Raw genomic sequence first — 113751 nt, 5'->3', positions numbered from 1 at the left:
CCAGAGCGTCCATGCCGAGCTCGAAGGCGGTCGCTTCAAGGTCCCTGGCAAGCGCGTCGTCGACGCTCGCCATGATGATCAGGATCGCGTCGGCGCCCCAGGCGCGTGCTTCGTAGACCTGGTAGGGATCGAACAGGAAATCCTTGCGCAGAGCCGGCAGGCGCACCGCTGCCCGAGCGGCTGTCAGGAATTCGGGAGCGCCCTGGAAAGACGGGGCGTCCGTAAGCACCGAAAGGCAGGCGGCGCCACCTTGCTGGTAGGCCTGTGCCAATGACGGCGGATCGAAATCGGCGCGGATCAGGCCCCTGGAAGGGCTGGCCTTCTTGATCTCGGCGATCAAAGCGAAGCCGCCATCTCGGCGCTTGGCTTCCAGCGCGGCAAGGAAGCCGCGCGGCGGCTCGGCGTCCCCGGCCTTCGTCTTGATCTCGGCGAACGACACGGCGAGCTTCGCCGCGGCGATCTCTTCACGCTTGTAGGCTTCGATCTTGCGCAGGATATCGGACAAGGGTCTATCCGTTCGAAATCTCGATGAGCTTGTCGAGCACCGCAAGCGCGCGGCCGCTGTCGATCGCTTGCGCCGCCGCCGCGATGCCGTCGGCCAGCGTCGTCACCTTGCCGGCCACAACCAGCCCTGCGCCGGCATTCATCAGCACCGTATCGCGATAGGCGCCGGCGGCTCCGCCAAGCATATCGCGCAATTCCTTGGCGTTGTAGGCCGCGTCGCCGCCGCGCAGCTCTTCTTTTGTGTGCCGCTTCAGGCCAACGGCTTCCGGCGTCAAGGTGAAGCTGCGAATCTCGCCGCCGGCGAGCTCCGCCACCTGGGTCTCGCCGGTGGTGGTGATCTCGTCATAGCCGTCGCCATGGACGACCCAGGCGTGATCGGCGCCCAGCGCCTTCAGCGTCTCGGCCACGGGCATGATCCACTCCGGCAGGAAGACGCCGACCATCTGGCGGCTGACGCCGGCGGGGTTCGACAGCGGCCCGAGCAGGTTGAAGATGGTGCGCGTGCCGAGCTCGACGCGGGTCGGCCCGACATGCTTCATCGCCGGATGATGCGCCGGCGCGAACATGAAGCCGACACCCACCTCATGGATGCAGCGTCCGATCGTCTCCGGCGGGATGTCTATTCTGACGCTCAGCGCCGTCAGAACATCGGCGGAGCCGGTCAGCGAGGACAGGCCGCGATTGCCATGCTTGGCGACCGGCACGCCGGCCGCGGCAATGACGAAGGCCGAAGCGGTCGAGATGTTGACCGAATGCGAATTGTCGCCGCCGGTGCCTACGATGTCGATGGCGCCTTGCGGCGCCTCGACGCGCAGCATCTTGGCGCGCATCGTGGCGACCGCGCCGGAAATCTCGCCCACCGTCTCGCCGCGCACGCGCAGCGCCATCAGGAAGCCGCCGATCTGGCCGGGCGTCGCGTCGCCCGACATAATGATGTCGAACGCCTCGCGCGCCTCCTCGAAGGAAAGCGCGGTGCCCGTGGCGACCTTGGCTATGTGTGTCTTGAGAGCGCTCATCGTGTCTGTGCTTGCGAAACCGCGTTCGGATCGATGCGAACGTCATATTGCGACTGCAACTGCGCCACCAACTGGTCGAGCAGATCGTCGGACATGCCGGCGCCGAAGGATTTCTGCGCGTCGTCCGGCACCGCGCTGCCATCGGCGCCTGCCGGCTCGAAGACCTCGGCGACCTTGAACAGGATCTGGCCGTCGCCGGTGGGCGAGGGGATCAAACCGGTACCGCCTTCGCCGACGCCGAACATGGCCGCGGCGCCCTCCTTGCCAAAATCGGCATCGTCGGCTTCGCGCTTCAGGCCGCGCTTGGTCTGCTTCTCGAGCTTGAGCTCGCCGGCGATGACGTCGAGCGCGGTGCCTGCCTTGAGGCGCTTCTCCAGCTCCTGAGCCTTGGCGTCGAGCCGCTTGTCGGTCTCGGCCTCCGTCCAGTCGGCGACGACCTTCTTGCGGACCTCATCCAGCGTGCGGTCGCGCGCCGGCGTGACCGACTGCACTTCGTAGAAGACGAAACCGTTGCCGGCAGTCGTCAGGCCTTCGTTCTCGGTATTGGGCTCCGCCGCGAACACCGACTTGATCAGTTCGGCCGATTCCGGCAGGTCGTTGACGATCGTGCCGTCCGGCCGCTGGCCGGTACGGTCGATGGCGTCGATGGTGACGACCTTGAGCTTCAACTTCTCGGCGGCCTGGACCAGCGAGGCGCCCGAGGCGCGGGTGTCCTCGTAGCTGTCATGCACATCGAGCAGGATGCGGCTTGCCTCGCCAAGCGCCAGGTCCTTGCGGATCTGGCCGGACACTTCCGACAGCGGCTTGACCACCTGCGGCTTGATCTCGGTGACGCGCAACAGCACGGGACCGAAGGCGCCCTGCACGACCTGGCTCACCTCGTTGGCATTGAGCGAGAAGGCGGCATCGGCCACCGCCTTGTCGGCGATCTTGTCCTTGGCCAGCGTGCCGAGCAGCGTGTCGGCCTGCGTCTTGCCTTCGGCGGTGACGAGCTTGTCGAAGGTAGCGCCAGCCTTCAGCGAATCCAACGCGGCCTTGGCCGCATCCGGCGTCTTGAACACCAGCTGCTCGATGGTGCGCATCTCGGGCGTCGTGTAGCGCGCGATGTTCTTGTTGTAGTCCTCGCTGATCTGCTGGTCTGTCACCGCGGACGGATCCATGATGTCCTGCGGCTCCAGCCGGACATAGGAGAACTTGCGGTATTCCGGCGCGGCATAGTTCTTCTTGTTGGCCTCGAAATCGGTTTTGAGGGCACTGTCGGACGGCGCCTCGATCGGCTGCACCAGCGTCTTGGGCAGCACGACATAGTCGATCGTGCGATCCTCGCCGCGATAGAGAGAGACCGCCTTCAGGAAGGTCTGCGGCACCTTGAGGCCGTCGGAGATCGCCTCGACGATCTGCTGGCGCACGGCCACCTGCGAGCGGTTTCTGAGATAGTCCTCGGGCCGCATGCCGAGCTGGCGCAGCAGATACTCGAAGGTGCGGCGATCGAACTGGCCGCCGGGGCCCTTGAAGGCCGGATCCTCGCGCGTCAGTTCGGCCAGCCGATCCTTGGAGAGGCCTAGCCCCAGCTTGCGCGCCTGTTCGTCGAGCACTGCGCCCGAAACGAGTTGCGCCAGCACCTGATTGTCGACACCGAGCAGCTTGGCCTGTTCGTGGGTGACGCGCTGGCCATATTGCTGCGACAGAAGGCTGAGCTGGCGGTCGTAAGCGAGGCGGTACTCGTTGATCGAGACCTCCGTGCCGCCGGCCGTGATCACCGCGTGATGGCCGCCCAGCACGCCACCCACCATGCGCGTGGTCGCGCCCCAGGCGAGGAAACTCACCACCAGCAAGGACAGCAACGCCTTCGCGACCCAGGTGCCTGCCGCGCTTCTCAATATACCAAGCATGCATACTTCCGATTTTTGCGCATTTTCGCGTGCGCCGAGTCTGAAACAAGCGCAATAGCGCCCTTCCGGCCCACTGTCGATTGCTTTGTGACCTGATTTTGGTAGTGAGGGCGCTGCTTAATGTCGCTCGGAGAACGCGCCCCATGACCCCTGGAATCCGCCCGCTTATCGCCGGCAACTGGAAAATGAACGGCACCAGCGCCTCGCTCAACGAGCTGCGGTCGATAGGCAACGGGTTCATGAGCGGGCTCGACGCGGAGACCGAAGCGCTGGTGTGCGTGCCGGCGACCTTGCTGCAGCGCGCCGCCGAGATCCTGTCGCGCACGCCGGTGCGTGCCGGTGGAGAGGATTGCCATCCCAAGGAGAGCGGCGCCTTCACGGGCGAGATTTCGGCCGAGATGCTCAAGGATGCCGGCGCAAGCCACGTCATTGTCGGTCATTCCGAGCGCCGCGAGCTGTTCGGCGACGACGATGCAATAGTCCATGCCAAGGCGTCGGCGGCCTGGCGGGCAGGGCTGGTGGCCATCATCTGCATCGGCGAGACGCGCGCCGAGCGGGAGGCGGGCGCCACGCTTGATGTCCTGTCGCGCCAGCTTGACGGTTCCGTGCCGGCGAGCGCCACCGCCGCCAACACCATCATCGCCTATGAGCCGGTCTGGGCGATCGGCACCGGCCTGACGCCGACCGCCGCCGATGTCGCCGAGGCGCATGCGCATATCCGGGGCAAGCTGACTGCGCTGCTCGGCGATGCCGCGGCCAGGACCCGCATTCTTTACGGCGGCTCGGTCAAGCCCTCCAACGCGGTGGAACTGCTCGGCGTCGACAATGTCGACGGCGCGCTGGTCGGCGGCGCCAGCCTGAAGGCAGCCGACTTCCTGGCCATAGCGGAAGCTTATATGAACATGGCTTAGCCTGCGTTGATTTTCAGGTGATGCCGGCCTGCGAACGATGGTTTCCTGCGCTTCCGGTGCTCACGTACTTTAGTACGCTCCGCTCCGGTTCTCGGAAACCGCCGTTCTCGGCTCGGCCTGACCTGAATCTCAACACACCCTAGCCGTCTCCCAGGCTCACGCGGCTAAATCGTTGTAATGGCCGCATTGGTTCCCATATTCCCGGCCACGGGCTTGGAAATGCCGCCAAAGCATTGTAAGGAGCCGCCTCCAAATCATCGGTCGTATGCGCGCTCGCGCAAGGCCTCGCCAGGATAAATTATGGAAACCGTACTGATCGTCGTCCACCTCATGGTCGTGCTCGCCCTCGTCGGCGTGGTGCTGCTGCAGCGCTCCGAAGGCGGCGGCCTGGGCATCGGCGGCGGTTCCGGTTTCATGACCGCTCGTGGCGCCGCTAACGCGTTGACGCGCGCCACCGCGATCCTGGCGGCAGCCTTCTTCGTGACGTCGTTGGCGCTGTCGATCCTTGCCCGCTATGGCGAAAAGCCGATCGACATCCTCGACCGCCCGGCAACGTCCAGCCAGGGCAACGGCGTGCTCAACCAGCTGCCGGGATCGAACGGACCGGTGGGCAGCTCGCAGCCCGCAGCCCCGACCGGCGGCTCTGCTCCCGCGGCTCCGGCTGGCGGTGCGACGAGCACCACGCCGCTTGCCAACGGCGCCACAGCGCCGGCTCCGGCCACAACGCCTGCTCCGGCGCCCGCGAATCCGAGCACCGCGCCGGCGACCAACGGCGTCACCTTGCCGGTCACCCCTCAGGTTCCGAACCAGTAGCCGGACAAGCACTGCCGCGATCTGTTGTTCTTTGAACACAGTCGCGGCAAATGCGCGCCCGATCACCAAGATTCAACCGGGCGTGGCGCCTGCCTCAGCTTGAGGCGATGACAGCTAATCGATTATAGATTGCGCGCGGCACTTTTGGCGTCCTTGGGGGACGCCGGGCGACGCCGTGGGCAACACGCATTGAACGATCGGATCTTCGCCATGCAGCTTCGCAGCTTCATCATTTTGGGAGTCTGTGCCGTCCTCGGCATGGGTTCCGCGGCCCTTGCCGGACCGGCAACTAAGGTCTCCTCCCCGTCGGTAGAGAAAACCGACGCCATTCCCGTTGCCGCCGCCAAGAGCGACGCATCGCAGCTGAGGCTTCTCAAGAAGAAGAAAAATCCGACCTCGGACGATCTCGCGCAGATCGGCAAGCTCGAGGCCAAGATCGCCGCCGACAAGCAGGCGGCAAACGATAAGGCGCTCGAGGCTCGCAAGATGGCGATGCGCGAGGCCGCCAAGGCCAAGGCTGACGCGGCGCGCCAGGAATGGCTCGCCAAGAAGGGCACTGCCGCGACGGCTGAGGTCGCCGATGCCAAACCGGCCAAGAAGACCACCAAGATCATCGCGCCGCTGGACCCGGTGGCGCAGATCATGCCGGTCAAAGCCGAGGAGCCTATCCCGGCTGAGGTCATGAACATCACCGCTACCGGCAACAATGGCGAGTTGCGCAGTGAGCAGCCCGGCCAGAAGCAGACGAGCAGCGGCGGGCTGTTTGCCGGCCTCTTCGGCGGCTCGTCGGTGACCTCGATCAGTTACCTGCCCGAGACCCGTGCGCTTGATTCGGCGCTGGCCAAGAAGGCCGCCAAGCGGCCGTTCAAGGTGAAGCCGGAATTCGTGCCGCAGGACGTCACGTTCACCGGTTATGAGCCGGGCACCATCGTCATCGACACCAGCGCGCGCCGCCTCTACCTCGTCGAGTCGTTTTCCACGGCACGCCGCTATGCCATCGCGGTCGGCCGCGAAGGCCTGCAGTTCAAGGGCACGGTAGCCGTCGGCGACAAGCAGGAATGGCCGCGCTGGATACCGACGCTCGACATGCAGAAGCGCGAGCCGAAGCATTACGGCCAATACAAGGACGGCATGCCCGGCGGCGGCGAGAACCCGCTCGGCGCGCGCGCCATCTATCTCTATGACGGCAAGAAGGACACGCATCTGCGCATCCACGGCACAATCGCGCCGCAGTCGATCGGAACCAGCGCCTCCAATGGCTGCTTCCGCATGATCAACGAGCACGTCATGGACCTCTACAGCCGCGTCAAGATCGGCACGAAGGTTGTTATTATCTAAGGCTTTCCGTCAAACTGCCGAAAGGGCCGGCATCGCCGGCCCTTTTGTTTTGACTGAATCCAAGCCCGTGCGGGCCCCGTCGCCATTTTGGGAAAAAGCCTTCGCGGCGGTTTTTTCTCTGGCGGAATCAATCAGGCCGCGTTAAGCGATGACTCCCATGGCGCGATATGTATTCATCACAGGCGGCGTGGTTTCCTCACTCGGAAAAGGCATCGCCGCAGCAGCTCTTGGGGCTCTTCTGCAAGCGCGAGGCTATCGCGCGCGGATCAAAAAGCTCGATCCTTATCTCAATGTCGATCCCGGGACGATGTCGCCGTATCAGCACGGCGAAGTGTTCGTGACCGATGACGGCGCCGAGACCGACCTCGATCTCGGCCATTACGAGCGATTCACCGGGCGCTCGGCGAACCAGCAGGACAACATCACCACCGGCCGCATCTACAAGAACATCATCGAGCGCGAGCGGCGCGGCGACTATCTCGGCGCGACTGTGCAGGTGATCCCGCACGTCACCGACGAGATCAAGCATTTCGTACTGGACGGCAATGACGACTACGATTTTGTGCTGTGCGAAATCGGCGGCACGGTCGGCGACATCGAGGCGATGCCGTTCCTGGAAGCGATCCGACAGCTCGGCAACGACCTGCCGCGCAACAACGCCGTCTATGTGCATCTGACCCTGATGCCCTACATCCCGACGGCCGGCGAACTGAAGACCAAGCCGACGCAGCATTCGGTCAAGGAACTGCGCGGCATCGGCATCGCGCCCGACATCCTTTTGGTGCGCGCCGACCGGCCGATCCCGAAGGAGGAGCGCCGGAAACTTTCGCTGTTCTGCAACGTGCGCGAAAGCGCCGTCATCCAGGCGCTGGACGTGCCGCATATCTATGACGTGCCTTTGGCCTATCACCAGGAGGGCCTCGATTCGGAAGTGCTGGCGGCCTTCGGTATCGACCCGGCGCCGAAGCCCCGCATGGAGCCGTGGCAGAAGCTTTCCAACCACATCCACAATCCGGAAGGCGAGGTGACGATCGCCATCGTCGGCAAATACACCGGCCTCAAGGATGCCTATAAATCGCTGATTGAGGCGCTGTCGCATGGCGGCCTCGCCAATCGCGTCAAGGTCAAGCTCGACTGGATCGAAAGCGAGATCTTCGAGAAGGAAGACCCGGCGCCGTGGCTGGAGAAGGTGCATGGCATCCTCGTTCCCGGCGGCTTCGGCGAGCGCGGTTCGGAAGGCAAGATCCTGGCGGCAAAGTTCGCCCGCGAGCGCAAGGTGCCTTACTTCGGCATCTGCTTTGGCATGCAGATGGCCTGCATCGAGGCGGCCCGCTCTCTGGCGGGTGTCGACCATGCGTCGTCGACCGAGTTCGGCCCCACCGACGAGCCCGTCGTCGGTCTGATGACCGAGTGGCTGAAGGGCAATATGCTTGAGAAGCGCAGGGCCGCAGGCGATCTCGGCGGCACGATGCGGCTTGGCGCCTATCAGGCCGAGCTCGCCAAGGGCTCGAAGATAGCGGATATCTACGGCGACACGCAAATTTCCGAGCGCCACCGACATCGCTACGAAGTCAACATCGACTACAAGCAGCGGCTCGAGGATTGCGGCCTGGTGTTTGCCGGCATGTCGCCCGACGGCGTGCTGCCGGAAACGGTCGAATATCCTGACCACCCATGGTTCATCGGCGTGCAGTATCACCCCGAACTGAAGAGCCGCCCGCTCGACCCGCATCCGCTGTTCGCGAGCTTTATCTCGGCTGCAGTGGATCAGTCGCGGCTCGTCTAGGCGTGCTGATATTCAGGTGAGGCCGGCCTGCAAATGGCGGCTTCCTGCGCTTCCGGTGCTCACGTACTTCAAGTACGTTCCGCTCCGGTTCTCGGAACCCACCATTTTCGACTCGGCCTGACCTGAATCTCAGCACGCCTTAGCTCCGGCCTGCGTGCCAGCTATGCGGACCGTAATGCAAACTTATGTCGCGCTGCTCTACAGCATCATCCTGGGCGAGGGGCGGCGGGTGGTCATGTCCGACCTGAAGGCCATGGCGGAAAGCCTCGGGCTGAAAAACGTCCGCACGCTGGTGGCGACGGGCAATCTGGTGTTCGAGGCGCGCACAGGCGAGCTTTCAAAGCTCGAGGGCCGGCTGGAAAAGGCGTTCGAGAAAAGCTTCGGCCGGCATGTCGACATCATCGTGCGCCGTGCCGAGGACTGGCTGAAGCTTGCCGCCGCCAATCCGTTTCCGGGCGAATCAGCGGACACGGCCGATCAGGTTGCGGTGCGCGTGATGCGCGAGCCGCTGCCGGCGGACACCGTCGAGGCACTCCAGGCCTATGCCGCCGCCGACGAAAAAGTATTCCTAGTCGACGGCGATATCTGGCTTGTCTTCTCGCGCGAGCGGCCGAGCTCGCGGCTGCTTGCCGCTGCCAATCACAAGCGCCTCGGCATCGGCACGTCGCGCAACTGGAACACGGTGCGCCGTCTGGCGGAGTTGGTAGGCAGTAGGCAGTAGGCAGTAGGCAGTAGGCAGTAGGCAGTAGGCAGTAGGCAGTAGGCAGTAGGCAGTAGGGTGGCATTCTCTATTGCCTAAGCCCTACTGCCTACTGCCTTGTTTCAGGCCTTGGCGGTCCTTGCCCCGGCGCCAAGCGCCATGGTGCGCAGCACGTAGTAGACGGCGCCGGCGATCGCCACGCCAAAGAACCAACCATAGACGCCCCACCAGGACGGCAGCCAGTTGGTGAAGTTAGGCAGGATCGAGGAGAAGATGGCGCCGATGCCGGCTGCGATGAAGGCGTTGACATGCCACCCGCTCTGGAAACGGAACTCGCCGTCTTCGCGATAGAGTGCTTCGACGTCGACTTCGCTTTTGCGGATCAGGTAGTAGTCGACCATCATCACGCCGAAGATCGGTCCCATCGTCGCGCCGATGACGTTGACGAAGGAAGCCGCACTGCCTTCCCATGGCGCGAAGGGATAGAGCACCAGCGCGATCAGCGCCGCGATGTAGCCGCCCTTCTTGAAGTCGATCTGGCGCGGGAAGACGTTGGAGAAATCGAAGGCCGGCGAGACGAAATTCGCCACGACGTTGATGCCCAGCGTCGCCACCGCGAAGGTCAGTGCGGCAAGCGCGGCCAGGAACCAGCTGTCGAACTTGGCCGAGATCTGGTCGGGATGCAGCAGCACCTCATGATAGACGTCGTAGGCGGCGATCGTGGTGACGCCGGCGACCAGCGAGAACAGAATGAGGTTGACCGGCAGGCCCCAGATGTTGCCCTTGCGCAGTGCCGCATTGTCCGGCGCATAGCGGGCGAAGTCGCAGAAGTTGAGATAGAGCGCCGAGAAATAGGTCACCCAGATCGCTGCCACCGCGAACAGCGCGGTCCAGGACCCAGGCTCGCCCGGAACGCCGGCATCCTTGGTCTTGTCCAGCAGCACATCCATCGGGATGTCGCTGGTGAAGGCGAAAGTGCCGGACTTCACGCAAAGAAAAATGGCCAAGATCAGCATCATGACCCAAACGGCCGGGCCGGCCCAGTCCTGGAAGCGGCGGACGGTCTCCATGCCCTTCTGGATGATCAACAACTGCAGCGCCCAGATGATGATGAAGCAGATCACCTCCAGCGTCGAGTGTCCCAGAAGGTGCGAGCTCTTGTTGAACTCGTCGAACCATTGCAGGCGCGTCAGCAGCGCCACGATCGCGCCCGACGCCGCGGCCGTCTGGGCGCCGTACCAGAAGCAGGCGACGATCGCCCTCACCAGCGCCGGGACGTTGGCGCCCCAGATGCCGAAGGAGGCGCGGGCAAGCACGGGGTAGGGTACGCCGGTCTTCACGCCTGCATAGCCGACCATATTCATCAGCGCATAGATGATTAGCGAGCCGATGCCGATGGCGATGATGAAGTTGACGAAGCCGCCGCAGAACAGAAACAGGCTTGCCGCTAGGTAGTAGCCCCAGAGGCTGTGGACGTCGGAGGTCCAGACATTGAAGATCGAAAACGGTCCCCAGTTCCTGACCGTTGCGGGAGCCAGATCCTCATTGTAGAGGTCAGGCGATGCGCCTTGAATGGTCATTGCAAGTGTTCCCCTTTTTGTAAACGCGCCCTCACGCGTTGACCGCGGAGGTTAAGCCTGACGCAGGGTAACCGGCAAGCAACCCATTTGCCGGCTTTCGCCTTAAAGATATTCAATGAGAATCGCCGTTATCCGGCGGCTCCAGGCCTGCATTGGCTGAGTCGCCAATTGATTTTCGCGCATGTCAGGCGCGGGCCCGCGTTTCGAACTTTTTCCATCGGCAACCAAATTTGTTTGGAACCGATTCGCGGGACGTGCGTTTATTGCGGTTCGACTGCGCTGCGGTCGACCGGGAGGATAATTATGGATCGCTTGCATTTCTTTACCCCAGTGCGAATTGCGCGTGGGCAGGGATACCCTGTGGAGGAAGTCGATAGCGTCTCCGAGGCGATGGTGTTCCTGCGGAAGTGGCCAACGGGACGGCGCGGCCCGGTTTATCAATGCGCCCTGAATTGCTGCGCGGCGGCACTGTCGGGCAAGATGTCGGCCGAGGAAGCGCGCAAAGCCTTTGTCGGCTTTGCCCGCATCACCCGGCTGCTCGACGACGACATGGCGCTGCCGCTGGGCGGCGCATCGATGGACAATGTCCACGCCCTGAGGCGCTAGCGCCGTCACGCCCGCGCGGCTGCGCCTGACAGATGCGACGATGAGGCGTCGGCTTATGGCCGACGTCGCTGTACTGTCGTCGGCTCAGTTTTCCTTGAAAGAGCGTGTGAGCGAAGCCTGCACCGGGGCCAGCATATAGTCGAGCAAAGTGTGCTCTCCCGTCATGATCATGACCTCCGCCGGCATGCCGGGAGACAAGTGCACGTCATGCAGCTCTGCGAGATCGGCGGTGTCGACTTTGACCTTGGCGAGGAAATAAGGCTCGCCGGTCTTTTCGTCCGTCAGCCGGTCGGCCGACACCGATGTGAGCAGGCCATGGATTTGCGGCAGATGCCGGCTCGGGTAGGCCGACAACACCACGCGAGCCGGCATGTCAGGATGTACCACGTCGATATCCGCCGGTTTGATGCGTGAATCGATGACCAGATTGGGCTCGTTGGGAACGATATCAAGCAGCGCCTGGCCGCTTGCGATCACGCCCGATTCGGTCGTTATGCGCAGGTTCATCACCGTTCCGGCGATTGGCGCGACAATGTCGGTCCTGGCCAGCACATCCTGGCGCGAAGGCAATTGGCTGCGCAGTTCAGCCAGGTCCCCTCGCACTTTTGCGAGATCCTCATTGGCGCTCTCGCTGTCCTGTTGGCGCAGATTGAGGAGTTGGAACTCGGTCTCGCCGATCTGCTGGTCGTTGTGTGCGACTTGCGCGCGGTTCGACGCCTGATTGGCGCGGATCTCGGCCTGGGACCGCTGCAGCGCCAGTATCCGCGGCAGCCGTTCCAGTCCCTGTTTGTACATTTCCTGCGCTGAGGCGATCTCCTGGTCGATCAGCCTGAGCTGCTCGGCCTCGGCGGCAATCACCTCCCTCGATCCTGTACTTTGCTCCTGGATTTGCGCGATGCGCTTGTTGAGGATTTGCGTGCGCCCTGCACGGGTCGCCAGGCGGCTGTCGAGCAGCGCCTGTTCCTCGGCTACCACCTTTCGCGCCGTCTCGCTGTCGATCGATGTCAGCTCCTTGGGGAAGGTGATCCGGTCCTGCCCGGCAAGCTCCGCGACCAGGCGCGCTTCGGTCGCCAGCAGTCGGATATAATGGCCTTGCAACTCGTCATAGCGACCTTGGGCGTCGGTCGTCTTCAGGCTGATCAGCACCTGGCCGGCGCTCACCTTGTCGCCTTCCTTCACGTGGATCGCGCCGATGATGCCGCCCTCCAGATGCTGGACGGTCTTGCGGTAGCCCTCGGGGCTGACAACGCCGGTGGCGACGACGGCGCTTGCCAGAAGGGCGACGCTTGACCATGCGGCGGTGCCGCCCGCGAAGACGATCGCCGACACATAGCCCAGCATGCGCGCTGGCCGCGTCCGTCGGTTCAGGTCGCGGCCGCTGGCGCGGAGGGCAGGTGACCGCCGCCGGACCAAGCCTGAAATCAGCAGCAGGACGAGCACGCCGGCGGCCGCAATCATTGTGACGCGCGTCGGCTGGTTCAGGCCGCGGAACGAAATCGATGCCGCGGCGACCAGATCGCCTGCGGAAATGGACAGTCTGTCCGCCAACGCGCCCAAGCTATCCATCAGCCTGTCCAGCATCGTCGAGAAGTCGCCAAATCGATCACCGCCCATGGCTCACTCCCCTGCCTTCCGGTTTGCTGGCGCATTGGCGGCGATCTTGTCCCGTATGGCCGCCGGCACCGGGATGCGCCTGGGCTGGCCTGCCAGCGCGCCGAGCACCTCGTCGCGCGTGCCGAACATCGAAAGGGATCCGTCGCGGATGAGGGCGATATGGTCGGCAGTGCGCAGAAGATTGGTCTGATGGCTGATGACGACTACCGTGCGGCCCCGCTCCTTGAGCTGCCGGAGCACGTTGAACAGCGCCACTTCGCCTTCGCCGTCGAGGCCGGTGTTCGGCTCGTCGAGGACGATCAGCGGCGGGTCACCGAATAGCGCCCGGGCCAGCGCGATGCGCTGGCGCTGGCCGCGCGATATCCGGGCCCCATGCGGTCCGACTTCGGTGCGATAGCCGCTCGGCAGCCGCAGGATCATTTCGTGGATGCCGGCGAGTTGAGCCGCGGCTATGACCGCTTCGCTGTCGACGTCACGCAGGCGGGCGATGTTCTCGGCGATCGTTCCAGGGAACAGCTCGACCTGCTGCGGCAGATAGCCGATATGCTGACCGAGTTCCTCCGCAGGCCAGTTCCAGACCTCCGCGCCATCCAGCCGGACGTGGCCGAGCGAGGGCCGCAGCGTGCCGACAATGAGACGGCAGAGCGTGGTCTTGCCCGAGCCGGATGGGCCAATCACGCCGCAGGTCTGGCCGGGTTCGACGCCGAAGCCTATCGCGTTCAGCAGCGCCTGCGACGTCCCTGGCGCACAATAATGCAGGTTTTCGAGCTTCAGCCGGCCTTGCGGGCGGGGCAGGCTGACGCCGGCTGTTTGCATCGACCTGGTCTCGGCGAAAAGCTTCATCAGGTTGCGGCGCGCGGTCCGCGCGCTGACCAGACTGCGCCAGGCGCCTATCGAGCGCTCTATCGGCGCCAGCGCGCGGCTGAGCAGGATGGAAGCCGCGATCATCGAGCCGGGTGTCAGCTCGCGACGCAGGACGAGATAGGCGCCGAGCCCCAGCACGGCCACCTGAAGGGCGAGACGCAGCGAACGCGACAGGCTGCCGATGATGGTGGTGCGCTGTAAAATCCGGGTCTGGATGTCGATCAGCGATTGCTGGTTTTGCTCCCACCGCCGCAGGGCCGGCTCGGACATGCCGAGCGAACGCAATGTCTCGGCGCCATCGATGAATTGACCGACGGCGGCCTGGCTGCGACGCAGTCCCGCTGCCGCATCCTGGCCTTTGCGGCGGGTGAGGAAATCGTTGGCGAGCGCGGCGCAGAACAGGAGCACGGCGCCGGCAAGGCCGACTACACCCAATGCCGGATGCAGAAACCACATGAACGCCAGGAAGACCGGCGTCCAGGGCGCGTCGAGGAAAGTCAGTATGCCATCGCCGGCAATGAAGCCGCGCAGATCGCCCACGTCCTTCAGGCCGGTTTCGAGGTTGCTGCCGGCCAGGCGCGCCTCCATGGCGCGTTCGATCACCGGAACGCTGAGCTGGTCGTCCAGCCACTGGCTGATATGCCCGAGCATCATCCGGCGGGCGTGTTCCAGCAGGCCATAGACGGCGATGGCGCCGATGACGGCAAGGGTGAGCCATAGCAGCGTGTCGATCGACCCACTGGACAGCACTCTGTCGTAGATCTGCAGCATGTACACGGTGCTGGCGAGCAGGAGGAGATTGGTAAGCAGGCTGAAGAGAAGGAGGGCGGGCACCTGATGGCGGGCCAGATGCATCACTTCCTGGAATTGTGGCCTTGGCTGCATCACGGATACCCCCCGCTTCGATGCCGTTTGTCAGTGCCCGGCCCCGGCATTGAATTGGCACCTGGGCCGGTGTCGTTACGGGGGCAGCATCGGCTGCCCCCGTAAGGTCAGGCGTCAGGCGATGTCGACCAGAATGTGCTGCACCGCTGTCGTGTCGCCATCCGCGTCCGCGATCTGGACGCCGAAGTCGAGGTGCGCGTCCGGTGTCGTGGTCTGCGTCGAGGTGAAGCCGAGGTCCACGATCTTCAAGACGTCGTTGTCCGTCGGGTCCCAGTTCACCAATGTGGTTTGAGAGCTGCCGCCACCTGAGCCAGTGGCTCGGTTCAGGTCGATCGCCGTGCCGTCGCCGATGATCCCGTTACCGGACTGCATGATCTGTGCACCCTGGATCACCCAGTTCTCGCCGACACCATTGTAGTCGTTCCTCTCGATGATGATGAGGCCGTCGTTGTTATCGAGTGGGAAGTCGGCTGCGTATGCGGTAGGCACCTGCCCCATTTTGTAGATGTCGGCGTTCTCGATGTAGATCGCCTTGGTGGTATGCACGCTGCTGTCCGTGCTGCTGACGAGTTGAAGGATGACCATCAGGTCCTCACTGGTGCCGATCCCGTCGAACTTGATGGCCATGTCGGCGGCCGTCTGGCTCGGGGTGATGCTCTCGGTGCCGATGCCAGGGCTGGTGTCGAAGAACCGCAGCGTCAGCAATTCGCCTTTCTGGATGGTGTCGCCAGCGACCCCGTTCGTGCTCTGGGTGGCAGACACCCAGTCCTCGTGGTTGTTGGTGACCAGATCGCCAGGGTTCCACGCGGTGTCGGTGGGTGTCGCGTTGTCGCTGTCGCCGGTGGAGTTAAGACCGAACTTGATGGTATTGGTGACCGAGTTCGCCGTGAACTGCACGAAGAAGTCCCGGTCGGTCGTTTCGGGAGTGCTGTCCGCCTCGAAGAGCTTCTCCACCACAATGTTCGGGTGGCCGACATTGCTCGTGGGCTCCTTGGATAGAAGCTCACTGGTGTGCAGGATGTCTTTGGTGAAGCCCTCCACCGCGTCGTTCAAGGTGATGGTGTAGGTGTCAGCAGTCTTGTTGAAGACTAGGGTACCGCCCGCCGTGGCCGTTTGGTCGCCGGCCGTATTCGGGTCGCTGTCGTACGAGATTTGCCAGTTGAACGTTGCCTGGGTGGCGTCTTCCGACTGGAGCGTCGCGGACGAGCTAATGAACGGCGTCTGCGTGTTGGGGACAAGACCTGTGAGGTTGCCACCAAGGCTGAGCTGGATGCCGGCAGCCACGACGTCCTGGTCGACAAAGTCCGAGTGCGTGGTGTCGTAGAACGCGGCTGGGTGGGCATCCGCGCCAACATCGTAGCCGAAGGCCCCGGTGGCCGACGCGTTGAGCGTGTTGGCCAGCGTCTCGTGCTGGATACCTGGGGTAACGGGATCCCCGTCGAACGGCACCGTGATCGTCGGCCCGTCGTCCTTGAAGACGAGGTTCTGGCCGATGTTGAGTGTGGCCGCCTGTTGATCGCCGTCCTTGTCGATGATGGTCGCGGTGAGTTGAATCAGGTTGTCCGCGTCCAGCGTCTTGCTCTCGTCCGGGTCGCTGGTCGGATGGACCACTGCCCGGAGCTGATCCAGGGTGACGCTACCGGTACCGCTAACGGAGACTGTGAACACAAGGTCGTTGCTTGTGGCGGTGCGACCTTCGATGATGGCACCATTGAGCGAGAGGACGACCGCCTGGCCGGATAAGGTGTCGGTAAGTCCGGTCGAGCCCGCTGTAAAGCCGAGCGCATAGGTCACCGTGCCGGCTCCGTCTGCCCCGAAGGCCGAGCTGAAGTTCGCTGCAAAGCTCTTGGTGTCGTTGGTCGTAAGAACCGTGTCATCGACAGTCAGCGTCGGCTCGGTGCCGGTCGTCGAGATGCTCGGCCCGTCGTCCTTGAAGTTGAGATTCTGGCCGATGTCGAGGGTGGCCGGTGCGTGGTCACCGTCCTTGTCGGTGACGGTCGCGGTGAGTTGGATCAAATTGTCGGCTGCCAGAGTCTTGCTCTCGTCCGGGTCGCTGGTGGGATGGACCACCGCGCGGATCTGATCGAGGGTGACGTTGCCCGAAGCGTCGACAGAGACCGTGAACACGAGGTCGTTGCTCGTGGCTGTGCGACCTTGGATGGCGCCGCCACTCAGCGAGAGGACGACAGGCTGCCCAGTCGCGGTGTCGACAAGTCCGGTCGAACCTGCCGTAAAGCTAAGCGCGTAGGTCACCGTGCCCGCCCCGTCTGCCCCGTAGAGCGGGCTGAAGTTGGCGGCAAAGCTCTTCGTGTCGTTGGTGCCAAGAATCGTCTCGTCAACGGTCAGCGTCGGCTCGGTGCCGGTCGTCGAAATGCTTGGTCCATCGTCGTTGAAGTTGATGAAAGAGCCGACTTGTTCGTTGTAGGCGTTGGCCACGTTCCCAGCAAAGTGCACTTCCTTGACGTCGAAATAGTCCTTCTCCGTGTCGATATTCTTGATGGTGAATCGGTCGAACGTTCCGCCCGAGCCGCCCGCGGTCGTGAAATCGACGGTCACGCCCTCGCGGACGTTGTGCAGGACCATTCCGGTGCCGCTGAGATCAACTGTTATGCCCAGGGCGGCGGCCGTCGTCGCGACGCCGTTCAGCTTGAACGTCACTCCGGTGATATTGATCTCGGTATCGTTGTCGTCACCCGGCAACACGGAGCCTTTCGCGTTGTCGTTATTGTTGTAGGCGTGGACCTCAATATCGGCCACGGTGTTGGTGGGTGTGGACTGCGAGATCGAGAAACCTGCGCCGGAGACGTTCTCGATGTGGTCGGTGTAGTTGGGCGCGAGCGGCGTGTCGGTAAAGTTCTTGCCAGCGCTCTGGGTGCCGCCATTTATCAGATCGATCTGAAGCTCACGGCCGAAGCGTACATCCTGGGATGAGACGCCCAGGCCTTGCGTGCTGACGTTGACTTCAGCCTGCACCCCATTGTCGTGAGCGGTGACAAGGATCTTCTGTGAGCTCGCGACGTCGGCGTCGAGGATGTACCAATTGTTGTGTCCGGGAGGGGCGTCGCCAAGCTGGCTGAAATTGAGCACGGTCGTTCCCGTGACCGATGCGAACACCTTGTTGAGCAGATCGATTTGGTCGTTCGGGTTGGTTGCATCCGGATGGAACAACGGCACATATTGAACCAGGTACAGGTCTGCATTGGTGGCGCTGGTGCTGGCCAGCCCAAACGAGAAGGCGAGTGGACCGGTCGGGGCGGGCATGGTGGCCGCGTTTGAGGTCCCAATGACGCCGATCACAACGTTTGGGTGAGTTTGATCTTGGAACAGCCAGACATAATTGCCATCGACCGTCCGGATGCCGCTGTTCACGCCGACGGTGGTCGAAAACGGAGTTCCGGAGGCATTCTGCGTGAGAATAACCGAGGTGATGGTTTCGCCCGCATTTGCCGTGGCGATCACGAAGTCGCTCTGGAAGGCGACCTCGGGTGAGGCCAGCCCTCCCGGACCGTCGAGGCCCAAGAGATAGGTAAGCGTGTCGTTGGTGCTGTGCGGCGGAAGGGCCGGGTTGATGTCGTCATCCTGCGGGCCGGTGGTCTCGTCGATGATGATGTCTTGAGCTGTGATATCGAGTGCCATTGGAAATTCTCCCTGGTTTCAATGCGGCAGCGCGATTTCAGCCCCAACGCTGGCAACCGGCCGCACGGACGCGCATCCGCTGGCCAGGCCAGCGCTACGCGCCACCGTTAAAGAAAACTGGAGTGGTGAATTGACTCTCAGGAGGGGTAGAGGGGGTTCGGAGGAGCCGCCGCTGATCCTCCGCTCCTTGCCCCGTCAGACATTGCTGGGGGGATGCGTCCTGTGCGCATCGGCAATCCGCCCACGGCGGGCGCCGAAGATAAATGATGAGGGCATACTAACCGCCCCTCCCCAACAGGCATGACTGCCTGCACGCCTCCACTGCTCATATTATGAGCAGCTAATGTTTACTCTTATTTGTGGAAAATTAAAACTGGACTATTGATTTTTTAATAACTATGTGACTGTGGAAAATGGTCCCTCTCGAAATGGGACTTATGTCCCTGTTCATCGAAGTATCTGAAAATAAAAGAGAATGCGGTATATTGCACTGACAGATTTGATTATGACAGGGACAAACAGCATTGAATAGGCTTATGCAGACGACGCTCGCCATAGCACCAATGATGGATCGGGCAGATAGCTAAGTAATATCAGATGGTTGCGGGCAGCCGTGTGCAAAAATCGCACACAAACGTTCTGCTTCTCTTCTTTTTTCGTTCCCACGACGGAGCCGCCGACAGTCCCATTCGGACGCTCTCTTGCCGCCGATGTTGGCCGTTCCATCGCGAATGTTCGCTGCGATATCCATGGGCCTTAAAGTCCGATGCGGCATCCAATTTCCCTGGGGTTCTTGGAACTTTCGGAATCTGGGTCGCACCTCAGCCCGAATTGCGGGTGCTTATGGACAAAGCGGGGTATTAGGTTCGGTTTTTGGTCGGTTTGTAAGGCACCGGCTTATGATATGGGCGGTGTTCGGATAGCGCGCTTCATCACACATTTCCAATATGAACGACAGCTTTGCGCCTGATTTCGGTCATTCTAGTAGTGCCGTTCGCCCGCCAAAAGCGGACATCGCTGGTGCTTTGGATTTGGGCGAGTTTGCGCCAACATTGCTCGTTCAAAGTGGCCGCTACAATGGCGGCTGCTTGGTGGCATTCTTGACATTCGCTCAAACGAGACGTGCGCCTCGCTTTGCATTAACTACTGACCAAACGGCACGTCATCTGTACGCAACTAGAGCAACTATCCAATGACGATTGCCACAACGCCTCATGTGCAATAGGCCTTTGCCGGAAAAAGCAGGGGAGGATTGCCGTGCCAGGAACAGCCCAGACATGGCGTGTCGGCATCCTTTTTTCGCGCAGCGGCATCACCTCGGTCACCGAAAGCGAGCATTTCTACGGCACAGCGCTTGCAATCGAAGAGATCAATGCCGGCGGTGGCGTACTGGGGCGGCAGATCGAGCCGATTGCCTACGACCCGGGCAGCGACCCCGAGAGGTTTCGGTCGCTCGCCCGCAAGCTTTTGACCGAGGACGATGTTAACGTCATCTTCGGCTGTTCGATGTCGGGCAGCCGCAAGGCCGTGCTGCCGATCGTCGAGCGCTACAATGGCCTGCTCTGGTACCCCTCGATCTACGAGGGTTTTGAATATTCCGAAAACGTCCTCTACACCGGCGCCACGCTCAACCAAAACACCTTCGCGCTTGCCGACTTCATCCTGCAACGCTACGGGCCGCGCGTGTTCATGGCCGGGTCCGACTACATCTACCCGCATGAATCCAACCGGGTGATGCGCGACCTGCTGGAATGCAGGGGCGGCACCATCGTCGAGGAACAATATGTGCCGCTCGATGCCGACGAACCCCGGATGCGACGGCTGATGGCCGACATCGAAAAGGCCGGGCCGGACGCCGTCTTCTCGACGGTGATCGGGCGTAGCGCGCAGATCCTTTACAGGCTCTATGCCGAAGCCGGCATCGACCGGACAAAGCGGCCGATCGCCAGCCTGACGCTCGCGGAAGGCGAGATCCGGGTGATCGGGGCCGAACATTGCACCGGCCATGTGCTGGCCGCGCCTTATCTGGCGAGTGTCGACAGCGACGAGAACCAGCGCTTTGTCGGTGACCTCGCCCGCCGCTTTGGCGACAGGACAACCGCGACCATGTGGTCGCAAACGGCCTACACGCAGGTGCATCTGTTCGCTCGCGCGCTGGAGAAGGCGGGAACCCTCGACACATTCCGCCTCAGCCAGGCGGCGCTCGAAATCGACTATGCGTCGCCTGAGGGAAGGATGATGTTCGACCAGGAAAACCGCCACGTCTGGTCGACACCGCGCATCGGCATCGCCAACGCTGCTGGCCAGTTCGACATCGCATGGCAGTCGCAGGCGCCGATCCGGCCAGACCCTTATCTCGCCGCCACCCATTTCGAGGAGCCGTGGCTGTAATGACGGCGACGCTCAAACGCATCCTCAACGATCTGCGGCAAGCGAAGATCTTGGTCATCCACCCCAAGGACGAGGATGGCGCTGCCCTGGTCGATCACCTCAGGCGGTTGGGTTGCGAGGTCCGGGCGGCGTGGCCGCCGCCGGCGTCGATCCCGGGCGATATCGACACGGTGTTCGTGCAGGTGGGCGAAGCGCCGACCGATGCGATGGTATCACTCATAGAAGGCGTGAATGCAGCAGTTGTCGCCATCGTCACCTACGAAAGCCCGACTTCGATCAAGGCGATCATTGACCTCAACGCCCATGGTGTCATCACCAAACCGCTGCGACAACTGGGCGTGCTAACGCAATTTGCGCTGGCCCGCTATCGCTACGGCTACGAGGGGCGGCTGGCCAACAAGGTGCGCAAACTGGAGGATACGCTGAAAGGTCGCCGCACGATCGAGAAGGCGGTCAGGGTGCTGGTCGAGATGAACGGCGTCGACGAGGAGACTGCCTACAAGCTCATCCGCGATCAGGCGACATCGAAGCGGGTGGCGCTGGTTTCTGTCGCCGACGGCATCCTCGCGGCCCAGGAAGCGATGCGGGCTTTCGGCTTCGGAATTGCCACGCAAGGCAATCAGAAACAGCCGAACGATCGATAGGCCGCTAGCGGTATGCTGCGGCAAAAAGCTGGTATAACCAGCTGATTTTGCTTCGACAAATCGAAGTTTACACCAGCGGTTTTGGCCAGAATCTTTGGCCCTTGACGCGATCTGCCGTCCGTGCAACTTCTTAAAGCACGAGCGGGTTTGCTCATCGGCAGGAATGCCGTTTCACATTGATGGCTATGTAGCCCTTGGCTCGCGGATGACTTCCGCGCCCAGGGGTTTTTTGCGTTTGGAGACAGGCCTTGACGACACATGCGAAAGCGACGGCGGACCTACGTCTGGCCTGCATCCAGTTCCAGCCGGCGATCGGCCGGCTGGACAAAAATCTCAAATCGATGGACCGATTGATCCGCCAGGCCGCCGGTCTCGGCGCATCTGTGGTGGTGCTGCCGGAGCTGGCCGACAGCGGCTATGTCTTCGACAGCCACGAAGAGCTTGCCGAGCTCGCAGCGCCCATTCCGGATGGGCGCAGCGCCACGCTGCTCTGTTCGCTGGCCAACGAGCTTGACCTCCATATCGTCAGCGGTCTTGCCGAGCGGGACGGCGACCGCTTCTTCAATGCAGCCATGCTGTGCGGGCCATCGGGTCCCATCGGCACCTACCGCAAGCTGCATTTGTGGAACCGCGAAAAACTCTACTTCCAGCCGGGCAATCTCGGCCTGCCGGTGTTCGACACCGCGATAGGCCGGATCGGCGTGGCGATCTGCTATGACGGCTGGTTCCCGGAGACCTATCGGCAGCTGGCGCTGAAGGGCGCCGAGCTGGTCTGCGTGCCGACCAACTGGGTGCCGATGCCGGCCCAGGGCAACCACCCGGAGCCGATGGCCAACATCCTGCACAAGGCCGCCGCCCACAGCAACGGCATCTACATCGCCTGCGCCGATCGTGTCGGCATCGAGCGCGGCCAGCCCTTTGTCGGCAGGAGCCTGATCGTCGGCCCGACCGGCTGGCCGATTGCTGGGCCGGCCAGCGAAGCCGACGAGGAAATCCTCATCGCCGCGATCAACCTCGGCGAGGTCGCCAAGGCGCGCGCGCTGAGTGAGCGCAACGACGCCATCGGCGACCGCCGCAGTGACGTCTACGGATAACCAAGAAGAAGCCGGCACCACCCGGTAAGATCAACCAGAGAAAGGGGAATACCATGAAGAACAGAGCAGTGATCCTTGCATTCGCCAGCGCCGCCCTGACCAGCGCCGCCTTCGCCGCGGACGGACCGATAAAGATCGGCATCCCGGTCGGTCTCTCTGGCGCCAACAGCGTCGTCGCGCCTTCGGTCGTCCAATCGGCGGAACTGGCCGTTGCCGAAATCAACGCTGCCGGCGGCGTGCTCGGGCGCCAGCTTGCGCTGGAGATCGCCGACGATGCCTCGGGTGCGGCGGGGGCGCAGAAGGCTTTCGATTCGCTGGTCTTCCAGAAGGAGGTCAACGCCGTCATCACCATGGAGACGAGTGCTGCCCGCAATGCCGGCCTGCCGATCATCTCGAAGGGCGACATACCCTACATCTACACCTCGTTCTACGAGGGCAAATCCTGCAAGGCCAACCTGTTCGTCAATGCCTGGGTGCCGGAGCAGCAGGTGCCGCCGATCGTCGACAATTTCATGAAGACGCATGGCGCCAAAAAATTCTTCCTGATCGGCTCGGATTACGCGTTCGGCCGCGGCATGCTGGAATTCGCCAGGGCTTATATCGAGAAGTCAGGCGCCAGTGTGGTCGGCGAGGAGTATCTGCCGATGGAAGGCAGCGACTGGACGGCCATCATCTCCAACCTGAAGAGTTCCGGCGCCGACGCGGTGATCACCTCGACCGCCGGCGGCGCGCCGAACGTCACCTTGACCAAGCAGTTGCGCGGCGCTGGTGTTACCATCCCCTATGGCAACCTCGCCGTCGACGAAGGGACCGCCAGGAGCATGGGTGCGGATGCTGCCGGCATCTTCATTTCCGCTTCCTATGTGACCAGCATCGGCATCGACGCCAACAAGGCCTTCCTTGCCGCCATCGAGAAGAAGTTCGGCGCCGACCTGCGCACCCCCAACGACCTCTCAGTGCCTGAATATGAAGGCATCTACCTCTACAAGGCCGCGGTCGAGAAAGCCGGGTCGACCGATACAGCCGCTGTGCTCGCAGCGCTTGCCGAGGTATCCTTCGTCGGCCCCCGCGGCACGGTGTCGATGAGCAAGCAGCACCACGCTCCGCTGACCATGTATCTCGGCCAGGTAAAGGCGGATGGCTCGGTGACCGTCGTCGACAAATTCGAAGGCGTCGACCCCGGGCAACAGTGCCCGAACCTGTAGTCGCGCCTCTGTTCGCAACGGGGCGGCCCTGAGCCGCCCCGTTCCACATCATCGAGGACCTGCCATGACGCTTCTCCTGGACATGGTGACGACGGCGGCGATCCTGTTCATCGTTGCCGCCGGCCTGCTTGCAATCTTCGGCGTGCTGAAGATCATCAATTTCGCCCACGGCGCCTGGCTGACGATCGGTGCCTATTGCGCGGTGGCGACGGCCGGCCTCGGGCTCAATCCCTGGGCAGCGCTGCCGATCGCCTTTGCCGTCGGCGCAATCTTTGGCGGCATCACGGAACTGGTGATCGTGCGGCCGCTCTATCGCCGGCCGCTAGACGCCATTCTGGCGACCTGGGGGCTGGGCATCGTCATCGGCCAGCTGATCACGCTGTGGTTCGGGCGCGACGTGCAATTCACCTCCAATCTCCTCTCGGGCACGGTCGATGTCTTCGGTGTCGGCTATTCGCTCTACCGGCTGTTCGCGGTGGCCGCCGCGCTGGTGATCGGGCTTGCCTTCACCCTTCTTCTCGAAGGCACGCGGCTCGGCCTGTCGGCGCAAGCGGTGATCATGAACGAGATGCTGGCCCGCGCGCTCGGCATCGACACCGCCCGCGTGCGGCTGGCCACCTTCATGGTCGGCACCGGACTGGCGGCACTTGCCGGCGTGCTGCTGACGCCGCTGACCAGCGTCGATCCGAATATGGGCGTCGCCTGGCTGATCGGCTCGTTCATGCTGGTCATGGTCGCCGGATCGTCCTTCTCGACGCTGGCCATCGCCTGCATTGTCTTCGGTGGCGCCCAGGTTCTGGTCAGCACCTTCGTCAGCCCCATTCTCGGCGGCATCACGGTGGCGGTCCTGTGCGCCCTGGTGTTGCGCATCAGCCCAAAGGGATTTGCCCGTGCCTGAAAACCGTTCCATCCCACCGAGGGTCTGGCTGTTTGCAGCCCTTGCGCTTGCGACCGCGGTCGTCGTCGTCATCGGACCTGCGCTGTTCGATCGCTTTACGCTCAACGTGCTGACCCGCTCGATGATCTACGCCATGCTGGCGGTGACCGTCGACATTCTGTGGGGCTACACCGGCATCCTGACCTTCGGCCAGGCGGCGTTCTTCGGCACCGGCGCCTATGCCAGTGCCATGGTGCTGAGCCATCTCGGCTCGACGCCCGCCCTTCTGGCGCTGGCGCTTGCCCTGGCAGTCATCGTCCCTGTGCTGCTCGGCGGTTTCGTCGGCTGGCTGTCGTTCGGCCATGGCTCGACACCGCTCTATGCCACGGTGATCTCGTTGGTGGTGCCGATCGTGGTGATGCAGCTGGTGTTTTCGGGCGGAGTGTGGACCGGATCGAGCAGCGGACTGGTCGGCTATTCCGGCCTGCCGCTCGGCCTGCCGGGTTATTTCCGGCTCACCGGCATCTGCCTGATCGTCACTACAGTCGTCGCCCAGGTCTTCACCCGCTCCGATGCGGGCAAGCTGCTTGTCGCCATTCGCGACAATGAAGCGCGCTGCGCCTATCTCGGCCTCGACCCGCAGCGCCTCAAGATCGTGCTGACGGCGCTGCTGGCCGGCGTCGCCGGCATTGCTGGCTTCCTCTATGCCAATGCCTCCGGCGTGGTGGCGCCGGAAAACACCGGCTTCGTCTTCGGCACCGAGATCGTCATCTGGACCGCCCTTGGCGGCCGCGGCACCATTATCGGGCCGGTCATGGGTGCGATCGGCATCGATTATCTCAGCGCCCAGCTGTCCGGCGATCTGCCCTTCCTGTGGAACCTGGTCGTCGGAACCCTGTTCGTGGTCATGATCATCCTGTTGCCGAACGGGTTGGCGCAACTGGCCAGAATGGCCCTGCCGCGCCGCAATCGGCAGCAGGCCAACGCCGCCGGCAGCCCGGCCATCACCGTCGCGCCGGCCGGGAACGGCAGCACCGGCGACAACCGCGTGCTCTCCGTCAGCGGCCTCGGCAAATCCTTCGGCAGCCTGCAGGTTCTGCAAGACATCGACCTCGACGTGAGCCCCGGCGAACTGGTCAGCCTCGTCGGCCCCAATGGCGCCGGCAAGACGACGCTGATGCGCTGCCTCAGCGACGGCACCGAGGCCACCACCGGAAGCGTCAGCATCGCCGGCCAGAACATCGATGGCATGACCCCGGACAAAATCGTGACGCTCGGCGTCGGCCGAAAATTCCAGGTGGCGAGCGTCTTCGACAGCCTGACCGTCGCCGACTGCCTGCGCACGGCACGCGCCTCGCGCCAGGCGCCGAGCCTGCTGCGCCGCTCCGCCACGCTTGGACTGCCGGCAGCCGCCGCCGATATTTTGCGCTCCACCGGGCTCGACCGTATGCTCGGCCAGCCGGTGTCGCTCTTGTCGCATGGGCAGAAACAGAGCCTTGAGCTCGCCATGGTGGTTGCGCTCGAGCCAAAACTCATCCTGCTCGATGAACCGACGGCCGGACTGACCAACGTCGAGCGTACCACCATTGGTGCCACGCTGCAGAAGCTGACGGGGGAGCTTGGCTTTGCCGCCATCCTGGTCGAGCACGATCTCGATTTCGTCCGCGACATCTCGACCAGGATCGTCGTTCTCCACCAGGGCAAGCTTGTCCTTGACGGCAGCGTCGCCGACGTCGTCAATTCCGAAACGGTCAGGACGATCTATTCGGGAGCCGCCCATGCTTGAGACCAGAGAGGCCAGAACCACCTTGCCGAAACTCTCGCTGTCGAACGTTTCGAGCGGCTATGGGCCGGTTGCCGTCATCGAGGCGCTGTCGCTTTCCATCGCGCCTGGGCAGATTTTTGCGCTGATGGGCAAGAACGGCATGGGCAAGACCACGGTGCTCAAAACCATTTTAGGCTTCGTGGCGCTGCGTTCGGGCGACATCAGCCTTGATGGGGCGTCGATTTCAGGCGTTTCCCAGGCCTCGCTGATCGCATCGGGCGTCGGCTATGCGCCACAGGAGCAGGCCCTGTTCCAGGATCTCAGCGTGCGCGACAATTTGCGGCTCGCCCTGCGTTCGGATCGCGGCTTTGCGCAAGCGGTAGAGCGGGTCTACGGGCATTTTCCGTTCCTGCGCGAGCGCCTGTCGCAACGCGCCGGAACGCTGTCCGGCGGCGAGCAGAAGATGCTCATCCTCGGCCGTGCGCTGATGCTGCAGCCGAAGCTGCTTTTGATCGACGAGATTTCCGAAGGCCTGCAGCCCTCCGTCGTCGAACGCATCGCCACAGCTCTCAAGGAAGAACGCCGGGCCAACGGCACGACGATCCTGATCGTCGAGCAGAACCTGCCCTTCGCGCTTGGCATCGCCGACAACTGGGCGGTGCTAAAACTTGGCCATATCGACGATGCTGGGGATGTAACCGAGGGAACGGCGAGCCGAGTTCTTCAGCATCTGAAGATCTAAGCCGTATCCGGCCCAGATACTCCAAACCCATTCGTTCCCCTGCACTGCGACGCTGTGGCCGGCGATTTGCAGAAGGAAGCTCGCGGCGACGGAATGTCCGAACCGGCAACCAAGACAATATCCGGGTCAGGGTGCATTCCGACTTTTCAGTCTGGAGATCCGAGTGTCGCCCAGGCCAGCTTCTCGACGAAGCAAGCGGAGTGCAGCAATGTCCGCTTCTAGCTATTTGTAACCTAAAGCTGCCGGCCCGCTGTCGGCCCCAGAGCGGCGACCCGCACCGTTTCTCCTTCGGCCGATCAAGGCCGAGGAGAACTCAAATGGGCCATTCTCAGTTCGATGATGCTAGCCGGGAGCGCGCAGCTTGTAACGCTGGAAAGAAGGTGGGAACCAAGCGTCCGCTCACGCAGAAACAGATCTGGGCCGTCCGCTTCTTCCTCGATCGCGAGCGCCGTATTCGTGACCGTGCGCTGTTCGATCTTGCGATCGACAGCAAGCTTCGCGGCTGCGACCTGGTTAAGATCTGGCAACGAGATTCGGCGGCAACGCGCCTGATGTCGGGCAGAGATCTTCGCCTCGCCTTTTCCCGGAAGCAGACATTGCCGGAGACCATACGGGTAGGTCGAAGTCGCTTCAGAACCAGAAACAAACGACAATAGCTTAGATACGGCTGGGCTTGCGGTGCAAGTCAGCCCATTCGCCGGGAGCTCATCGCCGACTAAAGGACGGTCAAGCGGCTTTCATGGCGTTGCAGATTTCTTCGACCAGCATGGCGGCCGAAATCGAGCCCGGGTCCGGGTGGCCCAAAGAACGCTCGCCGAGACGTGCGGCGCGGCCGACGGTTGCGACCATGTTGCGTGTCGCTTCTGCTCCCTGTCGGGCAGCCGTGACTATGGCATCAGCATTCTGACCATCGAGTGCGGCATCGGCGGCCGGTCCCCAGGCATCGAGCATCGTCTTCTGGCCGGGTTCCGCCTTGCCACGCTGGACGATGCCGTCGCGCATCGCCGCAATGATGGTCCGCAGTTCGCCATTCGGCATTGATCCGCGCGGACCTGCGGCCTTGCCGGCGCGCAGAAGGGCGGTCGCATAGAGTGGCCCTGAGGACGCGCCGACTGCGTTGAGAAAGCCTTTGGCGGCGGCATTGAAGACGTCCTGCAGCGTGCCCTCGGTAGCCTGGGCCGCATCGGCCGCGGCTTTCATGCCTTGTTCCATGGCAATACCGTGGTCGGCGTCCCCAATGACCCCGTCAAGGGCGCAGAGCCTGTCGCGCTCAGTTGCCATCCGCGCAGAGATGGTGCCGAAAAGAATTTTCAAATCCGCGGTCGTAAACTCCATCTCGCTCAACTCCGGAACATGGCGCAGTCGCAGGGATGGTCGATCATGCGCTGCAATTCGTCATCGAGATGCATGATGGTAATCGACGCGCCGGCCATGTCGAGCGACGTGCAATAGGAGCCGACAAGCGTCTTGTGGACCGCCAGTCCGGCAGACTTCAAGCGCTCCGCGATCCGCGCGTTCAGGATATAGAGTTCCATCAGAGGCGTCGCGCCGAGCGAGTTGACCAGCACCGCGACACGATCGCCGGCCGGCGCCTTCATTTCCGCCAGGATGGCGTCCATGATTTCGTCGGCCACATCGTTGGCCTGACGCAACGGCCCGCGCCGCACGCCAGGCTCGCCATGAATGCCCATGCCGATCTCCATCTCGCCAACGGGAAGATCGAAGCTTGGCTTCCGCGTCTGCGGCAGTGAACAGGACGAGAGCGCCACGCCCATGGTGAAGGTGCGGTCGTTGGCGTGGCGGGCGATTCGCTCCACCTCGTCCAACGGCATCATCATGTCGGCGGCAGCACCAGCGGCCTTGAAGATGAACACGTTGCCGGCCACGCCGCGGCGCTTTTGCCGCTGGTCGCGCGGCGCCGACGCGATGTCGTCGGTGGTCAGCACCGTGCGTGCCTCAATGCCTTCCATCTCCAGCAATTCGGCAGCCATGTCGAAGTTCATCACGTCGCCGGCATAGTTGCCATACATGAACAGGACACCTGCACCGCCGCTCGCAGCCATCGCCGCGTCGACCGCCGGCTGCGGAGGGGGCGAGGCGAAGACGTTGCCGATCGCTGCGGCATCCGCCAGTCCCTTGCCCACATAGCCCAGGAAGGTCGGCTCATGGCCTGAGCCGCCGCCGATGACCAGCGCCACCTTCCCGGTACGCGGACCGTGTTTGGCGACGACCGCGCGCGGCGCGCTGTCCGGACGCCAGAGATGCTCGGGATGCGCGGCCATGATGCCAAGCAGCATTTCGTCGACCGCCGCATTGCCGTCATTGATCAGCTTCTGCGTCAGGCTCATTCGCACCTCCCTGCATCGTCGTCGGTCGTCAGACTAAAGCATGTCTCCCGAAAGTGGGAACCGGTTTCGGGACAAGGCATGTGTAAAATCAAAAAGCTAAAGCGCACGGAGCGAATCCGAGGACGCGACGCGCTTTGGAGCGTTTCGCGGCTGCGGGGAAACGGCCTTTTTCTGATACGGCCAACGGCCGCGAACGCAAGAGTATCGAACGTTCAGCGGGCGTTGTATTTGGCGTCGATCTGGTCGATGGCGGCGACATTGCCGGCCGACCGTCCTTTCGGATCGAATGTCTCCTTGAGGAAGGCATCGGCGATCGACTTTGCCAGTTCAGGTCCGATCACGCGCGCGCCCATGGTGATGATCTGGGCATTGTTCGACAGCGCGGCGCGTTCGGCGGAATAGGTGTCATGGGTGAGTGCCGCGCGGATGCCCGGCACCTTGTTGGCCGAGATGCAGACGCCAATCCCCGTGCCGCAGATCAGGATGGCGCGGTCATATTTGCCGCCCAGCAGGTCGCTCGCAACCCGTTCGGACAGATTGGCGTAGAAGGGGTCAGGACCGTCCTCGGTGCGCGACACTTCCGACACCTCGTGCTTGTCCTTCAGGTAATCGGCCAGAATCTTGGCCAGGCCTTCGCCGGCGCTATCGCCTGCTACCGCGAGCTTCATGATCGTCTCCTTCTAGAGTTTGGCCGCGCATCTGGACAGGATGTCGAGATAGCCCTCGACGGCCCATGCAGCGCGTCCGATGAACAACCCGTCGATATGCGGGCATGCGATGAGTTCGGCGCAATTGTCCGGGTTGACCGAACCGCCATAGAGGCAAGGGATGCGCAGGCCCAGCACATCCTCTGCGGTGGCGATGATCTCCGCCTGGCGGGCGTCGGCGTAGTCCGAGGTTGCCGGAATGCCGTTGATGCCGATCGCCCAGACCGGCTCGTAGGCGAGCAGGATCGGCGCGGTCTTCTGCGCGGCGCCGAGCCCGGAGAGTGCGCCGCGCACCTGCCTGGCAAGCACCTCGCTGGCAAGGCCGGCCTCGCGCTCGGCCAATGTCTCGCCGACGCAGATCAGCGGAATGAGGCCGTGGCGCGTCGCGGCTTCCGTCTTGAGGCCCACGGTTTCGTCGGTCTCGCCGAAATGCTCACGGCGCTCGGAATGGCCGAGCTCGACGATATCAAGATCGCAATCCCGCAGCATCACCGGCGAGATCTCGCCGGTCCATGCCCCTTCGTCGGCCCAATGCATGTTCTGCGCGCCGACTTTCACGGACGTATCCTCAAGCATCGCCTTGACCTCGCGCGCGGCGGTGAAGGGCGGGATGACGAAGCGTTGGATGCGCGGATCGCCTTGCGGATCGGCAAGCAGCCCGCCGGCGAAGGCCTGCGCCTCGGCAAGCGTCTTGTTCATCTTCCAACTCGTGCCGATCCAGATTTGAGGCATCTGTGTCATTGGTCAGTCCTTTGGCGGCGATCCGAATGCGGGCGGGTGCGGCATGGCGCTGTCACGCGCCGGAACCGTCGCGGATGGCCAGGAAATAACGGTCGGTTCCGACCTGCCCGCCTTTCAGCGCGACCTCCAGCCCGTCGATTGCGGCGATGCTGGAGTGGGCGACGCAGAGCGGCGAGCCGGGCGACGCCGGCAGCGGCATCCTGACCGTCAGCGCATCGACTCCCATCTGCCCGAGTGCATGGCTGGAGGTATCGCCGCCGGCGATGATCACGCGCTTTAACTGATGCGCAATGGTGAGTTCGCGCAGCAATTCGCCAAGGCCGCGGCCGAGCTTGTGGCGCGCGCCTTCCTGGCGGTCGATCTCGGCGCCGCGATCGGCGGCAGGGCCGAGCGCGGTGTAGAGGATGACGCTTCGACCCGCTTCGAGGCTGGTCCTGCCGGCGGCGATCGCCTGCGCGATCGCCTTGCCGGAATGCTCCGAGACAAGCTCGACCGGGTCGACCTCGATGCCGTCGAAACCGTCGCTCATCGCATGCCGGATCTGCCGCTCCGTCGTCGGCGAGCAACTGCCCGACACCACAGCGATGCGCCCGGCGGCGCCCGGTGCGGGAAAATCTGTGCCGGCGCCCGAAACCGTGCTCGCCCATTCGGCAAGCAGCGCATATTCGATGCCGGAGGAGCCGACGACGAAATATCCGCCCGGCTTGCGGGCACGCCAGATCTCCTTGCCGGCCAGCGCCTGGGTCTCGGGGCTGTCGACATCGATCAACACGATTGCGGCGCCTTCGGCGGCCAGCCTGTCGAACGTCTCCGCTCGCGCGGTCGAGCGCAGCGTCGCCAGATCGAGCAATCCGGAGGCAAGCCCGGTCTGTCGTGACAGGTGGACGAGCAGGTCGGATTCGTTCATTGGCGTCGCGGGGTGCCGGCTCATCACCGGGTGTCGGTCGATGCGATAATATCTGTTGCGATACGCGGCGAACAAATGGCCGAACGCGGTGTAGCGTTTGAGCTGCGGCGCACCGACCACCAGCGGCACGCTTTCTTGAGCGAAGACCGAGCGGCCGATCTCGATCGCCCTGCCGATGCTGCCGATCGTCGGGCTGGAATCGAAGGTCGAGCAGACCTTGTAGTGACAGAGTTCGGCTTGAAGCGCTTTCAGCCAGACGAAAGCATCCTTGAGATGCGTGTCCATCCATTGCGGGGATTCGCTTCGGCTGGTGCCGGCGAGCCCGACGGCGCGACAATGGGCGAAACGCTGAAGCAGGCCGGCATCCGGCTTGCGTATGAAAAGCACGGTCGGCACGCCGCCGAGTTCCAGCGCCTCCATCACGTCGGTCGAGCCAGTGAGGTCGTCGCCGTAGTAGCTGAGGAGCAGGTCCTGCATGCTCAGGCCGCCTTGCCGTCGGCGAATTTCTCGATCGAGCGCGCCAGTTCCACATGGGCTTTGGCAAATTCCGTCAGCGGAATGCCCTCGACCGCTGCATGCCAGGCCTGCAGCACGGCGCGCACGCCGGCGCCCGGTCCGTCCGGATGGCTGACGATACCGCCGCCGCAGAGGTAAAGCAGGTCGATCGTGCGCCCTGTGCGTCGATAGGTTTCCGGCGCCTGTCCACCCCATTGGCCGGAGCAGGCCACAGGCAGCGCGCAATCCTCAGGCGAAAACACCGGCGTCGTCACCGCCTCGAAAGAGCGGATGAAGGAGTCATCCGGCTCCCAGTATTTCGAGCCGATGCCATTGATCTGGAACTGATCGACGCCCAGCAGCCGCCAGAACTGCTGCCAAACCTTGAAATCCATGCCGAGGCCGGGGTGGCGGGTCAGGATGTCCCAGCCATTGCGATGCGCATGCAGCGCCAACCCGGAACGCTTCCTGAGGAAAGCCATGCCGCCGAAGCCGATGGAGTTGATGTTAACCACCGCGCAATTGCCGCCGGCCTCGAGCACCAGATCGTGGTTGCGCATCATCTGGTCCGGATCGGCATGCGAGATGCCAAAGGCATACATCACCTTCTTGCCGGTCTTCTGCTCGTGGTCGAGGATCAGCGGCATGATCGCCTTCACGCGTTCCGGCAGCGGCGAATAGGCCGGGCTCATCAGCTTCTCGTCGTCCTTGATGAAGTCGACGCCGGCCCCGATCAGCTCGCCCACGATTTCAGCCGTCTCATGCGGCCTCAAACCAAGCGCCGGTTTGACGATGGTGCCGATGATCGGGCGGCCTTCGACGCCGGTCAGCCTGCGACTGCCGGAGATACCGAATTGCGGGCCGGGATGGGCGCCCTTGAATTCTTCCGGCAGCTTCATGTCGATGACCCGGACACCGGACAGGCCCCTGATCGAATAGGTGCCGCCGATCGCAATCGTCATCAGTGCCGCGAGATCGGTGCCGATCGCGTCCAAGGGGAAGGCGATGTCGACATCGGCACGCTTGAAGGGACCGCTGCCGGCCTCGGGAATGGAAGGTTGCGCCGTATCCGGCAGATGACGGATCGCCAGCACGCGCGCCGCCACGCGCGCCTTCAACTCCTCGGTTTCACCCGGCAGCGCGACGAAGGTGCCGGTCGACTGGTCGCTAGCGATCTTAGCCGCCAGTCCCTCGATGCTCCCCGAGGTCTCGATGCGATAGGTGAGGGTGATCATGGCCGGCAATACCCATTCGAAATGCCTGGAAAAGAATTCCCTGAGTCCAAAATCTGGTATAATGAGTACATAAGCATTGCAAGCAATATCCTGGCTGGCGCGGCGCCAAAGGACGATGGACATTCCGCAAATTGCGGTCACGGTGCTAGATTGGAAGCAGGGCCAAGGGAGTGATTCGCGGCGATGAACCGTTCGGAACCGATCGTCCGACGCAAGCTTTCCGATGAAGTCTTTGCCAGGCTGAAGCGGCTGATCACTAGCGGTGAATTGCAGCCGGGCGATGACATGCCGTCCGAGCGCGAACTGATGGAGCGCTTCGAGGTCGGCCGGCCGGCGATTCGTGAAGCGATGCAGGCACTGAGCAATATGGGCCTGGTCGCCATCTCGCATGGCGAGCGTGCCAAGGTACTGCAGCTCACCGCCAAATCGATCATCAAGCAGGTCGACGGCGCGGCCAAGATCATTCTGTCGTCATCGAAAGACACGCTGGAGCATCTAAAGAGTGCGCGCATCTTCTTCGAGCGCGGCATGGTCAAGGAAGCGGCGGAGAAGGCCACGCCCGAGGACGTTCAGCGGCTCAGGGCAACCGTCGCCGAGCAACGTGGCGCGCGCGGCGATGCCGAGGCCTTCATCTCCGCCGACATGAAGTTTCACACCCAGATCGCGGCGATCTCGGGCAATCCGATCTATGTCGCGGTCAGCGAGGCGATGCTCGGCTGGCTGAAGGAATACCACACGGAAATGCTGATCTGGACCGGCAAGGAAAAGTTCACGCTGACCGAGCACGAGGAGATCATCGGCCGCATCGAGAAGAAGGATGCCGACGGCGCCGAGAAGGCGATGATCAAGCATCTCGAGCGCTCGCGCGCCCTGTATGTGATGAACTCCGAGAAGTAGCTTCAGCCGATCCTGGCTACGGCATAGGCGGCCATTGCCAGGGGCCCCGAAACCGCGCCTGGAGCAAGCCTGCGCGCTCCCGCTCCATCCCAGATCGTAACCGGACCCGCCGCTCCGCCCGCGAGCGCCGAGGCGTCGACGGTCACATCATCCGATGTGACGTTCGCCAGCCAGACCGTGATGGCGCCGGCTGGTGAGCGGCCCGCCAGAACGGCCACGCGATCGTCGCTCACGCGCATGGCAATTTGCGAATGACCAGCCAGTGCGACCAGGCCCTGCAACACGTGGAAGACCGGTCGCGGCTTTCCCTCCTCGGCGGGCTCGCCGGTTGTCGCCAGCACACCGAATGGCCCGGTGAAGCCGGAGAGCGTCAGCATCTCCAACCTGGCCGGCGCGACGCGCGCGGCGTAGCCGATCGTCCACGCGGCGGCGAACAAGCCGGCATGACGCGGATCGCGATTGGCCATTGCGATGCGCTGGCCGTTTGGATTGTCCTTGGTGGCGCCGCCATAAGGATTCTGCCGCATGGCGATCGTCGACGGGCCGATGCGATAAGGCTTCGCCCCATAGATCGACCTTGTCGACTGAGTGATGAAAGGCAGCGCCTCCAGCGACTGCATGACACTGAGATCGTCCGCCGCGTGCACGATCGGACAGGTGCAATGGGTGATGAAATCGAGCTGGCCGGCGGGAACGCGCTTGCGGTTGAGCTCGGTGAAATAGCTGAACATGCCGCCGCCGAGACGGATGTCCGGGAAGGCGCGCCGCGCGGCGCCATAGACGTCCTCCAGCGGCGGACAGGCCGGCCACGCGCTGCCCGGCGGTGTCGACTGCCGGTCGACAGACGGCGAGACCGCGACGGCATCGAGCCGTAGGCCGGCCCGGCGCACCATGTCGGCGACACCGGAGAGCTCGGCGTCGAGATCGCCGGCGCAGGCGACCACGCATTCGAGCGTTGTGGAGGCCGGGTATGCTGCGGCGAGCCTGGCATAAGCCTGCAAGGCGTCCCGGCCGTGGCCGCGTGTCGAATCGTAATGGAGGAGGAGCTGCTGTGGGCCAAGCTTCTTGAGCAGCGGAAGGTTGCCCAATGCCGCTTCGACATCTTCCGGATAAATGACCAGGCCGACATCGGGCAGCTTCGCGCCGGTCTCGCCTGGTTCGATGCGGACCGGCTCGGCGCCGATCGCCTTGGCAGTCTCCTTGGAGCCACCGGTGATGCGCAGGCCGATCGTCTGTCGCATCGGCTGGCCGGCCGGCAGCATATAGGGCCATGGCAGAGCGAGCGGCCGCACATAGGTCTTGTAGGAGGCATCCGACCAGTTACGCTGGTCTTCCATCTCGAAAATGTCGCCTTCCATCAGGCATTCGGCGCTAACGCCCGGCCGCACCTGATGAGTGATGGCGCGCATGTCTTTGAAAGGCTGCCAGGGGTCGATCAGCAGCGGCAGCTTGGTATTTACGATGGTGCCGTCCGTGTGCTCGACCTTCACCGGGCTGCCGGCGAGGCCGGCGATCGGATGCAGGATGCAGAAACCGCAACGGTTGGTCTCGAAATCGCTCTGGGGCAGGGCGGTAACATCGAAGCTGAGCCGGCCATCCGCATGGCCGTCGATCGCGGCTTGGAAGCCGAGCCTGCTTCCGTCCGGCCCCTCGCAGCTTGCCGAGTAGCGCACCCAGAAATGGTCGTCCTTCTGTTCGATGGCCAGATCCGCCAGCGCAGGTTCATAAGTGCCCCAGTCACGGTCGCGCACGATATAGGCGATGGCGCGCAGCACCTCGGTGCCGGCGTGGCGAATGGTGCGCAGATTGCCGTTGACGAAATCGGCGCTAAGCGGTCCTGCGCTGAGCCTGACAGGCTCGGCTTCGACCGCGTGCGTCCCGTAGAGCAGGAACGGATCAGCGGTCATTTGAGCAGCTCGTTGATCCGTACCGGTTGCCGGCTGGCCGCACCGGCATAGGCGGCCTCGACCAGCGCGAATGTCTTGAGGTTATCGGCGCCGCAGGTGGCGGGTTCCTTGCCAGCGGCAAGGCAGTCCACCCAGTGCTTCTGGATCGCCGCGACGCTTTCCTGGATGTTGTGCCACGGCCGCGACGCCCAGGAAAGCAGCGGCGGCGAGACGTCGGTGACGCTGGTGCCGCTCCTGCCGGTGACCGTCAGGCGGTAGCCCTGCGCCAGGCGGATCGTGCCGTCCGTCCCGTCAAGCTCGATCAGTGTCTCCGGGAACGGCTCGGTGGCAAGCTTCGTCGCATAGCTGCAATCGACCACGGAGGTTGCGCCGCCCTCATGATCCATCAGCATCGTCGCCACGTCTTCGCCGGCGATGGCTGGATTGACGCGCGCAGTACGCGCCGTGAGGCTCAATACGTCGCCGAGCAGGAAGCGTGCGATGTCGAGGATGTGGATGCCGAGATCCTCGATGATGAAGCGCTTGCCCGTTGCTAGATAAGGCTGACCGGAAAACACATCATAGGCCGAGCGGAACGAGATGCGCCCGAAGAACGGCCTGCCGATCTCACCGCTGTCGACAACCGCGCGCGCCGCCTGGATCGGCGACTGCCAGCGGAAGTTCTCGTGCACCATCAGCGGCACGCCGGCATCCGCGCAGGCTTTCACCATGGCCTTGGCGTCGGCCAGCGACGGCGCAAACGGCTTCTGACAGATCACGGGCACGCGGTTGGCCGCAGCCATCTCAACCAGCGGCCGATGGCTGCCGACGGTGGTGGCGATGTCGACGAAGTCGAGCGTCTCGCCGGCAAACATCACGGCCGCATCGCCATAGCGCCGCTCGATGCCGAACTGGTCGCCGACGATCCGTAGTCGCTCGGGGTCGCGATCGCAGATGGCGACGATCGAGGTGCCGTCTATATCGCGCCAGCCATGCATCTGGTTGACGGCGAAGAAGCCGCAGCCGATCAGCGCTCCACGCAACTCAGCCATGCTCAACCCACCTTCGCCATCTGCATCAATGTCACGCGGCTCTGCAGCCGGCGCTGCGCCTGGTCGACAACGACGGCGACGATAATGACGAGACCCTTGATCACCATCTGCCAAAACGAGCTCACCCCCATCATCACCAGCCCATCGGAAAGGATGCCGATGACGAAGGCGCCGACGATGGTGCCGCCGATCGTGCCGCGGCCGCCCGACATCGAGGTGCCGCCAAGCACCGCCGCCGCAATGGCGTTGAGCTCGAAGCTTTCGCCCGTGGCCGGATGCGAGGCCATCAGCTCGGACGAGATGATGAGGCCGACGATCGCCGCGCAGAGGCCGGAGAACATGTAGACGAACATCTTCACCATATTGACCCGCACCCCCGAGATCCGCGCGGCGCGCTCGTTGCCGCCGACCGCGAAGATGTGGCGGCCGAGCGGCGTATAGCGGGCGAGATAGGCCGCTCCCAGCGCCACCACTACCAGTATCCAGATCGAGACCGGCAGGCCGAACAGTTTGCCGGCGCCGAGATAACCGAAGCCGGTGGTGCCGAGCTCCGGCTTGCCGACGAGGTTGGGGAAGGTACGGCCGTCCGACGACAAGAGCGCCAGTCCGCGCGCGACATAGAGCGTGCCGAGCGTGGCGATGAAGGGCGCGACGTTGAGCCTGGTGATCAGTAGCCCGTTGACGGCGCCGATCAGGATGCCGACGCCAAGCGTGATCAGCGCGATCTCGATGACGTTGAAATAGACGGTGTAGCCGATCTGCAAGTCGATGCCGTTGAGCACCAGATAGCCGGCAACCATGCCGCACAGGCCGACGATCGAGCCGACCGACAGGTCGATGCCGCCAGTGATGATGACAAAGGTCATGCCCATGGCGAGGAAAGCATTGAGCGCCACGTGCTTGGCCATCAGGATGAGGTTGCCCGCCGAGAGGAAATTCGGCGCCGCGATCGAGAAGAACACCAGCACGGCGATCAGGGCGATGAAGGTCCGGAGCTTCATCAGCGTCAAAAGCATGGAGCCGCTCGACACGGATGGCGCGGCAGCCTTGGCTGGGATGTCGGTCATCGGGTTTGCTCTCCGTGTACGGGGCCATGGCCAAGCGCTGATGCGGCGACGATCGCCGCTTCCGTCGCCTCGGCGCGGTTGAACATTCCCGTCAATTTTCCGTTGCTCATCACCGCGATGCGGTCGGACAATGCCATCACCTCGTCGAGGTCCGAAGTGGCGAAGAGGATTCCCAGGCCGTCGCGCGAAAGCTTGCGCATCGTGCGGAAGACATCGGCCTTGGCGCCTACATCGATGCCGCGGCTGGGCTCGTCCATCAAAAGCACTTTCGGTCCGGTGAGCAGCGCCTTGCCGATCACAACCTTCTGCTGGTTGCCGCCGGACAGTGATGACACCTCCTGCGCCGGGTCGGCCACCTTGATCGCCAGCTCGCGCACCATCTGCGTGACAGCCTGCTTCTCGGCGCCGCCGCGAATGTGGAACAGGCTGACGAAGCGCGACAGGCTGGCCAAGGTTAGGTTGCTGGCGACGGACAGGATCGACACCAGGCCCTCGCGCTGACGATCTTCCGGGATCAGCGCCAGGCCGCGCCGGATGCGCCGCGTCGTGTCGCGCTCCTTGACCGGCTTGCCGTCGATGAAGATCCTGCCGCTGGCTTGGCCGTGGCGACCCATGATGCAGTCGAACAGTTCGCTGCGCCCGGCGCCCATCAGGCCGTAGATGCCTAGGATCTCGCCGGCGCGCAGCGACAGGGAGACATGGTCGACCGCCAATCCGCCGGTGACGCGCGGCAGGCAGATCTCCTCGGCGCGGAAGATCTCCTCGCCCGGCTGATGACCATCGGCCTTGGCGAAATCCTTGGCGTCGGAGCCAATCATCTGCCGCACGATCCACTGCGTGTCGACGTTCTTCATCTCCTCCTGGCCGGTGATGCGGCCGTCGCGCAGCACGGTGATGTAGTCGCCAATGCGGATCAGCTCTTCCAGCCGGTGCGAGATGTAGACGATGGCGACTCCGCGCGCCTTGAGATCGGCGATCACCTTGAACAGGATCTCGACCTCGGCCGCACTCAGCGCCGAGGTCGGCTCGTCCATGATCAGGACGCGCGCGTCGAGCGAAACCGCCTTGGCGATCTCGACCAGCTGCTGCTGGCCGATGCGCAGATCCTCGACCGGCATGTCCGGCCGGATGCCGGCTTCGAGTTGTTCGAGGAACTCGGCAGCGCGCCGCTCCTGCGCCTTATGGTCGATCTTGCGGAAGCAGTTGGTCAGCTCGCGGGTGGCGAAGATATTCTCGGCGACTGTGAGGTTGCCGAACAGGTTCAGTTCCTGGAACACCATGCCGATGCCGCGGCCGACTGCATCTCCCGAGGACGAGAACGAAACCTCGTTGCCGTCGAGCAGGATTCGGCCGGCGGTTGGCCGTTCAACGCCGGCGATGATCTTCATCAGCGTCGACTTGCCGGCGCCGTTCTCGCCGACCAGCACGTTGACGGCGCCCTTGCGCACCTCGAAATTGGCGTGCTTGACCGCCACGGTGCCGGCATAGACCTTGGAGATGTCTTCCAGCTTGAGTATGACGTCGTGATCGGAGCTCATGACTTCGGCCCGATCTCGGCCTCCGCCGGCGTCACCAGCGGCAGGTTCTGGCTGCTTTCGATCGTGTAGGCGCCGAGCACCTTCGCGGTCCGGCCCTCGAGTGTATCACGCGGCAGCTTGGACAGCACGGTCTTGTCGGCATGGGCATTGAAGGCCTTGCCGAACTGGGCGAAGTCGATCTGGTTGGTGAAGTCGTTGAACTGCACGAAGTCCAGGCTGTCGCGAAGTGCAGTGCCGCGCATCGCCGGCCCGATCTGCACACGCGCATCCGCTTTGCCGTCGCCATCGACGTCGACATCGATGGTCGCCGCGCGCGATTGCGTGTTGGCGGCGACGATCTTGCCTTCGACCCGAACCGCGAAAGTCCATGGCGAATTCGCCTGCTTCTTCGCATTGCCGTATCTGGCGCCGGCGGCGACTTGATCGGTCTTGGCCAGCGCATGGACCTCTGCGAACGGTCCTGCCTTCTGCTGCAAATAGGGAATGACCTTCGAGACCCAGATGTCCTCGACCATCTTGTCGGGATTGAAGGCCGTACTGTTGGCGCTATCGCCGCCTTGCGCCGACAGTGTCGGCAGGATCTTGCAGGCGCTAATGCTGAGACCAACGAGCGCGGCAACGGTCAGCCCAAGGGTGAGCCAGGTCAACTTGTTCGGCATGGCGTTCGAAAGACACCCGGATAGTGAAAATGGAGGCGAGGGACGAACGCGTTCGTCCCTCGCAGCTTCTATCGGGCTGGCTCAGTTCTTGAGCGCGAAGGTCTCCAGCTTGGGAGCATTGTCGCCGTTGATCAGCACGCAGTCCATCAGCTGCTTTTCCTTCTCCGGCGACTTCTTGTTCTTGATGAAGTCGCTGGCCTGCTCGACGGCCATCTGCGCCTGGGCGTAGGCCGGCTGCAGCACCGTCGCCTTGATGCCGCCTGACGTGATGGAATCGCGCACATCGTTCGAGCCGTCGAAGCCGACGACGATGACGTCCTTGCGGCCGGCTGCGGCCAACGCCGCATAGGCGCCCATCGCCATCGTGTCGTTGCCGGAGATCACGCCCTTGATGTCCGGGTTGGCCTGCAGGATGGACTCCATCTTGGAATAGGCCTCGGTCTGGCTCCAGTTGGCCGACTGCTGCGCGACCTTCTTCAGGTCCGGATAGTCGTCGATCACGTCGTGATAGCCCTTGGAGCGGATGCCGGCATTGGTGTCGGACTCCTTGCCGACCAGTTCGACATAATTGCCCTTCTCGCCCATCAGCTTGACGAATTCCTGCGCGCCGAGCTGGGCGCCCTGGTAGTTGTTGGAGACGATCTGCGCCACGGCGACGCCGGTGGCGTTGATCTCGCGGTCGATGAGAAAGGAGGGGATGCCGGCGTCCTTGGCTTTCTGCACGGCCGCGACAGTGGCGTCGGCGCCAGCATTGTCGAGGATGATCGCCTTGGCGCCGCGACCGATCGCCGTGTCGATCAGCTCCGACTGCTTGTTGGCATCGTCGTCATGCACCAGCACCAGCGTATCGTAGCCGAGCTCCTTGGCCTTGGCCTCGGCGCCGATGGCTTCCGCCTTGAAGAAAGGATTGTCGTGCGAAGGCGTGATGATGGCGATCAGGTCCGCCGCATAGGCAGGCATCGCGGTGCCGAGTGCGAGCACGCCGGCGAAAGCCGCAAGCGTCATTCTGCGATTGAGTTTCATAAAGTCCTCCCGTTGAAAAACCTGCCCCGGACGGCCGAGGCGATTGTCTGCGTCTGAATTAGTTAGGCAGTGCGGGCCGCGCCGCTCGGATTTTGAAAGTCTTTGCCGGCTTTCATCCGAACCTTGTCTCGCTGCTCTCCCCGCCGCCCGTCACTCCTTCGTGGTCGGATTTCCCAAAAATCCGAGCCAGGGCAGCTAAAGCTAGCTGGTATGATGAGTCAACCACTAATTCAGGTGATCTGTACCTAACCTCGACTTCGCATCAGGTTATGCGCTGGATGCTGGCTGCGATCTCTTCCGGTTCGAAGACCCGCTTCCAGTCGTCGCGCATGAGCACCGGCTTGCCGAATTCGATAGCCTTGTTGCAGGCGTCCGAGAACACACCCTTGGTTTCACCGAAGATGACGGCGCCGAGCACGTTCATGTGGCCAAGCAGGAAGTCGAGCGCCGCCTGCCTGTCGACGCCGCGCGCCACCACCTCGTCGACGGCTTCTTTCATGACGACGAGCAGCGAAGCACATACCGTCTCCGACAGACCAGGCTCCAGTAGCGCCATTTGCTCAACGGTCAAGCGATGCGAGCGCATCACCGGCGCCCAGATGATCCGAGCGATCTCCTCGCCCTTGGCATAGTCCTGCTCCGGACCCTGCATCAGGGCGCTGACGAAGTGCTGCTTGGCCTTGACGCCGCCGAAGAAGTCCTTCTTGGCCGCCATGTCGGTTTCGTCATTGAAGATCGGCGGATGGCAGGGATGGGTGACGAAATAGGTGAGGTCGGAGCGCTTCGGCAGATGGCCGGCAAAAGGCGCTGCCGCATCGAGCACGATCACCATCGTTCCCGGGACGAGTTTGCTCTCGATGCCGGCCGAGACCTTGCCGATATGCGTGTCGGGAACCGCCAGGATCACCACGTCGGCACCCTTGAGCGCTTCATCGACGCCGACCGTGTCGATGCCGAGCCCGGTCTTCAGGCGCTCCTTGCCCGGCTCGCTGATCTCGACATGGCGGATGGTGTAGGGCGAGCCGCGAAAATTGGTCGACAGGCGATAGCCCATTTTGCCGCCGGCACCCAATAGCGCAATCGTTGTCATCAATCTGCTCCTGACGTTCAGACGAGGGGCCGCGCCAATCGTCATCTCGCATACTGGTATGATCACTCTACCAGAGTTTGGCAAGAGGAATTGTCTATGACTTGTCTGTCATCTCGGCTGGACCGTCGCCGCCGGCGCTTTCGTCGTCGCCTCCGGGTCCTTGTCGCCGTCCGCGAGGTCGGCGGGCGTGCGCCGTGCCATTGCCTGGCGCCCGGCCAGCGCAAGCACGAAGATAACGACGATGCCTTGCACGATGTCTTGCGCGCCCGGAGGCAGACCGATGATCTGCATGGTGGTGACGATGAGGATGAGCAGGATGCTGGCGAAGAGCGTCCCTAAAGCCGTCGCCGATCCGCCGAAGATCAGCGTTCCGCCTAGCACCACCGCGGCAATCGACTGCAGCAGATAGGGCTGGCCCATCTCCAGGAAGGCGCCGCCGATATAGGCTCCGAGCAACAGACCGTCGAGCGATGCCAGCACCGAGGAGATGACGAAGGCCGATGCGACCACCGGACCGTTGCTGATGCCTGCGAGCCGGGCCGCGGCGCGGTTCTGGCCGACCGCTGACAGCAGTTGCCCGAACACCGTGTAGCGCAAAACGAAGGAGGTTGCGGCGACGCCGAGAATGGCGATGACGGCCATGATCGGCACGCCGGAGATACGGCCAGTCGCCAGTTGCTTCAGTGCCGGGCTGACCGCGAAACCCGGGATCGCCTTGTTCGATAAGAGCGTTGCGGTCGCCAACACATAGCCGGTCGCCAGCGTCGCGATGATCGCCGGAATGCCGAGCCCGACGACAAGCAGCGAATTGAGCGCCCCGACGGCCAGGCCGAGCAGGATCGCGGCGATGACGCCGATGGCCAGGTTGGCATCCTGTCCCTTGATGGTGAGCAACGCGACGAAGGCGCTGAGCGTGATTACCGAAGCGACGGAGAGATCGACGTTGCCGCGCCCGGTGGTCACCACGAACATCTGGCCGATGCCGACGATCGTCAGGAAAGATGCCGACAAAATGACTCCGGACAAGCTGGACAGGCTGAAGCGGTTGGTGACCACGGAGAGCACCAGCCACAACACAAGCACGCCGATCGCCGCCCAGATCCAGCGGTTCCGCTGCGCCCAGATGCCGAAGCTGGCAAATGCGTTCATGACTCGCTCCGGCGGTCTGCGGTCAGGCTGCGCAAGGTGAGCAGCGCGATCAGGATCAACCCTTGCGTGGCGGCGTTGTAGTCGCTGCTGACGCTGAGGGTGCCCAGAAGTGCGCCGATCAGCGAGAGCGTCACCGCGCCGGCGACGGCGCCGACCGGCGAAATGATGCCGCCGAGGAGCGAGCAGCCGCCCATCACCACCGCGGCGACGCTGAGCAGCGTGAAGGAATTGCCGGAGTTGATGTCGCTCGCCGTGTTGATGGCCGTCAGCGACAGGCCGGCAGCGCCCGCGAACAGACCGGCGATGAGATAGCGCACCAGTGCATAGCGGGTCGGCGACCATCCTGAGCGGATCATCGCAGCCGGGTTGTTACCGAAGCCACGCAGCACCACACCGAGCGGCAACCGGTCAATGGCGAGCACGATCAGTGCCACGGTTGCGATCATGATGATCGACGTCGGCATGAAGCCGATCGACCAGCCGAAGAGGGTGATCAGCCAGTCCGGGCTTGCGCCGCCGGGTGTCGGCTGCAGCGCGTAGCCGATGCCGACCCAGATGAAGGATGCGCCCAGCGTGACGACGATGGCCGGGATCTTGCGCGCCTGGATAACGCCGCCAAGGCCGGCATAGGCGGCGAGCGCGGCCACCAGCGCCAGCGTGCCGAGCCATGGCTGGTCGTAGAGCAGTGTGGCGCTGAGCACGCTGACCAGGCCGGCGAAGGCGCCGACGCCGAGGTCGATCTCGCTGCCCCCGACGATGAACATCTGCGCCGCCGTCACCAGCACCAGCGACAGCGCCGGCATCAAGAGAAGATCGAGCCCGAAAGTCGAGGCGACAGCCGGATTGATCGCGATCATGATGGCAAGCACGGCGGCAAGCCCGATGAACGGCGCGGCATTGACCAGTTTGCGCCCGAGTCCCGCCATGACGGTCCGCTTGCTGGGGGTATTGGATTGGCCGGCCGCCGGTTGCGCGAAGGAGGCACCGACGATGGCTTGCTCGGTAATAGCCTCGCCCGCCAGCTCGCTGACGATACGGCCGCCGGAAAAGACCAGCACGCGGTCGCAGGCAAGCAGTTCCGCATCCTCGGTCGTATGCCAGATCAGCGCTCTGCCGCCACGCGCGACTTCGTTGCAGAGCCGATAGAAATCCTGTTTGGTGGCTATGTCGACGCCGCGTGTCGGATCGTCGAGCAGGATGATCGGCGTGTCAGCGACCAGCGCCCGCGCCACCAGTGCCTTCTGCTGGTTGCCGCCGCTGAGCTCGGTGATGTTGGACTGAAAGCGCGTGTCGTCGAGCCGCAGCTTGCTGGCGGCGCCTTTCGCCGTATCGCTGTTGGCGCGCTCGGAAACGACGCCCAGCGCCGACCGGCGGGCAAGCGCGCCAATGCTGATGTTGCTGAGCACGCTCCACAGCGGGAACACGCCTTCCTTCTGCCGGTCACCGGCGATGAAGCCTGCCTCGGCATACCTGGCGACGGTCGCCTGCTGTTTCCGGTCGGGCTTGAAGATCGCGTGCAGCAGATCCTTCTGGCCGCTGCCCTCGAGCCCGGCCAACCCGACGATCTCGCCGCGCACGATGTCGAGGTCGCGGCCGAGCTCCGACGTCAGCGCTCCCGAGAGCCGCACCAGCACGTCCTGCGAGGATGCCGCGGCGACGCTGTGCTGATGGATCGGATTGGCGTCGCCACCCATCAACTGCACCAGCTTGCCGATCGAGGCATTCGAGGCGTGGCCCTGCCAGGCCATGCGGCCGTTGCGCAGCACCACGACTTCGGTGGCGATGTCGATGATCTCCTGCAGCTTGTGGCTGATGAAGATGAAGGCGAGTCCGGCCTTTGCGCGTCCGCGGACAAAGGCTCTCAGCTGCTTCGAGCGGTCGAGGTCGAGAGAAGAGGTCGGCTCGTCGAGCACGATCAGCGTGACGCTGGGCGTCGCCGCGGCGCGTGCGATCTCGACCATCTGACGTTCGGCAATGGTGAGATGGCCGACCTCGGTATCGGCGTCGATGCCGTTGCCCGGGAAGACGGCGTCGAGCGCCGCGCGGGCGCGGGTTCGGTACAAAGCCCGCCAGCCCGGCCGGCTTGCCGAGTCGCCAGGGGTCTCCAGGAAGAAATTCTCGGCGACAGACAGGTTGGCGCATAGCGACAGCTCCTGATGCACCATGCGGATGCCACGGCGCTGCGCTTCGCCAGTGTTGTAGGCTGCGAAAGGAACCTCTTCGCCGGCAAAGGAAATCGCGCCTAGCGTCGGCCACATCGCGCCGCACAGAATGCGCATCAGCGTCGACTTGCCGGCACCGTTGCCGCCGACGAGCCCGATCACGTCGCCGGCCCGCACAGACAGGTCGATCCCCGCATTGGCCAGCGTCGGCCCAAAACTCTTGGTGATCCCGCTCAGCGAAACGACGCTCGGTCCAGCAGGGGCGGCAGCGGTGCCCTGTACGGCAACGGCGATGTGGGACATTCGTCCTCCGGTTTTGCGCGGACAACGATCGGGCGCGGCCGTGCGGCAGCGCCCGATCCCGAACTGCCTGGCTTATTTGCTGAGCAGGTTCTGCTTGACCCAGTCCAGCGAGTAGCTCGGGCTGATGATCTGCCCGCCCGGCAGCTTTGCATAGTCCTTCAAGTTGCTCGCATCGACCGTCGCGACCGGCATGATCATCAGCTTGGGCGCATTGGCGCCCTTAAGCAGCGACAGCCCGAGCCAGAAAGCGGCGCCGCCGATGCCAGGCGTGGTGTTCATCGAAACCGTTTGGTAGCCGTTCTTGGCGTTCTCCTCGGCCCACCATTTGACGAAGTCGGTGCCGCCGCCGCCTTCGATGATCGGCATCTTGTCCTTGTAGTCGCCGCCATACTGGACGAAGGCCTGGGCGATGCCGACATCGTCGCTGCCGCCTTGGCCGAGCACGGCGTCGACATGCGGCAGCGAGGGCAGCACATTGGCGATGGCCGCCTGCGCAACCGAAGCGGTCGCCTGGCCGTAGACCGTGGCTACCACCTTGATGTCCGGATACTTGGCCAGCACCGACTGTTGCGCATTGAACATGTCGTTGTCGGGCGCCGAGCCCTTCACACCGCGCACCTGGATGACATTGCCCTTACCGCCGAGCATCTTAAATACGGCTTCGGCCTGGGCCGCCTTGTAGCCCTTGAAGTCGAAATTGAGCTGGTAGTTGCACGGCGCCGATGCGACGGAATCGAAGGAGATCACGATGATCCCGGCTTTGCAGGCCTTCTCGATCACGCCGTTGACGGCGGTCTCCGAGGCCGCGTCGACGGCGAGCACGTCAACCTTCTTGAGGATTAGTTCGGCGATCTGGCTGTTCTGCTGCGCGACCGAGCCGTCGCCGTTCATGACGATGTAGTCGGCGATTTGCCCGGCGGCCTTGGCTTCCTTGGCGGAGGCTTCGAACGCCTCCACCATCTGGTGCCGCCAGGTGTTGCCATAATAGGCGTTGGCCAGCGCGATGACCGGCGCGTCCTGCGACGCCATTGCCGGTAGAACCGAAACACTCGCCAGCGCGGCGGCAAATGCCGCCACAGTTGCAAACTTCATGGATATCTCCTCCCAAAAAAACCGCCCAACCCGGTCGGTCGTCTGTCATTTCCCTTACAGCGTCTCTTCCGAAGATGCCATACCATCTACATGTTATACCAGCATACCAAATAGGCAAGCCGGTAGCGGAACTTGTTCGCTTCCGATCGTCGGGAACGAAATGGGCCTGTCGGTTAAGTCTGTCCTCAGTCTGCGGGCCGGCTTCGGTGCCGGCCCTGCGGCATCCTGCGCGCCGGTTTGTGGCTCACGCAAGGTGGACATTAGGTCATCATATATGTAATGTCAATTGACCGGCAGGGCTTGTTTGCCCGTGCGACTCGCTGTCGATATGCCAACAAGGATTACGGAGGGGCGGATGGAACCGGTCCAGAAGAAGAAGCTGTATGTCGAGGTGCTCGACCGGCTGTTGGCCGCGATCTCGACATCGGAGTTTCCGCCCGGTTCGCAATTGCCGTCGGAGAAGGAACTGATGACGATGATTGGCGTGGGCCGGCCGTCGATCCGCGAAGCGATGCAGTCGCTGCAGCAGATGGGCCTTATCAGGATTTCGCATGGCGAACGCGCACGCGTAATCAATCCGACGCCCGAGGTGATTGTCGACCAGGTCTCAGCGGCGATGGTCATGATGCTGGCGACGAACTCCCGCGGGCTCGAAGAACTGAAAGAAGTCAGGCTCTTGCTGGAAACCGGTCTGGTCAGGATCGCGACACGGCGCGCCACGGCCAAGGGCCTGGAGCGACTTGCCGAGACCTTGCGCCATTTGCGCGAGGCAAAGACCGATCAGGCGCGATTTGTGACCGCAGACATGGAGTTTCACGCCGTCATCGCGGAGATGAGCGGGAATTCGATGATCGCAGCTGTGGCCAAGGGAATGCTCGAGTGGCTTTCCCGGTTCAAGCGGGATCTCGTCGCCATGAAGGGCGCCGAACGCCTCACAGTCGAGGAGCATGAACGAATATACAAGGCGATTGCCAGCGGCGATGCGGAAGGCGCGAGCGCCGCTATGGCTGAACACATTGGCCGCGCCAATGAACTCTATTCGAAGTTGGCCGGCGGTGCCGGCGGCTAAATTGCGCGCTTCTGAAAACTTTTTTGCCACCCAAAACTCATGTGATGACATAATGTCATTTTGGTGCTAACGCTCCCTCCATGAGTGATGTCACAGCTGGAATAGCCGCATCGAATGGTCGTCTCTGCGCCACCTATTTGATCGAAACCCGCTATCCGTTAGAGGTCGCCGCAACCGCAATGGCCGGCGAACAATCCAGCGGGACCTTCCGTGCCGTTCCGGGAGAGACACCGGAGCTGCTGAGGAGATTTGGAGCGCGCGTCGAATTCATCGACGATGTCGTGGAAGTCGAGAATGAGGCCTTGCCATTTTCGCGGTCTCCGAAAACCCTGAAGGCCGGCAAGCCGCTCCGGGCAAAGGTCGGACTCTCCTGGAATATCGAGAATACGGGGACCGTCCTTGCCTCGGTTTGGTCGACAGTTCTCGGCAACTTGTTCGAGCTGCATCATTTCTCGGCCATGCGGCTGCTGGACGTTACCTTTCCGGATCTTTTTACGGACGCTTACTCCGGGCCGGCTTTCGCCGTGGAGGGAACGCGTCGGCTGACCGGCGTGGAAGGGCGCCCCTTGATCGGCACGATCATCAAGCCGAGCGTCGGTCTCACGCCGGAAGAGACGGCTGCCCTTGCCGATACGTTGATTGCCGCCGGTATCGATTTCATCAAGGACGACGAATTGATGGGAGATCCTCCGCATTCGCCATTCGAGCAGCGGTTCGAAGCGGTGATGGCGGTTATAGACAGACATGCCGACAGAACCGGTCGCAAGGTTATGTACGCGGCCAACCTTTCGGGAGATGTCGACGCCATGCGGCGTCGGTTGGATATGATCGGTCGGCGCGGCGGGACCTGCGCCATGCTCGTCTTGAATTCCGTCGGTCTGTCGGGCGTCATCGACGTTCGCCGACATTCAGCTGTCCCTCTTCACGGGCATCGCGCAGGCTGGGGCCTTTTCAGCCGTTCTGTCGATATCGGCATGAGCTATCTCGCCTATCAGAAATTCTGGCGGCTGGCCGGGATCGACCACATGCACGTCAACGGGCTGTCCAACAAATTCTGCGAGCAGGATGCGTCGGTGATGGCCTCGGCCCATGCCTGTCTCACGCCGATGTTTGGGCGCGCGGACCGTCCCGACATGGTCATGCCGGTATTTTCGTCCGGACAGACTGCGGTGCAAGCGGCCGACACCTTTGGCAGGCTCGGCTCGAACGATTTCATCTATTGCTGCGGCGGCGGCATCATGGCGCATCCGGGTGGGCCGGCTGCAGGCGTGCGAAGCCTGCATGATGCTTTCGACGCCGCTGCCGCAGGCATTCCGGCACGCGACTATGCCGCCAACCATCCGGAACTCGAGGTCGCGCTGCAGGCGTTCGGCTGAATCTGCGCCATCCGGGCGCCATCAACGTGAAAATGGGAGAGAAGAAATGAGGACATCCGTAGCGGTGCTTGGAGCCGGAGGGAAGATGGGCTTCCGCGTGACCCGCAAGCTGGTGGACGCGGGCTACGATGTCCGCGCCGTGGAAGTCGGCGAGGCAGGCCGCAAGCGGCTGGCCGACGCCAACCTCAGCGCCGTCGCCATGGAGGAAGGCATTCCCGGCGCCAAAGTCCTAGTGATGGCTTTGCCTGACAACATCATCGGCCAGGTGATGCGGCAGATATCGCCGATGTTGGCCAAAGGCACTATGATCCTCATTCTGGACGCCGCGGCACCCTACGCCGGCGATCTTCCCGGGGATCGGCCAGACCTGACCTACTTCATCGGCCACCCCTGCCATCCGCCTTTGTTCAATGACGAGACGGAGTGGGCGGCGCGTCGCGATTATCACGGCGGCATCGCCAGGCAGTCCATCGTCTGCGCCCTGATGCAAGGCCCGGAGGAGCACTACGCGCTTGGCGAAGAGGTGTGCAAAACGATGTGGTCGCCGATCATCGAAAGCCACCGGGTCACGGTCGAGCAACTGGCGATACTCGAGCCGGGCCTGTCCGAGATGGTTGCGATGCCCTTCGTCGACACGATGGTCGAGGCTGTGGAGGAATGCGAGCGTAGATATGGCATTCCCAGACAAGCCGCTCTTGACTTCCTCATCGGCCATCTGAATGTCGAGATAGCCATGTGGTTCGGCTTCTCTCCGAAAGTGCCCTCGGACGCCGCGCTGCGCCTGATGCGCTTCGCAAAAGGCGTCGTGGTCCGCGACGATTGGCGCGAGGCCCTCTCTCCAGCCAAGGTGAAGGAAGCCTCCGAACTGATCGTCTACGGCAAAGGAGCCTGAGCGCTGCCTCCGATGCCCAGGACCATATCGGTATCGACTGCGCTCTTTGACGGCTATTCGATGGAACTGGCCATCGGGGAAATCGCGCTGGCCGGCGCCATCCATGTCGAGCCGGCCTTCATTCGCGGTTATGTCGATTTCGAAGAGGGCATGTTCACCACCACGAACGCCTCAAGGCTGAGGGCGACGGCGGAAGCTGCCGGGCTTGGGATCAAGGCCGTATCGGCTCATCTCGACCTTTCGGGGCCGGATGCGGTGGATGCCTTGTCGCGGCGCATCGCCTTTGCTGCCGGTTTAGGCGCATCCTCCCTGATTACCAATGCCGGGCCGATGACAAAAAGGGCGGGCATACGAAAGGCGATCGATGCCGTTCTGCCGAGGCTGGAGCAATCCGGTGTCGCTCTTGCGCTCGAGAACCCTGGACATGGCAGGGGCGATTTACTTGGCAATGCTCGGATGGGAGCAAGCTTCGTACGCGACATCGGATCGCGCCTAGTCCGCCTCAATCACGACGCCGGAAACGTCTTCACCTATAGCCATGAGGCAACGCAGCCCGCAGAAGATATCGCGACAGCCATCGACACGATTGGTCATGCACATCTCAAGGACGTTGTCAGCCGCGACGCAGGATGGACGTTCTGTGCTCTCGGCGAGGGCGCTGTCGATTACCTGAAATATTGGCGGATGCTCCCTCCGGCGCTTCCAGTCAGCATCGAAATGCCATTGCGATTGGAGCGCCCTCAGCGCCGCGACCCGCAACGGCGAAAGACCCCTGTCGATATCCCGACCATTCGGGCCACGCTGCAGCGCTCACTGCGTTTCGTGAATTCGCTGGAGGCCGCCAGGAACAGCGCTGTGTGAGCCGCGACGGTTTTGTCCAGGCGATGTTGGTCCAGCCGTGCCGAATGGCTGCTATCGCATTTACGAGGCCAGAAGCTGTCGGTCTTCTTGCGGTCCCAGACTCCAACCGAGTAAGTACGTAGGCGTTCCTCCCGTGGCCAATCATGCCCGAAGGAGAAACGAAATGGGACATTCCCTTTATGACCCCACCGCTCACGATCGCCGCGCATGGAACGCGGGCAAGAAGGTCGGAACGAAACGCCCGCTGAAACTCGACAGATATGGGCGATGCGCTTTTTTCTCGATCGGGAGCGGCGCAGACCACCTGCTTTCCATCTGTCGAAATGAGCGGCGATGGTTTGAATCTGGCTGTGATTGAAACCGTCCTAACCGGGCCGATCAAACCGGTCGCGCAACATGCTCCAAGGCAGCAGCATGTTGGGCGCGTAGCGCAGCAAGCCGTGAAGGGGGATCGGCGCCGGCGGCGCAAATGGCAACGGCAGGTCGCGCCCTTCTGTCCCGGCGGCCCACTCGGCGAGCACCCTGCCCATGGCCGTGGTCATGGCGATGCCGCGTCCATTGCAGGCACGGGCCGCCATCAGACCTGGGCCGAGGTCGATCAGATGCGGCAGGAAATCCGGCTCGACGGCGGCGATCCCCGACCAGCTATACTCAAGCGGTGGCAAGTCGGGCAGTTCCAGCCGTCTCGCCAGTCGCCGCCAGATTGTCCGCGGCACGCGCCTGTCGGCGCCCGCGCTTACCACATGCATGCCGCCGCTGATGAGCCGGTTCTGGGCATCGAAGCGGAAGGTGAGAAGATTGCGTCTGGTGTCGGAGAAACCCTGGTCTCCAGGCAGCAAGCGCTGGCGCGCCTTCGACGGCAGCGGCGCCGTCGCGATCTGGAACACCTTCAGCGGAAAATAGGTCCGCTGCAATGTCGGATTAAGCGCGCCGCCATAGGCGTTGGTGGCGATCAGCACCTTGCCGGCACGCAGCGAGCCGGACGGAGTCGTCAACGTCCAGCCGTCGGACAATCGGTCGATCGATGTGACACGCGAGTGCTCGAAAATCCGTGCGCCGGCGTTCTCGGCCGCATCGGCCAGTCCGCGCGCGAAATGGACCGGATTGAGCACGCCGCCTGAGCGGTCCATCCAGCCGCCGGCATAGCCTCGCGCGCCGGTCAACGCTTCGGTCTGGTGGCTGTCCAGTATCACCGCCGGCCGGCCGCGCTCCGCCCATTGCCTGGCGCGGGATTGGATTCTCTCGAGAGCAGCCGATGAGTGCGCCGCTTGTATCCAGCCGTTCTGGACGGCGTCGCAGGCGATGCTATGCCGCGCGATCAGGTTGAACACGAGGTCGGCGCTGCCCGCGGCGACCCCGATCAGCCGCTCGCCGCGCTCGGCACCGAGATGCGCCAGGATCGCGTCCGGATCCATTTTGGCGAAGTTTGGCACGATGAAGCCAGCGTTGCGGCCTGTGGCGCCCCAGGCGATGATCTCTGCTTCGAGCACAGCCACCGAAAGGCCTTTGCTGGCGCCATGCAGTGCGGTCGACAGGCCGGCAAAGCCGCCGCCGACGACGGCAAGATCGACATCGAGGTGATCTTCCAGCGCGGGTCGGAGGCAGTGGTGGCGGCCGACCGCGTGCCACAGGGAAAGCGCTTCGTGCCGCGCCATTGCGTTCAGGATCCACTTTCGCTGGCTGTGGCTTTCGTCCGCTTGCCGAAACGCGCCCGACGTGGCCGCTCACCAAATACGCCGTTCGGCCGAACCAACAGGATAACGCATAGCATAACGCCGATGGCGACGATTTGCAGTGATGCGGCTCGCGCCTGTTGTTCCGGTGCGAAGAGCACGCTCGTGAGCGCGCCTGAACCCGCCCATATCGCCCAGACCAGTACGCTGCCTGCAACGGCGCCGGCGTTACTCCCAGAGCCGCCGACGATCAGCATTACCCAGACCTGGAAGGTGAGGATCGACAGGTAATTGTCGGGAGCGATGAAGCCGATGAAATGCGCCTGAAGTGCGCCGGCCAGCGCCATGATAGCGCCGCCGACGGCGAAGGCCTGGACGCGGTAGAAGCGCGCGCTCTTGCCGAGCGAAATCGCCGCTCGTTCGTCCTCCCGCAGCGCCTTGAGCACACGGCCCCATGGGCTGCGTGACAGATGCTCCAAGGCCAGATAGGCGATCAGCGTGACAGCCGAGACGACAGCAAGGTTCGACAGATTGAACAGCAGCGGAGTTTCGGCGAGGCTGCCGAAGGGACGCGGGATGAAACCGATGCCGAACGGCCCGCCGGTCAGCTTCTGCGCGTTGAGTGCGACCAGTTGCACGACCACCGCGACACCGAACGTGGTGATCGCTAGATAGTCGGACCGCAGACGCAGCGTCGCTATGCCGGTAAGGGCTGCGGCAACGCCGCCCACCACCATGGCGCCGGCCCAGCCGGCAAGGATCGGCAGGCCGAAACCGCCGAGGCGCGCGGGGTCGTCCGGTGTCGTCAGCAGCGCCGATGTGTAGGCGCCGATGGCGACGAAACCGGCGAGGCCGACATTGAACAGGCCCGTCAGCCCCCATTGCAAATTGAGCCCCAGCGTGACCAGCGAGAAGATCAGTGCAGTGCTCAGGAAGAAGGCGCCATAGCCGATGAGATCGATCATCTTTCCCCAACTCCGAAAAGGCCGATCGGCCGCACGAACAGCACCGCCATCAGGATGATGAAGGAGACGGCGGCGCGCCATTCGGCACCGATCAACTGCACCGCGCCGGCTTCGGCGAGCCCGATGATCAGGCCGCCGAGTACCGCGCCCGGGATGCTGCCGATGCCGCCAAGAATGGCGGCGGCGAACATCGGCAGCAGCATGTCGAAGCCCATGAACGGTCGGATCTGCACCAGAATGCCAATCATCACGCCGGCCACGCAGGCAAGCGAGCCGCCGACGATCCAGGTGACGCGCACCACCTTGGCGACGTCGATGCCGACAATGCGGGCCAGCGCCGCGTTCTGGCTTAGCGCCTGCATCGAGCGGCCGGTCTGCGTGCGCGTCATCAGCAGATGCACGCCGAGCACAAGCACGGCGGTCAGCAGCAGCAAGGCGATCTGGTCAGGCGTGATGCGGATGCCGAAGCCGATCGGCATGGCGATCTGGATCGCGCGGCTGAAATAGGTCGGCCGTGAGGTGAAGGTGAACTCCAACAGGCTGCGCAGCGCCATGGAGGCGCCGAAGCTCGCCATCACGACGATGATTGCCTGGCCTTGCGAGCGCAGCCGCGAGAACAGCACCTTGTCGAGCAGCAGCGCCAGCAGGGCAGTGAACGCCATGCCGACGACCAGGGCGACGAGCAGCGACCAGCCGAAGGACAGTGGCCCGATCGGCGCCACCTTGCCGAAGGTCGCGCCGATGGCGCTGACCACGGCCAGCGTCGCATAGGTTCCCCAGGCCATGAAGTCGCCGTGGGCGAAGTTGGAGAAACGCAGGATAGAATAGGTGAGCGTCACGCCGATGGCGCCGAGGCCGATCATGGAGCCGGTCAGCAATCCGTCGACGATGAATTGCAGGCTCATGCCGCGCCTCCCTTGTGATGCTGGGGGCGCTGGCCGAGATAGAGTTCGGCGACGACCGGATCGCTCCACAATTCGGAGGCGACGCCCTCATGCCGGTCCTTGCCCTCGACTAGGACATAAGCGCGGTCGCCGATGGCAAGCGCTGCCTTGGCGTTCTGCTCGACCAACAGAACGGTGACGCCGGATCTGCGGATGCCGGCCAGCATCTCGAACACGACCGACACGAATTTTGGCGACAAGCCGGCCGACGGCTCGTCCAGCACCAGTACCTTGGGGTGGACGATCAGCGCCCTCGCGACGGCGAGCATCTGCCGTTGCCCGCCGGACAGATTGCCGGCGGCGGTGCGGCGCTGGCGGACGAGGTCGGGGAAGGCGGCATACATCTCCTCGATGCGGGCGGGGATTTCCCGCCGCTCGAGGATGCCGCAGGCTACTTTGAGATTGTCCTCGACCGACATCAGCGGAAAGATGTTTTCGGTCTGCGGCACGAAGGCAAGGCCAAGCCGCACCATGGTGTGGGCGGGTGCTGCGGTGATGTTCTTCCCGTCCAGGAAAACCGTGCCGCCGGTAATCGGGACGAGGCCGGCGATCGCCTTGATGAACGTGGACTTGCCGGCGCCGTTGGGGCCGAGGACGACGACGATCTCACCCTTGCCGACCGTGATCGAAGCGCCGCGCACGATCGGCATGCCGGGTTCATAGCCGGCTTCGAGATTGCGGACATCGAGGACGGTCACGCTCATGCGGCGCCTCCCAGATAGGCTTCGATGACGCGCGGATCGCGGGCGACTGCTTCCGCCGTGCCCTCGCTGAGCAACTGACCGCTCGCCATTACCAGGACGCGGTGGCAGAGCCGCGCCACCATGTCGATATTGTGTTCGATCAGCAGGAAGGTGATGCCTCGCGCATTGATGTCGTGGATCCGATCGATGATGACCTCCAGGAGCGTCGCGTTGACGCCAGCCGCCGGTTCATCGAGCAGGATGATCGCCGGGTCGGCCATCATGACACGGGCGAGTTCGAGCAGCTTGCGCTGGCCGCCGGACAGCACACGCGCCGGCTCATACGCGAGGTGGGTGAGGGCGACGAGCTCCAGCAGTTCGAGCGCCTTTGTCCGGGCGGCTCTTTCCTGCGCCGCCACTCGCCAAGGCGTGACGAAGTTGGCGAGCAGCCTTTCACCGGTCTGCCCCTGCGCTGCCAGCATGATGTTTTCGATCAGCGTCAGGTTGGGCAGCGGTCGTGGAATCTGAAAAGTGCGGCCGAGCCCTCGACCGATGCGCAGGTGAGCGGCTTCACCGGAGATGCGCGTGCCGTTGAGAAAGATATCGCCGCTGTTCGGCAATATGCTGCCGGCCAGCAGATCGAACATGGTCGTCTTGCCGGCACCGTTCGGTCCAATCAGGCCAAGGATTTCTCCGGCTTTGACATCGAAGGAGACATCGTTGACGGCGACGAGACCGCCGAACTGCCTGACGACGTTCCTTGCCGTCAGGACCGGCGCACGGCTCTCCCGCCCCTGCCGTCTGGTTGCCTCGCTCATAAAACCCTCTGGCCGAAGACGCGCGTTGTCGCCTTCCCATTTTGATTTGTGATCACACTTGCTTTGATCACGCTATTCGGCTTTAATTTCCTCCGCAAGCCGAAAACCGGGCCCAGAGCGGAATTCCATGCACAAGACTGCCACCGAAAGGAACAACGAGACGATCGCGGCCCAGCTTGCGCCGGTGGGCCGCGAAACGGTGCAGGATCGCGTCTATTCCGAACTGCGACGGGCCTTGATTGGCGGCCTGTTCGAACCAAGCCAGGTGCTGACCATCCGCGGTCTGGCCGATGCGCTGGTCACCTCGACGATGCCGGTGCGCGAGGCGCTCGGGCGGCTGATCACGGAAAAGGCGCTGGAGGCGTTGCCCAACCGTTCGGTGCGCGTGCCGCCGATCACGCTGGATCGCCTCGACGATCTCTTGCGAGCCCGCATCCTGATCGAAGGCGAGGCGATAGCGCTTGCCGCCGCTCGCATGGTGCCGCGCCAGATCTCCACAATCGAAACCATTCTCGGCGAATGGGATGAGATGCGGGCGCTGAAGCACAAGAAAGATGTCGACCGCGAAGTGACGCTCAACCAGAGCTTTCATTTCGAGATTTACCGCTCCTGTGGCTCGGCCGTACTGATCCCGATGATCGAGAGCCTGTGGCTGCAATCGGGGCCATGCATCCGCGTCGCCATCTACGCCTTTTCGGAAGCCGGTGAGGTCGACACCGCCCAGTATCACCGCCGCATTGTCGAGGCGCTGGCCACGCAGGACGCACGGGCGGCGCGCGAGGCGCTGGTCGCCGACATCAGCCGGCCCTTCACCTTCTTGCGCAGCAAGCTGCAATCCGCGGCTGGGAAAGATCAGACATGACCTCTATCCGGATCACCGAGCCACGCTCGAAGCTTGCCGTCACGGCGCTGTTACTGCCCGAGAAGGCGCCGGAAAACGCCGCTTTTCTCACGGCGTATCTCGCAACGCCACGCGTCGTCCCAGGCATCCACGCCATGTGGACTGGACCTGAAATTTCCTGTCCGGTTCCATCAGCCGACCTCGAAGGCCAAGCCTATGCCCGGCCGCTGCCGGCGGAGAACGCGACCCTGACGCCGCAGCCCGGCGATATCGTCTTGTCCTACGTGCCGCCGCACATGTGGGGTGGCAACCCCAATGCCATCTTCGACATCGGCCTGTTCTACGGGCAAGGGGCGCGGCTTCTGTTCCCGATCGGCTGGCTGGCCGGCAGCGTGGTGGCGCAGGTGCGCGCCGAAGAGAGCGATCAGTTCGCCGCCGCATGCGGGGCGATCCGCCGCAACGGCGCCTGCGATATCAGCTTCATCGTGGTGGAGGCCTGACATGACCGACGACAGCTTCGAGCTCTTCGATCTTCGCGTCGAGGCGATCGTCCCCGAAGGCAAGCCGATTTATTGCGGCGCCAAGGCCGGCGACTATTTCGAGCTGAAGGGCGAAACGCTGTCGATGCCGGCAGGGCAAGGCTTTTCGATCTATTCGCTTGCCGCCGTGCTGCCGCTGCTTGCGGCAAAGCAGCGCCCGACCCAGAAGAATGATTGGATGACCTCGGACGCCGAGATCGCTTGTCCCGACCCCAATTGCTCCAGTCGGCTCAGGATCGTCAGGCTGGCCAAGCGGCGATTCAGCCATGCCGAAACCACGGCCGAGCCGCTGCCGAAGGAGAATAACGAGGGATGAGTGCTAAGACCTTCGAGCTCGGTCCAGGCTACAAGATCTCGCGCGTCATTCGCGGTGGGTGGCAACTCGCCGGCGGCCATGGCGCCATCGACGGCAACCAGGCGGTGGCCGACCTCATCGCTACCTTCGATGCCGGCATCTGGACCTATGACTGCGCCGACATCTACACCGGCGTCGAGGAACTGATCGGCGCCGCCCGCCTGCGGCTGGCCGATGAGCGCGGCCTTGATGCGGCGGCCAGGATGAAGGTGCACACCAAGCTGGTGCCCGACCTCGAGCGGCTGGCCACCATCAGCCGCAACTATATCAGGGGCATCGTCGACCAGTCGCTGCTCAGGCTGAAGACCGAGCGGCTTGATCTCGTGCAGTTCCACTGGTGGGACTATGCGCAGCCTCGTTACGTCGAAGCGATGGGTTGGCTGGACGAGCTTCGATGCGAGGGCAAGGTGCACAATCTCGGCACCACCAATTTCGACACGCCCCGGCTCGCTGAAATCCTGGCCGCCGGCATCCCGCTGGTCAGCCAGCAGCTGCAATATTCGGTGCTCGACCAGCGGCCTGCGCACAGCCTCGCCGCAGTTGCGAAGACAAACGGCGTCAGCTTCCTCTGCTACGGCTCGGTGGCCGGCGGCTTCCTCAGCGAGAAATGGCTTGGCGTGGCCGAACCCACCACGCCGCTCGAAAACCGCTCGCTGGTCAAATACAAGCTGATTATCGATGATTTCGGCGGCTGGGATCTGTTCCAGCAAATGCTGCGGGCGCTCAAGTCCGTCGGTGATCGCCATCGGGCCGACATTGCCACCATCGCCAGCGCATGGGTGCTGGAGCAGCCGCGAGTGGCCGCCGTGATCGTCGGTGCCCGCAACCAGGCGCATGCATTGGCAAATGCGAACATCATGGACATCGAGCTCGATGCCGACGACCGCGCACGGATCGCTGCCGTCATCGCGCAAGGCGCCGGTCTTGAGGGCGATGTCTACGCGCTGGAGCGTGACCGCCACGGCCGCCACGGCTCGATCATGCACTACAATCTCAACGCGGGCCGGGTTTGAAAACGATGGACGGAAAGCTGTTTTCGCGGGCCAGTGCCGAAGTCATCGACCTGCATCGCTTCTTCGCCGACTGGTTCGTTGCTGCGCGCGCCGATAGAGTGCATTTCGGCCGCTTCGAAGCCGCCATGGGGGAAGGATTGACGGTGATCGCACCAACCGGCCAGATCCTCGACCGTAAGGCCGTCGTTGAGCATGTCCGCTCCAGCCGCGCCACATGCGACGATGGCTTCGCCATCTCGATTGAGGACATCAAGCCCGGCTGGCAGGCCCGCGACACGATCGTCATCCTCTATGTCGAGGCGCAGTTGCGTGGCGGCAAGCACAGCCGCCGCCAGTCGAGTGCCGTCTTCACTGCTAGTTCATCGGCGCCCAATGGCGTCCAATGGCGGCATCTGCATGAAACCTGGCTGCAGGTGCCGGAACACTGACACTTTCGAGACGTCAAACCAGTTCGTGTAACTAAAGGGGAACAACAATGAGAAAGACGATACTCCAACTCACCACCGCGCTCGCTCTCGTCACGATTGCCAGCGCCGCGCAGGCCGCCGATTGCAAGATCACCGTCGGCCTCGTCATGGAACTGACCGGTCCCGCCGGCGAATACGGCCAGGCCGGCGCCAAGTCTGTCGAAATGGCCTTCCGCGACATCAACGACGCCGGTGGCGTGAGCGGCTGCGATCTCGTCACCGACACGCGCGACAGCCAGAGCCAGGGCAACATCGCGGTCGATGCCGCGACCCAGCTGGTACAGGTCAAGAAGGTGCCGGCCATTATCGGCGGCATCATCTCCTCGGTGTCGATCCCGATCCTGACCTCGGTCACCGCGCCGGCCAAGATCGTCCAGGTCTCGCCGGCTTCGTCCTCGCCGACGCTGACGGCACTCGGCCGCGAGGGCAAGACCAACGGCATCTTCTTCCGCACCATCACCTCGGACGCGCTGCAGGGCGTGGCCGCGGCCAAATACGCCCTCGACAGGGGCTTCAAAAAGCTGGCGATCATTCACGTCAACAACGATTTCGGCGTCAACATGGTGGCCGAATTCTCGCGCGCCTATAAAGCGCTCGGCGGCACCATCGTTTCCGACACGCCCTACAATGAGAAGCAGTCGAGCTATGCCTCGGAAGTGACGGCAGCGATGGGAGGCGAGCCGGACGGACTTTATCTCGTCAGCACGCCGGTCGATGGCGCCACCATCGCCCGCACCTGGATATCGCAAGGGGGCGTGCAGAAATTTCTGCTCAATGACGGCATGAACAGCCCTGACTTCATCGAGTCGGTCGGTGCCGACTATTTGAAGGATGCCTATGGCACATCGTCCGGCACCAGCCCGACCGCATCGACCGAGTATTTCACCAAGAACTACAAGGCGTTCTCCGGTATCGAGCCCTCGAATCCGGCGGCCGACCGCTCCTATGACGCCGGCGCCATCGTTGGCCTTGCCATTGCCATAGCCGGCTCAGAGGATCCGGCCAGGATCAGGGATGCCATATACAAGGCGGTCGACCCGGCCGGCACGCCGATCTTTGCCGGGAAGGAGGAGTTCGCCAAGGCACTCGGCCTGATCAAGGACGGCAAACCGATCCGCTATGAAGGCGTCATCGGTCCGGTCGTCTTCGACAAATTCGGCGACATCACCGGTCCGTTCCGGTTGTGGAAGATTGTCGACGGCAAAGTGACCACCGATGGTGAAATGACCACCGACGATGTCAATGCCCTGCAGGCCAAGCTGCAGTAAGCTGGACAGTGCTACCGGCATCGACAGCATTTCATCGCGATTGCTGCCGGTATCGCTTGAGGCGGACCGATATCACTTGCGCGGCATGCGATCGCGAATAGGATCGGCCGGCTGCAATTCTTTTTTCGTTTACCAGGACGGAGCCGCCGACAGTCCAAATCGGGCGCTCTTTTGCCGGCGATATTGGCCGCTCCATCGCGGACGTTGGCGGCGATAGCCGTGAGCTCAATGTCCGAGGCGGCATCCATTTGTCTGGGGTTCTTGGAAGCTTTCGAACTTTCTGGGTCGCGCCTCAGCCCGAATTGAGGGTGCTCATGGACAAAATGGGACACTGGTCAGCTGACGCAATTCCAACGAGACCATGGCCTGATGAGCCGATGCAAGTGGCCGCTCCGCATAACTAGCGGCTACGCGGGCCATGGCAACGCCGCGCTCGGCGTTGTCGCGCGATTCCTCCGTCGGCATTCCATGGTGAGTTCTCGAACCCCACGAACATGACCGCCAGCCCGATGGATGCCGCCAGGCGACGGTTTCACCGCGACTGAATGCCGAGCCGACCAAGACCGTGTCGGCGCAGAGTCGGTGGCGTTGAAGGCCGGCAAGGAAAACATCGCGATCGTCACGCCGACTTTCCTGATCGCGCATAGCGCCCGAGTGCGAAAAGCAGCCGCAGCTGCCCCATATCGCCAAAGTCTCCCCGTCAGTACCATTCGGCAAGCGCGCCATGCTAGAACCATCCAGGGAAGGCAACGCGTGCCGCCGTCGCCAGCGGTGGGATGTCCTCGTCGGGGACCGAAGAATAGGGCCACAATAGCTTGGCCCTGATCGAACTCCAACTGCCGGCTGCCGCCATTGCCTTGTCGAGGGCGGCGTCGCTGACGGCGTAGCGTGCCCGAAATGGTAGGACGTGGTCCGCGAGAAAGGCCTGTACGCGTGCTTGCATCTCGAAGGCCGCTTGTTCCCCGGCTCGTATCTGCGCCCACCACTGCAGTGCGCCTTTCGGGCTAAGGCAGGCGATGTTCGAATAGCTGCCATGCGCACCGTTCGCGTAACCGGTTGCCAGCGTGTGGCCTGGCACGAACACCGAAAGGCCCGACAGTTCGCGCCGCATGCCGGCGTACCAGGTGGCGTCACCGCCGGGGAGTTTTGCCCCGACAAGCGAGGGTACCGCGGTGCCCAATGCGGCAATACTTTCTAGAGTCAGCCGCCGCTTGGCGTGGGGCGGGTTATAGAGCACCAGAGGAGTGCTCGGCGCTGCCTCGGCCAAGCCCGAGACGAAACGCAGCACTTCTTCGTCGCTTGGTGGCCACCAGTCCGGCAAGGTGAATTGCACTCCCGAGAGTCCCAATCCCGCAACCCGCTTCAATCGCTCGCATGCAACTCGCGGATTGGACTGGCTGATGCCGATCTGGAATGGGATTCTCGCGGCACCGGCGACTGCCGCCACCATCTCGCTCAGCCGGTCGAATTCTGCTTCAGTCTGGCAATGGAATTCACATGCCGTGCCGTTGGAATAGACGCCGTGAACGCCGGATGCGCAGAGCCGCGCGACGGTTTCTTGCGTGACGCTCCAGTCGATATTGCCATCCAGGCCCACGGCCAGCATCACGGCGCCCCAGATGCCGCGCGGCGCGTGTTCGGGGAGGGCGGAGAGATGATCACTCATGGTCCGACTAGCGCAGCGTGAAGGAGAGCGGCATGAAGTCTCCAAGATTGACCTCTATGCGACCCCTCCTTGGAGCGATCAGCAGCGGCGACAACGTGGTGATCACCATGCCTTTTTTGAAGCTGCCGAAATGATCGTCGGCCATTCCGGCGAAAGCGATGATGGGAGAAGGGGCGTCGCCAAACGAGTATTTGGCGATCTCGCGCTGGCTGATCGCTCCGTCGCTGGAAAGCGTGATCGCCATCCCGTCGACCTTCGGCGCTTGCGCCAGTGTCTGCCTGCCGATGACGTAACCGCCTGTGACCATATTGTCGGCCAGCGGCCGAACGGGCCGGCTTTGGTCCGGTCGTCGATGCGAGAGCCGATGAGCTCGATGCCGAGAATGAAATGCTGGATGGTCTGCAACACGGCCGAGCGGCCAGCTTTGGCGATCTCAGGCGTCAGGTCGGCGCCGAGCCTGACAGCCACTTCGATCTCGAGCCCGGCGAGGTCGCGTTCGCCAAGTTCGATCGTTTCGCCATCGCCGATAAGCATTCCGGCGGGGATCGCCGCAGCCATCGCGATACCATCGGGCGGCATGGCCACCTTGGCGACGGGCACGCGCTCTCGGAGCTGCTTCAACACCGCGCCTTGAACGGCCATCGCATCGCCGCGCGTCAGGTCGACCAAACGCGACCCCGGTACGCGTCGACGCGGGTTTCTGTGAGCCTCGGCGATGGCCTCGGCAATCGTATCTATGTCAGCCGGCATCAGCGATTGTTTCCTCGCGGCGGGATTTGTCCGAGGCGTGGGCTGCCTCGATGATGCCGATGAGATTGCGCCCATAGGCGCCCGTCACCGGTACCGGCTTGTTGTCGACGATAGCGTCGCGCAACGCTGCCCATTCGCGTTTCACCGCATTGTGCATCCAGGCGGGCTCGAACGAATCCGGCAGGTCGGTCCACACGGTATCGCGACCAATCATCGTGCCGCGATCCATGTCGATGCGTAGCGTGCCGCGCTCGCAGACGAGATCCATCGCAAAGCCGACCGCACCGTTGCGATAGCCAATACTCTGCACCTGGCCCAGGCCGCCACGTTTGAAACGCAGCGCCAGCATCGACGTGTCATCCGCTTCCTGTTGATGGAATTTTGCGCCGAGCATGGCGCTCACCGAGATGACTTCGTCATCCATCAGCCAGACGAGACGGTCGAGCGCGTGAATGCCGGCCGTCATCAGCATGCCGCCACCGGTAGCGTTGCGCAGGTGCCAGTCGCGCCGGTTGTGCTCCATCCAGAGCTTGATCATCCAGCTCGACGCGATCAGCGGCCGTCCGATCTCGCCTGCCTCGATGACCTTCTTGGCTGCCATGCAAGGTTTCGAGAAATGCAGGAGGTGGGCGACCATCAGCTTGACGCCGCTCTGCGCCACAGCCGCATTGATTGCATCGCATTCGGCTACAGTTCGCGCCATCGGCTTTTCGAGCAGAATGTGCTTGCCGGCCTTGGCCGCGCCGATCGCCATTTCGGCATGCAGCGCGTGCGGGGCAGCGATAACGACGGCATCGACGCCGCTGTCTTCGAGAAGTTCGCGCCAGTCGGTGTAGCCCTTGCCGCCATACTCGGCCGTGAAAGCCGCCAGCGCCGTCGCGTTTCCACGGCAGGCTGCGACGAGGCGGATGCCGTCGACCTCCTTGATTGCGCGTGCATGCGCGGCGCCAAAATCGCCCGCGCCGATAATGCCTAATGCAATCATCGTCCTGCCTTCTGATATGCGGCGTCGATCAGCGACATCGCCGCAACATAGTCGTCTATGGAGATTGCCGGCGCAGCGTTTCGCCGCAACCGTTCGAATGTGTCGCGCATGCTGAGGCGGTAGCGAGTAGCCGGCAGTTCGACCGGCAGGTCCACAACCGCAGCGTCGTCGAGAGTTGCGCAGATCGCCTTGTCGCCACGGTCGATGAGGGTGGCGTTGGCGGCGACGATGCGCCATTCGAAATCCCCACCAGGGAGCATTGAAGCGAAGGTATAGCCCGCCTCAATGGTGAACACCGCGCCGGCATTATCCTCGAGCACCAGCAATGCGTAGTCCTCAACCGGAGCCCTGTGGATGCGGTTGCCCATCGATACAGCTTTGAGATGGAGCTCTCCACTGGCCAGACTCAGCGCTGCATCGACACCGTGGATGCCCAGATTGCGCAATGCGCCGCCTCCGCCAATCGCGGGATCGACCACCCAGCCGACACCATCGGCGGCATAACGCTCTGGCGGCCCGTTGACGACGCGGAAATGGCCGTGCGCGACTTGGCCGGCGCGGCCTTCCCTTCGCAGTCTCTCAAAGGCGATCACCGCCGGGCCAAAGCGATTGGGCAAAGGCACGCCGACGAAGGCTTTTCGTTGATGGGCTAGGTCTCTCAGTTGCATCAGCGGCGCCGTGCCGGTCGCTGCCGGCTTCTCGAGGACAAGCGGGACGCCGGCTTCGATTATCCTGCGCGCCCTGGCCGGCACGTTCGAAGGGTGTCCCATCAGCAAGATCAGATCCGCAGGTGTTGCAAGGATGTCTTCGAATGCAGCAATCGCCCTAAGCGAGTTGCGCGCTGCAAAGCCCCTTGCATGCGCCTCGTCCTCATCCCACACGCCGATGATTTCAGCGCCGGCATCGCGCGCCGCATCGAGATGCAAGTCGGCGTGCCAATGGCTAATGCCGGCCAAAACGATTTTCATCTCCTGGTATTTCCTGGTGCACTTGCAGGATATCCTACAAGTCGTTATAGGACAAGTCGTCAGCCTCTCAAGCGAAGTGGTTATCGGCGTCGGACAGCAGTGGAAACAGGAAACAAGATGCCGGTATTGAAGTCGATCGAACCGCTTAGCCGACCACCGCTTTTGCATGTGACCGTCCAGGAGAGCCTGCGGAATTATATCGAGGCGAACAGGCTCAAGGCAGGCGACCCGTTGCCCCCGGAGACCTTCCTGGCGCAGCGGCTCGGCGTTGGCCGCAATTCGGTCCGCGAAGCGATCAAGGCGCTGGAATCGATCGGCATCCTGGAGACGCGTCGTGGCATCGGCGTGTTCGTCAAGGAATTCTCCTTCAAGCCACTACTCGACAATCTGGCTTATGGCCTGCAGGACTCGCTGCGCGATGTCGAGGAACTGCGCGAGATTCGCCGTGTGCTCGAGACCGGGCTGATCTCCAAGACCATCGAGATGATCAGCGCCGAAGACATCGACGAGCTTCGCCGGTTGACCGAAAGCATGCGCCAGCGCGCGGAGCGCAGCGAGAGCTTTGCCGAAGAGGACCAGCAATTCCATCAGATGCTGTTCCGCTGCCAGAACAACCACATGCTCAGCGCATTGATCGATATCTTTTGGGTGGCGTTCAACAAGGCCTCGGATTTCACCAATCTCGACAATCCGACGCCGCTCGCCACCTGGCGCGATCATCATGAAATCGTCGAGGCGGTCGCCGCCAAGGATGTCGACCGGGCACGTAGCCGGCTCGACGATCACTACAGAGGCATCCAGCAAGTTATCGCCAAAAACCGCACAACCTGAAAAATGCCAAGGGAGGAAACCATGCGCATCAAGACGATAGCCATCGCTGCCGCGCTGCTGTTCGGCACCGGCCTGCCGACCATCGTGCAGGCGCAAAGTCCAAAGACCATTGCGGGTGGTTTCGACGTCGGTCCCGGCGGCTTCCCCAAGAACTTCAACCCGCTAGTCGCGACTGGCGGCTTCACGTGGCTCAGCACCTATTTTGAACCGCTGGTCATCTGGAATGCAGGGCTGACCCAACTCGAAGGCGACCTGGCCAAGAACTACACGGTGAGCGCCGACCAGCTGACCTATACGTTCAACCTGGTCAAGGAGAGCTGGCACGACGGCAAGCCGTTCACGTCGAAGGACGTGAAATTCACCATCGACCTTGCCAAGAACAAAGCTTCCGGCAGCCTGTTCGCGGCACGCCTCGGCGATATCGCTTCGGTCGAGGCGCCCGACGACAGCACCGTAATCATCAAGCTGTCGAAGCCGAACGCCTCCTTCCTGTCCATTCTTTCGCAGGTGCTGATCCTGCCGGAACATGCTCTTGCCGGAATGCCGCCGGAGTCGCTGGCAACCAGCACCTGGTGGTCGACCAATCCGGTCGGCACAGGTCCGTTCAAGTTCAAGAAATACGTCACCGACCAATATGTCGAACTGGCCGCGGATGACGATTATCGTGGCGGCAAGCCGAAAGTCGACGTGCTGATTAACCGCTATTTCGAGAGCCCGGCCGCGGCGGTCGCGGCGCTGCGTGCTGGTGAGATCCAATTCACCTATGTCGAGCCTGACGACGCGGCGTCGTTCAAGACCGATTCCAACTTCAAGGTGATCGAAGGCGGCTCCTACGTGGTCAACTATATCGGTCTCAACCAGCAGGTCGACCTGTTCAAGGATCTCAAGGTTCGTCAGGCGATCATGTACGCCATCGACCGTAACGCGATCATAGAGAGCCTCTATGGCGGCGCAGCCAAACCAGCCAACTGCGGCTTTGTGGCGCCGCAACTGGTCCCCGAAGGGCTGGAAACCTACGCCTACGATCCGGCCAAGGCCAAAGCGCTGTTGGCAGAGGCGGGCTGGGACAAGATCAACGGCGACAAGCCCATCACGTTGCTGACCTATTACGGCTCTCCGCAGGCTGCCAATGTCATGGCAGCCATCCAGTCCATGCTGTCGCAGGTCGGCATTAACGTCGTGCCGCGTGTCGTCGATACGCCGACCTACAATGGCATCGTCTACAAGGGAGGCACGCCGGACTGGAACGCATTTCCCATGGTCTATGCCGGCCTGCAGAATGGCCCGAACCCGGCTGGCATCAATCCGGGCCTGAACAAGTCGCAGATTCCGCCCGCCGGCTTCAACACCATGCGCATCAAGTTCGACGATCTGAGCGCGGCTTTGGACAAGGCGCTCGGAGAAACCGATGCATCCAAGCTCGATGCCGCTTGGCGGGATGTTTGCAAGGTGATGAACAAGGACCTTCCGTGGGCAACGCTGTGGGTGGCCAATCGCTACGGCGTTGCCTCCAATAAGCTGAAGGATTTCGTCTGGACGCCTGCACCCGCTGGCGGTCCTTACGCCGCTCATCCCGAGGCCTGGGACATTCAGTGAGCAGGCGGGTCTCCCGGCCCGCCACAAGGGCCGGTTTCCTCTGGGATTCGGCCCACACCATCCACTTGCGGAAAGCCAATGCTGAGCTTCATAGCCCGCCGCTGCGCCACAGGACTGTTGATGCTGGTTGCCTTGAGCCTCCTCATCTTCATCTTGTTGCGCCTGTCGCCTGGCGATCCGATCGACGCATATATCAATCCTTCCGTGCCGATGTCGGCTTCCGATCTCGAGACCCTGCGCGATCGCCTCGGTCTCGATCGGCCGCTGCCGCTTCAGTATTTCGGCTGGGTGCGTGCGGCTCTGTCGGGTGATTTCGGCTATTCGACCCAGCGCAACGGCGTGCGGGTGTTGCCGCTGGTGATGGAGCGCATCGGACCCACGGCTCTCCTGATGGGCACGGGGCTGGCGATCGCCATCATCGTCGGTATCGCGAGCGGTATCTACAGCGCCGTGCGCCGCAACGCCTGGCCCGACATTGCGATGTCGGTGCTGTCGTTCATCGGCATATCGAGTCCGGCCTTCCTGACCGCTCTGCTTGGCCTCTATTTTTTCTCGGTTCTGCTGCGCTGGGCGCCGTCAGGCGGCATGCAGACCGCGGGCGCGCCATTCTCGATCTCCGATGTGCTTGCCCACCTAATTCTGCCGGCATGCCTGCTGTCGATCGGCCACGCGGCGCTGATCATGCGTTATATGCGCGCTTCGCTGCTCGAAGTGCTCAACCAGGATTATGTCCGAACCGCCCGGGCCAAAGGCGTGCGAGAGTTCTGGGTGATCATCAAGCACGCCACCCGCAACGCGCTCTTGCCGGTCATCACGCTGATCGGGTCGACCATTGGCATCGCGATCGGCGGCGCGATCTTCCTGGAGAGCGTCTTCAACTGGCCAGGCATGGGCTTGCTGCTGGTCAATGCCGTCGGCACGCGTGACTATCCCGTCATCATGGGTGCCACGCTGGTGATCGGTGTCTGCGTCATTCTGGTCAACATTCTCACCGATGTTGTCTACGCCTTTGTCGACCCGCGCATCCAGGTGGGGTGATGACGATTGCCGAGATCGAACCACCCATGCAGCGCATCAAGGGTCCATTGCGCCGCGCACTCGGCCGCTTCATCGAGAACCGCGCCGCGCGGGCCGGTCTGGTCATCGTGATCCCCGTACTGATAGCGGTCATGACCTACCACTGGTGGTGGCCATACGCTCCTAACGCCATCGACCTGAAGGCCATGAACAAGGGACCGTCCGCCACCCATTGGCTCGGCAGCGACGGCGTCGGGCGGGATGTTTTCGCGCGACTTCTGCAGGGTGGTCGCATCTCGCTGCTGGTTGCCGTCTGCTCGGTCGCGATCTCCACCGTTATTGGCTTCCTCATCGGTGCTATCGCGAGCTTCGGCGGCCGCATCATCGATGCAACCGCGATGCGCTTCGTCGATCTCGCCATGACCTTGCCGCCAGTCATCTTCTTGCTGGTTCTTGCCTCGATCGCCGGCACCGGCATCGCGCCGACAATCCTCGTCATCTCGCTGCTATCGTGGCCGGTTCTGTCGCGCATGGTCAGGGCCCGCCTCCTCGAACTGCGCGAGCGCGATTTCGTCGTTGCCGCGCGCGGCATGGGGGCAGGGCTGCCGCATCTCCTGTTTCGCCACGGCCTGCCCAATTGCATGGACATCCTCGTCGTCTACGCAACTTTGCAGATCGCCAACGCGATCCTGTTGGAAGCTGGCCTCTCTTTCCTCGGCCTCGGCATCGCACCACCCGAAGCGAGCTGGGGCAATATGCTCAATCTTGCCCGCTCCACCGTCGTCCTCGAACAATACCCCTGGCAGTGGATGTTCCCCGGTGCCGCCCTCGTACTCACGGTCCTCGCCATCAATTTCATTGGCGATGGGCTGCGTGACGCTTTCGATCCCCGATCCGATCTCAACTGAAGGTTTTAAAATGCCACTTTTTACCGGCGTCGTGCCGCCAGTCGTTACCCCCCTCAACAACGACTACAGCATCGACTTTCCGTCGTTCACCCGGACGCTGGAGAACCTGCTCGACGGCGGCGTCCACGGACTGTTCGTGCTTGGCTCGACCAGCGAGGTGGTTTTCCACGACCAAGCCGGGCGCAAGGCGATCATCGAGCACGCAGTGAAGGTCAACAACGGCCGCGTTCCGATCTTCGCCGGCGTCATCGATCCGACCACCGACCGTGTCATCAACCATTCGAAGATCGCCAGATCGGCCGGGGCCGATGCAATCGTGGTCACCGCGCCCTTTTACACGCGCACCAGCCAGCCGGAGATCATCGATCATTTCCGCTACATCAAGGATGCGATCGACATCCCGATCATTGCCTATGACATCCCGGTCTGCGTCCATATCAAGCTCGATCGCAAGACGACGGTGACGCTTGCCAAGGAAGGCACCGTGGCCGGCCTGAAAGATTCCAGCGGCGACGATGGCAATCTGCGTTATGTACTGAAAGACATGGCCGGCGATGCCGGCTTCTTCGGCATGACCGGCTCCGAGATCATGGTCGATACTGCTCTCGCCATGGGTGCGCATGGTGTTGTGCCGGGCATCGCCAATGTCGACCCGCACGGCTACGTCAAGATGTGGAACCTGATGCAGGCCGGCAAGCATGCCGAGGCCCGCGTCGAGCAGGAACGCCTGCTGAAGCTGTTCGAGATCGTCTGGATCGCGCTCGGGCGCACCAGTGCCGGTTCAGCCGGCGTCGGCTCCTTCAAGACCGCCATGCGCAGCCTCGGCATCATCGCCACCAACAGGATGGCCCGCCCGCAGCGCGATCTCAATGCCGAGGAAACCGCCAAGGTCGACGCGATCCTGCGCGACGTCGGCCTGCTTGGCTGATCATGGAAGCGCCGATCCTCCAGATTGCCGGATTGCGTGCCGTGTTTCGCATTGCGGGGCGCGACATTGCGGCCGTACAGGACGTTGATCTCGAGATCGGCTCCGGCGAGACCGTGGCGCTGGTCGGCGAGTCCGGTTCGGGCAAGTCAGTCACCAGCCTCTCCATCATGGGGCTCCTGGCGCCGAAGATCGGCCATATCGCTCACGGCCATATCTCGATCAGACGACGCGACGGTTCCGTCACCGAGCTGACCGGGCTGGACGCGGAGCAACTGCGCCGCGTGCGCGGCAACGATATCGGCATGGTGTTTCAGGAGCCGATGACCAGCCTGAACCCGGTTTACACTATCGGCGAGCAGATCGCCGAGCCGATGCGCATCCATCTTGGCAAATCGCATCGCGAGGCGGCAGCCGAAGCGGTGCGCTTGCTGATGCAGGTCGGCATCCCGGACCCCGCGCGGCGCGCGAAACAATACCCGCACGAACTCTCGGGCGGCATGCGTCAGCGGGCCACCATTGCCATGGCGCTCGCATGCAACCCGACATTGCTGATTGCCGACGAACCGACGACGGCGCTTGACGTGACGATCCAGGCGCAGATCCTCGATCTGCTTGCCACTCTTCAGGCGGAACGCGGCATGGGCATCCTCTTCGTCACCCACAATCTTGGCGTTGTTGCGGAAATCGCCGACCGCGTGGCCGTCATGTATGCCGGCCGCATCGTCGAGACCGGCCCGGTTGGCGAAGTCTTTGCCCGGCCGCGCCATCCTTACACGACAGGCCTGATGCGATCGGCACCGCGACTTGGCCAAGCAACGGTGCTGAAGGCGGCCGGCACACCGCTGCCGACGATTGCCGGCAATGTCCCCTCGCTGGCCATGCTGCCCGGAGGCTGTTCTTTTGCTCCAAGGTGCCCGATGGCGATCGACTCCTGCCGCGCCGCCGTGCCGCCGCTGTTGCAGGTATCGCCGACACAAACGAGCCGCTGCATCCGCTGGGAGGAGCTATGAGCGCGCCGGCTCCTTATCTGTCCGTTCGCAACCTGACCAAGCATTTCCCGCCGACAGCGTTCTCGCGCGGACCTGTGGTCAAGGCACTGCAGGATATTTCATTCGACATTCCACGTGGTCAGGTGGTCGGGCTGGTCGGCGAATCCGGTTCCGGCAAGACGACAATTGGCCGTTCCGTGTTGCGGCTGATCGAGCCGACCTCAGGCGAGATACGCTTCGACGGCAAGGACATCGTCAAGCTCGGGGCAAGGGAGCTTCGACGTCAACGGCGCAACATGCAGTATATCTTCCAGGATCCCTTCGCCAGCCTGTCGCCGCGCATGACTATCGGCCAGATCCTCACCGAGGGCCTGGATATCCAGGGCATCGGTAGTCGGCCCGAGCGCCGCGCCCGCGCCGAAAAGGCGCTCGCCACCGTCGAACTGCCGGTCGATGCCTATGACCGATACGCGCATGAATTCTCGGGCGGCCAGCGCCAGCGCATCGGCATCGCGCGAGCCCTTATGCTGGAGCCCGAGTTTATCGTCGCGGACGAACCGGTCTCGGCACTCGACGTGTCTATTCAGGCCCAGGTGATCAATCTTCTTCGCGATCTCCAGGTCCGGCTTGGCCTCACCATGCTGTTCATTTCGCATGACCTCGCCGTTGTCGAATATATCTGCGACACGGTCATCGTTCTCTATCTCGGACGCATCATGGAAGTCGCGCCCGCGACCGATCTCTATGTCCGGCCTGGGCATCCCTACACACGGGCATTGCTGTCGGCCGTCCCATCGCCAGATGCGTTCGCCAGGAAGCAACGGCAGATACTGAAAGGCGACATCCCAAGTCCCGCCAATCCGCCGTCGGGATGTGTTTTCAGAACGCGCTGTCCCGCAGCGATGGCTGCCTGTGCCGGCGCCGTGCCACGGCTACGGGAGATAGCTCCTGGACGTATGAAGGCATGCATTCGCGACGACATAGGCTGAACATGGCAGCCTAAAAATTGGAGTAGTTCTGATACGTTTTTGGGACATTCACAGTCAGCGCGCAGTTGAGCGGGGAGGTGTCCGTTTCTGTACCCGCAATGGGGCGGAGGAGGTTGGAAATATAGGGGATAAGTCCGGGCCAGAGATGCCGCAACTTCGTGGTCAGGTTGATCGAGGACGCCGCAAAGGGCGCGTAACGAGCCTGCTGCTGTCCATGACGAAAAGAGCGGGCCGGCACGAAGAGCCGGTCGTTGCGCCCACTCAGTCGCAGGCGGGAGCAAAAAAGGCCATCCCGGTATATGCGGAGGTGGACGGCCTTCTTTGCAATACTTCACACCTTAATAGGCCTTCTTCGCGGCGCTCCTCCTGTGCTTCACCGGGCATTTGTGCTTCTTGGTCGCCTTGCAGGCCTTCGTTACGTGCTTCTTAGCCTTCTTCATGGTCATAGCATCCGAAGCGGGTGCAGAGCCAGTTGCGGCCGTCGCTGCTGGCGCTGGCTTCGTAGCCGCGGCGGCGTCGTTAGGGCTGAGAACTGGCATCGAGACGGCGAGCGCGAATGCAAGACCGACGGCAGACAGAAGAGACTTTTTCATGTGTCTATTCCTTGTTTGGCAAGTCGGGGGTTGAGCGTCACCCATCAGGATCGATGGGTGTTACTCCAAGCAGCTTCAAAGCTTTCGCGAGCATCCGGATTCCCTGCGCCTCCTTCTTCTTGGCGCAGTACCGGTTTCCCTTTCTCTGAAGAGCTTTCGCCGCGGTGACCTGCGTTGCCGCGGCATGCGTTTTGAGGGCTTCGTCGACTTGACGGCTGAGAATGGTGCAACGCTCGGTCCGGGTGAGCGGCGCCGCCTTTGAGGTGGAGGGTCCGGTCGCTGCCGTAGCGAGCGACAAGCTGAGCAACGCACCCATCAAGTTGATCGAGATTCTGTGCATCGCTTGTCGCAAACCCGAGCAAGTGCAGCACTGCTGCAGCCGATGAACTGATCCCTCCAGAGCATGATACGCTTGAATGATTTCTGCAGTTTTTCCTGAATGTTTCTGGATTGTGTCTGCCCTCGTGCGGAAGGTTCGCTGCCGCAAATGCCGAAGGAGCATGCGCCAAAACTTGGTGGTGGCATGACACGGATCATTCACGCCTGCGGTGGTGCCAATTGAGCTGTCGGGCAGGAAATCAATAGTTAGAGCCGGCGGTCGGTTTCGTTCGATAGCCTCCGACAGTGCGGCGAGCGGGCGGAGGGAGTTAGCCCGCCTTTAAAGATAAGCGCTGCTATTTGCAGCCGTTACCGGCCGTTCGCACCCAGTGACTGCGGCGAGTAAAGGTCCTATTTTTGTTAGATTAGAAATCCATCTCGGTGGATCATTAGCGGTTCCTAAGCCGGACAACACTAACCTCTGCCGATTGGTAGGGGATCGCGGATGAATGCCTTCAGGCGAACAATAGGCTTCGGCCTAACCTATCTGCGCTCTTTCCCTTTCGACCGCATCAAGATCGATCGTAGCTTTGTCAGCCTGATTTGTGAAAGCAGCGAAAGCCGGGCGATCGTCAAGGCCGTCGCCGAACTTGGGGCCACTCTCGGCATGACCACGACAGCCGAGGGCGTCGAAACTGAGGAACAGTATCAGTTGATCAGGGAGAATGGCTGTACCGACAGGGTTGGCTGTTCGGTCGCCCCTACCTCAGTCTAAGGTCTTTGCCCTATTCGAAGAAGCAGCCCATTTGAGAGCTTGATAATCGATCAATGGAGCAAGATTGGCGTGCGATGCGATCCATACAGGTCGTACGGCTAGCCACGGCTTGGTTCAGGCAGGCGGGTTCGCCGGTTCGTGAGGTCCCCCGGTCAGACGCTTGTGCTTCTCGAACAGGTGCAGCTTTTCGGGGTATCCAAGCCTCAGCGCCGCGTTGCAGGACGGGCATTTGAATGAGGATATGGTTTTAAACCACGTGCCTTTTCGAACGATGGGGCGTTCGCACCGTGGGCACTCAAAGGTGAGATATTCGTCGTTAAGCTCTTGGGGAATCGGCAATCCGGCACCTTTAGGCTGATGGATGCCCACCATCGTCGCAGGTAATGGTGGGCATCCATGAACTGGCGATGAAGGGACTATGCTCGCCAGCACTCCCAAATGAAGATCTACGGAATATGTTGCGTCGTCGGGACTTATGAGTTGGCGGATAAGACGTCTGTCCGACGCGTATTACGACTGACGGGCAAGACACAGGTGTCGGGGGAACAACTCGGGCTTTTGCGCTGTTCCCGAGTAGCCTGCCGCGCACGTTGCCACTTCGCGCCCCAGGCTACTCCAGTACTGCCCGCTGGCTCTGGCCGGCGGGCTTTTTGTCGGACGGCGGCCTAGCCGTGCACAGCCTCCGTTTGCGGTATGTAGAGCGCATTCCCTGATGGGACTTTCGCCGCGACCTGAAGCGTGAACAGGAGATGATTTTCATCGTCCGTCACTTTCATGATCCGAGGCTTCGTATACTTCCAGAAAGAATGTTTGCTCTCGTTTATCATCTCGCCGGCAGCCCGCACGGCTCCTTCCTTGCCGCGGGAGATTGACACCATCTACGTCGGAGATGAATTAGCTGTTGTCGACGTCGAAATAATAGGTCGTGATGATGCTCTGCCCTTGGTCGACAGGCCCAAACCATCCGGTGCAACTTTGTTTCTCGCAGCTTGGCAACCAGAGAAGGCACGGGACAGTGTCATCGTGTTTGAGGGATCAATCGAAACCGGGGGAATTCTCATGAAGAAGACTTACGAGCAGCCGACGCTGGGTCGCAAGGCGAAGCTTTCCGCAATCGTCGCGGTCCCACCTGTGCCGCCGCCTCCGCCCTGATCTATCGAAGCTCAGGCGAACTGGATAAGCCCGCTACTTCCGGCCGGCGGGTTTTTTAATGCGCGGATTTCCATGGAAGTCATTTACTCAGGATAGGACTCGCGCCTGAGACGAATACCACGCCCGCCGATTCGAATGCTTGACGGATGGCTGCGACCTTCAACGGGCGCGGCGTCCTAATACCATTCTCAAAATCGCGTATGGTGCCCTCACTCAGATTGCACTTGGCACTCAGACGGACTTGTGACCAGTTAAGCAGGGCTCGCGCGGCCTTCGACTGCTCTGGAGTCAGCTCGGCCACCATCTCAGCTGTCCATGTCTAGCGGCTTATGTCCCGACTGACCGTGCCAACTTGCCGAAGGTCCGCGAGACCCTTATCAGCGGCAGCGGCTTTCTTGCTTGTTGCCATCGGAGTTCTTCCGGTTGGGTGAAATCACCCTTGACGGGTACAAGCTAACTCCGCGGCGAACCGCCGGTTCCAAACCATTACGGCGTTGCCGACCAGACCGGGCCAGCCACTCCGCCTTTGCTTTGCCAAACCCTTCGGCGGCGCACGCGATCCCACAGCGCTTTTTCTGATCGCAAGGTTCCGAAGCCGCCGCACATGTTGGGCCCGGTCGGCCATCAGTACGATAGCGAGTTTGCCGGCCCCACGCTGCGCCCCGATGCGCCACTGGATGGCGCCCAAAGTGCCTCATACATTACGAACGTGATCAGGGGTTCGAGTCGGGAGAGCACTACCGCCTTTCCCCCACTCGGAGAGCGTACGATGTTTTCTACAGCGTCGGGCGTGATGGGTCTGTCTTGGTGCTGCGAAGACCGGTAGGACCGGGAGAGTCTGACACGCAAGCTACCTGCGACGCGAACGGCAGTTTTGCGACCCATCTCGATCATCGAGGTGACTTTTGCCGCTTCTTAAAAGCAGACTTCGCCTGCGAAAGGATGGCGGCGTCCGGTGACACCTGAAAGCGGTTTCATCTTCAAGGCCACAGCGCCATCATGCGGGGCAAATCTACCTACTGGTGGCTGGCGAATCTCGGGTCGAAGGCAGACTGGCCTCGAGGAAGCGATGCCAGGCGCCGCCAAGAACAAGCGCGGTTTCGGCCGCACCGAACCCCGCCGAGGAAAGGCCTTGCGCCAACTTCGGGAAATCGAGGCTCGATCTGAACCAGGATGGCTGCTGCGGGAAACTTGCCGCCGCCTGTGTCTCGCGGGTCCAGCGGCCTTCGCGCATCCAGCGCACCACGCTGTCGGGCTGGTCCTGGCAGAGATCCGAGCCGATGCCGAGATGGTCAGGTCCCATGATCCCGGCCGCTTCCGCAGCCATTTTCCCGAACTGCTCCAGCGTCGTGTCCGAGCCGTTCGGAAGGTGCAGCGGGTAGAGCGAAAGGCCGAGCAGCCCCTCCTTTGCGCGCAATGCCTGCAAGAGGGCCTTGGAGACATTGCGGTTGCTGTCGCGCAGCCAGCGTGGATTGGCGTGGCTGACGACCACCGGCTGCTCGGAGAGCGCGATCGTCTCCAGCGCGGTCCGCTCGCCGGCGTGGGACAGATCGATGATCATGCCGAGCCGGTTCATCTCGGCGATCACCTCGCGCCCCATCCGCGTCAGGCCGCTGTCCTCCTTTTCCATCCAGCCGCAGCCGAGCAGCGACTGGTTGTTGTAGGTGAGCTGCATGAAGCGGATGCCGAGATCGAAAAGCATCTCGATCAGGCCGATGTCGTCCTCGATCGGCATCGGGTTCTGCAGGCCAAGCAGGATCGCCGTCCGGTTCGAGGCCCGCGCCTCCTCGATGTCGCCCGCATCGCGCGCCAGGAGGATCAGGTCCTCATTATCGCGAAGCCAAGTGCGCCAATCGACGAGATGGCGCACCGTCTCGCGAAAGCCTTCGTGATAGCCGACAGTGGCGTGGACCGCGGTCAGTCCGCCCCGGCGCATCTCCTCGAAGATTGCGCGCGACCACTTGCAGTATTGCAACCCGTCGATGAGCACCTGCGGCGCGTCGCTGGTCATTCGGGCGCGCCCGCGTGGATGTAGGACGTTTTGACCTGGGTGTAGAACTCGACCGCGGCGCGGCCTTGCTCGCGCGGCCCGTAGCTCGAGGCGCGGACGCCGCCGAACGGCACGTGATAGTCGGTGCCGGCGGTCGCCAGGTTGACCATGACGCAGCCAGAGCGCGAGGCGTGGCGGAACTTCGTGGCGCGCGCCAGCGAGCGTGTGGCGATGCCGGCCGTCAGCCCATAGGGCGTATCGTTGGCAAGAAAGATCGCCTCGTCGAGATCGTCGGCGGTCATCACGCAGGTGATCGGCGCGAACATCTCCTTCTGGTTGATGCGCATGCGCGAACGGCCGTTGAGGAACACTGCGGGCGCCATGTAGTGGCCGCGATGCGCCAGATCGAGCGCCTCGCCGCCGGTCGCTAGCTCGGCGCCCTCGCTGATGCCGAGCGTCACATAATCGAGATTGGCCGAGAGCTGCTCGGCGCTGACGACCGGCCCCATCTGGACGCCGGCCTCGAGCGCATGGCCGACCCTCAGGGCCTTTGTTTTCGCCAGCAGCTTCTCGACGAAGGCGTCATGCACCGGCCGGTGGACGATCAGGCGGGACGAGGCCGTGCATTTCTGACCGGTGCCGCCGAAGGCGCCGTTCACGGCAAGGTCGACGGCGCGATCGAGGTCTGCATCGTCCATGATCACAAATGGATTCTTCGACCCCATTTCGAGCTGCAGCTTCACGAAGCGCGCGGCGGCGAGCGCGGCGATGCCGGAGCCGATGGCGCCGGAGCCGGTGAAGCTCAGCCCTTGTATGTCGGCATTGGCGGCAAGCTCACGGCCGATCGTCGATCCTGAACCCATCACCAGGTTGAACAGGCCCTTCGGGATCGCCTGCCGGCTGATGATCTCGGTGAGCGCCCAGGCGCTGGCCGGCGTGACGCTGGCCGGCTTCCAGATAACGGCATTGCCGAAGGCTAGCGCCGGCGCGATCTTCCAGGACGCGGTGGCGATGGGGAAATTCCAGGGCGAAATGATCGCGACGACCCCAAGCGGCTCGCGCTCGATCAGCACATCGACGCCGGCCCTGACGGAATCGGACGAGGAACCCAGATTGCGCAAGGCCTCCGCGGCGAAATAGGTGAAGAACTGGCCGGCGCGATAGACCTCGCCGACGCCCTCGGGAAGGGTCTTGCCCTCCTCGCGCGACAGCAACTCGCCAAGCTCCTTCGAGCGCGCCATCAACTCGCGTCCGATGGCGTCCAGAACGGCGGCTCGCGCTTCCAGCCCGGCCGCCGCCCATTTCCGTTGCGCGCCTTGCGCCGCCGCGACGGCGTCATGGATGTCGGACGGCCGTGCCTGCGCGAAACGCCCGACAACATCGGTCACGTCGGACGGATTGATATCCTCGACCCAGTCGGCACCGTCGCGCCACTCGCCTGCAACGAAGTTCTGACCGCTCAGCATCCTGTTCGACCTGCATCAATTGGGTTGACAACGACCTAACCAATGCGGTGAACTTCAATCAAGCTCAATTTTTGGCACAAATGTTCAGGCAAGCTTAACAGTGACCAAAACCATCAGCCTGACCGGCATGCGCAGCTTCGTCGCGGTCTATGAGACCGGCGGCGTGCGCGCCGCCGCCGACCAGATCGGCCGCACGCCCTCGGCCGTGTCGATGACCCTGAAGCAACTGGAGGACGATATCGGCGCACCGCTGTTCGAGAGCGAACGCAAGGGCGCGCTCTCGCCTGTCGGCCGTGTGGTGCTCGACGAGGCGCGCGCGATGATCGCCCACTACGACCGCGCCTGTCTGGCAATGACCAGCTACGCGGCGGACCGGCAGGGGCGCTGCGAGGTGGCCAGCGTGCCTTCGGTCGCGGTGACCTTGCTGCCTCGCGCCATCGCCAAGCTCCGCGCCGAGGGCGGCCAGTTCGACATTCATGTCCGAGACAGCGATTCCAGCGCTATCGTCGAGGCGGTCGAGAACGGCATGGTGGAGGTGGGCTTGTGCGTGCTTGCGATCAGGCGGCCACAGCTTCGTTTCGAGCCGCTGTTCCATGAGCCGCTCGATTTCGTCTGCCCGGCCGACCATCCCCTGGCAAGATCGAAGCGCCCGTTGAAATGGGCTGAGCTCGACGGCGAGAGCTTCATCCGCAATGGCGCGGCCGCGGCACTGGGGCTTGCCGAGACCGAAGCGCTTGCCGCCGGCTCCAAGCTCACCGCGACCAATGTGAGCTCCAATCTGGCGATGGTGGAGGCCGGGCTCGGCGTCACCATCCTGCCCCGGCTCTGCCGCTGGAAATCGAGCCACGACGTGCGCTTCCTGCCGCTTGCCGATTCGCGTTCGAGCCGCACCGTCGGCTGGATCGCCAAGAAGGGCCGGAACCTGCAGCCGGCGTCGCTGCGCTTCATCGAATGCATCCGCCTGCAGACGCGGGCGAGCGAAGGGGAGTTCGGCTATGCCGCGGCATGATCGGTGGGTGAGGGGATGACACGCCTGACCCAAGCCCGCATCGAAACGCTCGCGCGCGCTGCGCTGATGCGGCACGGCGCAAGCGAGCGGCAGGCCGAGGCGCTGGCCGCCGGCATCGCCGCGGCCGAACGCGACGGCCTGAAATCGCATGGGCTCATGTATCTATCGACCTATTGCGAACACCTGATCTGCGGCAAGGTGCTGGGGCAGGCCGAACCACGCCTGACGCGGCCGACTCCGGCGGTCGTCGCCGTCGATGCCGCCAACGGCTTTGCGCATGCGGCCATCGCCCTCGGCCTGCCGGCCCTGATCGAAGCGGCGCGATCGCAAGGTGTGGCGGCGCTCGCCATCCGCAACTCCTATAATTGCGGCGCGCTCGGCTATCACACCGAGCGGATCGCCCAAGCCGGCCTGGTCGGGCTAGGCTTCACCAACGCGCCGGCCTCAATCGCACCCTGGGGCGGCCGCAAGGCGGCCCTCGGCACCAATCCCTGGTCGCTAGCTGTCCCGGACGGGCAGGGCGGGGCGCGCTTCGTCATCGACCAGAGCGCCAGTGTCGTCGCCAAGAGCGAAGTCATGAAGCGCGCCCGCGCGGGTGAGCCGATCCCACCCGGCTGGGCCTTCGACGCAAGCGGCGATACGACGACCGATGCCGGCGAAGCGTTGAAGGGCACGATGGCGCCGGCGGGTGGCTACAAGGGCGTCGGCTCGGCGCTCTTGGTGGAGATCTTCGCCGCATGCCTGACGGGGGCGAACCCCGGGCTTGTCGCCAGCCCCTTCTCCGGCACCGCCGGAGGTCCGCCCGGAACCGGGCAGTTCTTTTTGGCGGTGTCGCCCGACGCAACGTCGGCCGGGGCGTTCTCGGGCAACCTGGAAACCATCGCCAGCGCCTTCGTCGGCGATACGAGGCTTCCGGGCACAAGGCGCTTCGGCGCGCGCGAACAAAACAGCAGAGACGGCATCGAGGTGGCGGCCGAAGCGCTCGCCGCGCTTGAAAGGCTGGCCGGGACCGCCGCATGACGGCGATTCCGCTGCGCCCGCCGGAAATCGTCATGCGACTGCAGCGGCTTGGCGCGGCGCATCCGACGCGTCTCAGTTTCCTGCGCCAATTGATCCGCCGTGCCACCAGTGAGAAATGGCGTGTGCGCAAGCACCTGTTCGACCTCGACGACAACGGATTTGGACGCGCGGTGTATGCCGTCGAGACGCCGGCAAGAACCTACAGCCTGGTCGCGTTCTCGACGCCGCTTGACGACGAGAAGCGGTCCGACCGGGTGATCGCGCAGGCTTGGGATACGAGCTACGTTCTTTACGACGGATTGCCGGATGCCGCCGAAATCGCGCGGCTGGAGGCGAACGCTCCGCTGCAGGAGGCGGGCCGATACACCAGAAGCGAGCTGGTGCTGGCGCGCGCCAACAAGAGCGTGCGGCTGTTCGAAGACGTGGCTTCAACGCTGGCTCAGGGACGGCAGCCTGACGAGGAGCAACTGCTTGGCGTCGGCTATCTGCTACGCACCACGGCAGTCTACGGCAACGGCAAGTTCGGCATCGCCGACCGCGACGAGATCGCCGCGCGTCCGGAACTTGCCGGGTCTTTCCAGGCCGAGATGCTCACCGTCTGGTTGATCCGATCCTTCACGCTCGATCTGGTCGATCACATCGCCCGTCGCCGCAATCCGGCCGGCGCGGCAAGACTGGCGCCGGAATTGCGCCGGGCGCTCGGGGTCGGCAACGCGACGGGACTCGGCATGGCGCCCTTCCTCGTGCGCCACCCGCTGCTGACGCATAGCTGGTTTCTGGCCCGCGAAACCGCTCTGGCGCGGGTGCGCGCCGAACCGCAGGCCGCCGTGGCGGAACGCAGAATTTTCGCGCAGGCGCTCGCCGACCTGGCGCAGCGCGTTGGTCGCTGGCACAGCGACGACGACCGCCAGGCCGCCGCCACCCGGTCCCTAGCCGCCGATCTCGACACGCTGGCCGAAAATCTCGACCGGCTCCTGGCGAAGCCGCGGCCGTGGGATGCGGTCTATCGCTTCGCGGAAGAGCAGTTCTCCCTGGAAGGGCAGGAGGCTTGCGTCTCCCTGGTCCTCGAGCCGCATGGCGCCTTGGTCGACGAGCTCGGCGACACGATGAAAGCCGACGAGACGCCCGGCCATGCCATCGACGGCGCCATGGACTGCGGCTCGCTGCGCCAGGCGCTTCTCGACTGCTATTCATGGGCGGGGGCAATCGACTTCACAGAGCCCTCCGCTAATGCGCGCTTCTGGTATGTATCGGCGGAGAAGCTCGAGCCCCGGCTCGGCGAGCGGTTCGAGGAGGACGGCGCCGAGCTCGAACAGCCTTTGGCCACCGCGCGCGACGCGCTCGGTCTGGCGGCCGCGCTGGCGCAGGAGCCGGCCTCGGCCAGTGTCGCGGAATTCCTGCTGCGCCGGCCCGAATGGCGCCATGCGGTGCGGCGCACCCAGATCGTTGCGAAATTCCCCTATGCCGAGATTCACGATAATCTGATCGGCGCCGATTTGCGGCCCGTCGACATATTGCGCGCCAAGCTGGCGTTCTTCGGCGCGCGCAGCTTCGATCCCCGCTCGGACCGCTGGCTGCGGATCGCGCTGTTCAGCGGCGAGCCCCTGATCGAGGAGGTCGCCAGCGCCGCATCGGCTGGAGAAGCCGCGTGATCGACCTGTCGCTCAACGAGGTGGAGACGCTCAGCGCCAAGACGGCGCGGGGTGCGGGATTTTCCTGGGGACTGGCCGAGGATATCGGGCGCGCGGCGCGCCGGCTCGCGGTCGAGGACGACAATTGGGGCATGGCCATGCTGAGCCTTGCCGAAAACACGCAGTCCTTCGCGGTGCCCGACCCTGCCCGCGCTGCGCGCTGGCGAAAAGGCAATGCCGACAAATCTGCCGAAATGCCACTCTGTCCGATCCGAACCGCGGCCCTGCTGCTCGACGATCCGCTTCCGGCGAGCGCGCTGCCGCTGGCGATCATTGGTGTCGGTCTGCCGGTCTGGCTCGACGCCATGCTGCGCCGCTCGGCCATGCGCGTCGCGCGACCTGCGGGGCTGGCGAAGCGCGCCGATGTCGTCATCGAACATCGCGCCGAAATCGAGCGGCCGGCCACAGGCCGGCGCGGCGCGATCGACGAGCGGACGCTTGCCGCGCTCAATTCCTTCGCTGTCAGAACCTATGTGCCGGAAAGCGAGCGATCGCGCATGCGCGGAGCTGGCGGAGGCCGGGTGGACGATGAATAACAACAAGGGGAGAAGAAAATGAGTGCAGCCGACGGCCAGAAGATCGCCATGCGTGGGGCGGGCTACTACTCGGCCAACACCGTCGGCGCCAAATACGTCATCGACAAGGTCGGCGATCTCGTCGTCAAGGCAGTCGCCGGGATGCCTCGGCTGGCCGATGGCCAGCCATTCGCCGTCGCCGATTTCGGCGCGGCCGACGGCGGCACCTCGATGGACATGATGCGGCGGCTGGTTGGCGCCGTTCGGGAGAGGGAACCGGATCGGGCGATATCGATCACCTATACCGACCTGCCCCATAATGATTTCTCGACCCTGTTCCGGCTGAGCCAAGGACTGTTGGGAACCTCCACCGAGGTTCCGCTGGCGGAGACGCCCGGCCTCTACATCTTCGGCAGCGGCACCAGCTTCTACCGCCAGATCCTGCCGGACAATTCGCTGTCGTTCGGCTTTTCCGCCACGGCGATGCACTGGATCAGCAAGCGGCCCTGCATGATCGCCGACCATGTCCAGGCGGTCGGCGCGACGCAAGCCGAGCGGGCGCAGTTTCGCGCCCAGGGGCTGCGCGATTGGGAGATGATCCTGCTGGCGAGGGCCCGCGAGCTCAGGTCCGGCGGCCGGCTGGCGCTGGCCAATTTCTGCGTCGACGAGGAAGGGCGCTATCTCGGGCATACGACAGGGGTCGACATGTTCGACAGCTTCGCGCGCCATTGGCGCGATCTGCTTGCGGCGGGACGGATCAGCGAGACGGAATATGTCAACGCGACATTCCAGCAGTTCTACAAGACGCCGGATGAGTTCGCCGCGCCCTTCCGCGATCCGGCCTCGCCGGTGTCGCAAGCCGGACTGAGGCTGGAAAAGATCTTCACCATGGTGACGCCGTGCCCCTACGCCGAGGCCTTTCGGGTCCATGGCAATGCGCAGGATTTCGCCAGGGCCTACGTGCCTACGCTCCGCTCCTGGTCTGAAACCGTTTTTGCCAACGCGCTCGATCCCTCGCGTCCCGCCAACGACCGTTCCGCAATCGTCGACGATCTCTACGGAGCTTATGAAGCCGACGTCGCGCGCGCCCCTGAAGGGCACCGCATGGATTACGTCCACTGCGTGACAGAGATCGTCAAGTCGTAGGTAGCGAGATTTTGCGCAAAGCTTCCTGAAAACGTTCAGATGACGATCCTCCGGGCCAAACTGGACGTCCATTCTTGAAGTTTCACGGCCTCCGCCCCCGAACCGCCTCTGTGCCACAAGAAACATCGAAGCCGATGGCCGCTGGAGCGCGTCTATAGTAAGTGATGTGCCGCTCACGCGTGGGCGGCGTACAGTTGGATCACGTGCGACGCGTGACCTGAACCTTAAAACGGGTTCTTGTCTGGATTGATCGCCTGAGGAAGTAGCAATGCTGCTTCAGTCCTAGCCGCCGCACAGACTTCGGATGTCGGCTGGCTAAGAGCCAGATTCAGCCTGTACTGACCATACTGCCAATTTTAGTCCTTGGCAGCCTGATCCAAGTCTGACTTGTTAGAAATCGCCTTCACGGCTTTCCGCATATTCTCGACGTCAGTCTCACTGAAAGAGAGATCATTACGGCGATAGCAGGTAACCGTCCGGTGAAGGACGCACATCTGCATTAAAGTATCGACTTTTACCGTCGTAGGGAGCTTTTCCGCCTGGGGGCGTGGTCTACAGGCTGGCGCGTCTGGATGTCGCAGCCAGGCTTGGACTTTCACCCTGGTCTATCGCGACCCGAAGCGCAGCTTGGCCGCATCGGTCACGGGCGTGAACAGGCTAACCAGCGTACCTTCCGGATCGCGGAATTGGGCGGCACGGTTGCCCCAAGGCATGTCCTTAGGCTCCTGAACGACTTCTACGGTTTCCTTCAGACGAGCAAATTCGGCATCGACGTCCGCGACCAAAAATTCGAGAATGGCCGTGCGATTAGAGGCAGGTTGCGCGCTGCCTTCACGGAAAAGAGCGACCGTTCCCGCCCCGCCGATCGCGATAACCCCGCCAGCCACGACAATTTCGGCAAAGACCGGGGCGAGCCAGTCGGCTGTTGTCCCGGTGAGCGTTTCGTAGAAGCGCACGACGGCAGCGATATCGGCGGCGATCAAACGGGTCGAAGCAAATTTCATGACGGATCCTCGCGGGTTGGCCACGGCGAACGCGGTGGCCTGCGTGTGCCTTGTGGCATAGGGCTGCTGCCAGCATGATGGCAGCAGGAGACAGCAGTGCGCCGCGCCGATCGCCTTTTCCAGATCATCCAGATCCTGCGCCGCTCCAGCAGGCCCGTGACGGCGGCAGCGCTGGGCGCCGAACTTGAGATGTCGAAACGCACGGTCTATCGCGACGTGGCTGACCTGATCGGCCAGCGTGTTCCGATCGAAGGGGAAGCTGGCTTTGGTTACGTTCTGGCCGGTCGCTATGACACGCCGCCACTAATGCTGACTTGGCAATGCGCGCACGCCGTCATATTGCTAGTCGGCCGCCCGAGGCTTATGCTCCTGGATATCGGCCGCCAGATGTTCGGATGCAGCCGACAGTGAGAGGTACGTGCTCTTGCCCGTTAGGGAGAGAGCCATGCCTCAACTCAATCTTCGCAACTACATTTTGAAAACTATTGCTGCAGAGGATTTTGCGGTTTTGCAGCCGTCCATGCATCGTGTCGAACTCGCTATCAACGCCCGGCTGGAAGAACCCTATCAATCGATCGAGCATATCTATTTTCCAGAGACGGGTATCGCATCGGTGGTTGCCACCATGACCGGAGGACGACAGAGCGAAGTCGGCATCATCGGTCGCGACGGCATGACAGGGGTTACGATAATTCTCGGTCAGGACAGTTCTCCCAACGCAACCTATATTCAAGTCGCCAGCAATGGCTGGTGCCTGCCTGTTGAAAATCTTCGCGCTGCGATTGCAGAAAGCCGGACCCTTCGCGAGTCGCTGCTTCGCTACGCCCACGCATTCCTAGTTCAGTCATCCCGAACGGCACTGGTCAACGGTCACTCTAAGATCGAAGAACGACTGGGCCGATGGTTGCTCATGGTCCACGACCGCGTGGGGGGAAGCAAGATCAACCTGACGCACGAATTTCTCGCGACTATGCTCGGCTCTCGGCGCACCGGCGTTACTGCGGCCCTCCAAATGCTCGAATATAGGGGACTGGTCCATGCCAGGCGGGGCGAGATCACAATCGTCGACCGCGCCGGAATGATAAAGCTCACGAGAGGCGCCTATGGGGAGGAGGAGCAACGCCACTTCGGCATTGCCCCCGGCTGAATTGTCCGGAATCGGACATAAGCTTGTAGACGGCCGAATATTGGCCGTAAATCGTGCTGGTTTGGGTTCAGGGAGGAACTCGCAATGACCAACACTTTTCAAAGCGTTACGGTTGAAAAGGCGACCGAAGCTTATGTCCTTTCCAGAGGCCGGGCTTGCTTCCTTTCCATCGCACAGGCAATCCGCGCAATCCGAATACTGATGCCGGCCTGCAGAGCCACCGACCACGAACTGGAGGAGATGTTGGCGGCCGCCTGCATCGTTCATGGTGTGCCCGTCGCCTTCGACGTGACAACGGCCGCCAGCGCGGAAACGCGGCTCCACTCGTAGGACAGCGATGCCCGCGCTTGCGCAGACGCTCACTGCATCGGACGTTCGCCAAGCGATTATCTGTTACCTGATCGATAAGGTCGACAATTCGAGCGTTTCGATATCCGAGGTCATCCGGGGCCTTAGAGAAATGTTCCCGCTTTGCGAAATGACGGATTGGGAACTGGGCGACTACATTGCACGAAGCGCGATCGACGCTGGGTTTGCGATTGAATTCGACGCGGGGGTTCCCTGATCGTCGTCATCTTGCCGGTCAGCGGCAGTGGCGGGCCATTCGTCCCGATATGGAACATTTCCCTCGCTAGATTGTTACGGTAGGCGGTCGATTCCTCAGGGATGTAGCCGACTCTCCAATAAGTCCCCTCATGAAAAAGCCCGTTGTCTGTCCCCCTGGCAGCGGGCATTTTGGGGACGAGATGCAGGTCGAACTAGAGAAGCAGCGGCAATGTTGGGTTTTCGTCCCAACAGAGCCGTATCGAACGGATCGACTTTAGGCGGGGTCTTCTCGAAAATCCTGCAACGACGCGTGGCGCAAGTCATCCTCGCCCGTGCAGATGCTTCACACAGCCAATCAGCCCCAGTTTGATCCACTGCCTCGCCGGCCGCTTCCACGGAGGAGGAGGCGCTTGCCAAGGCGATCATTGCGACAGTTGAAAGGCTCACCAGCAAACCAGAATGAAACCCGTGTCTTTAGCCCGCTTACAATGGCCTCGCGTTAATTGTCCGAGGGCAAATAGATGCGTTGCGGCTTCGCGGCGGACCGGGTGTGCGTTGCGTTGCATCATCGTGGTTCTCATCATTGTCTCTGGTCCTGCTCCAGTGCGGCTTTGAGCGATGCCGGTTCGATCGGCACCATCTGCCGCGTAGCACCGCTTGCGGAGATGGCCGGCAGGTGAATGAAGGTGGCGACGCGGCGCCACGCGATCAGGGAAGCTCCTTCGAGGGCTTCCTCGTCGTGATCGACGCGGTAGTCCCCGGGTGGTTGCGGTGCATCAAAGCCGGGCAGCGAAAACGCCGACTTGAAGCGAACGATAGTTGGTGTGGTGCGGCTGGTCATTTGTTGCGGCTTTCAGCGGAAACCCGCGCCTGCGCGTTTCCCTATCATTCCCACTCGAACCACCGGAATGATGCCCGACGCTGCCAGTACATCCGTGGTCAGCGTCGATGTCATTCCAGGGGTTCGAACGGAACGAAATGTGCGCCGGACCGGCGCTGCACTCGTTTTCGAGAATTCGGTGGTGAATGGCGGGGCTCTGACACAAAGCCAACTCGACCAAATCAACGAGTTTTACCTATGCGCCTCATTTGAGTTCTAAACAAGGTCGAGACGCTTTTTATTTGTCCCTTGAAATAACAGACGCACGCCCGCAAAATTCAAGCCGGCAGAAAATTTCCCACAAGCGCGGATGAATTTCTGCGCGGCTCGAATTTATTTCATTCGAATTCTTGGCCATCGGCGAGAAATAATTCTGGCACTCCTATCTATCGAGTGCCAACCCGCCTATACAGAGGCAGCGGCCGCCCAATGCCGGCCACAGAAAGAAGTTCCCCATGAAATTCCGGCCACTCCACGACCGCGTCGTCGTTCGCCGCGCCGAAGGCGATACCAAATCCAAGGGCGGCATCATCATTCCCGACAATGTCAGGGAGAAACCGCAGGAAGGCGAAGTCATCGCCGTCGGCCCGGGAGCACGCGACGAAAGCGGCGCCTTGATCGTGCCCGATGTGAAAGCCGGCGACTTCATCCTGTTCGGCAAATGGTCCGGCACCGAGGTCAAGATCGATGGCGAGGACCTTCTAATCATGAAGGAAGCCGACATCATGGGCATCATCGACAAGAGCGAGACCGGCATTGTCGACAAGACAGTGGCCGTCAAGAACGCCGCCTGACCGGGCAGTCTTCACGGCAAACGGCGCACTCCAATTTTCGAACGGGATCAAGATCATGTCTGCCAAGGAAATCAAATTCTCCACCGACGCGCGCGACCGCATGCTGCGCGGCGTGGAGCTCCTGAACAACGCCGTCAAGGTGACGCTCGGCCCCAAGGGCCGCAACGTCATCATCGACAAGGCTTATGGCGCGCCGCGCATCACCAAGGACGGTGTGACGGTGGCCAAGGAAATCGAGCTTACCGACAAGTTCGAAAACATGGGCGCCCAGATGGTGCGCGAAGTGGCCTCGAAGACCAACGACCTTGCCGGGGACGGCACGACCACCGCCACCGTGCTGGCCGCCTCGATTCTGCGCGAAGGCGCCAAGCTGGTTGCTGCCGGCATGAACCCGATGGACCTCAAGCGCGGCATCGACCAGGCGGTCACCGCCGTGGTTGAGGAAATCAAGGCGCGGGCCAAGAAGGTCAAGTCGTCGGCCGAGATCGCGCAGGTCGGCACCATTGCCGCCAATGGCGATGCCAGCGTCGGTGAGATGATCGCCAAGGCCATGGACAAGGTCGGCAATGACGGCGTCATCACTGTCGAGGAAGCCAAGACCGCCGAGACCGAGCTCGACGTCGTCGAGGGCATGCAGTTCGACCGCGGCTATCTCAGCCCGTATTTCGTCACCAATGCCGACAAGATGCGCGTCGAACTGGAAGAGCCCTATGTGCTTATCCACGAAAAGAAGCTCGGCAACCTGCAGGTGATGCTGCCGATCCTCGAAGCGGTGGTACAGGGCGGTAGGCCGCTGCTGATCATCTCCGAGGACGTCGAAGGCGAGGCGCTGGCCACGCTGGTCGTCAACAAGCTGCGCGGCGGCCTCAAGGTCGCGGCCGTCAAGGCGCCGGGCTTCGGCGATCGCCGTAAGGCGATGCTGGAAGACATCGCCGTGCTCACCGCCGGCCAGATGATCTCGGAGGATCTCGGCATCAAGCTCGAAAACGTCACCATCGACATGCTCGGTCGTGCCAAGCGCGTGCTGATCGACAAGGACACCACCACGATCATCGACGGCGCCGGCGCCAAGGCCACCATCCAGGCGCGCGTCGCCCAGATCAGGGGTCAGATCGAGGAAACCACGTCCGACTACGACAAGGAAAAGCTGCAGGAGCGGCTGGCCAAGCTCTCCGGCGGCGTTGCGGTGATCCGCGTCGGCGGTGCTACGGAGTCGGAAGTCAAGGAAAAGAAGGACCGTATCGACGATGCGCTGAACGCCACGCGCGCGGCTGTCGAGGAAGGCATCGTGCCCGGCGGTGGTGTGGCGCTGCTGCGCGCCAGGTCGGCGCTCAGGGGCCTGACCAGCGCCAATGTCGATGTCACCGCAGGCATCTCGATCGTGCTCCGGGCGCTCGAAGCGCCGATGCGCCAGATCGCTGAGAATTCCGGCGTCGAAGGGTCGATCATCGTCGGCAAGCTTGCCGACAGCAAGGACCACAATCAGGGCTTTGACGCCCAGAACGAGGTATATGTCGACATGATCAAGGCAGGCATCGTCGATCCGGCAAAGGTGGTGCGCACGGCACTGCAGGATGCCGGCTCGATCGCAGCGCTTTTGATCACCGCCGAAGCCATGATCACCGACATTCCGGCCAAGGATGCCGCACCTTCACCTAGCGGCGGCGGCATGGGCGGAATGGGATACTGAGACCTTGGCGCCAGGAGACGGCCGTGCGTGAACCGACGCTACCCCCAGCGTTCGGCAGGCTTGGGGCCAAGTCGCCGGTCGCCATCGTGGCGGCTTCGGCCACATCCAGCAATATGACGAACCTGGCGGCCCGTATGCGAGAAGGTCTCTCGTCGCGCAGGGGCCTGGCTTTGAACCTCGCCGTGGTGCTGTGGACAGTACTTGTCCTGGCGGCGGTATTTTTCATTCTGCAAACCTGAACCGATCGGCGGCGGGCGAAAACGAAACGACGCGGAATATGGCAAACCGCCACGGGCTTCGTTTGGACCATCCGGACAGCTGGACCGTTTTCGACGTCTTCACCGGCCAGCCCGCCGAGTCCGATCAAAAGATCATGGCCGGCATCAATGCCGGCCAAGCGTACGAGATGGTAGCCGGCTGAGCGATCAAGACGCCAAGCGGCGGGAAGAGGCCGGCCGCTGACTAGGCCGCAACGCGGAACAGCACCGAGGCGAGGCCTACTATGCCGCTCGCGCGCACAATCGCAAATGGTGGGGTCCGATTTGGCAAGTGGCTGCGCGGCCTGTTTAGTGGTGGCAGGAACTAAGGTCGGTTACCGAACGGCAGCTATCTGCAGGGTCCGCTCCAGGACCGGACAGTCAGCAGTCGGCCCCCACTGGCACAGCTATAACACCTGATTTCGCCGCTTCAAGCACCGCGGGCGTATTGCGCTGGCGGCGCCCCCATGCACCGCGAGAAGGCTGAGCTGAAGGCACTCGTCGAGCCATATCCGGTCTTCGCCGCAATCTGCGCGATGCTATGCTGCCGCGCTCTAAGCATGTGCTTGGCCAGCGTCATCCTCCAGCTTTGCAGGTATTCCATCGGCGCCATGCCCACCACTCGGTTGAATCGCGTGAAGAAGGCCGAGCGGGACAGCCCCGCCTCACCTGCCAGCTCGGCGACGCTCCATGCGCGATCTGGCGCCGCGTGGATGGCGCGCAGCGGGCCGGTCAACCGATCGTCCGCCAGTCCGCGCAGCAGGCCTGGCGTGGCACTCGTCTCGGTCGCAGAACGCAGAGCTTCGATCAGTAGCACCTGCAGCAGATGTTCCAGAACCACGTCGCGTGCCGGGCGATCCGCTCTCGCCTCGTCCCGCACCAGTCGCGCCAGGTCGCCAAGACGCTGCTCCCCCCGCACCATGGCCATATCGGGAAGCAGCGACACCAGCAGCTCCGCATCCGGGGCGCCGAAGCTGCAATACCCGGTGAGCTGCTGCACCTCGACAGCGGCATTCTCTGGCCCGATCCGCACTGTTCCGTCCGGACGGATCAAAGGGCGGCTTTCCAGCCCAGGCGGCGGTTCGGGATCGGCGCTCGACATGGAAAAGCTCTGCACCGCCGGCACCAGCACGAAATCGCCTTGGCAAAGGTTCATCGGCGGCTTGCCGTCCACCTCGAGACGCGCCTGACCAGCAAGGAGCAGACAATAGTAGACCTGTCCAACCTCGGTCCGCCGTACGCGCCAGGGGCCGGAAGCGTCCACCAGCTTCGAAAAGGGCGCGCGCGGACGCAAAAGGGCGATCACTTCGGAAAGCGGATCTGACATTTCGGACTTTCGATAAACAATCACGGACATGCGATTATAGAAAGTTCGCTCCGCAAGGTCGATATCCAAGCATCCAACAACGGAGACACCCCATGAATACCGTGATGATCACCGGATGCTCCTCTGGCTTCGGGCTGGAGACCGCGCGCCACTTCATCGACAAGGGCTGGTCGGTCGTCGCCACGATGCGCAGCCCGCGCGAGGATGTCTTGCCCGCCTCCGATCGACTGCGCATCCTGCAACTCGACCTGACCGAGCGCGATGCGATCGGCCGCGCGGTCGAGGCAGCAGGTCCGATCGATGCGCTCGTAAACAATGCCGGCATCGGCTGGATGGGACCGCTGGAGGGCACGCCGGAAGAGATAATCCGCGAAATTTTTGAGACCAACACTTTCGGCACGATCGAGATGGTCCGCGCCGTGCTGCCGCAGTTCCGGCAACGCGGAGCGGGGACGATCGTCAATGTTTCCTCCAGCACAACGCTGAAGGCGCTGCCGCTGCTACCGATCTACACGGCCAGCAAGGCTGCGGTGAATGCCTTTACCGAATGCCTCGCGCTGGAGCTCGAACCCTTCGGCATCCGCACGCGGCTGGTCCTGCCCGGCCAAGCTCCAGGGACCCGTTTCGGGGCCAACGCACGCGGCAAGATGGCAAAAGCGGGGGGCATTCCCGAAGCCTATGGCCCCATTGCCAAGCAGGTCTTTGCCGCTCATGCGGCGGCGGCGAACACGAAGATCACCGAGCCGGCGGACGTGATTGCGGCCATTTGGCGGGCAGTGACCAAGCCGGACTGTCCGTTGCACCAGGCCGCAGGCGCCGATGCCATGGCTCTTGCCGCATGACGGCAGGAATGCTGGGGCTCCGGCACTTCGGGTCAGACGGAGGAACACTTTGCCGGTGTCGCGAATTTTCCGCTTCGCCGGCAGAACCTGTCTGAATGATGGGGTCTGCCCACATGCGGCAAAGGGCTGGATCGAGCCGTTTATCGTGTCCGATTCCAATGACAGCAAGGCGTCGTGAGCTGAATGGCTGATTTACCAATTGAACGCCAGAAACCTGCCGATCTGCTCACGGCCCCAAAGCAGTCGAAAGATCGCGCTAAAATCGCTAGTGACTAAGATTCGCCTGGGTTCCTGGAAGTTTTTCGAACTTTCTGGGTCGCGCCTCAGCCCGAATTGCGCGTGCTCATGGACAAGGTGGGACACTAGATTCGGTTTTTGAATAATTTGGGAGGCATCGACTTTCTGGCTCGTGTGCCTTGCTGAGGCCCAACCCCTTGCCTCCTTGGTGCTGATTGCAGCCGCTGATGGCGTTTTAGGAAAAGTGCTCCTCCAGATAGACGCGGAACTCCCGTTCGAACTGCTCTTGGAGGAGGGACCACATATGCGTCCGGCTGCGTGTTAAATAGACATGGCAGGGCACGTAGGGAACGAACGGCTTGATGGCAAGCGTTCCGCGCCAGCGTTCGCTGAGAACTTGTCGACGATAGAGACGCCAAGCCCCTCAGCCACGAGAAGCGCAAGCGGCGTTGCTGTAATGAGCGATTTACCCGGACGGGAGCTTGTCACGACTGGGGCTGAATTCGCAAGCGGTGGTAGGTCCCGCCCGCCGCTCATCAATTAGGGGACAATCTCAATACCCATTTTTGGTAAAACGGGCTTCCTTTCCCGGTATTCATCTATTTCTATATGAGGCATGTGTTCATGAAAGAGGTGCTCAAAAGCCTCGTTGTATTCGCGTTGAGCCTCCTCCAATGAAATCCCTCCAATGTCGGGGCGAATACCAGGCTGGTTCTTCATCGCTGCATCCACCGCATCACTGGCGGCCTTGGCAGCTCTCATTCCATCGAGCACGCCGATGTAATAGCTCGCGGCCGTCTCGTTGTTTAGCACGAGCGCCGGCAATTCGTGCGTCTCGTTAGGTGCGTTATAGCCATCCGTGAAACCCTTGGCCCACCAGTCAGCCGCGGTCGTTGGATTCGTTTTGGGGTCACCGTAAATAGTGATTTCAGGTAGCGTATTGACCAATCTTCCCTCCCATTAGTCGGTTGTCATCGTCACTTTGACAGTTGAGCCCTGCAACACATTGGCGCCAGGCAAAGGGGATTGGGCCTGCACAACGCCATAGTTGAACCAGCCGCTCGAAAACGGGGTAACGCTTCCGTCTTTAAATAGCTTGTAACTCGCGACAGAGTTCGCGAGCGCTAGTGTAAGGCCAGACTTCTCGCAGACGGCATTAGCTCCGAGAAAATCTAACCCAGTCAAATCAGGCACCTGTGAATAGCCTCGAGGAACGGTAGGAGTGAATTGGGCGCGGGTAAACACCGGAGGAACGTCAGGAGGATTTGCTACATACACAGCTGGTGGCTGCATTTCCCCCTTGGCGACTTTTATGGCGTGCGCCATCAGCTTGTTCAATGAAGCGCGATAATTTTCTCGCATTTGCGCCAATTCAGCTGTGGAAGGAAGATTGTCGAATATCAATTTACCGTCCTCGCTCATTGCGAGATCTACATCTGCGATAAATCGGAGAAGTCGCTTCTTCTGGCTATAGCAGTCATCCAGTACGCGCTTGAGGTCCTCAGTTTCCTCTTCCGTGGGGAAAATAATTGGAATCGTGTTGTAATTAGCGATTTCAGCTTCGAATCCAATCGGGTTGCTGCGTGCAATAGCAGGAAGTTGATCTAACTTGTCCAGCACCTTCGTTGCATCACTGCCCGTGAACTTTAGATCCTTTCCCACTCCACCTGCTTGGTACATGAACACCGAAACTGACGTTCGCCCTGAAGTCTCCTGAAGAGCTCGTTCGAATGTCGCCTTGAAATCAGCTGCGGTCACCAGACCATTGAAAGCAGCGTGCAAAGATGAGGAAATCTTGCTTTGGTGCTCTTCGCTAATTGAGTTGACACTGGAGACAACGTTGAATTCGCCGCCTGTGCGGAGCGCCCTGACGAACATGTTCCCGAAGGCTGTTCGGAACAATTTGTCACCGTCGGCCTGGTGCAGTATGGCTTCGGCTGCGGTAGTCAGTTTAAAGTCCTGACCGAGATACCAGGCATTCTGAACCTGGCAGCTGCCGGCTACGAACGTGGAATAAGAATTGACTGAGTTGCTGTTGGTGAAGTTGAATTTCGCATCGCCTGAAAATAGGCCGTAGCGAGCATCGACGGACGCAGAAATCCCTAAAGCTTCCACCAGGCTTTCTTGGGTAGAAACCTGATCGAATCTGCTTGTGACCGCTTGGCCCGATGTCGGGCCTGGAGGAGGCGGGCTCCAAGTTAGCGCTATTCCGATGCTTTCAGCGGTCTTGGAATTGTAACCTTGACCGATTTGTTGGCCGTCGAACGGTACTCGGATCACTTGGAGCATTGCATTTTCCTTGACGTGGGAAGTTCAAACGCGCCTAGACCTCGTGTGTCTCTGGTTATAGGAATGGCACACGCGCGAATGTGATGGCTTTCACAGTGGCAGCCACCGGTCGCCGAAAAATGGCTCCCCGGATCGGACGAAGCTGTGAACTATGAGCACGCTATTCCCCTCCAGGCTACGCCCACGCCTAAAAAGATGCGTAAGTGTGACCACGACCGAACTGAGGCGAGGTGCTTGGCTGGCGTTCCAATGCCGTCGCTAACAGAGCGGGCCGTAACTCTCGCGCTGGAGAAGGGCGAAGTCCGGACCAAAGAGTTTGCCGATATCGGCGTTCCTCGTCGCTACCTTGCGCGGATGTGCGACGAGGGCTTGCTCGTGAAAGTGGGCTATGGGCGTCGGGCCCGGAGGCAGCACTCGCACATTTTCTAGGTCTGGGTTGCTTCACTGCGTTTGCGCGCTGGTATCAACGGGCTTCTCATAAACCCTCACAGGCAAGAAAGGCGGATGTCGGCGAACCGTTCAGCAACGTCGCGGCGTCGGTCGTCATTGCGCTTGAACTGGACCTCGACGAGATCCTGGCGTTCGCAGGCGAGATGGTTGCTAAGAACCTGCCAGCTACGCGCCCCTCGCAAGCAACGGTGGATCGGACCTGGGTAGGCACCACCGTTCGTTTCCGCCCTTTTTCGGAGAGGGCGCGTGGGTGCGTCGCTCGTTTGCTGCGACCTCAGTGGCTTGGTCAGGTTGCGCCGGCGAAGCGATCGATCCTGAAATCGTCGAGTGGCGTTTCGCAGCGGCCGGTCGTGATCAGTTCGGCCATGGCCTCGCCGACGCCCGGGCCGAGTTGAAAACCGTGCCCGCAGAAACCGAAGGCATGGAACAAGCCCGGCGTCGTTGCCGACTGCCCCATGACCGGCAGCATGTCGCTCGTATAGCCCTCGCATCCGGACCATGTGCGGATGACCGCGACCTTTGCGATCGCCGGAAGCAGCCGCGCGACGGCGCGCAACTGTAACGGCAGGCGCCTGGGGTCGGCTCTTGCGTGGCCGGGTTCGAGATCCACCGGCACCCTTTCGGCCGCGCCGCCGAAGACGATGTTGCCCCGCTCGACCTGACGCAGGTAGGCCCCATAATCCTTGTCGCGTGTCCATATGCCGACCACCGGCAGGATCCGGTGCGGCAACGGCTCTGTCACGCCCATCTGCGGGCCGCGCGCTTCCAGTGGAACTTCTTCTCCGAATTGCGCAGCGACGCGGGCGCCCCAAGCGCCGGCGGTGTTGAGCAGGTACTCGGCGGCGAATGCGCCTTTTGAGCTAGCGATACGGAATCCGGCGTCGGTGTGGCTGATCTTATCGACCTTGGCATCCTCGACGATCTCGACCCCCAGCTTGTGGGCAGCCTCGGCAAAGGCCGGTGCGATGAGCCGGGGATTGCCGCTGCCGTCATGCGGCGAGAATGACGCAGAGATCGCCTCGGGACCGAGGCCGCGAAACCGGGAGCGGATTTCGCGCGGGCCAAGTTCCTCCAGCTCCAGTCCCCAGGGTCGCGCCGCCTGAGCATAGGCCCGCATGTCGGCAAGACTTCCCTCATCGAAAATCAGTCGGATGTGGCCGGTGGCGCGAAATTCGACGTCGCCGCCAAGCATTTTTTCGGCCTCGCCCCAGAGCTTGAGCGAGCGATGGGCAAGCGGCAACTGGGATAAATGGCGGCCCGTGCGCCTGATGTTACCGAACGAAGCGACGGTCGCCCCGGAGCCGATCCGGCGGCGCTCGATCAACGTCACGCGCGCGCCGCGCCTGGCGAGAAAATAGGCCGAAGCCGTCCCCATCAGTCCGCCGCCCAGCACGATCACATCCATAGTCATTCCTTAGCGAAGAGCAGCAGATCCTTGGATGCATCCATCTTGTCGGCGCCGCGGCATTGCGTCAAAGATGGGTTTGGACGGAAGTCATAAGCTCGCCCTATGGAGTTGGGATTTGCGGGCCCGGCAGCTCGAAGTGTTCATCGCCGTCATGCGCGCAAGCACCGTGACCGCCGCGGCGCGGATGCTGAACATCTCGCAGCCCGCGCTCAGCCAGATACTGCTTCATACCGAGGACGAGCTTGGCTTCACCCTGTTCGAACGGGTCAAAGGCCGGCTGCGGCCGACGCCTGAGGCGCTCGAGATCTTCGCCGATGCCGAGCGGCTGTCGGCGGGACTGGAAGGTTTGCGCCGCAAGACTACCGACCTGCGTCTCGGGCGGACCGGGCTGGTGCGGGTCGCGGCTTCGCCACCGCCGGCCATGGCGATATTGCCGCGCGCCTTCACCGCATTCCGGACGCAGCATCCGGACATTTTGCTGCGTTCCAACAGCGCGCCGATCGCCGCGATAGTCGACATGCTGCGCGCCGGCGATGCCAGCCTCGGCGTAGCCATGGACGACCGGCTGCCTCCCGATATCGAGGCGGAGGTGATCGGTAGCGTCGGCTTCGCCTGCCTGCTGCCTGCCGGGCATTCACTGCAGAAGAAAACGGAGCTGACGCTCGCCGACCTGGCCGGGGAGGAGCTGATATCCTATCGCGGCAATACCCGCCCCGCTGACGAACTGGCCCACGCTGCCCGCGCGCAAGGCGTGGCGCTTTCACCATCGCTAGAGATCGACGTCTCTATTTCCGCGATCGGTTTCGTCCAGGCCGGCCTGGGTATCGGCCTGGTCGACGCGCTGCTGCCCTGGCACCAGTTCGCCGGCCTTGCTGTCAGGCCATTGTCGGCCGGACCGGAATTTCCGATCGCGCTGCTCACGTCGCGTGCCCGGGCCCTGTCGCGCGCCGACGAGATGATGCGCGACGAAATCCGTACGGCCTGTTCCGCCGTTCTCGGTGAGCATCGCGCCAAGGCATAAGCAGGACTTATATCCTTCCCCCTCATCCATCTTGGACGTTGATCGTCCGCTCGTGCGAGTTTTGGTCGGCAGACAGGAAGGGACGCATCATGGACGGTGCCATCGCGGCGGACGAGGCGCAGAACGAAGCCGACTGGAAGGTCGGCGTCGATATCGGCGGAACATTCATTGACTTCTGCGCGCTGGAGACCCGTTCCGGCCGGGTCGCCTCGCTGAAGGTGCTGACGACGCCGGACGATCCGGGCGCCGAGCTGATGGCGGGCCTCGCCCTCCTGGCGGAACGTGAAGGCTTCGATCCCACCCATATGACGCGCTTCGTGCACGGCACGACCGTCGGCATCAATACCATCATCCAGCGCAAGGGCGCCCCGCTCGCGTTGTTCACCAATGCCGGCTTCGAGGACGTGATCGAGCTCGCGCGGCTGCGAATGCCGGACATGTATTCGCTGTTCTGCGCGCGGCCGGACCCGCTGATCTCGCGCGACATGGTGTTCGGCATTCCGGCCCGCATGCGTGCCGATGGCAGTGAAACTCAGGCACCTGACCTCGCCGTCGTCGAACGGGCGGTTGCGGCTGCGAAAGCAGGCGGAGCGCAAGGGATTATCGTGTCCTTCCTCCATGCCTGGCGCAACGCCGCGCAGGAAGCCTCGGTCAAGGCCGCGATCGCCCGTCTGGCACCGGACGTCTTCGTCTTCACCTCTGCCGAAGTGTGGCCGGTCATCCGCGAGTATGAACGCAGCTCGACTGCCATTCTCAATGGCTATGTCCATCCGCGCGTCTCGGGCTATCTGACAGCGCTGGAAGAGCGGCTGAGGAGCTGCGGTGTGCCGGCGCGCCCGATGCTGACGAAATCGAATGGCGGGCTGATGAACGCCGCCGAAGGCAAGCGCGCATGCGTGAACATGCTTTTGTCGGGAACGGCTTCCGGCGTCATCGGCGCCTCGTGGCTGGCGCGTCAGGCCGGCGAAGACAAGATCCTTACCCTAGACATCGGTGGGACGTCGGCCGACTTCGCGCTGATCATAGACGGCGAGGCGCAGTTCGGCACCGGCGAGCTGATCGGTGAATTCCCGCTCCACATTCCATCCGTGTCGGTGAGCTCGATCGGCGTGGGCGGCGGCTCGATAGCCAGTGTCGATGCGCAAGGCGTGCTGCGAGTCGGGCCGGAATCGGCCGGTTCGACACCGGGACCGGCATGCTACGGCCGCGGCGGCGAACGGGCGACGGTGACTGACGCCATGGTGGTGTGCGGATGGCTCGGCCACAGCGAGATGGCCTATGGCCAGCTCCGGATCGATACTGGATTGGCGCATCGCGCGGTCGGCGAGCTTGCCGCCCGGCTCGGCCGCACGATCGAGCAGACCGCGCAGGCAATCCTCGATATCGCGGTGTCGGAAATGTTCGTCGAGGTCGAGAAACTCGCCTCGCGCGCTGGTGTCGACCTGCGCGATTTCACGCTGATGCCATTCGGCGGCGGCGGCCCGATGCTCGGCTCTTTCCTTGCCCGCGAACTCGGCATGAAACGAGTGGTGGCGCCGCGCCGCCCCGGCGTGGTCTCGGCACTCGGGGGGTTGGTGGCGGATCTGCGCGGCGATTTTATCCGCACGATCTTCAGCCCGCTGTCCTCAGCGTCGCTTCCCGCCATCCGGGAGGCCTTCGAAGCGCTTGCGGGTGAGGGGCGTCATTGGCTCGCAGAGCAGGGGCATGACGCGGCCGCGGAACTCAACCTCTTCTGCGACATGCGCTATGTCGGGCAGAGCTATGAGATCGAAGTCGTCCTTTCGCCGCAATGGCTGGCGGATGGCGATATGGCCGCCATCGTGCAGGCTTTTCACCTCACCCATCAGCAGCTCTACGATTTTCACGATCCAGATGGCGATATCGAGCTTGTGAACATCCGGCTGTCCGCCATAGGCGCAGGGCCGAAGCTTTCCTCCCTGCAAATCGATGAGGTTGATGCCCGAGCCAATCCGGCGCGCCGGCTCCCGGTCTATACGGGCCTCGGCGTCGAGACCGTCGACCTTCACGACCGGCAGACCCTCATGCCTGGCAGCACGTTCCATGGGCCTGCCGTGGTCGTTCAGGAAGACACCACGTTTGCGATCCCCGCGGGGACGCAGGCACGGGTCGACCGCCATCTCAACCTTCTGCTGACGTTCCCGGAGTGACGCCATGTTTGACCGGACAAACCTGCAGGTTCTGGCGAACCATGCCCGCGCGGCGGCCGAGAATATGGCCCACACGCTGCACCGCACCGCGCACTCCGCCTTCGTCAAGGAGACGCAGGATTTCACGGTGATGCTGATGGATAGTGGGGGCGCGACTTTCGCCGTGCCGATGGAACTCGGCGCCACCTGGTATCCGGGGCTTTCGTATCATCGGGCTATCGCGATGGTCAGCGACTACCGACCGGGCGATGTTGCGTTCACCAACGATCCCTATTCCGGCCACGTCGCCACGCATGCGCCCGACACGCATCTGTGGAAGCCGGTTTTCGTCGACGACGAGATCGTCGCCTGGACCGGCGGGCACATCCACAACACCGACATGGGCGGGGCGGTGCCTGCTTCGCTCAGCCGGGCGCTGACCGAAATCCATCAGGAAGGCATCCGCTTCCCGCCAATGAAGCTGGTGAGGGAGGGCGTCTTCGACGAGACCATCCTGCGCATCATGAGCACCAATGTGCGCAAGCCAGACCTCAACATCGGCGACATCAAAGCGCTGGTCGGCGCACTCAAAACCGGCGAGCGCAAGATCCAGGCGATGGTGAGGAAGTTCGGCAAAGCCGGTTTCATCGAAGGCGTTGCCGCTCTTCTCGATCACGCGGAGGCGCAGGCGCGCGACGTGCTGCACGCCATGCCCGACGGCACATGGGAATTCGCCGACTATGCCGACGAGGATTCGGTCGAAGCCAATCCCTGCCGGCTGAAGCTGAGGCTGACGATCAAGGGCGACGAGGCGGTGCTCGACTTCACCGGCTCCGACCCGCAGCTCGGCTCATCTCTCAACGTACCCTCGGGCGGCGACCCGCGTCACACCATGCTGCTGGTGGGCGCCTATTACGTGCTCTATACGCTCAACCCGAAGCTCCTGCTCAACACGGGCCTCACCCGGCCCTTCACCTGCATCACGCCGCAGGGTTCGGTGCTGAACCCGGTCCATCCCGCGGCCGTCGGCATGCGCTCGCTCACCTGCGCCCGGCTGCGCTCTGTCATTTTCGGCGCCTTCTCGCAGGCGGTGCCGGAGCGACTGCCCGCGGCGCCGGCCGGCAACAATTGCATCGTCAACGTCATGACCGTCGATGAGCGCACCAGCCGCAGCGTGATCGCTGCGGTGAACCCCGTGGTGGGCGGCGGCGGGGCGATGCCGCATCGCGATGGGACAAATGGATCGGGCGCCGATGCCGCCTATCTGAAGAACACGCCGATCGAGATCACCGAGACCGAGACGCCGGTCGAGTTCGTCAGATACGGGCTCGCCAGGGACAGCGGCGGCGCCGGCCGCTGGCGCGGAGGGTTGGCGACCGAGATGGCCTTCCGGGTCTTCGCTCCCGACTCCAGGATCACGGCGCGCAATCGCGACCGCAGCTTTTTCCGTCCCTGGGGCGTGCTGGGGGGCAAGGCGGCTGGCCTCTCCGACATGGTCGTCAATCCGGGAACTTCGCACGAAAGGCGGCTCGGCAATGTCGACACGGCGGTCCTGCAACCGGGCGACGTGCTGGAGATCCGCTCCGCCGGCGGCGGCGGCCGTGGTGATCCGCATCAGCGCGAGCCCTGGCGGGTGGCACAGGACGTGCGGCGCGGCTACGTCTCGCCGGCCGCGGCCGAGCGCGACTATGGTGTGGTCATTCGTGACGGCGCGGTCGACGAGGAGGCGACGGAGCAGCAGCGCGCGCGGCGCAAGCCCCCTGTCGGCCATTTCCATTTCGGCCCCGAGCGCGACGGCTACGAAGCGCAGTGGACACCGGCGGCCTATGACCGGCTCCAGGCCTTCCTGGACGCCTTGCCGATCCACTGGCGGTTCTTCGCCAAGACCGAGATCTTCCGTCGCATGAAGGGACGCGCTGGGCCGGAAGGCGTTCAGGCGGCCTTCGATGCGGTCTGCGAGCGTTTCCCCGAACTGCCGCGTCCTCGTCCGGTACAGGAGGCTGCGGAATGATCACGGCCGGCCGCATCGTCCGGCTGGCGGAGCGCGACCGGGCAGAGGTGCATTTCCTTCTCGACGGTGAGAGGCGCGGCGCGCTCGCGGGCGACACCGTGCTGACCGCCATGCTGGCGTCCGGACACGCCTTGCGGAACTCCGAGTTCGGATCGGAGCCGCGCGCCGGCTTCTGCCTGATGGGAGCCTGCCAGGATTGCTGGGTTTGGCAAGTGGAGGGACCGCGCCTGCGCGCGTGCACAACCCTGATCGCCGAGGGGATGCGACTGCGCACGACGCCGCCGGAGAACTGGCCGTGAGCGATGTTGCCTCGCCGCGCATCGTGATCGTGGGCGCAGGCCCTGCCGGTATCAGGGCTGCGGCGACGCTGGTCGATGCTGGCTTGCATCCGATTGTGATCGACGAGGGGCAGCGCGCAGGCGGCCAGATCTATCGCCGCCCGCCGGCCGGGTTTACCCGCACGCCGGAAGAGCTCTATGGATCGGAGGCGGCCAAGGCCCGCGCGCTGCATTCGCTCTTCGACCGCCTGGCCGAAGAGCGGCGGCTCATCCATTGCGCCGGCACCTCGGTCATCGCCGCGCATGAGGGGCGGCTGCATGTGCTGGGGGAGGGCGGCGTGCAGGTGATCGGCTACGACCGCCTGATCCTTGCCACCGGCGCGTCCGACCGCGTCGCCCCCGTTCCAGGCTGGCAGAACGCCGGCGTCTACAGCCTGGGTGCTGCGCAGATCGCACTCAAGGCGCAGGGCGTGGCGCTCGGGCGACGGATCGTCCTTATGGGATCGGGGCCTTTGCTGACCCTGGTTGGTGCCCAACTCGTCAAGGCTGGCGCGGATGTGGTGGCGGTGCTCGACACCTCCCCATGGCGCCAGCAACTGCGAGGCCTGTGGGATCTTGCCGCTCGGCCAGCCGTCGCGTTGCGCGGTTTGGTTATGCGGGCGCGGCTTGGTGGCCGCTACCATGCGGGCGTGACGCTCGAACGGATCGAGGCCGACGGGTCGGGCGTGGTGGCGGTTCGCTGGCGCGACGCCGGCGGAAGGGAGCGCGTCACCTCATGCGACATGATCGGCATGGGCTGGCATGTGCGGGCGGAGACGCATCTAGTCGAGATCGCCGGATGCGCGTTCACCTATGACGAGCAGTGGCGGCAATGGTTGCCGAAGATCGACGAGATGGGGCGGGCCGGCAACGGCGTCTACCTTGCAGGCGATGGGGCTCGCCTGCTTGGGGCGGACGGCGCGGAAATCGCCGGCAGGCTCGCCGCGGTCGCATGCCTGTCCGATCTCGGAATTCCGGCGCCCGCCACCAGCGCCGAGCTGCTCAAGCTTAAGCGCCTCAAGCGCTTTGCGCGCGGTCTGGCCATCGCCTTTCCCTGGCCGAAGGAGATGGCCCGGGCACTCCCCGACGATGCGATCGTCTGCCGCTGCGAGAACGTGACAGCAGGAAGCATTCGCGCGAGCGTGGAGCATGGCGGCGGCGAGGCCAACCGAGTGAAATCGCTGTCGCGCGTCGGCATGGGCCGCTGCCAGGGACGCTATTGCCTGCCGGCCGCCGTCGAAGTCATCACGGCGCAGGCCGGATGCGCGCCAAAGGATGTCGGCCGGTTTCGCGGACAGGCGCCTGTGCGGCCCGCGCCTGTCGGCGCTTTTCTCCAGGAGGGCTGATGCGAGCGCGAAAGTCGTGGCGAGCCTTAGAAATCGGCGACCTTACCCCAGGACGAAGCATCGAAGCGCCGCGGATCGTAGGATTTCGGGTCGACAATCGGCTCCGAGCCGGTGACGAGATCGGCCACCAGGTGTCCGGCGCCGGATCCTATGCCGAAGCCGTGTCCCGAAAATCCGGCAGCCAGGAAGAAGCCTGGAACGGCATCAATCTCGCCGATCGCGGGCACGCCGTCCGGCGTGCTGTCGATATAGCCGGCCCAGGCCGCGCTGATCCTTGTCTGGCGCAGCGCCGGCAACAGCTCGAGCGCGCGGGCGTGGGTCAGGCGGATGGTCGCCTTGTCCGGGACCGGATCGAGAATGCGCATGCGCTCCATCGGCGTCGGTTGGTCGAGCCGCCAAAGCTTGAGCGTTTCGTGCCCACAACGCACACCCTGCAGGCCGCCGGGCGCAAGGCTGCGCCACCGCTTCAGGAACATCGGCACGAAGTGCGACGAGAAGCGCAGCTGCTGCGGCGTGACATCAACGCGTCCCCGACCGCTTATGGCGAGGGTATAGCCGCCGTCGCCGCGGTGCGTGACCGAGATGCGCGCCGTGTGCAGCGCGTCCGGCAGGCCCTCCGCCCCGGGCGAGACGGACAGGATCGAGGAGCGGATCGATGCCTGTGGGAAGCGGAAGCCGAGCTGACGGCAAAAGGAGGAGGCCCAGGCGCCGCCGGCCAGGACCGCCACCTTCGTGCGGATCGTCCCGCTTTCCGTGACGATCCCGCTCAATCGCCCGCCTTCGGTCTCGATGCCGCGCGCTGCGCAATTCTGGTGCACCGTGCTTCCGAGCTTCAGGATGGCGCGGGCGACCGCTGGCGCGGCTCGCGATGGATCAGCGGTGCCGTCGCTCGGCGAGAAGACGCCGCCCTTCCATGGTCGGCCTGTTGCGCGGCCCCGCTCACTGGCCTCGGCGCCGTCGAGCATAAGCGTGGTGACGCCGGCCGTTCTGGCGAAGTCGCGCCAGCGCGCCCACCTGGCCAGTTCCGCCTCCTCATTGCTGAGGTAGAGCAGGCCGCAGCGGCGAAAGCCGGTGTCCTCCCCGCTGTCCGCCACGAAACGCTCCCACAGATCGAGACTGCGTGTCGCCATCGGCAGTTCACGGGCGTCGCGGTTCTGCTGGCGGCACCAGCCCCAGTTGCGGCAGGACTGCTCGGCGCCGATGCGCCCCTTTTCGACGAGCACGACCTTCATGCCGCGCCGCGCCAGGTAGTAGGCCGCAAAGACGCCGACGATGCCGCCGCCGATGACCACCGCGTCCGCGGATTGCGGCAGTTCGCTCGAAGTCTGAATTTGCTGCAGCGGCGCGCGCATGATTATCTCCGCCATGGGGCTTCAATCTACCGCGCTGCGCAGGCATGCGCTGCTGCAGTTGAGAGCGAGGCAGAATTTTATTCCGGCAGTCCGGTTGAATTCGGAAGCCGATGCGCTTCAATGCGGTGTCCGATCCGATGGACAGGCCGTTGGGCTGTGCTAGTGTCGCTGGGTATTGGCAGCACGGCATTTTGTGCTGTGGCATGCGTTCCGTGGAGACGGCCATGAAGCTGGATCGGATCGACATCAAGATCCTGCACGAACTGCAGAAGAACGGGCGCATCACCAATGTCGAACTGGCCGAGCTGGTGCATCTGTCGCCGAGCCCATGCCTGATGCGGGTGAAAAAGCTCCAGTCGGAAGGCTACATCGAGGGCTATTCCGCACAGGTCAATATCGGCAAGCTCGGCCAGACGCTGACGGTGTTCACTGAGATCACATTGAAGAACCATCGCCAGGTCGACTTCGCCCGCTTTCTCGCCGTGGTGGAGAAGATCGACCAGGTCATAGAATGCCACCTTGTCTCGGGCGGCTACGATTACCTGATGAAATTCATGACCGCCGGCATCAGCGAGTATCAGACGATCATGGAACGGCTGACCGACATGGATATCGGCATCGACAAGTATTTCAGCTTCGTTGTCCTGAAGTCGCCGATCGTCAAGGCACACATGCCGCTGCCCAGCCTGTTCCCGATGTAGTCGGCTATGGCCGCGCCCTGACTGCGGTTGTCGCAGGTCCCTTACAGTGTGTCCGGCCCCAACAGAGGATGCAGCCTCTCCAGTTCGGCCTGCATCTCGGCAATCATCCAGGCAGCGATGTCGGACACGATCGGTCGCAGCGGTCGTGAGGGTGGCGCAACCAGCTGATGGGTCCGGCCCGTGTTGATCTGCCTGTCGGATGCCCGAACGAGCGTCCCCTGAAGCAACGCCGTTGAAACATTGCTGAGCCAGCCGAGCGCCACGCCTTGGCCGTTCATGGCTCCCTGAAGGACGACCGCATAGTCCGAGAACTCCAGCCACTTTGCCCGGCTTGTCTTGCGGTCCGCCACGCTGCCCCAGGCATCCTGCCACTGCTGCTTAGCATCGGTCAGATGAAGCAGGACATGACCTTCCCCGTTTCCTGCATGCACTAACTGGCCGTGGGTCGACAGATAGGACGGGCTGCACACCGGCACGATGATTTCCGGACAGAATGGCCAGTGGTGATAATGCGTATCGTCGTCGGCCAGGAATCGCGTGGCAAGGTCGACGTTCTCGGCCGGGCCTCGCAGGACGCCCGCGATCAGTTCGAACCTCAGGTCGACGTTGGGGAACCTCGTGTCGAACGCCCCCAACCTCGGAACGAACCAATGGGTTGCGAGAGAGCTCGAAAGAGAAAGGGTGACGACCGGCCTCGCGTCGCTGTTCTTCCTGATCGTGCCGATCACGCCCTCGATCCCTTCAAATGCCCCGCTTACGGCCGCATAGAGGGCGCGCGCCTCCGCGGTCGGGGCCAAACCCGCTGGACCTCGTGCGAAAAGACCGACGCCAAGATGGGCCTCCAGCTGGGCGATGCTGCGGCTGATCGACGGCTGCGTGACGTTGAACTCGCGCGCGGCCGCCGTGAAGCTGCCCGTCCGGACGGCAGCTTCGAAGACAAGCAGTCCGCGCGCGGACGGAACGAGTTTTGCAAAACCGGCCATGCGTGCAGCGTATAGCTGCCCAAAGTATTTTCAAGCTTACCGCCGCGCTGCAAATGGCGAACTATAACCCTCGCGAATGGGCGGGACCAGACATGAGCGTAGCGGCAACTCGAGCAGGCACAGCATCCAGCGATCCCCTGCTTCAGCCCTTTCGGCTGAAGGGCCTGATGCTGCGCAACCGCATCGTCAGCACCAGCCATGCCTCGATGCTCGACGAAGGCGGCCTGCCGCTCGAACGCTATCGGCGTTACCATGAGGAGAAAGCGCGGGGCGGCCTTGCGATGACGATGGTGGGCGGCTCGGCGATGACGTCGCCCGATTCGAGCTGGGGCGGCGGTCAGCTGGATCTTTCGAGCGATCGCATCGTACCCCATCTTCAGTCGCTGTCGCACCGCATTCATCGCCACGGCGCGGCCGTGATGTGCCAGGTCTCGCATCTGGGCCGGCGCGCCACTGCCTATGCCGGAAACTGGCTGCCGCCGGTGGCGCCGTCGCGCGTTCGCGAGATGCGAAACCGCAATTTTCCGAAAGAGATGGATGGCGCCGACATCGACAGGATCGTCAAGGATTACGCGAGTGCCGCCAGGCGCTGCGTCGAGGGCGGTCTGGATGGCGTCGAAACCGTCACCGGGGGCCATCTGATCGGCCAATTCCTGTCCCGCCGAACCAACAGGCGTACCGATGCCTTCGGCGGCTCCCTGGAGAACCGGGCGCGCTTCGGCCTGATGGTCCACGAGGCGATCCGTCATGCGGTGGGTAACGACTTCGCCGTCGGCATCCGTTTCGTTATCGACGAGGCGGCGGACGACGGATCAAATTTCGAGGAGTGTCTTGCCTTCGCCAAGCTGTTCGAGCGGGAAGGCCATATCGATTTCTTCAACTGCATCGTCGGCCGCATGGACACCGATCTGGCGTTGGCCGAACAGAACATGCCTGGCATGTTCACCAGGAGCGCGCCGTTTCTGCCCTTGGTCGGACAGTTCAAACGGGAGACCAGACTGCCCGTCATCCATGCAGCCGGCATCAGGGATGTCGCCACGGCCAGGCATGCGATCCGCGAGAACCTGATCGATCTGGTTGGCATGACGCGGGCGCACATCGCGGACCCAAATATCGTCAACAAGGTGATGCGGGGAGAGGAAGAGCGCATTCGCCCGTGCGTCGGCGCATCCTACTGCCTGTACAAGAAGGTGCAGTGTATCCATAACCCGGCCAGCGGCCACGAAACGATCGTCGGGCATGTTATTGACCGGGCCGAAACATTGAAGCGGGTGGTCGTGGTCGGCGGCGGTCCTGGCGGGATGGAGGCGGCAAGGATTGCAGCCGAGCGCGGGCACAAGGTGACCCTGCTCGAGGCCGGAGCGCGGCTTGGCGGGCAGGTGCTCGTTGCCGCCTCTGCCCATCACCGCAAGGACCTCATCGGCATCGTCGACTGGCGTGTCGACGAGCTGGCTCGCCTTGGGGTCGCAGTCCGTCTCAACACCTATGCGGATGCCGAGCTCGTCCTTGCCGAAAAGCCGGACGCCGTCATCGTTGCCACCGGAGGCATTCCTGACATGCAATGGCTGGATGGCGCTGAACACTGCGACAGCGTCTGGGACGTTCTGACCGGAGTCGTGCCAGCCAAGGAGGATGTGCTGATCTACGACGAGACCGGACGTCAGGCCGCCATCTCCTGTGCCCTCCACTTGGCGCGTCAGGGGCGCGTGGTCAGCTTGGCCATGACGGATGACACCCTGGCGATCGAGACGCCTTATCCGGACAGAGTGAGTTTTCGCAAACTTGCCTCGGAGCTCGGCGTCCGCGTTGCCGGCGATCTGCGCCTGGTCAAGGTCGCGCGCCAAGGCGACGCGATCGCCGCCATGTTCCGGCACGAACTCACCGGCGCAGAAACGGAAATGACCGCGGCGCAACTCATCATCGAGCGCGGCACGGTGCCCGTCGAAGAGACCTTCCAGGAATTGCGCGGCCGCGCCGCCAACGACGGCGTCACCGATCTTGCCCTCATGATGGGAGCAAGCACAGAGCAAGCTGATGGCACGCAGGCCGCTGGATCGTTCGTCCTGCACCGCATTGGCGACGCCGTTGCCAGCCGGGATGTCTACTCGTCGATCTATGAGGCCTACCGGCTCTGCTCGCGATTGTAGCGTCGCGAGAGGCGCTCATGAAGCGCGTGACCGAGATGGATGCCGGCACCGGCAAGCGTTTCAGCTTCGTGGTGCTGAAGCGCTTGCGTCGTCAAGAAGCATATGCCTTGCTCAGCCTGTTTGCGATGTGAGGCGCGATCCTTTGCCTAGACTAGCGGTGGCCGTACTGGCTGACCAGTTCGGGGTCGCGGACGAGCCCGTCGAGCCACGTCGGATCGAGCTTCGGCACCGAGGAGAACAGAAGCTTGGAATAGGGGTGGGCGGGCGCTTTCAGCCCGTCGGGTGAGATCTGCTCCACCCGCTCGCCATTGTACATGACCATGATCTCGTCGCAGATCGCCTCGACGACCGAGAGGTCGTGGCTGATGAAGATATAGGAAAGCCCAAGCTCGCGCTGCAGCTCCTTGAGCAGCTCGATGACCGCGGCTGCCACCACCGTGTCGAGCGCAGAGGTGATTTCATCGCAGATGATGAGCTTGGGATCGGCTGCCAGCGCGCGTGCAAAGTTCACCCGCTGCTTCTGGCCGCCCGAGAGCTCCGACGGACGACGATAGCGCAGCGCTCTCGGCAGCCGCACCATGTCGAGCAGTTCATCGACGCGCTTCGAGCGTGCCTGCCTGTTCATCGCGTGGTAGAAGGCCAGCGGGCGGGAGATGATGTCTTCGATCGGCTTGGCCGGATTGAGCGCGGTATCGGCATACTGGAACACGATCTGCATCTCGCGCAGTTGGTCCTGGCTGCGTTTGCTTGCGGCGCGCTCCAGTTGCTTGCCGTCGAAGACGATATCGCCGGCCGCTGCCGGATGGATGCCGGCGATGACGCGCGCGAGCGTCGATTTTCCGCAACCGGATTCGCCGATGACGCCGAGGTTGCGGCCTTTCTCGACGACCAGGCTGACGGCATTGACAGCCCGGATAAGTGGCAGTCCATCGTCTCGCACCGCGCCATAGCCGGCCGTCACATTGTCGATGCGCAGCAACGGCTTCGCGCCGGCATCTGCGTCCGCGTGCGCTTGCCGCCGCTTCGGCTCGAAGGCCGCGAGCAATTCGCGCGTGTAGGGGTGGCGGGCCGCAGAAAGGATTTCGGTGGTGCTGCCGGCCTCCTGCACTTCGCCGCCCTTGAGCACTACGATGTGATCGGCGATCTGGGCGACGACGGCGAGGTCGTGTGAAACATACACACCTGCTATCCCGCCAGCCCGCATCACCGACTTGAACGCCTTCAGCACGTCTATCTGCGTCGTCACATCGAGGGCCGTCGTCGGCTCGTCGAAGATGACCAGCTTGGGATCGCCGATAAGCGCCATGGCCGCCGATAGCCGCTGCAACTGGCCGCCGGAAACCTGGTGCGGATAACGGGCGCCGATCCCTTCCGAATCCGGCAACGACAAAGCCCTGAACAGCTCGACAGCGCGCTTTCGCGCCTTCTCGGGGGGCATCAGCCTGTGGATGCGCGTGACCTCGATCACCTGCTCCATGATGGTCGCCGAGGGATTGAACGAGGCGGCGGCACTTTGTGGAACATAGGCAATGTCGGTGCCCCGCAGCCTGGCTCGCTGCTTTTCGGAAAGTGCGGCCATGTTCTTGCCGTTCACATTGATCTCGCCGCCGGTTATCCGGCAGCCGGGGCGTGCGTGCCCCATGAGTGAGAGCGCCACCGTCGTCTTGCCGGAGCCGCTCTCGCCGATCAGCGCGAGGATCTCGCCGTCGGCGATGTCGAGGCTGACGCCCTTGATGATTTCGACGATCCGTCCGGAATCGGTCTTCGCCTCGATCCTCAGGTTCCTCACCTCGACGAGATTGGTCATGCGTCCCTGTCCCTGATCTTCTGCGGCAGGTTGTCGATCAGCAGGTTGACGCTGATGGTGAGGCTGGCAATCGCCAGCGAAGGTACGATGACTGCCGGCGCCGCGAACGGCAGGCCGCCGATATTCTCACGCACCAGCGCGCCCCAGTCCGCCAGAGGCGGCTGCAGCCCGAGCCCGAGAAAAGACAGGCCGGAAAGCAGGAGCACGATGAAGACGAAGCGCAGGCCGAAATCGGCGAGCACCGGGCGGATAATGTTGGGAAGGACCTCCGAGCCGATGAGGTAGGCGGTGCTTTCGCCGCGCACGCGGGCGACGGTCATGAAGTCCATGGTGTTGATGTTGACGGCAAGCGCGCGGGCAAAACGGTAGGCGCCAGGGATATAGATCACCGCGAGCGTCAGGATCAGCACCGGGATCGACGAGCCGACCGCGGCAACGACGACGAGCCCGAACAGCTTGCTGGGGATGGAGTTCATGGCGTCGAGGAAGCGGCTGAGGCAGGTGTCGAACCACCCGCCGGTGACGGCCGCGACCATGCCGAGCACGACACCTGAAAAGCAGGCGATGAAGACGGCGGCAAGCGATATGCCCACGGTGTAGCGCGCGCCCATCAGCACCCGCGAGAGCATGTCGCGGCCGAGATAGTCCGAGCCCAGCCACAGGCCTTGGCGCATCGGGCCGAAATAGTCGTCATCGACGATGTCGCCGATCGAATGCGGGATGATGTAGGGCGCGAAGATGGCGATCAGCGTCCACGCCAGGATAACCAGCGAAGCCACGACGCCGACAACATTGTAGCTGTGGCCGAGCAGGGATCGTCGGGAGGCTGCAGCGCGTGCCATCGTCATCTCAGCCTCGGGTTGGACATGATGGCCACGATGTCCGCGGCCGTGATGAGCAGCAGATAGCCGAGGCAGAAGATCATCGCGCAGCTCTGGATCAGCGGCAGGTCGCGTGTCGCGACGGCATCGACCATCAGCTTGGCGATGCCAGGATAGTTGAAGATTGTCTCAACGATGATGACGCCGCCGACCAGATAGGACAGCGACAGCGCAACCGCGTTGACGATCGGGCCGAGCGCATTGGGAAGCGCGTGCTTCAGCACCATGCGGCCGCGCGAGGCGCCCTTGAGCAGCGCCATCTCGGCGTAGGGCGTGGAGAGCGTTTCAATCACCGCGGCCCGCGTCATGCGTACCATCTGGGCGGAGATGACGAAGGTGAGCGTGATCACCGGCATCGCATAGATGCGCACCAGGTCGGTCAGCGAATGCGCCTCGTTGACCGAGGACAACGCCGGCAGCCATTTTAGATAGACCGCGAAGAGCAGGACCGCCAGCGTCGCGACCATGAACTCCGGCACCGAGATCACCCCGATCGAAAGCACGGTGACAGCGCGGTCATAGAGCGAGCCGCGCAGCATCGCGGCGGTAATGCCGAGCGTCAGCGCCAGCGGAACCGACAACAGCGTTGTGATGGCGGCTAGCTTCATGGTGTTGACCAGACGGCCGCCGATCAGCGCTGCCACCGGCATGTTGTTGGCATAGGACGTGCCGAGGTCGCCATGGAGCAGGCCGAGAAGCCAGCGCAGGAAGCGCAGGATCGCCGGATCGTTGAGGTGCATGGCCTCGCGCAGGCCGGCGACCGCCTCCGGCGTCGCCGCCTGGCCCAGCAGGATCGACGCGGTGTCGCCAGGCAGCATGCTGGTGGCGAAAAACACGGCGAAGAGCACGATCAGAAGCGTGACGAGCGCGATCCCAAGCCGCTTCACCACGAGGTTCAAAACCCCAGACGTCATGGAGGCTCCTGCGGTTGCGTTCGGCCGAAATATTGCTCGACGCGGTGCCGGAGGCCGGCTGACCGGCCCCCGGCAGGCGCCTCTCAGGCTTCGAGCCAGAGATACTCGGCCATTGCGTAGCCCATCATGCCACCAAGCGGGTTCGCTTCCAAACCCTTCACCTTGCTGGAGAGGGCATCGACGTTCGAGATATAGGCCGGGATGATGGTTCCCGCCTCCTCGGACACCATGGTCTGCATCTGGTCGTAGATCTCCTTGCGCTTGGCCTGGTCGAGGGAGCCGCGCGCCTCGACAAGCATCTTGTCGAACTTCTCCGACTTGTACTGGCTTTCGTTCCAGGGCGCATTCGATGCGTATAGCAGCGAAAACAGGATGTCCGGGGTCGGGCGCGGATTGATATTGCCGAAATGGACCGGCGCCTTGAGCCAGTAATTGTCCCAGTACCCGTCGGAGGGGACGCGCTGGACATCGAGCTTCATGCCGATATCCGCCCCGGCCGCCTGGATGATCACGGCCATGTCGATCGAGGAGGTGGCAGCGTCGGAGGCAATCACCGGGATGGACTGGCCGAGCACGCCTGCCTTCTGGAAGTGGAACTTCGCCTTGTCCGGATCGAAAGCCTTCGGCTTGAGGCCGGCGTTGTGGAAGATGTTCGCCGGCGAGACCGGCTGGTCGTTGCCGATCTCTCCAAGGCCGCGCAATGCCGATTTGACGATCTGCTCGCGGTTGACGAGATATTTCATGCCGGCCACGAAGTCGGCCTTGCTGCCGGGGTCCATATCGAGCCGAATGTTGAGGTCGGTGTAGTTGCCCGAGGTCGTCTTCGACAATTCGAAACCCTGCTGGCCGCTGATGAGCTTCATCGCGCGCGGATTGATCGAGGCGGCGAAGCCGATATCGCCCGACAGAAGCGCGTTGACGCGCGCGCTGTCGTCGCTGATGGCGATGAACTCGAAGGAATCGAGATAAGGCT

The 113751-nt window shown here is 63.0% G+C and carries 104 protein-coding genes and 2 pseudogenes (1 of these 106 only partly in view); 57 read left to right on the top strand and 49 right to left on the bottom strand.

Features of this window, described 5'->3' with window-relative positions; translation table 11 throughout:
• The 3 genes in view from trpC to LB538_RS20020 are tightly spaced (at most 4 nt apart) and all read right to left on the bottom strand, a layout consistent with a single transcriptional unit that may run on beyond the window.
• Positions 1-505, bottom strand: partial view of an indole-3-glycerol phosphate synthase TrpC gene (gene trpC / locus LB538_RS20030; protein ID WP_224528685.1) — the 5' portion only. Its footprint begins 308 nt before the window's first position; only the first 505 of its 813 coding nucleotides appear in the window; it begins with the start codon at positions 503-505; the stop codon falls past the left edge of the window.
• 4 nt (positions 506-509) lie between these two features.
• Positions 510-1520, bottom strand: a complete 1011-nt coding sequence (gene trpD / locus LB538_RS20025; RefSeq protein WP_224528682.1) for an anthranilate phosphoribosyltransferase — start codon at positions 1518-1520, stop codon at positions 510-512.
• Positions 1517-3412: a peptidylprolyl isomerase gene (locus LB538_RS20020; protein WP_224528679.1), complete on the bottom strand. Its 1896-nt coding sequence runs from the start codon at positions 3410-3412 to the stop codon at positions 1517-1519. Before LB538_RS20020 ends, trpD begins: the two co-directional genes overlap by 4 nt.
• Positions 3413-3555: 143 nt before the next feature.
• On the opposite strand from LB538_RS20020, the gene tpiA reads away from it, so the two are divergent.
• From tpiA to LB538_RS19995, 5 genes are all read left to right on the top strand, one after another.
• Positions 3556-4323 carry a triose-phosphate isomerase gene (gene tpiA, locus LB538_RS20015; RefSeq protein WP_224528677.1) on the top strand — a complete coding sequence of 256 codons (768 nt, stop codon included), beginning with the start codon at positions 3556-3558 and terminating at the stop codon, positions 4321-4323.
• A 300-nt stretch (positions 4324-4623) separates the two neighbouring features.
• Positions 4624-5136 (top strand): preprotein translocase subunit SecG, encoded by a 513-nt coding sequence (gene secG / locus LB538_RS20010; protein ID WP_224528672.1) that lies wholly within the window; start codon positions 4624-4626, stop codon positions 5134-5136.
• Positions 5137-5346: 210 nt separating this feature from the next.
• On the top strand, positions 5347-6474 hold the full coding sequence (locus tag LB538_RS20005; protein WP_224528671.1) for a L,D-transpeptidase: 1128 nt from the start codon (positions 5347-5349) through the stop codon (positions 6472-6474).
• 148 nt (positions 6475-6622) lie between these two features.
• The gene (locus tag LB538_RS20000) at positions 6623-8260 is read left to right on the top strand and encodes a CTP synthase (protein WP_140542386.1); all 1638 of its coding nucleotides are present in this window, start codon (positions 6623-6625) and stop codon (positions 8258-8260) included.
• 175 nt (positions 8261-8435) lie between these two features.
• Positions 8436-8981, top strand: a complete 546-nt coding sequence (locus LB538_RS19995; RefSeq protein WP_224528668.1) for a DUF1697 domain-containing protein — start codon at positions 8436-8438, stop codon at positions 8979-8981.
• Positions 8982-9082: 101 nt separating this feature from the next.
• On the opposite strand, the gene LB538_RS19990 is transcribed toward LB538_RS19995, so the two are convergent.
• A complete protein-coding gene (locus tag LB538_RS19990) occupies positions 9083-10540 on the bottom strand; it encodes an NCS1 family nucleobase:cation symporter-1 (RefSeq protein ID WP_224528664.1) in 1458 nt (485 codons plus the stop codon).
• A gap of 303 nt (positions 10541-10843) precedes the next feature.
• On the opposite strand from LB538_RS19990, the gene LB538_RS19985 reads away from it, so the two are divergent.
• Positions 10844-11146: a DUF982 domain-containing protein gene (locus LB538_RS19985; RefSeq protein ID WP_095765383.1), complete on the top strand. Its 303-nt coding sequence runs from the start codon at positions 10844-10846 to the stop codon at positions 11144-11146.
• A gap of 84 nt (positions 11147-11230) precedes the next feature.
• Here LB538_RS19985 and LB538_RS19980 read toward each other — a convergent pair whose 3' ends face one another.
• The 3 genes from LB538_RS19980 to LB538_RS19970 all read right to left on the bottom strand — a co-directional run bounded on the left by LB538_RS19980 (position 11231) and on the right by LB538_RS19970 (position 18145).
• Positions 11231-12760 (bottom strand): HlyD family type I secretion periplasmic adaptor subunit, encoded by a 1530-nt coding sequence (locus LB538_RS19980; RefSeq protein WP_224528659.1) that lies wholly within the window; start codon positions 12758-12760, stop codon positions 11231-11233.
• A 3-nt stretch (positions 12761-12763) separates the two neighbouring features.
• A complete protein-coding gene (locus tag LB538_RS19975; RefSeq protein WP_224528639.1) occupies positions 12764-14509 on the bottom strand; it encodes a type I secretion system permease/ATPase in 1746 nt (581 codons plus the stop codon).
• 114 nt (positions 14510-14623) lie between these two features.
• Positions 14624-18145: a DUF5801 repeats-in-toxin domain-containing protein gene (locus tag LB538_RS19970; protein ID WP_224528638.1), complete on the bottom strand. Its 3522-nt coding sequence runs from the start codon at positions 18143-18145 to the stop codon at positions 14624-14626.
• 1257 nt (positions 18146-19402) lie between these two features.
• Between LB538_RS19970 and LB538_RS19965 the strand changes: the two genes are divergently transcribed.
• The 8 genes from LB538_RS19965 (at position 19403) to LB538_RS29365 (ending at position 27519) form a co-directional block, all read left to right on the top strand.
• Positions 19403-20536: a transporter substrate-binding domain-containing protein gene (locus LB538_RS19965; protein WP_224528636.1), complete on the top strand. Its 1134-nt coding sequence runs from the start codon at positions 19403-19405 to the stop codon at positions 20534-20536.
• Positions 20536-21180: an ANTAR domain-containing response regulator gene (locus LB538_RS19960; RefSeq protein WP_224528634.1), complete on the top strand. Its 645-nt coding sequence runs from the start codon at positions 20536-20538 to the stop codon at positions 21178-21180. Before LB538_RS19965 ends, LB538_RS19960 begins: the two co-directional genes overlap by 1 nt.
• A gap of 248 nt (positions 21181-21428) precedes the next feature.
• Positions 21429-22274, top strand: coding sequence for a nitrilase family protein (locus LB538_RS19955; RefSeq protein ID WP_224528632.1), 846 nt, complete (start codon positions 21429-21431; stop codon positions 22272-22274).
• A 53-nt stretch (positions 22275-22327) separates the two neighbouring features.
• Positions 22328-23479 carry a substrate-binding protein gene (locus LB538_RS19950; protein ID WP_224528630.1) on the top strand — a complete coding sequence of 384 codons (1152 nt, stop codon included), beginning with the start codon at positions 22328-22330 and terminating at the stop codon, positions 23477-23479.
• 64 nt (positions 23480-23543) lie between these two features.
• The gene (locus LB538_RS19945; protein WP_224528628.1) at positions 23544-24377 is read left to right on the top strand and encodes a branched-chain amino acid ABC transporter permease; all 834 of its coding nucleotides are present in this window, start codon (positions 23544-23546) and stop codon (positions 24375-24377) included.
• The gene (locus tag LB538_RS19940; RefSeq protein ID WP_224528626.1) at positions 24364-26142 is read left to right on the top strand and encodes an ABC transporter permease subunit; all 1779 of its coding nucleotides are present in this window, start codon (positions 24364-24366) and stop codon (positions 26140-26142) included. Before LB538_RS19945 ends, LB538_RS19940 begins: the two co-directional genes overlap by 14 nt.
• Positions 26135-26863: an ABC transporter ATP-binding protein gene (locus LB538_RS19935; RefSeq protein WP_224528624.1), complete on the top strand. Its 729-nt coding sequence runs from the start codon at positions 26135-26137 to the stop codon at positions 26861-26863. The genes LB538_RS19940 and LB538_RS19935 overlap by 8 nt, the downstream gene beginning before the upstream one ends.
• Before the next feature lie 317 nt (positions 26864-27180).
• Entirely contained in the window at positions 27181-27519 is a 339-nt protein-coding gene (locus LB538_RS29365) for an integrase (RefSeq protein WP_411909040.1), read from the top strand.
• A 70-nt stretch (positions 27520-27589) separates the two neighbouring features.
• Here LB538_RS29365 and dhaL read toward each other — a convergent pair whose 3' ends face one another.
• From dhaL to oiaX, 6 genes are all read right to left on the bottom strand, one after another.
• Positions 27590-28198 (bottom strand): dihydroxyacetone kinase subunit DhaL, encoded by a 609-nt coding sequence (dhaL, locus tag LB538_RS19925; RefSeq protein ID WP_224528983.1) that lies wholly within the window; start codon positions 28196-28198, stop codon positions 27590-27592.
• A 5-nt stretch (positions 28199-28203) separates the two neighbouring features.
• The gene (locus tag LB538_RS19920) at positions 28204-29211 is read right to left on the bottom strand and encodes a dihydroxyacetone kinase subunit DhaK (RefSeq protein WP_224528622.1); all 1008 of its coding nucleotides are present in this window, start codon (positions 29209-29211) and stop codon (positions 28204-28206) included.
• Between the two features lie 212 nt (positions 29212-29423).
• Positions 29424-29879 (bottom strand): RpiB/LacA/LacB family sugar-phosphate isomerase, encoded by a 456-nt coding sequence (locus tag LB538_RS19915; RefSeq protein ID WP_224528619.1) that lies wholly within the window; start codon positions 29877-29879, stop codon positions 29424-29426.
• A 12-nt stretch (positions 29880-29891) separates the two neighbouring features.
• Entirely contained in the window at positions 29892-30659 is a 768-nt protein-coding gene (locus LB538_RS19910; RefSeq protein WP_224528617.1) for a triose-phosphate isomerase, read from the bottom strand.
• A gap of 52 nt (positions 30660-30711) precedes the next feature.
• Entirely contained in the window at positions 30712-32043 is a 1332-nt protein-coding gene (locus LB538_RS19905; RefSeq protein ID WP_224528607.1) for a four-carbon acid sugar kinase family protein, read from the bottom strand.
• A gap of 2 nt (positions 32044-32045) precedes the next feature.
• Positions 32046-33296, bottom strand: coding sequence for a 3-oxo-isoapionate-4-phosphate decarboxylase OiaX (oiaX, locus tag LB538_RS19900; protein WP_224528604.1), 1251 nt, complete (start codon positions 33294-33296; stop codon positions 32046-32048).
• Between the two features lie 183 nt (positions 33297-33479).
• On the opposite strand from oiaX, the gene LB538_RS19895 reads away from it, so the two are divergent.
• Positions 33480-34193 carry a transcriptional regulator NanR gene (locus LB538_RS19895; protein ID WP_224528602.1) on the top strand — a complete coding sequence of 238 codons (714 nt, stop codon included), beginning with the start codon at positions 33480-33482 and terminating at the stop codon, positions 34191-34193.
• 2 nt (positions 34194-34195) lie between these two features.
• On the opposite strand, the gene LB538_RS19890 is transcribed toward LB538_RS19895, so the two are convergent.
• From LB538_RS19890 to LB538_RS19845, 10 genes are all read right to left on the bottom strand, one after another.
• Positions 34196-36100 (bottom strand): hypothetical protein, encoded by a 1905-nt coding sequence (locus LB538_RS19890; RefSeq protein ID WP_224528601.1) that lies wholly within the window; start codon positions 36098-36100, stop codon positions 34196-34198.
• Positions 36097-37131, bottom strand: coding sequence for a Gfo/Idh/MocA family protein (locus tag LB538_RS19885; protein ID WP_224528599.1), 1035 nt, complete (start codon positions 37129-37131; stop codon positions 36097-36099). Before LB538_RS19885 ends, LB538_RS19890 begins: the two co-directional genes overlap by 4 nt.
• 2 nt (positions 37132-37133) lie before the next feature.
• Positions 37134-38198 (bottom strand): ABC transporter permease, encoded by a 1065-nt coding sequence (locus LB538_RS19880; RefSeq protein ID WP_224528597.1) that lies wholly within the window; start codon positions 38196-38198, stop codon positions 37134-37136.
• Positions 38195-39736, bottom strand: a complete 1542-nt coding sequence (locus LB538_RS19875) for a sugar ABC transporter ATP-binding protein (protein ID WP_224528595.1) — start codon at positions 39734-39736, stop codon at positions 38195-38197. The genes LB538_RS19880 and LB538_RS19875 overlap by 4 nt, the downstream gene beginning before the upstream one ends.
• A complete protein-coding gene (locus tag LB538_RS19870) occupies positions 39733-40395 on the bottom strand; it encodes a DUF2291 family protein (protein ID WP_224528592.1) in 663 nt (220 codons plus the stop codon). Before LB538_RS19870 ends, LB538_RS19875 begins: the two co-directional genes overlap by 4 nt.
• 81 nt (positions 40396-40476) lie before the next feature.
• Positions 40477-41418, bottom strand: coding sequence for a D-ribose ABC transporter substrate-binding protein (locus LB538_RS19865; protein ID WP_224528588.1), 942 nt, complete (start codon positions 41416-41418; stop codon positions 40477-40479).
• 262 nt (positions 41419-41680) lie between these two features.
• Entirely contained in the window at positions 41681-42508 is an 828-nt protein-coding gene (locus LB538_RS19860; RefSeq protein WP_224528585.1) for a phosphogluconate dehydrogenase C-terminal domain-containing protein, read from the bottom strand.
• Positions 42509-42616: 108 nt separating this feature from the next.
• Positions 42617-43657: an ABC transporter permease gene (locus tag LB538_RS19855; RefSeq protein WP_224528583.1), complete on the bottom strand. Its 1041-nt coding sequence runs from the start codon at positions 43655-43657 to the stop codon at positions 42617-42619.
• A complete protein-coding gene (locus tag LB538_RS19850) occupies positions 43654-46122 on the bottom strand; it encodes an ATP-binding cassette domain-containing protein (protein WP_224528580.1) in 2469 nt (822 codons plus the stop codon). Before LB538_RS19850 ends, LB538_RS19855 begins: the two co-directional genes overlap by 4 nt.
• Positions 46123-46194: 72 nt before the next feature.
• Positions 46195-47214 carry an ABC transporter substrate-binding protein gene (locus LB538_RS19845; RefSeq protein ID WP_224528577.1) on the bottom strand — a complete coding sequence of 340 codons (1020 nt, stop codon included), beginning with the start codon at positions 47212-47214 and terminating at the stop codon, positions 46195-46197.
• Between the two features lie 286 nt (positions 47215-47500).
• Between LB538_RS19845 and nanR the strand changes: the two genes are divergently transcribed.
• The 4 genes from nanR to LB538_RS19825 all read left to right on the top strand — a co-directional run bounded on the left by nanR (position 47501) and on the right by LB538_RS19825 (position 51412).
• Positions 47501-48283 carry a transcriptional regulator NanR gene (gene nanR, locus LB538_RS19840; protein ID WP_224528574.1) on the top strand — a complete coding sequence of 261 codons (783 nt, stop codon included), beginning with the start codon at positions 47501-47503 and terminating at the stop codon, positions 48281-48283.
• Positions 48284-48363: 80 nt separating this feature from the next.
• Positions 48364-49659, top strand: coding sequence for a ribulose-bisphosphate carboxylase large subunit family protein (locus LB538_RS19835; RefSeq protein WP_224528571.1), 1296 nt, complete (start codon positions 48364-48366; stop codon positions 49657-49659).
• Positions 49660-49705: 46 nt separating this feature from the next.
• Complete coding sequence (locus tag LB538_RS19830) at positions 49706-50551, top strand: phosphogluconate dehydrogenase C-terminal domain-containing protein (RefSeq protein WP_224528568.1); 846 nt, start codon at positions 49706-49708, stop codon at positions 50549-50551.
• Positions 50552-50611: 60 nt separating this feature from the next.
• A complete protein-coding gene (locus LB538_RS19825) occupies positions 50612-51412 on the top strand; it encodes a sugar phosphate isomerase/epimerase family protein (RefSeq protein WP_224528564.1) in 801 nt (266 codons plus the stop codon).
• A gap of 365 nt (positions 51413-51777) precedes the next feature.
• Here LB538_RS19825 and LB538_RS19820 read toward each other — a convergent pair whose 3' ends face one another.
• Genes LB538_RS19820 through LB538_RS19800 form a run of 5 tightly spaced genes read right to left on the bottom strand, consistent with a single transcriptional unit; the run spans position 51778 to position 56495 of the window.
• Positions 51778-53067 carry an NAD(P)/FAD-dependent oxidoreductase gene (locus LB538_RS19820; RefSeq protein WP_224528561.1) on the bottom strand — a complete coding sequence of 430 codons (1290 nt, stop codon included), beginning with the start codon at positions 53065-53067 and terminating at the stop codon, positions 51778-51780.
• A gap of 5 nt (positions 53068-53072) precedes the next feature.
• Positions 53073-54050 carry a branched-chain amino acid ABC transporter permease gene (locus LB538_RS19815; protein ID WP_224528556.1) on the bottom strand — a complete coding sequence of 326 codons (978 nt, stop codon included), beginning with the start codon at positions 54048-54050 and terminating at the stop codon, positions 53073-53075.
• A complete protein-coding gene (locus tag LB538_RS19810; RefSeq protein ID WP_224528553.1) occupies positions 54047-54955 on the bottom strand; it encodes a branched-chain amino acid ABC transporter permease in 909 nt (302 codons plus the stop codon). Before LB538_RS19810 ends, LB538_RS19815 begins: the two co-directional genes overlap by 4 nt.
• Positions 54952-55698 (bottom strand): ABC transporter ATP-binding protein, encoded by a 747-nt coding sequence (locus tag LB538_RS19805; RefSeq protein WP_224528551.1) that lies wholly within the window; start codon positions 55696-55698, stop codon positions 54952-54954. The genes LB538_RS19810 and LB538_RS19805 overlap by 4 nt, the downstream gene beginning before the upstream one ends.
• Positions 55695-56495 carry an ABC transporter ATP-binding protein gene (locus tag LB538_RS19800; RefSeq protein WP_224528548.1) on the bottom strand — a complete coding sequence of 267 codons (801 nt, stop codon included), beginning with the start codon at positions 56493-56495 and terminating at the stop codon, positions 55695-55697. The genes LB538_RS19805 and LB538_RS19800 overlap by 4 nt, the downstream gene beginning before the upstream one ends.
• 127 nt (positions 56496-56622) lie before the next feature.
• On the opposite strand from LB538_RS19800, the gene LB538_RS19795 reads away from it, so the two are divergent.
• The 6 genes from LB538_RS19795 to LB538_RS19770 are packed head-to-tail and all read left to right on the top strand — an operon-like array spanning position 56623 to position 60978.
• A complete protein-coding gene (locus LB538_RS19795) occupies positions 56623-57357 on the top strand; it encodes a GntR family transcriptional regulator (protein WP_224528546.1) in 735 nt (244 codons plus the stop codon).
• The gene (locus LB538_RS19790) at positions 57354-57836 is read left to right on the top strand and encodes a DUF3830 family protein (protein WP_224528544.1); all 483 of its coding nucleotides are present in this window, start codon (positions 57354-57356) and stop codon (positions 57834-57836) included. Before LB538_RS19795 ends, LB538_RS19790 begins: the two co-directional genes overlap by 4 nt.
• 1 nt (position 57837) lies before the next feature.
• Positions 57838-58191, top strand: coding sequence for a TIGR04076 family protein (locus LB538_RS19785; protein ID WP_140542327.1), 354 nt, complete (start codon positions 57838-57840; stop codon positions 58189-58191).
• Positions 58188-59243, top strand: a complete 1056-nt coding sequence (locus LB538_RS19780) for an aldo/keto reductase (RefSeq protein ID WP_224528542.1) — start codon at positions 58188-58190, stop codon at positions 59241-59243. The genes LB538_RS19785 and LB538_RS19780 overlap by 4 nt, the downstream gene beginning before the upstream one ends.
• Positions 59244-59248: 5 nt before the next feature.
• Positions 59249-59671 (top strand): hypothetical protein, encoded by a 423-nt coding sequence (locus LB538_RS19775; RefSeq protein ID WP_224528541.1) that lies wholly within the window; start codon positions 59249-59251, stop codon positions 59669-59671.
• 47 nt (positions 59672-59718) lie between these two features.
• Positions 59719-60978 carry an ABC transporter substrate-binding protein gene (locus LB538_RS19770; protein ID WP_224528539.1) on the top strand — a complete coding sequence of 420 codons (1260 nt, stop codon included), beginning with the start codon at positions 59719-59721 and terminating at the stop codon, positions 60976-60978.
• 727 nt (positions 60979-61705) lie between these two features.
• On the opposite strand, the gene LB538_RS19765 is transcribed toward LB538_RS19770, so the two are convergent.
• Both LB538_RS19765 and LB538_RS19760 read right to left on the bottom strand, forming a co-directional pair.
• Positions 61706-62644, bottom strand: a complete 939-nt coding sequence (locus LB538_RS19765) for a dihydrodipicolinate synthase family protein (protein ID WP_224528537.1) — start codon at positions 62642-62644, stop codon at positions 61706-61708.
• A gap of 7 nt (positions 62645-62651) precedes the next feature.
• Positions 62652-62888 carry a hypothetical protein gene (locus tag LB538_RS19760; RefSeq protein WP_224528525.1) on the bottom strand — a complete coding sequence of 79 codons (237 nt, stop codon included), beginning with the start codon at positions 62886-62888 and terminating at the stop codon, positions 62652-62654.
• A gap of 143 nt (positions 62889-63031) precedes the next feature.
• On the opposite strand from LB538_RS19760, the gene LB538_RS19755 reads away from it, so the two are divergent.
• On the top strand, positions 63032-63448 hold the full coding sequence (locus tag LB538_RS19755; protein ID WP_224528522.1) for a hypothetical protein: 417 nt from the start codon (positions 63032-63034) through the stop codon (positions 63446-63448).
• On the opposite strand, the gene LB538_RS19750 is transcribed toward LB538_RS19755, so the two are convergent.
• Both LB538_RS19750 and LB538_RS19745 read right to left on the bottom strand, forming a co-directional pair.
• Positions 63384-64379, bottom strand: coding sequence for a Gfo/Idh/MocA family protein (locus LB538_RS19750; RefSeq protein WP_224528520.1), 996 nt, complete (start codon positions 64377-64379; stop codon positions 63384-63386). The genes LB538_RS19755 and LB538_RS19750 overlap by 65 nt on opposite strands.
• Entirely contained in the window at positions 64376-65347 is a 972-nt protein-coding gene (locus tag LB538_RS19745; RefSeq protein ID WP_224528519.1) for a Gfo/Idh/MocA family protein, read from the bottom strand. Before LB538_RS19745 ends, LB538_RS19750 begins: the two co-directional genes overlap by 4 nt.
• A 117-nt stretch (positions 65348-65464) precedes the next feature.
• On the opposite strand from LB538_RS19745, the gene LB538_RS19740 reads away from it, so the two are divergent.
• The 7 genes from LB538_RS19740 to LB538_RS19710 all read left to right on the top strand — a co-directional run bounded on the left by LB538_RS19740 (position 65465) and on the right by LB538_RS19710 (position 72605).
• Positions 65465-66178 (top strand): FadR/GntR family transcriptional regulator, encoded by a 714-nt coding sequence (locus tag LB538_RS19740; RefSeq protein ID WP_140542389.1) that lies wholly within the window; start codon positions 65465-65467, stop codon positions 66176-66178.
• Between the two features lie 21 nt (positions 66179-66199).
• On the top strand, positions 66200-67774 hold the full coding sequence (locus tag LB538_RS19735) for an ABC transporter substrate-binding protein (RefSeq protein ID WP_224528517.1): 1575 nt from the start codon (positions 66200-66202) through the stop codon (positions 67772-67774).
• A gap of 78 nt (positions 67775-67852) precedes the next feature.
• The gene (locus tag LB538_RS19730) at positions 67853-68812 is read left to right on the top strand and encodes an ABC transporter permease (RefSeq protein WP_224528515.1); all 960 of its coding nucleotides are present in this window, start codon (positions 67853-67855) and stop codon (positions 68810-68812) included.
• 26 nt (positions 68813-68838) lie between these two features.
• Complete coding sequence (locus LB538_RS19725) at positions 68839-69699, top strand: ABC transporter permease (RefSeq protein ID WP_224528981.1); 861 nt, start codon at positions 68839-68841, stop codon at positions 69697-69699.
• A 10-nt stretch (positions 69700-69709) separates the two neighbouring features.
• On the top strand, positions 69710-70627 hold the full coding sequence (locus LB538_RS19720) for a dihydrodipicolinate synthase family protein (protein WP_224528513.1): 918 nt from the start codon (positions 69710-69712) through the stop codon (positions 70625-70627).
• Positions 70627-71637 (top strand): ABC transporter ATP-binding protein, encoded by a 1011-nt coding sequence (locus LB538_RS19715; RefSeq protein ID WP_140541243.1) that lies wholly within the window; start codon positions 70627-70629, stop codon positions 71635-71637. The genes LB538_RS19720 and LB538_RS19715 overlap by 1 nt, the downstream gene beginning before the upstream one ends.
• A complete protein-coding gene (locus tag LB538_RS19710) occupies positions 71634-72605 on the top strand; it encodes an ABC transporter ATP-binding protein (protein WP_224528511.1) in 972 nt (323 codons plus the stop codon). Before LB538_RS19715 ends, LB538_RS19710 begins: the two co-directional genes overlap by 4 nt.
• Positions 72606-72943: 338 nt before the next feature.
• On the opposite strand, the gene LB538_RS19705 is transcribed toward LB538_RS19710, so the two are convergent.
• Together LB538_RS19705 and LB538_RS19700 are read right to left on the bottom strand one after the other, a co-directional pair.
• Positions 72944-73198: a hypothetical protein gene (locus LB538_RS19705; protein WP_224528509.1), complete on the bottom strand. Its 255-nt coding sequence runs from the start codon at positions 73196-73198 to the stop codon at positions 72944-72946.
• A gap of 37 nt (positions 73199-73235) precedes the next feature.
• A complete protein-coding gene (locus LB538_RS19700) occupies positions 73236-73538 on the bottom strand; it encodes a hypothetical protein (protein WP_224528505.1) in 303 nt (100 codons plus the stop codon).
• Positions 73539-74054: 516 nt separating this feature from the next.
• On the opposite strand from LB538_RS19700, the pseudogene LB538_RS19695 reads away from it, so the two are divergent.
• Positions 74055-74252 (top strand): annotated as a pseudogene (locus LB538_RS19695) (EAL domain-containing protein); the annotation flags it as partial.
• A gap of 849 nt (positions 74253-75101) precedes the next feature.
• The gene (locus tag LB538_RS19690; RefSeq protein ID WP_224528502.1) at positions 75102-75443 is read left to right on the top strand and encodes a hypothetical protein; all 342 of its coding nucleotides are present in this window, start codon (positions 75102-75104) and stop codon (positions 75441-75443) included.
• 79 nt (positions 75444-75522) lie between these two features.
• Here LB538_RS19690 and LB538_RS19685 read toward each other — a convergent pair whose 3' ends face one another.
• The 3 genes from LB538_RS19685 to LB538_RS19675 form a co-directional block, all read right to left on the bottom strand.
• Positions 75523-75747, bottom strand: a complete 225-nt coding sequence (locus LB538_RS19685; protein ID WP_224528491.1) for a multiprotein-bridging factor 1 family protein — start codon at positions 75745-75747, stop codon at positions 75523-75525.
• Positions 75748-76455: 708 nt separating this feature from the next.
• Positions 76456-77454, bottom strand: coding sequence for a membrane dipeptidase (locus LB538_RS19680; protein WP_224528488.1), 999 nt, complete (start codon positions 77452-77454; stop codon positions 76456-76458).
• Positions 77451-78899, bottom strand: a complete 1449-nt coding sequence (locus LB538_RS19675) for an aldehyde dehydrogenase family protein (RefSeq protein WP_224528483.1) — start codon at positions 78897-78899, stop codon at positions 77451-77453. The genes LB538_RS19680 and LB538_RS19675 overlap by 4 nt, the downstream gene beginning before the upstream one ends.
• A 100-nt stretch (positions 78900-78999) precedes the next feature.
• On the opposite strand from LB538_RS19675, the gene LB538_RS19670 reads away from it, so the two are divergent.
• From LB538_RS19670 to LB538_RS19650, 5 genes are read left to right on the top strand one after another with little or no spacing between them, the layout of a single operon-like run.
• Positions 79000-79908: a LysR family transcriptional regulator gene (locus LB538_RS19670; protein WP_224528478.1), complete on the top strand. Its 909-nt coding sequence runs from the start codon at positions 79000-79002 to the stop codon at positions 79906-79908.
• 15 nt (positions 79909-79923) lie between these two features.
• Positions 79924-80928 (top strand): Ldh family oxidoreductase, encoded by a 1005-nt coding sequence (locus tag LB538_RS19665; RefSeq protein ID WP_224528475.1) that lies wholly within the window; start codon positions 79924-79926, stop codon positions 80926-80928.
• Positions 80925-82580 carry a hypothetical protein gene (locus LB538_RS19660; protein ID WP_224528471.1) on the top strand — a complete coding sequence of 552 codons (1656 nt, stop codon included), beginning with the start codon at positions 80925-80927 and terminating at the stop codon, positions 82578-82580. The genes LB538_RS19665 and LB538_RS19660 overlap by 4 nt, the downstream gene beginning before the upstream one ends.
• A complete protein-coding gene (locus LB538_RS19655; protein ID WP_224528467.1) occupies positions 82577-83155 on the top strand; it encodes a DUF3726 domain-containing protein in 579 nt (192 codons plus the stop codon). Before LB538_RS19660 ends, LB538_RS19655 begins: the two co-directional genes overlap by 4 nt.
• A gap of 18 nt (positions 83156-83173) precedes the next feature.
• A complete protein-coding gene (locus tag LB538_RS19650) occupies positions 83174-84280 on the top strand; it encodes a class I SAM-dependent methyltransferase (protein ID WP_224528464.1) in 1107 nt (368 codons plus the stop codon).
• A gap of 605 nt (positions 84281-84885) precedes the next feature.
• Here the strand turns inward: LB538_RS19650 and LB538_RS19645 are convergent.
• Positions 84886-85284 (bottom strand): VOC family protein, encoded by a 399-nt coding sequence (locus LB538_RS19645; RefSeq protein ID WP_224528460.1) that lies wholly within the window; start codon positions 85282-85284, stop codon positions 84886-84888.
• A gap of 96 nt (positions 85285-85380) precedes the next feature.
• On the opposite strand from LB538_RS19645, the pseudogene LB538_RS19640 reads away from it, so the two are divergent.
• The 4 genes and pseudogenes from LB538_RS19640 to LB538_RS19625 form a co-directional block, all read left to right on the top strand.
• A pseudogene (locus tag LB538_RS19640) lies at positions 85381-85626 on the top strand (helix-turn-helix transcriptional regulator); the annotation flags it as partial.
• A 103-nt stretch (positions 85627-85729) separates the two neighbouring features.
• Positions 85730-86431, top strand: coding sequence for a Crp/Fnr family transcriptional regulator (locus LB538_RS19635; protein ID WP_224528456.1), 702 nt, complete (start codon positions 85730-85732; stop codon positions 86429-86431).
• Between the two features lie 84 nt (positions 86432-86515).
• Positions 86516-86761 (top strand): hypothetical protein, encoded by a 246-nt coding sequence (locus tag LB538_RS19630; protein WP_224528447.1) that lies wholly within the window; start codon positions 86516-86518, stop codon positions 86759-86761.
• Positions 86762-86768: 7 nt separating this feature from the next.
• Positions 86769-86996 (top strand): hypothetical protein, encoded by a 228-nt coding sequence (locus tag LB538_RS19625; RefSeq protein ID WP_224528443.1) that lies wholly within the window; start codon positions 86769-86771, stop codon positions 86994-86996.
• Positions 86997-87557: 561 nt separating this feature from the next.
• Here the strand turns inward: LB538_RS19625 and LB538_RS19620 are convergent.
• On the bottom strand, positions 87558-87818 hold the full coding sequence (locus LB538_RS19620; RefSeq protein WP_140721212.1) for a hypothetical protein: 261 nt from the start codon (positions 87816-87818) through the stop codon (positions 87558-87560).
• Positions 87819-88312: 494 nt separating this feature from the next.
• On the opposite strand from LB538_RS19620, the gene LB538_RS19615 reads away from it, so the two are divergent.
• Genes LB538_RS19615 through LB538_RS19600 form a run of 4 tightly spaced genes read left to right on the top strand, consistent with a single transcriptional unit; the run spans position 88313 to position 90762 of the window.
• A complete protein-coding gene (locus tag LB538_RS19615; RefSeq protein ID WP_224528441.1) occupies positions 88313-88651 on the top strand; it encodes a co-chaperone GroES in 339 nt (112 codons plus the stop codon).
• Between the two features lie 55 nt (positions 88652-88706).
• Complete coding sequence (gene groL / locus LB538_RS19610) at positions 88707-90341, top strand: chaperonin GroEL (protein WP_224528438.1); 1635 nt, start codon at positions 88707-88709, stop codon at positions 90339-90341.
• A 23-nt stretch (positions 90342-90364) separates the two neighbouring features.
• Entirely contained in the window at positions 90365-90580 is a 216-nt protein-coding gene (locus LB538_RS19605; protein ID WP_224528435.1) for a hypothetical protein, read from the top strand.
• 38 nt (positions 90581-90618) lie between these two features.
• Positions 90619-90762, top strand: a complete 144-nt coding sequence (locus LB538_RS19600) for a hypothetical protein (protein WP_224528431.1) — start codon at positions 90619-90621, stop codon at positions 90760-90762.
• 266 nt (positions 90763-91028) lie between these two features.
• Here the strand turns inward: LB538_RS19600 and LB538_RS19595 are convergent, their stop codons facing one another.
• Positions 91029-91994 (bottom strand): AraC family transcriptional regulator, encoded by a 966-nt coding sequence (locus LB538_RS19595; protein ID WP_318011878.1) that lies wholly within the window; start codon positions 91992-91994, stop codon positions 91029-91031.
• A 23-nt stretch (positions 91995-92017) separates the two neighbouring features.
• Here LB538_RS19595 and LB538_RS19590 point away from each other — a divergent pair, with 23 nt between their 5' ends.
• On the top strand, positions 92018-92767 hold the full coding sequence (locus LB538_RS19590; RefSeq protein WP_224528419.1) for an SDR family oxidoreductase: 750 nt from the start codon (positions 92018-92020) through the stop codon (positions 92765-92767).
• 777 nt (positions 92768-93544) lie between these two features.
• On the opposite strand, the gene LB538_RS19585 is transcribed toward LB538_RS19590, so the two are convergent.
• Entirely contained in the window at positions 93545-93952 is a 408-nt protein-coding gene (locus LB538_RS19585) for a hypothetical protein (protein ID WP_224528418.1), read from the bottom strand.
• A 12-nt stretch (positions 93953-93964) separates the two neighbouring features.
• Positions 93965-95293: a PASTA domain-containing protein gene (locus tag LB538_RS19580; RefSeq protein WP_224528414.1), complete on the bottom strand. Its 1329-nt coding sequence runs from the start codon at positions 95291-95293 to the stop codon at positions 93965-93967.
• Between the two features lie 195 nt (positions 95294-95488).
• Between LB538_RS19580 and LB538_RS29360 the strand changes: the two genes are divergently transcribed.
• Positions 95489-95722, top strand: coding sequence for a type IV toxin-antitoxin system AbiEi family antitoxin domain-containing protein (locus LB538_RS29360; protein ID WP_411909042.1), 234 nt, complete (start codon positions 95489-95491; stop codon positions 95720-95722).
• Between the two features lie 307 nt (positions 95723-96029).
• Here the strand turns inward: LB538_RS29360 and LB538_RS19575 are convergent, their stop codons facing one another.
• Complete coding sequence (locus LB538_RS19575; protein ID WP_224528412.1) at positions 96030-97148, bottom strand: NAD(P)/FAD-dependent oxidoreductase; 1119 nt, start codon at positions 97146-97148, stop codon at positions 96030-96032.
• A 118-nt stretch (positions 97149-97266) separates the two neighbouring features.
• Here LB538_RS19575 and LB538_RS19570 point away from each other — a divergent pair, with 118 nt between their 5' ends.
• The 5 genes from LB538_RS19570 to LB538_RS19550 all read left to right on the top strand — a co-directional run bounded on the left by LB538_RS19570 (position 97267) and on the right by LB538_RS19550 (position 103993).
• Positions 97267-98172, top strand: coding sequence for a LysR family transcriptional regulator (locus LB538_RS19570; protein ID WP_224685851.1), 906 nt, complete (start codon positions 97267-97269; stop codon positions 98170-98172).
• Between the two features lie 89 nt (positions 98173-98261).
• Entirely contained in the window at positions 98262-100340 is a 2079-nt protein-coding gene (locus LB538_RS19565) for a hydantoinase/oxoprolinase family protein (RefSeq protein ID WP_224532793.1), read from the top strand.
• Positions 100341-100344: 4 nt separating this feature from the next.
• Positions 100345-102330 carry a hydantoinase B/oxoprolinase family protein gene (locus LB538_RS19560; protein WP_224532792.1) on the top strand — a complete coding sequence of 662 codons (1986 nt, stop codon included), beginning with the start codon at positions 100345-100347 and terminating at the stop codon, positions 102328-102330.
• The gene (locus tag LB538_RS19555; RefSeq protein ID WP_224532791.1) at positions 102327-102629 is read left to right on the top strand and encodes a (2Fe-2S)-binding protein; all 303 of its coding nucleotides are present in this window, start codon (positions 102327-102329) and stop codon (positions 102627-102629) included. The genes LB538_RS19560 and LB538_RS19555 overlap by 4 nt, the downstream gene beginning before the upstream one ends.
• On the top strand, positions 102626-103993 hold the full coding sequence (locus LB538_RS19550; RefSeq protein ID WP_224532787.1) for an NAD(P)/FAD-dependent oxidoreductase: 1368 nt from the start codon (positions 102626-102628) through the stop codon (positions 103991-103993). Before LB538_RS19555 ends, LB538_RS19550 begins: the two co-directional genes overlap by 4 nt.
• Positions 103994-104019: 26 nt before the next feature.
• Here the strand turns inward: LB538_RS19550 and LB538_RS19545 are convergent, their stop codons facing one another.
• Positions 104020-105345 carry an NAD(P)/FAD-dependent oxidoreductase gene (locus tag LB538_RS19545; RefSeq protein ID WP_224551823.1) on the bottom strand — a complete coding sequence of 442 codons (1326 nt, stop codon included), beginning with the start codon at positions 105343-105345 and terminating at the stop codon, positions 104020-104022.
• 224 nt (positions 105346-105569) lie between these two features.
• Here LB538_RS19545 and LB538_RS19540 point away from each other — a divergent pair, with 224 nt between their 5' ends.
• Positions 105570-106046: an Lrp/AsnC family transcriptional regulator gene (locus tag LB538_RS19540; RefSeq protein WP_140541160.1), complete on the top strand. Its 477-nt coding sequence runs from the start codon at positions 105570-105572 to the stop codon at positions 106044-106046.
• Positions 106047-106087: 41 nt separating this feature from the next.
• Here the strand turns inward: LB538_RS19540 and LB538_RS19535 are convergent, their stop codons facing one another.
• Complete coding sequence (locus tag LB538_RS19535) at positions 106088-107029, bottom strand: LysR substrate-binding domain-containing protein (protein ID WP_224532783.1); 942 nt, start codon at positions 107027-107029, stop codon at positions 106088-106090.
• Positions 107030-107121: 92 nt separating this feature from the next.
• Between LB538_RS19535 and LB538_RS19530 the strand changes: the two genes are divergently transcribed.
• Positions 107122-109176 carry an FAD-dependent oxidoreductase gene (locus LB538_RS19530; protein WP_224532782.1) on the top strand — a complete coding sequence of 685 codons (2055 nt, stop codon included), beginning with the start codon at positions 107122-107124 and terminating at the stop codon, positions 109174-109176.
• 151 nt (positions 109177-109327) lie between these two features.
• Here the strand turns inward: LB538_RS19530 and LB538_RS19525 are convergent, their stop codons facing one another.
• From LB538_RS19525 to LB538_RS19510, 4 genes are all read right to left on the bottom strand, one after another.
• Positions 109328-110983: an ABC transporter ATP-binding protein gene (locus LB538_RS19525; RefSeq protein ID WP_224532780.1), complete on the bottom strand. Its 1656-nt coding sequence runs from the start codon at positions 110981-110983 to the stop codon at positions 109328-109330.
• Entirely contained in the window at positions 110980-111831 is an 852-nt protein-coding gene (locus LB538_RS19520; protein WP_224560642.1) for an ABC transporter permease, read from the bottom strand. The genes LB538_RS19525 and LB538_RS19520 overlap by 4 nt, the downstream gene beginning before the upstream one ends.
• Positions 111828-112778 carry an ABC transporter permease gene (locus tag LB538_RS19515; RefSeq protein ID WP_140541155.1) on the bottom strand — a complete coding sequence of 317 codons (951 nt, stop codon included), beginning with the start codon at positions 112776-112778 and terminating at the stop codon, positions 111828-111830. Before LB538_RS19515 ends, LB538_RS19520 begins: the two co-directional genes overlap by 4 nt.
• An 83-nt stretch (positions 112779-112861) precedes the next feature.
• Positions 112862-113751, bottom strand: an 890-nt coding sequence (locus tag LB538_RS19510; protein WP_224685849.1) for an ABC transporter substrate-binding protein, incomplete at its 5' end; no start/stop codon positions are given.

It is taken from the genome of Mesorhizobium sp. Ca11 (genome assembly GCF_020165275.1).
Classification (GTDB): Bacteria; Pseudomonadota; Alphaproteobacteria; order Rhizobiales; family Rhizobiaceae; genus Mesorhizobium.
This window is presented reverse-complemented; position numbering and strand designations above follow the sequence as displayed.

What these genes read in the sequence shown, in the direction of transcription:
- LB538_RS19980 (WP_224528659.1), bottom strand. Translation starts at nt 12,760, where the DNA reads ATGGGCGGTGATCGATTTGGCGACTTCTCGACGATGCTGGACAGGCTG.
- LB538_RS19650 (WP_224528464.1), top strand. Translation starts at nt 83,174, where the DNA reads ATGAGTGCAGCCGACGGCCAGAAGATCGCCATGCGTGGGGCGGGCTAC.
- LB538_RS19560 (WP_224532792.1), top strand. Translation starts at nt 100,345, where the DNA reads ATGTTTGACCGGACAAACCTGCAGGTTCTGGCGAACCATGCCCGCGCG.
- LB538_RS19880 (WP_224528597.1), bottom strand. Translation starts at nt 38,198, where the DNA reads ATGACCGACATCCCAGCCAAGGCTGCCGCGCCATCCGTGTCGAGCGGC.
- LB538_RS19945 (WP_224528628.1), top strand. Translation starts at nt 23,544, where the DNA reads ATGACGCTTCTCCTGGACATGGTGACGACGGCGGCGATCCTGTTCATC.
- LB538_RS19855 (WP_224528583.1), bottom strand. Translation starts at nt 43,657, where the DNA reads ATGAACGCATTTGCCAGCTTCGGCATCTGGGCGCAGCGGAACCGCTGG.
- LB538_RS19535 (WP_224532783.1), bottom strand. Translation starts at nt 107,029, where the DNA reads ATGGCCGGTTTTGCAAAACTCGTTCCGTCCGCGCGCGGACTGCTTGTC.
- LB538_RS19785 (WP_140542327.1), top strand. Translation starts at nt 57,838, where the DNA reads ATGACCGACGACAGCTTCGAGCTCTTCGATCTTCGCGTCGAGGCGATC.
- LB538_RS19825 (WP_224528564.1), top strand. Translation starts at nt 50,612, where the DNA reads ATGGAACTGGCCATCGGGGAAATCGCGCTGGCCGGCGCCATCCATGTC.
- LB538_RS19830 (WP_224528568.1), top strand. Translation starts at nt 49,706, where the DNA reads ATGAGGACATCCGTAGCGGTGCTTGGAGCCGGAGGGAAGATGGGCTTC.
- LB538_RS19795 (WP_224528546.1), top strand. Translation starts at nt 56,623, where the DNA reads ATGCACAAGACTGCCACCGAAAGGAACAACGAGACGATCGCGGCCCAG.
- LB538_RS19745 (WP_224528519.1), bottom strand. Translation starts at nt 65,347, where the DNA reads ATGAAAATCGTTTTGGCCGGCATTAGCCATTGGCACGCCGACTTGCAT.
- LB538_RS19705 (WP_224528509.1), bottom strand. Translation starts at nt 73,198, where the DNA reads ATGAAAAAGTCTCTTCTGTCTGCCGTCGGTCTTGCATTCGCGCTCGCC.
- LB538_RS19760 (WP_224528525.1), bottom strand. Translation starts at nt 62,888, where the DNA reads ATGGCGATCACGCTTTCCAGCGACGGAGCGATCAGCCAGCGCGAGATC.
- LB538_RS19660 (WP_224528471.1), top strand. Translation starts at nt 80,925, where the DNA reads ATGACGGCGATTCCGCTGCGCCCGCCGGAAATCGTCATGCGACTGCAG.
- LB538_RS19835 (WP_224528571.1), top strand. Translation starts at nt 48,364, where the DNA reads ATGAGTGATGTCACAGCTGGAATAGCCGCATCGAATGGTCGTCTCTGC.
- LB538_RS19935 (WP_224528624.1), top strand. Translation starts at nt 26,135, where the DNA reads ATGCTTGAGACCAGAGAGGCCAGAACCACCTTGCCGAAACTCTCGCTG.
- secG (WP_224528672.1), top strand. Translation starts at nt 4,624, where the DNA reads ATGGAAACCGTACTGATCGTCGTCCACCTCATGGTCGTGCTCGCCCTC.
- LB538_RS19755 (WP_224528522.1), top strand. Translation starts at nt 63,032, where the DNA reads ATGCTGGATGGTCTGCAACACGGCCGAGCGGCCAGCTTTGGCGATCTC.
- LB538_RS19860 (WP_224528585.1), bottom strand. Translation starts at nt 42,508, where the DNA reads ATGACAACGATTGCGCTATTGGGTGCCGGCGGCAAAATGGGCTATCGC.
- LB538_RS19720 (WP_224528513.1), top strand. Translation starts at nt 69,710, where the DNA reads ATGCCACTTTTTACCGGCGTCGTGCCGCCAGTCGTTACCCCCCTCAAC.
- LB538_RS19960 (WP_224528634.1), top strand. Translation starts at nt 20,536, where the DNA reads ATGACGGCGACGCTCAAACGCATCCTCAACGATCTGCGGCAAGCGAAG.
- LB538_RS20000 (WP_140542386.1), top strand. Translation starts at nt 6,623, where the DNA reads ATGACTCCCATGGCGCGATATGTATTCATCACAGGCGGCGTGGTTTCC.
- LB538_RS19665 (WP_224528475.1), top strand. Translation starts at nt 79,924, where the DNA reads ATGACACGCCTGACCCAAGCCCGCATCGAAACGCTCGCGCGCGCTGCG.
- LB538_RS19645 (WP_224528460.1), bottom strand. Translation starts at nt 85,284, where the DNA reads ATGAAATTTGCTTCGACCCGTTTGATCGCCGCCGATATCGCTGCCGTC.
- LB538_RS19685 (WP_224528491.1), bottom strand. Translation starts at nt 75,747, where the DNA reads ATGGTGGCCGAGCTGACTCCAGAGCAGTCGAAGGCCGCGCGAGCCCTG.
- oiaX (WP_224528604.1), bottom strand. Translation starts at nt 33,296, where the DNA reads ATGATCACCCTCACCTATCGCATCGAGACCTCGGGGAGCATCGAGGGA.
- LB538_RS19635 (WP_224528456.1), top strand. Translation starts at nt 85,730, where the DNA reads ATGCCTCAACTCAATCTTCGCAACTACATTTTGAAAACTATTGCTGCA.
- LB538_RS19990 (WP_224528664.1), bottom strand. Translation starts at nt 10,540, where the DNA reads ATGACCATTCAAGGCGCATCGCCTGACCTCTACAATGAGGATCTGGCT.
- LB538_RS19555 (WP_224532791.1), top strand. Translation starts at nt 102,327, where the DNA reads ATGATCACGGCCGGCCGCATCGTCCGGCTGGCGGAGCGCGACCGGGCA.
- LB538_RS19885 (WP_224528599.1), bottom strand. Translation starts at nt 37,131, where the DNA reads ATGGCTGAGTTGCGTGGAGCGCTGATCGGCTGCGGCTTCTTCGCCGTC.
- LB538_RS19630 (WP_224528447.1), top strand. Translation starts at nt 86,516, where the DNA reads ATGACCAACACTTTTCAAAGCGTTACGGTTGAAAAGGCGACCGAAGCT.
- LB538_RS19735 (WP_224528517.1), top strand. Translation starts at nt 66,200, where the DNA reads ATGCGCATCAAGACGATAGCCATCGCTGCCGCGCTGCTGTTCGGCACC.
- LB538_RS19895 (WP_224528602.1), top strand. Translation starts at nt 33,480, where the DNA reads ATGAACCGTTCGGAACCGATCGTCCGACGCAAGCTTTCCGATGAAGTC.
- LB538_RS19700 (WP_224528505.1), bottom strand. Translation starts at nt 73,538, where the DNA reads ATGCACAGAATCTCGATCAACTTGATGGGTGCGTTGCTCAGCTTGTCG.
- LB538_RS19970 (WP_224528638.1), bottom strand. Translation starts at nt 18,145, where the DNA reads ATGGCACTCGATATCACAGCTCAAGACATCATCATCGACGAGACCACC.
- LB538_RS19750 (WP_224528520.1), bottom strand. Translation starts at nt 64,379, where the DNA reads ATGATTGCATTAGGCATTATCGGCGCGGGCGATTTTGGCGCCGCGCAT.
- LB538_RS19890 (WP_224528601.1), bottom strand. Translation starts at nt 36,100, where the DNA reads ATGACCGCTGATCCGTTCCTGCTCTACGGGACGCACGCGGTCGAAGCC.
- LB538_RS19600 (WP_224528431.1), top strand. Translation starts at nt 90,619, where the DNA reads ATGGCAAACCGCCACGGGCTTCGTTTGGACCATCCGGACAGCTGGACC.
- LB538_RS19765 (WP_224528537.1), bottom strand. Translation starts at nt 62,644, where the DNA reads ATGAGTGATCATCTCTCCGCCCTCCCCGAACACGCGCCGCGCGGCATC.
- LB538_RS19615 (WP_224528441.1), top strand. Translation starts at nt 88,313, where the DNA reads ATGAAATTCCGGCCACTCCACGACCGCGTCGTCGTTCGCCGCGCCGAA.
- LB538_RS19805 (WP_224528551.1), bottom strand. Translation starts at nt 55,698, where the DNA reads ATGAGCGTGACCGTCCTCGATGTCCGCAATCTCGAAGCCGGCTATGAA.
- LB538_RS19975 (WP_224528639.1), bottom strand. Translation starts at nt 14,509, where the DNA reads ATGCAGCCAAGGCCACAATTCCAGGAAGTGATGCATCTGGCCCGCCAT.
- LB538_RS19545 (WP_224551823.1), bottom strand. Translation starts at nt 105,345, where the DNA reads ATGCGCGCGCCGCTGCAGCAAATTCAGACTTCGAGCGAACTGCCGCAA.
- LB538_RS20020 (WP_224528679.1), bottom strand. Translation starts at nt 3,412, where the DNA reads ATGCTTGGTATATTGAGAAGCGCGGCAGGCACCTGGGTCGCGAAGGCG.
- LB538_RS19725 (WP_224528981.1), top strand. Translation starts at nt 68,839, where the DNA reads ATGCAGCGCATCAAGGGTCCATTGCGCCGCGCACTCGGCCGCTTCATC.
- LB538_RS19625 (WP_224528443.1), top strand. Translation starts at nt 86,769, where the DNA reads ATGCCCGCGCTTGCGCAGACGCTCACTGCATCGGACGTTCGCCAAGCG.
- LB538_RS19520 (WP_224560642.1), bottom strand. Translation starts at nt 111,831, where the DNA reads ATGACGATGGCACGCGCTGCAGCCTCCCGACGATCCCTGCTCGGCCAC.
- LB538_RS19920 (WP_224528622.1), bottom strand. Translation starts at nt 29,211, where the DNA reads ATGAGCCTGACGCAGAAGCTGATCAATGACGGCAATGCGGCGGTCGAC.
- LB538_RS19875 (WP_224528595.1), bottom strand. Translation starts at nt 39,736, where the DNA reads ATGAGCTCCGATCACGACGTCATACTCAAGCTGGAAGACATCTCCAAG.
- LB538_RS19850 (WP_224528580.1), bottom strand. Translation starts at nt 46,122, where the DNA reads ATGTCCCACATCGCCGTTGCCGTACAGGGCACCGCTGCCGCCCCTGCT.
- LB538_RS19865 (WP_224528588.1), bottom strand. Translation starts at nt 41,418, where the DNA reads ATGAAACTCAATCGCAGAATGACGCTTGCGGCTTTCGCCGGCGTGCTC.
- LB538_RS19680 (WP_224528488.1), bottom strand. Translation starts at nt 77,454, where the DNA reads ATGACCAGCGACGCGCCGCAGGTGCTCATCGACGGGTTGCAATACTGC.
- LB538_RS19730 (WP_224528515.1), top strand. Translation starts at nt 67,853, where the DNA reads ATGCTGAGCTTCATAGCCCGCCGCTGCGCCACAGGACTGTTGATGCTG.
- LB538_RS19540 (WP_140541160.1), top strand. Translation starts at nt 105,570, where the DNA reads ATGAAGCTGGATCGGATCGACATCAAGATCCTGCACGAACTGCAGAAG.
- LB538_RS19820 (WP_224528561.1), bottom strand. Translation starts at nt 53,067, where the DNA reads ATGGCGCGGCACGAAGCGCTTTCCCTGTGGCACGCGGTCGGCCGCCAC.
- LB538_RS19530 (WP_224532782.1), top strand. Translation starts at nt 107,122, where the DNA reads ATGAGCGTAGCGGCAACTCGAGCAGGCACAGCATCCAGCGATCCCCTG.
- LB538_RS19915 (WP_224528619.1), bottom strand. Translation starts at nt 29,879, where the DNA reads ATGAAGCTCGCGGTAGCAGGCGATAGCGCCGGCGAAGGCCTGGCCAAG.
- LB538_RS19515 (WP_140541155.1), bottom strand. Translation starts at nt 112,778, where the DNA reads ATGACGTCTGGGGTTTTGAACCTCGTGGTGAAGCGGCTTGGGATCGCG.
- LB538_RS19710 (WP_224528511.1), top strand. Translation starts at nt 71,634, where the DNA reads ATGAGCGCGCCGGCTCCTTATCTGTCCGTTCGCAACCTGACCAAGCAT.
- LB538_RS19740 (WP_140542389.1), top strand. Translation starts at nt 65,465, where the DNA reads ATGCCGGTATTGAAGTCGATCGAACCGCTTAGCCGACCACCGCTTTTG.
- LB538_RS19780 (WP_224528542.1), top strand. Translation starts at nt 58,188, where the DNA reads ATGAGTGCTAAGACCTTCGAGCTCGGTCCAGGCTACAAGATCTCGCGC.
- LB538_RS19580 (WP_224528414.1), bottom strand. Translation starts at nt 95,293, where the DNA reads ATGCTCCAAGTGATCCGAGTACCGTTCGACGGCCAACAAATCGGTCAA.
- groL (WP_224528438.1), top strand. Translation starts at nt 88,707, where the DNA reads ATGTCTGCCAAGGAAATCAAATTCTCCACCGACGCGCGCGACCGCATG.
- LB538_RS19575 (WP_224528412.1), bottom strand. Translation starts at nt 97,148, where the DNA reads ATGGATGTGATCGTGCTGGGCGGCGGACTGATGGGGACGGCTTCGGCC.
- LB538_RS19810 (WP_224528553.1), bottom strand. Translation starts at nt 54,955, where the DNA reads ATGAGCCTGCAATTCATCGTCGACGGATTGCTGACCGGCTCCATGATC.
- LB538_RS19800 (WP_224528548.1), bottom strand. Translation starts at nt 56,495, where the DNA reads ATGAGCGAGGCAACCAGACGGCAGGGGCGGGAGAGCCGTGCGCCGGTC.
- LB538_RS19985 (WP_095765383.1), top strand. Translation starts at nt 10,844, where the DNA reads ATGGATCGCTTGCATTTCTTTACCCCAGTGCGAATTGCGCGTGGGCAG.
- LB538_RS19910 (WP_224528617.1), bottom strand. Translation starts at nt 30,659, where the DNA reads ATGACACAGATGCCTCAAATCTGGATCGGCACGAGTTGGAAGATGAAC.
- LB538_RS29360 (WP_411909042.1), top strand. Translation starts at nt 95,489, where the DNA reads ATGCGTAAGTGTGACCACGACCGAACTGAGGCGAGGTGCTTGGCTGGC.
- LB538_RS19905 (WP_224528607.1), bottom strand. Translation starts at nt 32,043, where the DNA reads ATGCAGGACCTGCTCCTCAGCTACTACGGCGACGACCTCACTGGCTCG.
- tpiA (WP_224528677.1), top strand. Translation starts at nt 3,556, where the DNA reads ATGACCCCTGGAATCCGCCCGCTTATCGCCGGCAACTGGAAAATGAAC.
- LB538_RS19845 (WP_224528577.1), bottom strand. Translation starts at nt 47,214, where the DNA reads ATGAAGTTTGCAACTGTGGCGGCATTTGCCGCCGCGCTGGCGAGTGTT.
- LB538_RS19950 (WP_224528630.1), top strand. Translation starts at nt 22,328, where the DNA reads ATGAAGAACAGAGCAGTGATCCTTGCATTCGCCAGCGCCGCCCTGACC.
- LB538_RS19870 (WP_224528592.1), bottom strand. Translation starts at nt 40,395, where the DNA reads ATGCCGAACAAGTTGACCTGGCTCACCCTTGGGCTGACCGTTGCCGCG.
- LB538_RS19815 (WP_224528556.1), bottom strand. Translation starts at nt 54,050, where the DNA reads ATGATCGATCTCATCGGCTATGGCGCCTTCTTCCTGAGCACTGCACTG.
- LB538_RS19565 (WP_224532793.1), top strand. Translation starts at nt 98,262, where the DNA reads ATGGACGGTGCCATCGCGGCGGACGAGGCGCAGAACGAAGCCGACTGG.
- LB538_RS19995 (WP_224528668.1), top strand. Translation starts at nt 8,436, where the DNA reads ATGCAAACTTATGTCGCGCTGCTCTACAGCATCATCCTGGGCGAGGGG.
- LB538_RS20005 (WP_224528671.1), top strand. Translation starts at nt 5,347, where the DNA reads ATGCAGCTTCGCAGCTTCATCATTTTGGGAGTCTGTGCCGTCCTCGGC.
- LB538_RS29365 (WP_411909040.1), top strand. Translation starts at nt 27,181, where the DNA reads ATGGGCCATTCTCAGTTCGATGATGCTAGCCGGGAGCGCGCAGCTTGT.
- LB538_RS19770 (WP_224528539.1), top strand. Translation starts at nt 59,719, where the DNA reads ATGAGAAAGACGATACTCCAACTCACCACCGCGCTCGCTCTCGTCACG.
- LB538_RS19790 (WP_224528544.1), top strand. Translation starts at nt 57,354, where the DNA reads ATGACCTCTATCCGGATCACCGAGCCACGCTCGAAGCTTGCCGTCACG.
- trpD (WP_224528682.1), bottom strand. Translation starts at nt 1,520, where the DNA reads ATGAGCGCTCTCAAGACACACATAGCCAAGGTCGCCACGGGCACCGCG.
- LB538_RS19590 (WP_224528419.1), top strand. Translation starts at nt 92,018, where the DNA reads ATGAATACCGTGATGATCACCGGATGCTCCTCTGGCTTCGGGCTGGAG.
- LB538_RS19620 (WP_140721212.1), bottom strand. Translation starts at nt 87,818, where the DNA reads ATGACCAGCCGCACCACACCAACTATCGTTCGCTTCAAGTCGGCGTTT.
- LB538_RS19775 (WP_224528541.1), top strand. Translation starts at nt 59,249, where the DNA reads ATGGACGGAAAGCTGTTTTCGCGGGCCAGTGCCGAAGTCATCGACCTG.
- LB538_RS19525 (WP_224532780.1), bottom strand. Translation starts at nt 110,983, where the DNA reads ATGACCAATCTCGTCGAGGTGAGGAACCTGAGGATCGAGGCGAAGACC.
- LB538_RS19675 (WP_224528483.1), bottom strand. Translation starts at nt 78,899, where the DNA reads ATGCTGAGCGGTCAGAACTTCGTTGCAGGCGAGTGGCGCGACGGTGCC.
- dhaL (WP_224528983.1), bottom strand. Translation starts at nt 28,198, where the DNA reads ATGGAGTTTACGACCGCGGATTTGAAAATTCTTTTCGGCACCATCTCT.